The sequence below is a fragment of the Pseudomonas sp. NPDC090752 genome (genome assembly GCF_055584805.1).
Window position 1 is genome coordinate 1 of sequence record NZ_JBVJLI010000003.1, and the last position, 115,343, is coordinate 115,343.

Genomic DNA, 115,343 nt, shown 5'->3' on the forward strand with positions numbered 1-115,343 from the left:
GTGCGACCGGAGGTGGCACCACCTGCTGAGCTGGCGGTGGCGGAGGTACTTTGGCTGACGCCGAAGTTGTAACCGGTGACTTCAATCCATTTTTTGTATGCTTCATCCAAGGCTTCGCCGGGGATGTCGTCGATTTTTATATAGGCGTCAAAGGACATGCTTACCGCTCCTTGGCAGTTGCTTAATAGAGAGTATAAGTTGACGGGGAATCAATCCCGGTCAGTGAAGCCAAGGCTAGGGAGTGAATGGGGATGGAGCAATAGCAAAAAGGAAGTTCGGGTGTAATTCAGAAATGGACTACAGATAGAGGAAGCTTTTCTGGTTCGGATGTTTCAAGATGTTGTTTCAGTGGAGGTCGCTGTGGGAGCGGCTTCAGCCGCGAATACCGGCGAAGCCGGTACCAGCCACCGCGTCGCCTGCTTCGCGGCTGAAGCCGCTCCCACAGGGAGGGCGGCGCTCGGTCGCAAGGGCGCCGCCAAGCCCGCGCCGAACCCTGCCTATCACGACAATAGCGAACGGTGGTTGTTCTAAAACCTGCGAAAGAGGACAATTATCGGCTTCCCGTCACAACCAGCGACCTTGCATGGCCTTTCTTGCACTTGGTATCAACCATAAGACTGCCTCGGTAGACGTACGCGAGCGCGTGGCGTTTACCCCAGAGCAGCTGGTCGACGCCCTGCAGCAGCTCTGCCGACTGACCGCCAGCCGTGAGGCGGCGATCCTGTCGACCTGCAACCGCAGCGAGCTTTATATAGAGCAGGACCACCTGTCCGCCGACGCGGTGCTGCAATGGCTGGCCGATTATCACCGGCTGAGCCTCGACGAATTGCGCGCCAGTGCCTACGTCCACGAAGAGCACGACGCGGTCAGGCACATGATGCGGGTTGCATCGGGGCTGGATTCGCTGGTGTTGGGTGAGCCGCAGATCCTTGGCCAGATGAAATCAGCCTATGCCGTCGCGCGTGAAGCCGGCACCGTCGGCCCGCTGCTCGGGCGCCTGTTCCAGGCCACCTTCAGTGCCGCCAAGCAAGTGCGTACCGACACCGCGATCGGCGAAAACCCGGTGTCGGTGGCGTTCGCCGCCGTCAGCCTGGCGCGGCAGATCTTCAGCGACCTGGGGCGCAGCCAGGCGCTGTTGATCGGCGCCGGTGAAACCATCACCCTGGTTGCTCGCCACCTGCATGAGCAAGGCGTGCGCCGCATCGTCGTGGCCAACCGCACCCTGGAGCGGGCCAGCCTGCTGGCCGAACAGTTCGGCGCGCATGCCGTGCTGTTGGCCGACATTCCGCAGGAGCTGGCCAACAGCGACATCGTCATCAGCTCTACCGCCAGCCAGCTGCCGATCCTCGGCAAGGGCGCAGTGGAGAGCGCGCTGAAACTGCGCCGGCACAAGCCGATCTTCATGGTCGATATCGCCGTGCCGCGCGACATCGAGCCGGAAGTCGGTGAGCTCGACGACGTCTACCTGTACACCGTCGACGACCTGCACGAAGTGGTCGCGGAAAACCTCAAGAGCCGCCAGGGCGCGGCCCAGGCGGCCGAGGAGCTGGTCTCGGTGGGCGCCGAGGACTTCATGGTGCGCCTGCGCGAGCTGGCCGCTGTTGATGTATTGCGCGCCTATCGCCAGCAAAGCGAGCGCCTGCGCGACGAAGAATTGCAAAAGGCCCAGCGTCTGCTGGCCAACGGCGGCAACCCCGAAGATGTGCTGGCCCAATTGGCCCGGGGTCTGACCAACAAACTTCTGCATGCGCCAAGCGTGCAGCTGAAAAAGCTCTCGGCCGAGGGGCGCCTCGATGCGCTGGCCATGGCCCAGGAACTCTTTGCCCTCAACGAGGGCTCGACGGACAAATCCCTGCAATGAAAGCGTCGCTGCTGAACAAACTGGACACGCTCCAGGACCGTTTCGAGGAACTCACCGCGTTGCTGGGTGATGCCGAAGTCATTTCCGACCAGACTCGCTTTCGCGCCTATTCCCGTGAATACGCCGAAGTCGAGCCGGTGATCGCAGCCTATCAAGCATGGCGCAAAGTGCAGGGCGACCTCGAAGGCGCCCAGGCGCTGCTCAAGGACGCTGACCCTGATATGCGCGAAATGGCCGTGGACGAAGTGCGCGAAGCCAAGGAGCAGCTGTTGGGCCTGGAGTCGCAGCTGCAACGCATGCTGCTGCCCAAGGATCCCAACGACGGGCGCAACGTGTTCCTCGAAATCCGCGCCGGCACCGGTGGCGATGAAGCGGCGATCTTCTCCGGCGACTTGTTCCGCATGTATTCGCGATACGCCGAACGGCGTGGATGGCGTCTGGAGATTCTCTCCGAGAACGAAGGCGAGCACGGCGGCTATAAAGAGATCATCGCCCGCGTTGAAGGTGACAGCGTGTACGGCAAGCTCAAGTTCGAGTCTGGCGCGCACCGCGTGCAGCGCGTGCCGGAGACCGAGTCGCAGGGCCGCATCCATACTTCGGCATGCACCGTGGCGGTGTTGCCCGAACCCGATGAGCAGGCAGCGATCGAGATCAACTCGGCCGACCTGCGGGTGGACACCTACCGCGCCTCCGGTGCCGGTGGCCAGCACGTCAACAAGACCGACTCGGCAATCCGCATCACCCACTTGCCCACCGGTATCGTGGTCGAGTGCCAGGAGGAGCGCTCCCAGCACAAGAACCGCGCCCGCGCCATGTCCTGGCTGTCGGCCAAGCTCAACGACATGCAGACCAGTGCCGCGCAGAACGCCATCGCCAGCGAGCGCAAGCTGCTGGTGGGTTCGGGCGACCGCTCCGAGCGCATCCGCACCTATAACTATCCACAGGGGCGGGTCACCGATCACCGTATCAACCTGACCCTCTACTCCCTCGACGATATCCTCGCCGGTGGCGTCGACGCCGTGATCGAACCGCTGCTGGCCGAATACCAGGCCGACCAACTGGCGGCCCTGGGGGACTGATGACCATCATTGCCAGCCTGCTGCGCAACGCGCAGCTGCCAGATTCACCCAGCCAACGCCTGGACGCCGAACTGCTGCTGGCGGCGGCCATCGGCAAGTCGCGCAGCTACTTGCACACCTGGCCCGAGCGTATCGTCAGCAGCGAGCACGCCGAGACCTATGCCGGCTATCTGCAGCGCCGCCGTAGCGGCGAGCCGGTTGCCTATATCCTTGGCCAACAAGGCTTCTGGAAGATCGACCTGGAAGTGGCGCCGCACACGTTGATTCCGCGCCCGGACACCGAGCTGCTGGTCGAGACCGCGCTTGAGCTGCAACCGGCAACACCGGCCAGGGTCCTCGACCTGGGCACCGGCACGGGCGCCATCGCCCTGGCCCTGGCCAGCGATCGTCCGGGCTGGCAGGTCACTGCGGTGGATCGCATCGATGAAGCCGTGGCCCTGGCCGAGCGCAATCGCCAGCGCCTGGGCCTGGGCAACGTCAAGGTGCTCGCCAGCCATTGGTTCAGCAGCCTGGCCGGTGAGCGCTTCGATCTGATCCTTAGCAACCCGCCGTACATTGCCGCCGAAGACCCGCATCTGATTGAAGGTGATGTGCGCTTCGAACCCAGCAGCGCGCTGGTGGCCGGTGCCGATGGCCTGGATGACCTGCGGCTGATCGTCAGTCTGGCGCCGGAGCATTTGCTGGCGGGTGGCTGGCTATTGCTCGAACACGGTTATGACCAGGCACTCGCGGTGCGCGAGCTGCTTGCCGCGCACGGTTTCATCGAGGTGGCCAGCCGCAAGGACCTGGGCGGCCATGAGCGTATTTCCCTGGGGCGCTTGCCATGCTGACCGATCAGGAACTGTTGCGTTACAGCCGGCAGATTCTGCTGGCTCAGGTGGACATCGACGGCCAGTTGCGCCTCAAACAGAGCAAGGCGCTGATTATCGGCCTGGGTGGCCTGGGTTCGCCGGTGGCGTTGTACCTGGCGGCTGCCGGTGTGGGCGAGCTGCATTTGGCGGACTTCGACACTGTCGATTTGACTAACCTGCAACGCCAGGTCATCCATGACAGCAGCAGCGTCGGCATGAGCAAGGTGGACTCGGCGTTGCAGCGGCTTGAGGCCATCAACCCTGAGGTCACGCTGGTCGCCCATCGCCAGGCGCTGGACGAAGATTCGCTGGCTGCAGCCGTAGCGGCCGTCGACCTGGTGCTGGACTGCTCCGATAACTTTGGCACCCGTGAAGCGGTCAATGCCGCCTGCTTCGCCCACGGCAAGCCGCTGGTCAGCGGCGCTGCGATCCGTCTTGAAGGGCAGTTGTCGGTGTTCGACCCTCGGCGCGACAACAGCCCTTGCTACCATTGCCTGTACGGCCATGGCAGCGAAGCCGAATTGACCTGCAGCGAAGCCGGGGTGATTGGCCCGCTGGTGGGGCTGGTCGGTAGCCTGCAGGCGTTGGAGGCCATGAAGCTTCTGGCCGGTTTCGGTGAACCGTTGGTGGGACGCCTGCTGCTGATCGATGCCCTTGGCACGCGCCTGCGTGAGTTGCGGGTCAAGCGTGATCCGGCCTGCGCCGTGTGCGGCAAACGCGATGGCTGAGCGCTCGGCGCCAGTTGGCGTGATGGATTCGGGGGTCGGCGGTTTGTCGGTGCTCGCCGAAATCCAGCGCTTGTTGCCCGACGAGTCGCTGCTGTATGTCGCCGATTGCGGCCATGTGCCGTATGGCGAGAAAACGCCGGACTTTATTCGCCAGCGCTGTCGGCGCATTGCAGCGTTCTTCCAGGCAAAAGGCGCCAAGGCCATGGTCCTGGCGTGCAACACCGCAACGGTGGCGGCGGTTGCCGACCTGCGCGAGCTGTACCCCGACTGGCCGCTGGTCGGTATGGAACCGGCAGTCAAGCCCGCTGCCGCAGCCACTCGCTCCGGCGTGGTCGGCGTGCTGGCCACCACCGGCACCTTGCAGAGCGCCAAGTTCGCCGCCTTGCTGGACCGCTTCGCCAACGATGTGCGCGTGGTCACCCAGCCTTGCCCTGGGCTGGTCGAGCTGATCGAGAAAGGCGACCTTGGCAGTGCGCAATTGCGCCAGTTGTTGCTCGGCTATGTACAACCCCTGCTGGCCGCAGGCTGCGACACGCTGATCCTGGGCTGCACCCACTACCCCTTCCTGCGGCCGTTGCTCGCGGAAATGGTGCCTGCCGATGTGGCCATCATCGACACCGGCGCGGCCGTGGCGCGACAGCTGCAACGCTTGCTGGCCGCCCGCGACCTGCTGGCCGATGGACCGGCAGGGGATACCGCATTCTGGAGCAGTGCGGATCCGCAATCTTTGAGAAGTATCCTACCTGTGTTGTGGAAACAGTCGGGCGATGTGCACGGTTTTCAATTGTAAAAAAACCGTGAAAACAGCTGAACTATCGTCCCACTCCTGATTTCTATCGCTTTGCCTGGCTTGAGGCGAACACTAACAACAGCATAGGAAAGAAGGATGTTTCTCATGAGGAAACTGCTCGGCTTGGCGGCGGCTGCCGTCGTTACCCTGGGGCAATTCACGGCGGCGCAAGCTGCGGACGTTTCACTGTCAGTCGGCCAGACCGGTGACTCCACCATGGTCTATCGCTTGGGGCTGCAGTCGAACTGGGAAACAAGCTGGTGGCAGACCAGTGTCGGTCGAGTGACTGGCTACTGGGATGGTGCCTACACCTATTGGGACGGTGACGAGACGGCAAGCAACCATAGCCTGTCGTTTGCACCGGTTTTTGTTTATGAGTTCGCGGGGGAGTCGGTGAAACCGTATATCGAAGCCGGTATCGGTGTTGCTGCGTTCTCGCGAACAAAGCTTGAGAGCAACGAGCTGGGCTCAGCGTTCCAGTTCGAGGATCGCATCGGCTTTGGTCTGCGCTTTGCGGGCGGGCATGAGATTGGCGTGCGGGCCATTCACTATTCGAATGCGGGCATCAAGCAACCGAATGATGGTGTGGAAAGCTACAGCCTGCATTACCGCATGGCGCTGTGATTCATTCAGTACCGACCTCTTCGTGTATTTGCCCGCGTAGAGGTCGGTACTGTGTACAGGGCTCAGCGTGACAACGGCCACAAGCTGCCGATGTCCAACACTTCCAGCACCAGCTCCGGCTCGCGCAGCGTCAACCGTTGCAGCAGCTCGTCTGCGGCGCTCTCGGGTGTCCAGGCATCAGGCACAGCCTGCACAGGAGTCACGGGTGTCTTCAACGATTGCGGTGCCACCACCGTCAAGTCAATGCCCTTGCCCTGCAGCGCCTGGCGTTCCTCGCGCAACCACTGCGGCATGTTGTTCCAGCCCGCCGTCACTTGCGTTGGGGCATAAAGCTGCAATGCCGAATAGCGGTTGAAGATTGCCATTACCTGCGGTGAGTTGCCCTTGGCCAGAAGCGGCAGCCCTTTGGACAGGCAGTACTCGCCCGCCAACTGGTTGCTGCTGACGATCGCCTCGAACAGCTCGCTGTCTGCGACATCGTCAGCCAGATAGTCGCTGGTGCCTGCGTTGATGATCAAGCCGTCGAGCGAGCCCCAGGCATGGCAAACCTGCAAGCAAGCGCTGGTTGCCTGGTCTTCTTCGTTCAATTGCCAGGGCAGCAGCAACAGCCGGCTGCCATGACGCGCGGCCAATGCATTCAACACCTCACCGTACTTGGCACTTGCGGCAACCCGGTGCCCTTGTTCGAGCAACTGCTCCACCAGGGCCAAACCCAGTCCATTGCTGGCCCCTGTAACCCAGAAACTGCGCGAGTTATTCAAGATACTGCCCTCTGGTCCTGCCGGCGCGGGAGGCCCTTGAAGGCTTCAAGTGCGCGCTGGCGACTACTTCCGAGATCGACGATCGGACTGTGATAGGAATTATTAGCAAAAAGATCCGCTGACTTCACGGGCTGATGGATAGATTTATCATCCAGCCCCCGTAATTCCGGGAGCCAGTGACGGATGAAGTGACCCTGTGGGTCGAAGCGTTGCGACTGCGAAACCGGGTTGAAGATGCGGAAAAAGGGCACTGCGTCGGTCCCGGTGGACGCGCTCCACTGCCAGCCGCCGTTGTTTGCGGCCAGATCACCGTCTATCAGGTGGCGCATGAAATGCCGTTCGCCCTTGCGCCAGTCGATCAGCAGGTTCTTGCTGAGGAACATGGCGACGATCATGCGCAGGCGGTTGTGCATCCAGCCGGTGTGCAGCAGTTGGCGCATGGCTGCATCGATGATCGGGAAGCCGGTGCGGCCCTGTTCCCAGGCTTCGAGGTCTGCGGGGGCATCGCGCCAGGGCAGGGCCTCGGTCTGGGCGCGGAACGGGCGGTGGCGCGACACCTGAGGATAACCGGTCAGGATGTGCTTGTAGAATTCACGCCAGAGCAATTCGTTGATCCAGGTCTGAATGCCGCTGCTGCCACTGTCGAACTCGCCGCGGTTGCTCGCCAAGGCGGCATGCAGGCATTGGCGTGGCGAGATGACCCCAGCGGCCAGGTAAGCCGACAGTTGGCTGGTGCCGGGTTTAGCGGGGAGGTCGCGCAGGTGCTGGTAATCCTCGACGGTTTCGTCGAGAAAACGGGTGAGGCGCGCCTGAGCTTCCTCTTCTCCAGCCGGCCAATGCTCGCTGAGGACGCGCGCTGGCTTGTCGAAGCCTTCAATGTGTTGCGGGATCGGATCGCTTTGGATATCCAGTGGCGCTTGGCGTTTTACCTGTGGCGCTTGCGATGGCAGCCCGCGGTGCAGGTGTTCCAGGCAGACCTTCTTGAACTGGCTGAACACCTGGAAATAGTCACCACTGCGGGTGAGGATGGTACCGGGCCGGAACAGCAGTTGATCGAGGTAGCTGTGCGCCTGAATGCCGGAAGCTTCAAGCAGCGTACGCGTGGCCTGATCGCGGCTGTTTTCGTTGATGCCGTAGTCATCGTTCCAGTGCACGGCTTCGATGGGGTGTTGGCGGCACACCTTAAGCAGCGCAGGTCCGGCCTCGTCCCAGGTATCTATCTTGCGGATCAGTAGCGGGATGTTGAGTTGTTCCAGCGACTGGCGCAGGTCGCGCAGGTTGCGCAGCCAGAAATCGACCTTGCACGGGGCATCGTCGTGTGCCTGCCACTGGCCGGGGCTGCTCAGCCACAGGGCAATGGTCGGGCCGCGGGCGCAGGCGGCGCTCAGGGCAGTGTTGTCGTTGAGGCGCAGGTCGCTGCGCAGCCAGATCAGTTGCATCGGGGGGGGATCTCTACAGGCGGGCGGCCATTGCCCTGGAGTGCGCGCAATGCCGCCTGTGGGCTGTCGAACAGGAGAAGCTCAGGCAGGCCGAAGGCTTGCAGCTGTGCTCGATGGAGGGCGACCGTGGCACCGCCCAGCAGTTTCGCCCCGGGTATTCCCTCGAGCGTGCGCAGCAAGGCGCGGCTGTCGATGCGCGGGCCCAGGTGCAACAGCAGTGCGCGCGGCTGAAGTGCGGTGACGGCGCGTTGCAGTTCGACACCGCTGACCGGTTGCTCCAGTACTTCAACGGGGATCCCGTTGCTGCACAGCAGCCACGCGCACAGCCACAGGCTGGGGTCGAAAGCGTGCTCGCTGTCTTTAGCAATCAGTACGGCCGGTCCTTGCAGGAATTGATTGTCGTGATAGACCCGCGCCCCCAGCTTGCTGCGCAACCATGTATGGAAGAACACTTGCTCGAGCCGGGCATTGAAGTAGGTGCGCCATCGTTGTGCCAAGCTTTCCAGCAGCGGCAGCAACAGTTTTTCGCACAAGGTTATTGCCGGGTACAGCGCCATGGCCTGGTTGAGCTGCTGGTCGAGCGCGCGCTGCGACAGATTGGCGATAGCCTCTACCAGCTGTTGCTGGCGAGTTTGCCAGTCACCTTGTGGGACAACGGCAGGGGGCTTGTCGAGCAGCTCGCGCACCTGGCCGACCGACGCGCCACGTTCCAGCCAAGCCAATATCGCTTCGACCCGTTCGAACTGGTCAAGGGCGTACAGGCGATGGCCCTTGGCGGTGCGTTGCGGCTTGAGCAGGCCGTAGCGCCGCTCCCAGGCACGCAATGTCACTGGATTCACGCCGGTGCGTCGTGCAAGCTCACCAATGGGCAAAAGCGTATCAGACGGCATTGCGCAGCCCCAGGCTGTCGGGGTGCGGCTGCAGGTAGGCTTGTTGCAGCAGGTAGGGGTCGGGGTGTTTGCGCAGGTGGTGCTTGAGCAAGGTCAGTGGCACCACAAGCGGTACCACGCCTTGCTGGTACTGGTCGATGATGTGCTGCAGCTCAGCCTTGTCCTGAGGCGTCAGTGTGCCCTTGAAATAGCCACTGAGGTGCTGCAGCACGTTGCCATGGGTGCCACGGCTGGCACAGCGGCGCAAGGCCTGCATCAGCTGGCTGAAGTAGCGTGGTCCGATTTCCCCCGGGTCGTCATCCCGGCTCATGCTGCCGAGCAGGCGGCCGAGCTGGCGATAAGCCTGAGGGTTGTTGGCCATCAGCAGGTATTTGTAGCGTGAGTGGAAGCGTATGAGCGCACCACGGCTCAGGCCCTCGGCACGCATATTTTGCCAGTCGGCGTAGGCGTAGACGCGGCTGATGAAGTTCTCGCGCAGTACTGGGTCGTGCAGCCGGCCCTCTTCTTCCACCGGCAGGTCCGGGCGACGCGCGCAAAATGCAGCGGCATAGGCGCCCGTACCGCCCTCGGGCGCAGAGTGACCGTTGTCCTGGTACACCTTGACCCGTTCCAGCCCGCATGAGGGGGATTTCTGCATGAAGATGTAGCCGCAGATGCCGTCGAGTTCAGCGGCCATCTGTTCGCCGTAACGGGTCAGCGGGCCGGTCAGGTCGATGTCGGGATTGCGTGTGCCGACCACGGCAGGATGCTGTGGGTCACCCACCAGGCGGATTGGATCCCGCGGTACGCCCAGGCCTATGGCGACCTCGGGGCAGACCGGCAGCCAGTCGAAATGGGCTTCCAGTTGCTGTCGGCACAGATCGGATGCCTTGTGCCCGCCGTTGTAGCGCACACTGTGGCCGGTCAGGCAGGCGCTGATGGCGATGCAGGGCTTGTTGTGGGCGGATTGATCGGGCATGGCTGCCTCCGAATACTTGTACATTGACGCGAGCGTGTACAAGGTTATTCCAGCACAGCCACAAAGTTATGCAAACTAGTATTTTTGTATAGCGTCGCCTTCGACGTTATTCGAGATGTTCCAGCAGCCGCCGCGCTGCCTCTTGACCACTGAGCCAGGCACCTTCGACGCGCCCCGACAGGCACCAGTCGCCGCAGGCATACAGGCCTTGGTCAGCATCGGCCAGGGCGCCCCATTCATGGTGGCCGGCGGGGCGTGCATACAGCCAGCGGTGGGCCACTGCGAAAGAGGGGGCGGGCACCACGCAGCCAACCAGTTCGGCGAATTCGCCCCACAATTGCTCGATCACGTCTTCCTTGGCCAGGTCGATGTGATGCTTGCTCCAGCTCGATGTGGCATGCAGTACCCAGGTGTCGAGATGTTCGTCTCGGCCAGGCTTGCTGCGGTTGCGTGCCAGCCAGTCGAGCGGGTTGTCCTGCACAAAGCAGCCCTGCATGGGTGTATCCAGCGCGGTCTCGAAACCAAGGGCGACGGCCCAGGTGGGTTCCATGACCACGCCTGCAGCCACGGCGGCGAGTTTAGGGGTGGCAGCAAGCAGCGGCGTGGCCTGCGGCGCCGGCACGGCGATCACCACGCGGCTGAAGGGGCCATGGCTGCAGCCCTCGGTGTCTTGAAGGTGCCAGAATTGCTTGCCTCGGAACACCTCGGCGATGCGGCAGCCGAAGTTCACCGTGACGTCCTTGAGCAGGCCGCGGGTAATGGCACTCATGCGTGGCACGCCGACCCAGCGAGTCTGCTCGTCAGGGGAGGGCGTCAGTTCGCCATCTCGGTAGTTGTACAGTTGTGGCTTCCACTGTTCGACCCAGCCGGCGGATACCCACTGCTGGACCTGCTCGACAAACCGCCGGTCGCGGGCTGTGAAGTATTGTGCGCCAAGGTCGAGCGCACCGGCGTCGCTGCGCTTGCTGGCCATGCGCCCGCCACTGCCGTGACCTTTGTCGAACAAGTGAACGGCCTGCCCGGCCTTCTGCAGGGCCTGGGCGGCGGAAAGGCCGGCTATACCGGCACCGATGATGGCAATAGGTACTGTCATGATGGCCTCTTCGAACCTTGCTATTAAGCAGACTACGCTGTCAGGCAAACCTGTACAATGCACAATGTTTGTATAAGGTTATTCCGCACCTTAAGGCAGGTTGGCCTATGTTTATCCGAGAGCGTTTGGTTAAAAAAGTGCCTTGTTGTTAAAAATAGACCATCGCTGCACTCTGCGAGGACACAGCCATGCATATATTGCTGACGGGCGGCACCGGTTTGATCGGCCAGCATCTTTGCCAGTACTGGCTTGGCCAGGGTCATCGCCTGACTGTATGGAGTCGGCGCCCCGATCAGGTGGCGCGTTTTTGCGGCAGCGGGGTGCGGGGTATCGCGCAGTTGGATGACCTGGCGCCGGAGGAACCGGTGGATGCGGTGATCAACCTGGCTGGCGCGCCAATCGCTGACCGGCCTTGGACCGCTGGCCGGCGCCAACTGCTATGGGCCAGCCGTATTACCCTCACCGAGCAGTTGCTGACCTGGCTGGGCAGTCGCGATCAGCGCCCCGAGGTGCTGGTATCCGGGTCTGCCGTGGGCTGGTATGGCGATGGTGGTGAGCGTGAACTGACAGAAGCTTCGCAGCCGGTGCGCGAGGATTTCGCCAGCCAGTTGTGCATTGCCTGGGAAGAAACCGCGCTGCGTGCACAGGCGTTGGGCTTGCGTGTGGTGCTGGTGCGTACCGGGCTGGTTCTGGCCAGCGATGGCGGCTTCCTGTCGCGCCTGCGCCTGCCCTTCAAACTTGGCCTGGGTGGTCCGCTGGGCAATGGTCGGCAATGGATGCCCTGGGTCCATATAGACGACCAGGTCGCCCTGATTGATTTTCTCTTGCAGCACAAGGATGCCAGCGGTCCTTATAATGCCTGCGCGCCGGAACCTGTGCGCAACCGCGAGTTCGCCAAGCGCCTGGGCCGGGCACTGCATCGGCCGGCACTGCTGCCGGTGCCGGGGCTGTTGCTGAAGGCCGGCCTTGGCGAGTTGTCGACACTGCTGTTGGGTGGCCAGCGGGCACGCCCAGTGCGTTTGCTGGCAGCGGGTTTCACCTTCCGCTTCAACGATCTGCAATCGGCCCTGGACAACTTGTCCAGGCGCCTCTGACATAGGACGCTGCATGACCGATCACGCGCTGCTGCTGGTCAACCTGGGTTCCCCGGCCTCCACCTCGGTGGCCGATGTGCGCCGCTACCTTAACCAATTCCTGATGGACCCTTACGTGATCGACCTGCCGTGGCCGGTGCGGCGTTTGCTGGTGTCGCTGATCCTGGTCAAGCGCCCGGAGCAGTCGGCGCATGCCTACGCCTCGATCTGGTGGGACGAAGGTTCACCCCTGGTGGTGCTGACGCGGCGCCTGCAGGCGGCGATGGTCGAGCAATGGCCGCATGGCCCGGTGGAGATTGCCATGCGCTATGGCCAGCCGGCATTGCCCGACGTGCTGGCGCGCCTGGCTGCCCAGGGCGTGCGCAAGGTCACGCTGGCGCCGCTCTATCCGCAGTTCGCCGACAGCACGGTGACCACGGTGGTGGAGCAGGCTAGACACACGGTGGCCGAGCGCGGTTTGCCGCTGGAATTGCGCGTACTGCAGCCATTCTACGATCAACCTGACTACATCGATGCCCTGGTTGCCAGCGCCCGGCCGCATCTGCAGCAGGATTACGACCACCTGTTGCTGAGCTTCCACGGCCTGCCGGAGCGGCACCTGAAGAAGCTCGACCCTACCGGCAAGCATGATTTCGGGGCGGCGGACTGCTGCAAGGACGCCAGCGCTGAAATGCGTGCGGTGTGCTACCGCGGGCAGTGCCTGGCTACGGCAAAGGCCTTTGCGGCGAAGATGGGTATCTCGGACGGCAAGTGGTCGGTGTCGTTCCAGTCGCGTTTGGGGCGGGCCAAGTGGATCGAGCCTTACACCGAAACGCGTCTGGATGAGCTGGGCAAGGCGGGAGTGAAGAAGCTGCTGGTGATGTGCCCGGCGTTCGTCGCCGATTGTATCGAGACGCTGGAAGAGATCGGCGATCGCGGCAAGGAGCAGTTCATCGAGGCGGGGGGCGAGGAGTTGGTGCTGGTGCCTTGCCTGAATGATCACCCGGAGTGGGTGAGGGTGTTGGCGGGGATGTGCGAGAGAGCCTGAGTTTGAGGTTGTTTATACCGGCCTCTTCGCGGGGCAAGCCCGCTCCCACAGATCTGGTGGCAGTCCACCACTCTGAGGGAGCGGGCTTGCCCCGCGAAGAGGCCGGTGCAGGCTAAAGCCGGATCAAGGCAGTTGATCATCCAGCTTCTTGTGCTTCCAGCCATCATTACCGGGCAGGATCAGGTTCAGGGCGATGGCGACGATGGCGCACAGGGCGATGCCCTTCAGGCCCCAATCGTCCGGGCCGTCACCGCTGCCGATCAGCACGCCGCCGATACCGAACACCAAGGTTACCGAAACGATCACCAGGTTGCGCGCCTCGCTGAGGTCGATCTTGTGGCGGATCATGGTGTTCATGCCCACCGCCGCGATCGAGCCGAACAGCAGGCAGAGGATGCCGCCCATCACCGGCACCGGGATGCTCTGCAACAGCGCGCCGAACTTGCCGATGAAGGCCAGGGTGATGGCGAAGATCGCCGCCCAGGTCATGATCTTCGGGTTGTAGTTCTTGGTCAGCATCACCGCGCCAGTCACTTCGGCGTAGGTGGTGTTGGGCGGGCCGCCGAACAGGCCGGCTGCGGTAGTGGCCAGGCCGTCACCCAGCAGGGTGCGGTGCAGGCCAGGTTTTTTCAGGTAATCGCGACCGGTCACGCTGCCGACTGCGATCACCCCGCCGATGTGCTCGATCGCCGGTGCCAGGGCAACCGGGACGATGAACAGGATCGCTTGCCAGTTGAATGCTGGCGCTGTGAAGTTGGGGATCTCCAGCCACGGGGCGGCGGCAATCTTGGCGGTATCGACCACCCCAAAAGCGAACGCCAGGGCAAAACCCACCAGCACGCCGGAAATGATCGGCACCAGGCGGAAGATGCCTTTGCCAAACACCGCGACGATCAGGGTGGTGAGCAGCGCCGGCATGGAAATCAGCATCGCCGTCTTGTACGGCATCAACGCGGCGCCGTCACCACCTTTGCCCATTGCCATGTTGGCAGCGATGGGCGCCATGGCCAGGCCGATGGAGATGATAACCGGGCCGATCACCACCGGTGGCAGCATGCGGTCGATGAAACCGGTGCCCTTGATCTTCACCATCAGGCCCATGAAGGTGTACACGAAGCCTGCGGCCATTACGCCGCCCATGGTCTCGGCCAAGCCGAACTGGCCCTTGGCGAGGATGATCGGGGTGATGAAGGCAAAGCTCGACGCCAGGAATACCGGGACCTGACGGCCGGTAACCAGCTGGAACAGCAAGGTGCCGATGCCGGCGGTGAACAGCGCCACGTTCGGATCGAGGCCGGTGATCAGCGGCATCAGCACCAGCGCGCCGAATGCCACGAAGAGCATCTGCGCGCCCGAAACGACCTGGCGCCAGAGCGGGTCGTTGAAGCCGTCCTGCATGGTCAGGCGTCCTTCTGCTTGGTGCCGAAGATCTTGTCGCCGGCATCACCCAGGCCCGGCACGATGTAGCCGTGCTCGTTGAGGCGCTGGTCGATCGAGGCGGTGTAGATCTGTACGTCCGGGTGGGCTTTTTCCACCACGTTGATGCCTTCAGGCGCGGCAACCAGCACCATTGCGCGGATTTCCTTGCAGCCGGCCTTTTTCAGCAAGTCGATGGTCGCGACCATCGAGGCCCCGGTCGCCAGCATCGGGTCGATGATCAGGGCCAGGCGCTGGTTGATGTCCGGCGCGAGCTTTTCCAGGTAGGTGTGGGCTTCGAGGGTTTCCTCGTTGCGCGCGACGCCCACTGCGCTGACCTTGGCGCCCGGGATCAGGCTGAGCACGCCGTCGAGCATGCCGATACCGGCGCGCAGGATCGGCACCACGGTGATCTTCTTGCCGGCGATTTTTTCAACTTGCACCTTGCCACACCAGCCATCGATCTCGTAGGTTTCGAGTGGCAGGTCCTGGGTGGCTTCATAGGTCAACAGCGCGCCGACTTCCTGGGCGAGTTCGCGAAAATTCTTGGTGCTGATGTCAGCACGGCGCATGAGGCCGAGCTTGTGGCGGATCAGCGGGTGGCGGATCTCACGAGTGGGCATAGGGGGCTCCGAAAGGCGGGCAAAAAAACCGCGCTAGATTAATCTATTCAGCCTTTGCTGTCGTGCAGTCCTTTTGCACGTTAGTCCATAAATGCTTGATCTGTGACGAGCGGATGCGTACCTTTGCCCGCTTTTCCAAAATCCCCCCCGGAGAGCGCCATGTCCGCTGATCTCGAGCACATCCGTCAAGTCATGCGCGAGGCAGACTGCCTGTACAACGAAGCCGAAGTCGAAGCGGCCATTGCCAACGTCGGCAAGCAAATCTGTCAGGATCTGCACGACAAGAACCCGGTGGTGTTCTGCGTGATGAACGGCGGCTTGATCTTCGCTGGCAAACTGCTGACCCATTTGCAGTTCCCGCTGGAGGCTTCGTACCTGCACGCCACCCGCTACCGCAACCAGACCAGTGGCGGCGAATTGTTCTGGAAGGCCAAGCCGGAAGTGTCGTTCATCGACCGCGACGTGCTGATCGTCGACGACATTCTCGACGAGGGCCACACCCTCAGTGCCATCATCGAGTTCTGCAAGCATGCCGGTGCCCGCTCGGTGCATACCGCCGTGCTGATCGACAAGGACCACGACCGCAAGGCCAGCCCGGACCTCAAGGCCAGCTACGTCGGCCTGCCCTGCATCGATCGCTATATCTTCGGTTATGGCATGGACTATAAAGGGTACTGGCGCAACGCGAACGGCATCTTCGCCGTCAAAGGACTTTGATCATGAGCCAGCCTGCGTACATCGACCAGTCGCTGTTCGCTGAGCTGGCGCAAAAAGCCGCTGAAAGCCCGCGTGGGCGGCACCATCACAGCTTTCACGATGCTCAGGAACCGTTTCATCGCCTGGCAGTCGGGCTGCAGCCGTCCACTTACATTGCCCCGCATCGCCACCTCCGCGATGACAAGGCGGAAACCCTGCTGGCCCTGAAAGGGCGGTTGGGCCTGCTGGTGTTCGATGAGCGTGGCGTGGTGATCGACAAGCGTGTCCTGCAGGCCGGTGGCGATTGCATCGGCGTGGACGTGCCGCCACGGGTCTATCATTCGCTGGTGGTGCTTGAAGCCGACAGTGTCCTGTTCGACTGCAAGGCAGGGCCCTATACGCCGCTGGTCGAGGGTGAACATGCCCATTGGGCGCCGCGTGAGGGCGAAGCGGGTGTCGCCGAGTACCATGCCTGGATGCTCGCGCAGTTCGCTTGATAGCCGCCGCAGTTCGGCGTGCTAGAGTGCTCCTTCATGCCAAGGAGCCTCACATGCGTGCGATTTTCCCCCTGCTGCTGGCAGTCAGCCTGCCGCTCGCTGCAGCACCGCTGCACAGCCAATTTCTCCCGCCCGATGAGCAAACCCTGCGGCAGGAAGCGCCGACTGCTCAGCAACTGCTGCAGGTCACCGATTATTCGGTGGTGGTGGCGGCCCAGCGTCAGTCAGACCAGCAACCCATCCCGATTACCCGTGCCCTGCAGGTACGCCTCAAAGGCAAGCCGCTGAGCAAGGGCGCGACCATCGCCCAGGTGCTGCTTACCTTTGATGGCGAAGCGGGCAAGAGCCTGAAAAAACCGCTGTATGACGACAAGTCCCGTACCCTGAGCCTGAATTACCCGGTCAGCGATTACCGCGTGGTGATGGACCTGCTGCGCAACGAGACGGTCTATGTGCAGTTTCTGACCTACGCCAACGGCCATATCTGGGCCGACCTGCACACCGGCACCGTACGTACGCGTTGAGGCGCGCCGCCTGTGAGGGGTAAACTGCCGGCCTTCGAAATTCCGTGATGGTCCAGTTGGAGCCGGCAATGCGTAAAGACAAGAAGCAGGTGATTGGTGACGAAATCAGTGACGACTACATCAAGTCGTTCCTCCAGTTCGAGCCGGCCGATGGTGTAACCTCACCGTCGCTGCACAAGCTGGTCAAGGCTTACCGTGGCCTGCGTGTGGACGACTTCGAGCGCTTTGTCGGCTTCTTCGTCGAGGCAGGCTTTGACCTCGATGGCAAGGACGAGCATGGCAAGACCTTCGTCGAGCAAATCGCCGACCAGCGCACGGCCCCGGAGTACATCGAGATCATCGATAACGCTCGCGGCTGACGTTCAGCAGGCACAAAAAAACGCCCCGAGGGGCGTTTTTTCGTTTCAGCCAGATCAGGCGTAATGCTTGGCCGGGCTGTCTTCCACCAGTTCCAGCGCCACATCGTTGTCGGCACTGATCTTGTGGTACAGGGCCGCATCAGTGGCCAGGGTCTTCTCGCGGGCCGGGAAGATTTCCTTGAGCTTGGCGGCCCAGGCACCCTTGGCTTGTTCAGGGAAGCAGCGCTCGATCAGCTCGAGCATGATCGACACGGTCACCGAAGCGCCTGGAGAGGCGCCCAGAAGCGCAGCCAGGCTGCCGTCCTGAGCAGACACCAGCTCGGTGCCAAACTGCAGGATGCCGCCTTTTTTCGGGTCTTTCTTGATGATCTGCACGCGCTGGCCTGCCACTTCCAGGCGCCAATCTTCGGCTTTGGCCTCTGGGTAGAAGCGGCGCAGTGCTTCGAGGCGCTGTTCCATCGACTGCATCACTTCGCTGACCAGGTACTTGGTCAGGTCCATGTTGTCGCGGGCCACGGCCAGCATCGGGCCGATGTTGCCCATGCGCACCGACAGCGGCAGGTCCATCAACGAGCCATGCTTGAGGAACTTGGTGGTGAAGCCGGCGTACGGGCCGAACAGCAGCGAGGTCTTGCCGTCCACCACGCGCGTATCGAGGTGCGGTACCGACATCGGCGGCGCGCCGACGGCGGCCTGGCTGTACACCTTGGCCTGATGCTGCTTGACGATTTCCGGGTTGTCGCAACGCAGCCACTGGCCGCTCACCGGGAACCCGCCGAAGCCTTTGCTCTCCGGGATGCCCGACACCTGCAGCAGCGGCAGGGCCGCGCCGCCGGCGCCGAGGAAGACGAAGCGGGCGTCGACTTCACGGCTGCCGCCGCTGTTGACGTCCTTGATGCTGACGGTCCAGCCAGTGCCGTTACGGCGCAGGCCGACGACCTTCTTGCTGTACTTGACCTGCGCGTCCGGCGAATCGCCCAACAGCTTGAGCAGCTTGTTGGTCAAGGCACCGAAGTTGACGTCGGTGCCTTTGCTCACACGCGTGGCGGCGATCTGCTGATCGGCTGGGCGGCCGGGCATCATCAGCGGCATCCAGTCGTTCATCACGGCTTTGTCTTCGGTGTATTCCATCTCGGCGAAGGCGTGGTGCTGCTTGAGCAGCTCGAAACGCTTCTTGAGGAAGGACACACCCTTTTCACCTTCGACGTAGCTCAGGTGCGGGACAGGGTTGATGAAAGCACGGGCCGAGCCGAAATTGCCTTTCTTGCTCAGATAAGCCCAGAACTGGCGCGAAACCTCGAACTGGGTGTTGATGTGCACGGCCTTCTTGATGTCGATGCTGCCATCGGCGGCCTGGGGCGTGTAGTTGAGCTCGCACAGGCCAGCGTGGCCGGTACCTGCGTTGTTCCAGGGGTTGGAGCTTTCCGCGGCCCCGGAGTCCATCGCCTCGACGACCTCCAGTTTGAGGGTCGGGTCGAGCTCCTTGAGCAGTACGGCCAGGGTGGCACTCATGATGCCCGCGCCTACCAGTACTACATCAACCGATTCGTTCTGCGCCATTTAACGCGTCTCCACAATCTACAGCTACCTAATTGACAGCATAGGACCCTGGGGTGCCAGGATCGCCATGTCCGACTCTTCGCAGTTCTTGCCACTTCCGCGGACACCGCCAATCAGTCTTCGGGTTGCGATATTGAACCCTGATTGCCATGGGTGCGGCAATTCGACTTATGGTCAAGGTGTCGTGCGTGCGCTATGGAACGACCTCAGATGCTCATGGAAACTGAGCGCTTTAGCCGCCTGTTCAGGGCTGTTCGGGACACATCTGCCGCTTTTGCACATGCCAGACTGTTCATTTGCTCGCCACACTCTTGTGAAGTAGTGAAAACCGTTTTTTCACGCTCTTTTGGAGACGTGAACCTCAAAAGGGGACTGCGCGATGGCAACCCGCAGGTTCATGCAGTGCGAAGGGCCGGAAAAGCAGGCACGACAGCCGATGCAAGACCTGAGTGGAAGGCTCTCTGTGGGCGAAGCGGTGAAGGTGCCGGGGTCAAACGGCAAATGCGGGGCCCGATCAGGAGACGTCCTTATAATCGGGGGGAGATTATAGCGATGTCGCGGACAGAAAGGTCGTTATTCGTGCTTTTTATTGCAGCGTTTGTCAGGCTGGCAGGGTGCGTCGCTGCCAATGGCGGTTTGCATGGGTGCAAACCCGGGCGCTGGTGGGGAGCGGGCGGCCCAGCCAGCCGAGCTGAATTTCTTCGACCTGCACCCAGCCGCTGCCGGCGGGGGGCTGGCTGCATTGCTTGAAGGCCAGGCAGTTGCCGTCGCTGTCGAGGCGGGCATAGGCATTGTGGCGCGGGCGTTGGAAAAGCAGGGTCCAGAGCGAGGCCATGGCGGTGAGTCCTGTGCGTTAGGGCTTGGCGCAAGGATAACGGTGCGGCCATGAAACGATTGTGACAGCAGGGTGAGGCCGATGACTGGTGCATGCCTGGCTAGGTATACTGCTGGCCTTTGCCGCCTTTTCTGGAGAAACGCGCATGTTGCAACGTTTGTTGTTCGGTTTGCTTGCCGTGGCCAGCCTCAGCCTGGTCGGTTGTGCCCACAGCCCGCAACAACTCAGCCCGCAACCCAAGCTCAACGCCCAACTCGCCCCGGTCGGCCATGGCCAGCCGGTGGTGGTCAAGGTCGTCGACGGCCGGGCTTCGCAGTCGCTGGGCACTCGTGGTGGCATGTACCCCGAGACCAGTACCATCAGCGTCAGTGGCAACGATGTCGTGCCCAAGGTGCAGGCCCAGGCGGAAGCCGCCGTGCGACTGCTGGGCTTCACCCCGACTCCTAATGCCTACAACGCTCCGCAGTTGACCGTGACCTTGGCCGAGCTGAAATACCAATCGCCCAAGGACAACATGTATGTAACTGAAGCCACCATCGGCGCCACGTTCCGTGCTGATGTGTCGAACGCCAACCGCCGTTACAGCGGCCGCTACGGTGCTTCGCTGGACCAGCGATTCGGCATGGCACCGAACCAGGAAACCAACACCAAGCTGGTGAGCGATGTGTTGAGCGATGCCCTGACCCGCTTGTTCAAGGATCCGACCATCGGGCAGGTACTGGGCGAATAAATTTTTCGCCTGGCCAAAAGGAAACCCGCTGCCCAGATAACAGGCAGCGGGTTTTTTTTGGCTCGGTTTCAGGCCGCTTCGATGTGAAAATCCAGCAAGCTGACGCCCGTCAGCAGATCCACCTCCGGCAAATGCTCATGCATGTGCCCGCCCAGCGCACAATAGACCAGCCACTGGCGGTCCTGAACGTTGATGGCGAAACCATCGATCAACGCCTGCTGCTCATCGTTCTGGACAATGAGATAGAGGCGGTCCTGGTTTTCGGCGTGCAACATGAACAAGCTCCGTTCTGAGAAAGGCCGACAGGGTGGCCTGTTCTGATGACGCGCTTATGACAGATGAAATTTAGTGACACTTTGTCGCCAAGTCCGAGCGCCAGGGGCGGTCTTCGGTAGAATGCCGGCCATCGCTGTCGTTCTAACCGAGGTTGCGTTGATGTCCTTGCAAGTGCTCTGGGGTTTTTTGGCCGCCCACCCGACCAAGTTGATCAATCTGCTGGCATTGCTGATGACTTGCCCGGGCGGGCTGCTGGTGCACAATGCGCGACGGCGCGAGGCCATCAGCCGTGAAAGCCTGGCAATGGAGGAAGGCGTAGTGGATGCGTTCGACCAGCGGGTACCGCGCTACTACTACATCCTCGGCTTTTCCTGCCTGGCCATGGCGTTGCTGTTGTCCTGGTTCAGTACCTGGATTTGAACGGTGAGGGGCCGCAAGGCGGCCCCAGCATGATCAGGCAACCGGCGTCTGCTGCTTGACTTGATACTGGTTGCGTACCGGCGTTGCGTACTGCAACACCAGGTACGGACGCTGTTCTTCAGGGCAGGCGTCCAGGCGGCGCTGCCATTCTTCCTTGGCCTTGGCCAGCTCATCGGCCGGGAACACCTTCTCGGCGCTCGGCACTTGCAGGGTCTCGTCCTTTTCGCCCCACATCGCATAGGCCAGGTAGTGCACCGGGAACAACCGGTAGCCACCGAGGATCTGGCGGTCGATTTCCTGCGCCAGCTGCTTGGTGTCATCGAAGAACTCGGTCACCGGCGGCGCGAAGTTGATGTGCACGCGGCCCTTGTAGCCGGTGATGCCCTTGGCGATGCTGTTGTCGTCCTCGCCCGGCGCCTTCTTGTAGGTGCCGGTGGTGGCGCGTATGTACAGCTCGCGCGCCTTGGCTTGGTCGCAGGGATCGTATTCGTAGCTGATCGATACCGGCGTCAGGTTCAGGCCCTGGATTACCGCGCCGAACGGTTCGTCCTTACGGCTCATGTGGAACATCTTGAGGATCGCCGAGTCGGTGCGATCATCCCCATCCTTGGCGCGCCCTTCGGCCTGGGCAATCCAGATCGAGGCGCTGTCGTTGCGGATGGAGTGGTTGATGTAGGCCGACAGCAACTGGTAGGCGGCGAGCTTTTCACGACGGCCGCTCAGCGAGCGGTGCACGATGAAGCTCTTGTTCAGGCGCATCATGTCGCTGACGAACGGCTTCTGCAGCAGGTTGTCGCCGATGGCGATGCGCGGCGTCGGCAGGCCGGCGTGGTACACCGCGTAGTTGACGAAGGCCGGGTCCATGACGATGTCGCGGTGATTGGCCAGGAACAGGTAGGCGGTACCGGACTTGAGCTGCTCGACGCCGGTATAGGTAACGCCGTCGGTGGCCCGCTCGATGGTCTGATCGACGTAGTACTCGACCTTGTCCTGCAGGGTGGAAACGCAGGTGACCCCGGCGAATTCCTTGCGCAGGCGGCGGGCGATCAGCGGCTTGAGCAGCCAGCCGAATGCACCGGCAGCGCGCGGGAAGCGGAAGTGGGTGAGGATATCGAGGAATGCCGGGTCGCTGAGCAGGCGTGCCAGAACGGCAGGGACCTCAGCGTCGTCGTACGGTCGGATGGCATCGAATTCGCCCATCATGCTCTCTTGTTGGAAACGGCTAGGGTAATAGGTAGGGACGGGGTTCGAAAAACGGCTCGGACACACGCAGACCCTGTAATCAGACCGGCAATTATACGCACAAGTCACCCCGGAGGCCGCGATGCTGGAAACTGCGAACTACGATTGCCCCTATTGTGGCGAGGAGGTCGAGACCACGGTGGACCTGTCTGGCGGCGATCAAGAATACATCGAAGACTGCCAGGTGTGCTGTAAGCCTATCCGCTTCGTGCTGCAGGTGCATGGCGAGGAGTGGATGCTCGATGTGTACGGCGAGAACGACTGATGCGACGAATCTACGACCCGGAAAACCTGCTAGAAGCGCAAATGCTGATCGGCATGCTGGCCAGCGAGGGCATCGAGGTGCACCTGGTTGGTCGCGACCTGATGGGCGGCGTTGGCGAGTTGCCAGTGCAAGGTCTGCTCGGCCTAGCCGTGCCCGATGAGCAGGCCGGTTACGCACGGCAGCTGATCGATGCGTACAATGGTGCCCAGCCGCTTGCCGGCGACGAACCGGAGAGTTATCCCGGTACCTTGATCTGCTAGGTTCTGAATTCGCCCATGTGTGGACGCTTCGCCCTGTTTCGCTGGCCCCAGGAGCTGGCAAGTTTGCCTGGCTTTCCGGTCAGTCAGCCGGCGCAATGGAATATCTCGCCCGGCGCCTCGGTGCTGATCCAGCGCCAGCTCGATGGCCAGATGCAGCTGGCCACCGCCCGTTGGGGGCTGACCCCGGCCTGGCTCACCGACCTTTCCCGCACCCCTGCCCATGCCCGTGCCGAAACCCTGGCCGAGCAGCCGATGTTTCGCGAGGCATTGCGCCTGCGCCGCTGCCTGCTGCCGGCCAACGGCTTTTATGAATGGCGTGGCACGGTGCGCAAGCGGCCCTACTGGCTAACGCCAGGGGAGGGGTCGTCGCTGTATTTTGCGGCCATATGGGAGGCCTATCCGGTGCAAGACCAGGTGTGGTTGAGCTGCGCGGTGGTGACCCAGGCCGCAATGAACCAGCGCCGGCCGTTGATTCTTGATGAGGCGGGGCAGGCTGCATGGCTGGATCCTGAAACGCCGCTGCCGCGTTTGCACGAACTGTTGGCCAGCCCCCCAGCCACGCTGCGCGAGCGGGCGCTGGCGAATTTTGTCAATGATCCCAAGCTGGATGCGCCGGAGTGTCTTACTCCGGCCTGATGGGATGGCTGTGCCTGCCTCTTCGCGGGACAAGCCCGCTCCCACAGGTACTCCACTGAATCCGTAGGCAGTGAGGTACCTGTGGGAGCGGGCTTGTCCCGCGAAGAGGCAGGCACAGGTGAAAGAAAATCTTCCCTGCGGCTATGGCACGTTGCAGGCGACTCGGCCTAGGATACGGCGCATGTAAAAAGGGAGTGTTTTCATGCGTAAGTCTTTTGTCGTCAGCCTATTGAGCGCTGGCATCCTGCTGGCAGGCTGCCAGGCGGTGAACACCACCAGTGGCGGTGCTGTCGGCGTCGAGCGCAAGCAGTACATGTTCAGCATGCTCTCGACCGATGAGGTCAACCAGATGTACGCCCAGTCGTACCAGCAGACCCTGGGCGAGGCGTCGAACAAAGGCGTGCTGGACAAGTCCAGCGCCGATGCCAAGCGCGTGCAGGTCATTGCCGACCGCCTGATCGCCCAGGCGCCAAAGTTCCGCCCGGATGCCGCGCAATGGCAGTGGGAGGTCAACGTGATCAAGAGCGACGAGCTCAACGCCAACTGCGGCCCTGGCGGCAAGATCATCGTCTACACCGGGCTGATCGATCAGCTCAAGCTCACTGACGCCGAAATTGCCGCAGTGGTCGGCCACGAAATCGCCCACGCCCTGCGTGAACACAGCCGTGAAGCCATGTCCAAGGCCTATGGCGTGGAAATGGCGCGCCAGGGCGCGGGTGCATTGTTTGGCCTTGGCCAGAGCAGCATTGCGTTGGCCGACCAGGTGGTGAACTACGCCATGACCCTGCCCAACAGCCGCGCCAACGAGAACGAAGCCGACCTGATCGGCCTGGAATTGTCGGCGCGTGCCGGCTATGACCCGAATGCCGCGATCACCTTGTGGAACAAGATGAGCAAGGCTTCCGAGGGGGCGCCGCCCGAGTTCATGAGTACTCACCCGGCGTCTGAAAGCCGGATCGCCTCGTTGCAGGCGGCGATTCCGAAGGTGATGCCGCTATACGAGGCAGCCAGGAAGTAATCGAAATCAGGGGCCGCGCAGCGGCCCCGTCACATTTACCCCACCCACCCACTGGTTTTCATCGCCGAGTAGACGGCAACGAGCGCCAGCACGATGAACGCAGCCGCCGCCAGTCGGCGAATCAGTGTCAACGGCAGTTTGTCTGCGGCGAAGTTACCCGCCAGTACCACCGGCACGTTGGCGATCAGCATGCCCAAGGTGGTGCCGATGATGACCATGATCAGGTGCGGATACTGGGCAGCCAGCATCACCGTGGCCACCTGGGTCTTGTCACCGATCTCGGCCAGGAAGAACGCGATCAGCGTGGTCAGGAACGGGCCGAAGCGGCGCGCGGGGTTTTCATCGTCATCCATCTTGTCCGGCACCAGGGTCCACAGGGCCGTGGCGGTGAAGCTCGCGGCGAGGATCCAGTGCAGCATCGTCTCGCTGAAGAACCCACCGACCCAGGCGCCCACGGCCCCCGCAGCGGCATGGTTGGCCAGTGTGGCGGCGATGATGCCGGCGATGATCGGCCAGGGCTTGCGAAAGCGTGCAGCCAGAATGAGTGCGAGCAGTTGCGTCTTGTCGCCGATTTCAGCCAGGGCGACGATCGCGGTGGGGACCAGCAGAGATTCCAGCATCAGGGTTCCTACGGGGGCGGGTCGACACGGCTATGACACGTACAGCCTTCCCGCCCCGGGTAAGGTGTGCGTGTCATAGGTCTTGTCAAACCCTGGATCCGTCTGTGCGGATCTTGCTCATCAGAGCTGGGTCGCACGCGCCATGGCCTGAGGGCCAAGTGTGTTGACGCGTGCCGGGCAAGCTGGGTGCTTGCGGGAGACTACTCCCCTAGGACGGAGCGGATTCTGCCTAGCCGAAACGCTTTCGGCAAGCCCTGTTTTTATCCGCGTGTTGCCCGGTAGATGCGAAAGCCATCGGCTTCGGCACAGGTCTGGCAGTTGCCAAGCGCCCCTTCGATCAAGGGCTGATAACGCAGGAAGCTGTTGGCAACCAAGCGCATTTCGCCACCTTTTCGCAGATGTTGACCTGATTTTTTCAACAAGTTTTCCGATGCCTGATAATTGGTGTGCACCCCGGTATGGAACGGTGGATTGCTCAGGATCAGGCTCAGGTCGCCGGGCGCGGCATCGATTCCGTCGCCACTGATGACCTCTCCTGTCAGGTTGTTCGCTGCCAGGGTCAGACGGCTGGCGGCCACGGCAAAGGCGTCCACGTCCAGCATCGTGACCTGGCTCTGTGGATAACGGCGCTTGACCGTGGCGCCCAGTACCCCGGCCCCGCAGCCGAAGTCCAGTACGTGGCCGGCCGGCAGATTGTCCAGGTGCTTGAGCAGCAGCGCCGTACCGCGGTCGAGGCGACCATGGCTGAACACCCCGGGCAGGCTGACGACCTGCAGCGGGCCGTCTTCAAGGTCGAGCGCGAAGCGTTCGGCCAGGCTTTCCAGCGGTTTAGCTGCCGGCGCGTTGTCGACGGTGACCTGCCACAGCTGGCAATGCCGTGCGCTGTCCAGCTTGCGCGGCTTGCCAAAGGCTTGCAGCTGCTTGGCCGCGCCTTCGATGCCACCGCGCTTTTCGCCAACCAGATACAGTTCCCGGCCGGCCAGGCGCGAAGCCAGGGCATTGAGCAGATAGGCCGCCAGTTCTCGCGACTTGGGCAGGAACAGCACCGCCGCTTCGAACGCGACCGGCGGCACCTCGACGCCGTAATGGCTACGCCCGGCAAAGCGGCCGTCGAGCATGGCCTGGTCGCCCGCATGCCAGGTCCAGCCATGGGCCTGGGGCAGTTGGCCAAGCAGGTCGTCGGCGGGGGCGCCGGCGATCAGCAGCGGACCCTGGAACAGGTCCGCCTGGCGGAGCAATACTTCACTGCGCGGGTCCATGGACGACACCTCCTGAAAAAAGTCGCGCAGTGTAGCAGAGCCAGCCCTAGCGCTCAGCTGACCACGCGGCGTGGCTGGCCGGCGAAGAAGGCCTGGGCGTTTTCGCTGAGCTGGCCGACGATACGCTGGCGCGACTCCACGGCGCCCCAGGCACTGTGCGGGGTGATGATAAGGCGCGGGATATCCCCAGCCAAAAGCGGGTTGCCATGGACCGGCGGTTCGACGCTGAGCACATCGGTCGCAGCGCCGCCGAGGTGGCCGTTGCGCAGTGTGTCGGCCAGGGCCTGCTCGTCGATCAGTCCGCCGCGTGCGGTGTTGACCACCAGCGCACCGGGCTTGAGCAGCGCCAGCTCGCGGCTACCGATCATGTGCCGGGTGTGCTCGTTGAGCGGGCAATGCAAGGTCAGGGCGTCGACCTGCGGCAGCAACTCTTCAAGTGGCAGGCGATCGTCGCGCGCCGGGCGTCCGGGGATCTGTCCGCTCAGCACGCGCATGCCGAAGGCTTCGGCCAGTCGTGCGACGGCGCCGCCCAGTTCGCCATGACCGAGCAGGCCGAGGGTCTTGCCCTCCAGTTCGATGATGGGGAAATCCAAAAGACAGAACTGCGTGGCCTTGGCCCACTGGCCTTCGGCTACCGCTTGGTTGTAGTCGCACAAGCGCGTGGCGAGGGCCAGCAAGAGGGCGATCGTGTGTTGGGCCACCGAGGGCGTGCCGTAGCCCTGGCAGTTGCAGACGGTGATGCCCTGGGCGCGGGCGGCTGCCAAATCGACGTTGTTGGTGCCGGTCGCGGCAACCAGGATCAGCTTGAGCTGTGGGTTGGCCGCCAGGGCCTCGGCATCGAGCATGACCTTGTTACTGACCACCGCCACGGCATCCCGCAAGCGATCGGCCACCTGGTCAGGGCGGGTGGCATCGAACAGTACGAATTCATCGAACTGGCTTCGCAGCGGAGATAGGTCGAGGTCGCCAAGATCCAGGGATTGATGATCGAGAAACACGGCGCGACGCGGGCTGGGCATCAGTAAGGCTCCGTTGGCAGGGCAGGGATGGTCCATCCCTCGAACAATGCCACTCATACCTCGCACAGCCAAATCATTCCTTCGGCTGATTTGACCGTCACATTGGCAAACTACAGTAGAACCCAGACTTGTTCGGCTCGCTTTCCAGATAAGGGATACCCATGTTGCAGACCCGCATCATCAAGCCCGCCGAGGGCGCCTACAGCTTCCCTCTGTTGATCAAACGCCTGCTGATGTCCGGCAGCCGCTACGAAAAGACCCGCGAGATCGTCTACCGCGACCAGTTGCGGCTGACGTATCCACAGCTCAACGAGCGCATCGCGCGCCTGGCCAACGTGCTGACCGAGGCCGGGGTCAAGGCCGGTGACACGGTGGCGGTGATGGATTGGGACAGCCATCGTTACCTGGAATGCATGTTCGCCATCCCGATGATCGGCGCTGTAGTGCACACCATCAACGTGCGCTTGTCGCCCGAGCAGATCCTCTACACCATGAACCACGCCGAAGACCGCTTCGTGCTGGTCAACAGCGATTTCGTCGGCCTTTACCAGGGCATCGCCGGGCAACTGACCACGGTCGACAAGACCTTGCTGCTGACCGATGGCCCGGACAAGGCAGCCGACCTGCCAAATCTGGTGGGCGAGTACGAACAACTGCTGGCAGCGGCCAGCCCGCACTACGATTTCCCCGACTTCGACGAGAACTCGGTGGCCACCACCTTCTACACCACCGGCACCACGGGCAACCCCAAGGGCGTCTACTTCACCCACCGCCAGTTGGTGCTGCACACCCTCGCCGAGGCTTCGGTGACCGGCAGTATCGACAGCGTGCGCCTGCTCGGCAGCAATGATGTGTATATGCCGATCACCCCGATGTTCCACGTGCATGCCTGGGGTATCCCGTATGCGGCCACCATGCTCGGTATGAAGCAGGTGTACCCGGGGCGCTACGAGCCGGACATGCTGATCAAGCTGTGGCGCGAAGAGAAGGTCACCTTCTCGCACTGCGTACCGACCATCCTGCAGATGTTGCTCAACTGCCCAAGCTCCCAAGGGCAGGACTTCGGCGGCTGGAAGATCATCATCGGTGGCAGCGCGCTCAACCGCTCGCTCTATCAGGCTGCGCTGGCCCGTGGCATCCAGCTGACCGCCGCGTACGGCATGTCCGAAACCTGCCCGCTGATCTCGGCCGCGCACCTGAACGACGAACTGCAGGCCGGCAGCGAGGACGAACGCGTCACCTACCGCATCAAGGCCGGTGTACCGGTGCCGTTGGTGGAGGCGGCGATCGTCGATGGCGAGGGTAATTTCCTCCCGGCCGATGGCGAAACCCAGGGCGAACTGGTGCTGCGGGCGCCCTGGTTGACCATGGGCTACTTCAAGGAACCGGAAAAAAGCGAGGAGCTTTGGCAAGGCGGCTGGCTGCACACCGGTGACGTCGCCACGCTCGACGGCATGGGCTACATCGATATCCGTGACCGCATCAAGGACGTGATCAAGACTGGCGGCGAGTGGATTTCTTCTCTCGACCTCGAGGACCTGATCAGCCGTCACCCCGCCGTGCGGGAAGTAGCCGTGGTGGGCGTCGCCGATCCGCAGTGGGGCGAACGTCCGTTTGCCTTGCTGGTGGTGCGCGAAGGGCAGGCGGTCGACGCCAAGTCGCTCAAGGAGCACCTGAAGCCTTTCGTCGAGGAAGGCCACATCAACAAGTGGGCAATTCCCAGTCAAATCGCCGTTGTTACAGAAATTCCCAAGACCAGTGTAGGAAAACTCGACAAGAAGCGTATCCGCCAGGACATCGTTCAATGGCAAGCCAGTAACAGTGCGTTCCTTTCCACGCTGTAACCGCGCTGCGGGTCGTGCCCCTCGGAACACGACCCGCAGAGCAGAGCGGTCGGCGCCTTGCCAAACGGTAAAAATGCGCCATGCTTCTGCCTTGCCAGCGCGCTACCCGGGACCACGCCGGGGCGAATTGGCGGCCAGTGTGCAAATCACACTTTAGAGGGATCAAGCACCTAAGTCTGCTGGCTATAGTCGGGGCCAGGGGATTTTCAGGAATGGGGGAGGGCGACACGCGCAACACGTGTCGTCGCGGGTGAAAACCCGCATACCGGTCTTTCGGGCCGTTCTTGAAAGGACTCACTGCCATAACAAAAAAGTACATGGAGTAGCGTCGATGAAATCTGCACACCCGTTCTGGCGTCGGGCCAAGTTGCCCTTGGCCGTCAGCCTTGCTTCCACGCTCGCAAGTCCTGCTTTCGCGGTCAGTTTCAATATCGGGGAAATCGAAGGCCAGTTCGATTCGTCGCTCTCTGTCGGGGCCAGCTGGTCGACCGCCAACCCGAACAAGAACCTGATCGGGGTCAACAACGGCGGCAAGGGCCTGTCGCAAACCTCCGACGATGGTCACCTCAACTTCAAGAAGGGTGAAACCTTCTCGAAAATCTTCAAGGGCATCCATGACCTCGAGTTGAAGTACGGCGACACCGGCGTATTCGTGCGTGGCAAGTACTGGTACGACTTCGAGCTGAAGGACGAGAGCCGCGAGTTCAAGGACATCAGCGACTCCAATCGCAAGGAAGGCGCCAAGTCTTCCGGGGCCCAGCTGCTCGATGCCTTCGTGTACCACAACTACTCGATTGCCGATCAGCCGGGCTCGGTGCGCTTCGGCAAGCAAGTGGTCAGCTGGGGTGAAAGTACCTTCATCGGCGGCGGCATCAACTCGATCAACCCGATCGACGTTGCCGCCTTCCGCCGCCCTGGCGCCGAGATCAAGGAAGGCCTGATCCCGGTCAACATGTTCTACATCTCGCAGAGCCTCACCGACAACCTGTCGGCCGAGGCCTTCTACCAGATCGAGTGGGACCAGACCGTCGTCGACAACTGCGGCACCTTCTTCTCGCAGCCCGACATCATCGCCGATGGCTGCACCGATAACCTGCGCGTGCTCAACAGCAGCCGCACGGTGCCGGCTGCGGCTCAAGGATTCCTCGCCACCCGTGGCGTGAACATCAACGAAGAAGGGGTGATGGTGGCCCGTGGCGCCGACCGCGACGCCCGTGACAGCGGCCAGTTCGGCGTGGCCATGCGCTACATGTTCGAGCCGCTGGACACCGAGTTCGGCGCCTACTTCATGAACTACCACAGCCGCGCGCCGATCTTCAGCGCCACCGGTGCCGCACCCTCGGTATTTGCCGGCCTGAGCCAACTGCCGCCGCAGCTGCGTGCCCTGGCACCACTGATCGTGGCAGGCAACTCGAAGTACTTCGTCGAATACCCTGAAGACATCCGCCTGTATGGCCTGAGCTTCTCCACCACGCTGCCGACCGGCACCGCGTGGAGCGGTGAAATCAGCTACCGGCCGAATGCCCCGGTGCAGTTGAACACCACCGACATCCTGTTCGCCGGCGTGCGCCCGATTGGTGGCGCACTGGCCAACGCTTCGCTGCTCACCGGTACCCCAGGCCAGGACCTGCACGGTTATAACCGCAAGGAAATCACCCAGTTCCAAACCACCCTGACGCACTTCTTCGACCAGGTGATGGGCGCCAGCCGCATGACCGTGGTCGGCGAAGTGGGCGTGACCCACGTCGGTGGCCTGGAGAACGCGCACGAAACCCGCTACGGCCGCGACCCGGTATTCGGCCCAGGCCCGCTGCCGGCCACCGGTGGCGCCGACACCTGCCAGGCGCTCAATGCCAGCACCATCGCCGGCGCCGGTGCTGGTGCCTCGACCACCAACCTGAACCGCAAGTGCGAAAACGACGGCTACACCACCAGTACTTCCTGGGGCTATCGCGCCCGGGTCATCTGGGACTACAACGACGTGTTCGCCGGGGTCAACCTCAAGCCCAACGTGGCCTGGTCGCACGACGTGTCCGGCTATTCGCCGGGCCCTGGCGGCAACTTCGAGGAAGGCCGCAAGGCCGTCAGCCTCGGGTTGGACGCCGAGTACCAGAACACCTACACCGCGAGCCTGTCGTACACCAACTTCTTCGACGGCAAGTACAGCACCGTGGATGATCGCGACTTCGTCGCCCTCAGCTTCGGCGTGAACTTCTAAGCACACAGATCCAGGACGACACGACATGAACAAGACCAGAAGTCTGCTGCAAGCCGGTGTGCTGGGCCTGTCCCTGCTGGCGACCAGCGTCATGGCTGCGGTTTCCGCCGATGAAGCGGCCAAGCTGGGCAGTACCCTGACGCCGATGGGCGCGGAAAAGGCCGGTAATGCCGATGGCTCAATCGGCCCATGGCAACCGCTGTCGACCACAGCCGGCAGCGCCGATGCCAGGGGCTTCCTTTCCGACCCCTACGGCAGCGAGAAACCGCTGTTCACCATCACCGCGCAGAACGTCGAGCAGTACAAGGACAAGCTCTCGCCGGGCCAGGTGGCCATGCTCAAGCGCTATCCGGACACCTTCAAGATCCCGGTGTACAAGACCCACCGTGGCGCCACCGTGCCGGATGATGTGTTCGCCGCCATCAAGAAAAACGCTACTGCGACCACGCTGGTCGAAGGCGGCAACGGCCTGAACAACTTCCAGACCGCGATCCCGTTCCCGATCCCGAAAAGCGGCCTCGAAGTCATCTGGAACCACATCACCCGTTACCGCGGCGGGAGCGTCAGCCGCCTGGTGACCCAGGCCACGCCTCAGCAGAACGGCTCGTACAGCCTGGTGTACTTCTCGGACCAGTTCGTCTTCCGCGACAAGATGAAGGACTACGACCCGAGCAACCCTGGCAACATCCTGTTCTACTTCAAGCAGGAAGTGACCGCGCCAGCACGCCTGGCCGGGACCGTGCTGCTGGTGCATGAGACCCTCGACCAGGTCAAGGAGCCGCGCAAGGCGTGGATCTACAACGCCGGCCAGCGCCGCGTGCGCCAGGCACCGCAAGTCTCGTACGACGGCCCAGGCACCGCCGCCGACGGCCTGCGTACCTCGGACAACCTGGACATGTACAACGGTGCACCGGACCGCTATGACTGGAAGCTCGAAGGCAAGAAAGAGATGTACATTGCCTCCAACGCCTACAAGCTCGACGATCCGAAGCTCAAGTACGGTGACATCATCAAGGCCGGGCATATCAACCAGGACCTGGCTCGTTACGAGCTGCGTCGGGTCTGGCATGTGGTCGCCACGCTCAAGCCTGGCCAACGCCATATCTACGCCAAGCGCGACTTCTACATCGACGAGGACACCTGGCAGGCTGCGGTGATCGACCAGTATGACGGCCGCAACCAGCTGTGGCGCGTCTCCGAGGCGCATGCTCAGGATTACTACAACAAGCAGGTGCCGTGGTACACCCTGGAAGCCATCTATGACCTGCAGTCGGGCCGCTACCTGGCCCTGGGTATGAAGAACGAGGAGAAAAAATCCTACGACTTCGGCTTCACGGCCAGCAAGGCCGACTTCCAGCCGGCAGCGCTGCGTCAGTCGGGTATTCGTTGAACCGCTAGTGCGTAACTCCGTGTGACCTCCCAGAACGCCCCGGCTTGCCGGGGCGTTTCTGCTCCGGTGCAGGCAATAAAGCCGGTGAATACCCCGCCAAACCCCCGCTCCAAGCCTTGTCCATCAGGGTTGTTGCTTTTTGTCGTAGTCTTTTCCGGGTCATTTGTGCCCATCATCTTCAAATGCGCCGTGTTACCCGCTAGTCTCGCAAGCATCCGTACCGCCGTAGCCTTCCAATCAGAACGAGCCGGTCATGACAGATTTGTCCCGTACGCATGGATTCGCCAGTCAGGCCCTGGGCCTGCTGGACGGGCGTTTCTTCCGGCCACCGCTGCCGGACGGTCACGTGCCTCGCGCGCGCCTGTGCCAGCGCCTGCAAGCCGGTCTCGGCGGGCGCCTGCTGCTGGTCAACGCGCCGGCAGGCTTTGGCAAAAGCTCCCTGGCCATCGAATTCTGTGAAGCACTGCCTGGCCATTGGCGTAGCCTCTGGCTTGGTCTCAGTCAGCGCGACGCCGACCCCGGCCGTTTCCTCGAACGTTTGCTCGAAGGCCTGCAGCAGTACTGCCCAGCGCTGGGCGGCCAGGCCATGGGCCTGCTGAAAATGCGTCAGCGCCATCAGCCTTTCGCTTTCGAGGAATGGATCGACGGCCTGCTCGACGAACTGGTGCTGTATCTGCAGGCCGATACACCTTTGCTGTTGGTACTGGATGACTATCACCTGGCCCAGGGGCCGGTACTTGACCGCTGCCTGCAGTTTTTCCTCAACCACTTGCCAGGCGGCCTGGTGCTGCTGGTCACCAGCCGCCAACGGCCCGACTGGCACCTGGCACGGCTGCGCCTGTCGCGGCAATTGATCGAACTGAATGAACAGGAACTGCGTCTGACGCCGGACGAAGCCTTGGCAGTCATCGGTCGACAACCCACAGGCCTGCGCGGCCAGGCCCTGGACAATCTGATCCAGCGCAGCGACGGCTGGGTGGCCGGGCTGCGCTTCTGGCAACTGGCGGCAAGCGAATCCGGCGATGAACATGCCCTGCCGCAAGCCCTGCATGGCGGCGAGGGGTTGATTCGCGATTACCTGCTCGAAGAAGTCATCGATATCCTGCCGATCGAGGTGCAGGCGTTTCTGTTCGACACCGCCTGTCAGGAGCGATTCTGTGCGGCATTGTGCGATGCGCTGCGCGAGCGCGAAGACAGTGCCGCCATCCTGCATTACCTGCAGGCTCATCAGGTGTTTCTGGTGCCGCTGGACGAGCACGGCCACTGGTACCGCTACCACCATCTGTTTTCCGATCTGTTGCGAAGCCGCCAGTCCAGCGAACCACAGGCGCGCCTGCACTTGCGTGCCTGCCGCTGGTTCCAGGCCCAGGGGCTGCTCGACGAAGCCGTGGAGCAAGCCCTGCGTGCCGGCCATCTGGACGTAGCCGCCAACCTGGTGCAAAGCCTGTCGGAGGAACAACTGCTGGCCGAGCAGAACGTCGGCATGCTGCTGCGCTGGAAGATGGACCTGCCCGACAGCCTGCTGATCAGCACGCCACGCTTGATCGTTCTCTACAGCTGGGCGCTGGGCCTGGCCTGCCAGCTGGATGCCGCTGAAGAACTGGCAAGCTACCTCAGCCGTTTTCTGCCTGCTCCTTCGGCCACTGCGCAGAAGTCCATGCTGGCGCAGTGGCTGGCACTCAGCGGGGTGATTGCCCGTGGACGCGGGGATCGTGAACGCACCCTGGCCTATTGCGGCGAGGCGCTGCAGAGCTTGCCCAGCAAGCGTTATGGCCAGCGCCTGGTGTGCCTGTCTACGCTGTCCAATCTGGCCATCGCCGACGGCGACTTCTGGCGTGCCCGGGGTTGGAACCGCGAGGCACTGGAGCTGGCCCAGCGGGTCGGTAATCCGTTGTTCGAGGCCTTGGCGCACTATGACCGTGCACGGGTGCTGCATGCCCGGGGCGAGGCGCTGCGTGCTCTGGACGAAGTCCGTCAGGGCTTGCAGCGCTTGCAGGGGCTTTCTGCACAGCGACTGTACGCGGTGCGTGCGCGGCTGACCCTGTACGAAGGCTATCTGCTGGTGGCGCGCCTTCAACCCGCGCTGGGGCGTGCGCGCTTGCGTGCAGGGCTGGGTGAAGCACGCGCCTGTCGCGATATCAGCGTGTTGATCGGCCATTGTGTGATCGCCGCGCTCGACGGTCGCGAAGGCCACTACGCCGAAGCGTTCGCAGAACTGGCCGAGGCCGAGCGGCTGATGCATATCTGGGACGTGCCGCCGATCTTCTACCTGGCCATGATCACCCTGGTGAAATGCGAGTTGTGGCTGGCTCAAGGCCGTACCGACCTGGCCGAATCCTGGTTGTTACGCCTGGGCCAGACCTACGGCGGTGCTCAACCTGCGGCGGCGCCGGAATTCCACCCATTGCTGCCACTGCATATTGCCTTGCAACAAGCTTTGCTCGAACGCATCCAGGGGCGCAGCGATGACGCAATCGCACGCTTGCGTGGTCTGGTCGAGCGCGGACAGGCCAGCGGCGGCATGATGCTCAGCCTGAGTGCGCTGTGCCAGTGGATCGCCTTGTGCCTGGAGGAAGGGCGCGAGGCGCAGGCTGTCGAACTGCTGCCGATGGCCCTGGCTGCGGCCCAGGGTGGGGTGATGCAGCCGTTTCAGCGGCTGATCGAGGTGCATCCGCTGTGGCTGCGCGAGCATTTGCTCGTACGTTCTGCCTGCAAGGTCCAGGTAGAACTGCTGGCGCGCTTGCCCGAGTTGGCCGCGCCCAGCAGCGGCACGGGTGAAGCCTTGAGTGGACGCGAGCTGGCCGTGCTCGAGTTGATCGCCCAGGGCTGTTCCAACCAGCAGATCAGCGAGCGTTTGTTCATCTCCCTGCACACCGTCAAGACCCACGCCAGCCACATCAACAGCAAGCTGGGTGTGGAGCGGCGCACCCAGGCCGTGGCCAGGGCCAAATCATTGGGTTTGCTGGCCTGATCGCGACGCTGCATTGTCTACCCTCATCTTTCCCGACCAGCGGCCGATACAGCGTTCGGCGATCTGCATCGCCCCAGGCCACCCTTTCTTCATCCAATACAGGTCGTGTTGATGCTGCAGTACGGGCAAAAGAGCTTTCTGATCGTCGATGACTTCACCGACTTTCGCACGTCGACGCGCTCAATGCTGCGCGAGCTGGGGGTGCGTGAGGTCGATACTGCCGATAGCGGTGAGCAGGCCCTGCGTATGTGCGGGCAGAAACGCTACGACTACATTCTTCAGGATTTCCATCTCGGTGACGGCAAGAAGAACGGCCAGCAAGTGCTCGAGGACCTGATCCTCGACAAACTGATCAGCCATGAGTGCGTGTTCATCATGGTCACCGCCGAGAGCAGCCAGGCCATTGTGCTCAGTGCCCTGGAGCACGAGCCCGATGCCTACCTGACCAAACCGTTCAACCGGGTTGGCCTGGCCCAGCGTCTCGACAAACTGACGCAACGCAAGACCTTGCTCAAGCCGATCCTTCAGGCCCTGGACCGCGGCCGCCCGGCCGAGGTACTGGCCGCCTGCGCCGAGCTGTGCAAGAAAGACCCGCGTTTCGCGCCGCTTTGCCTGCGCTACCGCGCCGACGCCCTGCGTGACCTCAACCGCTTCGACGAGCTGGAAAAATTCCTCAAGGGCATCCTCGCCAGCCGTCCGCAGCCTTGGGTGTATGCGGCGCTGGGCAGCCTGATGCACAAGCGTGGCCAGAATGCCCAGGCCCAGGGTGTCTACGAACAGGCGCTCAAGGCGTTCCCGATCATGCCGAGCTTGTACGACGGCATGGCCGACGTGCTGGTGGCGCAGGGTGAGAGCAAGCGCGCGCAGAATATGCTTGAAGAGGCGGTACGACTGTCGCCGCTGGCGGTACGCCGACAGGCCGCGCTAGGCAAGTTGGCACTGGACAACGAAGACTTCGACAGCGCCTCCAAGGCCTTCCGCCACGCCGTGAACCAGGGCCAGAGCTCGCGTTACAAGGATGCCGAAAGCAACCTGGGGTTGGTGCAGGCCTTGATGAACAAGAATGCCGGCTTCGGCCTGGATGCGCGAACCCGGGTCGAGATCAACACCGTGCTCAGCGAGGTAGCCAAGGACAATGTCGAGGACCAGGGCCTGCAAGTGCGTGCGCGCCTGATGAAAGCCGCCAGCCTGCAGCAGGCCGGCGACGCCGAAACCGCCGCCAAGCTCACCGAGCAAGCCCTGCAGCGGCTGGACAAGATGGACCAGTTCTTCTCGGTCGAAGCCGCCCTGACCGTCGCCAAACAGCTGCAGTCGCTTGGCCAGGAAGCCGCCGGAGGCACCATCCTCAAGGGGTGCGTGGAAACCTACGGAGATGACCCCAAAGTCATGCAGAGCGTGGCCAAACTGACCGATGACCCGACGGTGCTCGGTGCTGTCACCGAAGCGGTCGACCTCAATCGCCAGGGCGTGCGCAGTTATCAGGCTGGGCAGCTCAACGAAGCTTTGCAGATGTTCCGCAAGGCCCTTTCGTTGCAACCCAAGAACATCAGCATCGCCCTCAATACGGCCCAGGCACTGCTGCGCATCGGCGGCGAAGCCACGCCACCGGCGATCCTGCAGGAGTGTCGCAACTGCCTGACCAGCGTGGCGGGCATACCAGCCAGCGACAGCCGTTACGACCGCTACCGCAAACTGCACATCAAGGTTTTCGGCGCATGAGCCAGGACAATCAGGGGCTGGACTTTTCCACGGTGATCGCCTCCACCGTGCATGACCTGAAGAACTCGCTGTCGGCGCTTATCCAATCCCATGATCAATGGCTGGCGCGCCTGCCTGAAGAGCTGCGCAGCGGCCCCGAGCAAGGGGTGATCGAGCACGAATTCCGCCACCTCAATGGCATGCTCGTGCAGATGCTCGGGCTGTACAAATTGGGTGTCAACCAGTTGCCGGTGTGCCCGGATTACCACGAACTTGAAGACTTCATCGAAGCGCAGCTGGCGGCCCATCAGCAGGTGCTAGAACACAACGACATCCTCGCCACCTGGCGTATCGACAGCGAAAACCCATTGGGTTTCTTCGACCGTGAACTGGTCGCTTCGGTGATCGCCAATGTGGTCACCAACGCTACCCGTTATGCCGGGCACGCGCTGTTGATCAGCATCGAGGAAGAAAACGAGCAACTGGTGATCAGCGTCAACGATGACGGCCCCGGCTACCCGGCCCGCATGCTCGAACGCCAGCAGGACTACGTGCAGGGCATCGATGCGCAGAGCGGCAGCACTGGGCTCGGCCTGTATTTCGCGGCGCGGATCGCGGCGCTGCATGAGCGTGTTGGGGTGCGGGGGCGTATCGAGATTGCCAACGGTGGGGCGCTGGGGGGTGGGTTGTTCAGGTTGTATTTGCCGTGATTGGGATTGTGGCAACCTGGTGCCTGTCCTGGGTTATTCTGCGACCATGAAATCGAGCGCCGCCCGCGCGGCGCTCGATCTGCGTGACACCATGAAACTAAAGACAAGCGCCTGACCCCACCACCCCACGCCCCGGTAGCCCTGATGCTTTCCAAAGCCCCCCTCATCCGAGAAACCTTCCCCGTAGGCCCCCTGCAGTGCAACTGCACCCTGATCGGCGACCCCGTCACCCAGAAAGCCATTGTCGTCGACCCGGGCGGTGACCCGGACAAGATCCTCGCCCGCCTGCAGGCCCATGGCCTGACCCTGGTGAGCATCATTCACACCCACGCGCACTTCGACCATTTTCTCGCCTCGGGCAAGCTCAAGGAACTCACCGGCGCAACGCTGCACCTGCACAAGGACGACCAGCCGCTGTGGGACAACCTGGAAGTGCAGTGCCAGATGTTCGGCGTGCCCTACACGCCGGTGCCGTCACCCGACCGCTGGCTGGGCGACGATGAAGAACTCGCCTGCGGCTGTGGCGTGGCCTTGCACACCCCTGGGCATACACCAGGTTCGATGAGCTTCTGGTTCGCCGAGGCCAAGCTGCTGGTGGCCGGTGACACGCTGTTCCGTCGCGGCATCGGCCGCACCGATTTGTGGGGCGGCGATCAGCGCGCTATCGTTCGCTCGATCAAAGAGCGGCTGTATCGGCTGGACGAGGACGCCATCGTGGTCACCGGCCACGGACCTGAAACCCGCCTGGGTGACGAGATGCGTGAAAATCCGTTCGTGCGGGCGTGAATTCGCATTAAAAGCCTTTCATGGAATTTTTTTGCCATCAGGCAATCCAAGGCTGGCACAGAACCATTCATGATTTGCTGCACACACGAATTTTTGTAGGAGCTTGTCCATGTTCACCATGCGCCGTCTGATTATCGTCGCAACCGCTGCAGCCCTGATGACCGGCTGTGCCGGCCAGAACCCCTATGACAGCCAAGGCCAGGCGCAGGGCGGCTCTACCGGCATGAGCAAGACTGCCAAATACGGCGGCCTGGGCGCGCTGGCTGGGGCCGTCGCCGGTGCGGCAATCGATCACAACAACCGTGGCAAGGGCGCGCTGATCGGCGCCGCCGCAGTAGGTGCCGCTGCCGCCGGTTATGGTTACTACGCCGACAAGCAGGAAGCTGAGCTGCGTGCGCAGATGGCCAACACCGGCGTCGAAGTGCAGCGCCAGGGCGACCAGATCAAGCTGATCATGCCGGGCAGCATCACGTTCGCCACCGATTCGGCCAACATCGCGCCGAGTTTCTACTCGCCGCTGAACAACCTGGCGAACTCGTTCAAGCAGTTCAACCAGAACACCATCGAAGTGGTCGGCTTCACTGACAGCACCGGCAGCCGACAGCACAACATGGACCTGTCGCAGCGCCGCGCCCAGGCCGTCAGCACCTACCTGAGCTCGCAAGGTGTTGATGCTTCGCGCGTTACCGTGCGTGGGATGGGACCTGACCAGCCAATTGCCAGCAACGCCGATGCCAATGGCCGCGCGCAGAACCGCCGTGTCGAGGTCAATCTGAAGCCGATCCCGGGTCAGCAGTATGATCAGCAGGGTCAGGTGCAGCAGTATCCGTAAGCGGTAGATTGCGGCAAAGAAAAGGGCAGGCCCATTCGGAGCCTGCCCTTTTTCATTTCAGCCGACGCTGCTGGCCTGAATGGCTGTCAGCGCGATGGTATGCACGATGTCGTCCACCTGAGCGCCACGCGGCAGGTCATTCACCGGCTTGCGCAGGCCTTGCAACATCGGCCCCAGGCTGACCCCGTCGGTGCTGCGCTGCACCGCCTTGTGGGTGGTGTTGCCGGTGTTCAGGTCCGGGAACACGAACACCGTCGCGTGGCCCGCCACCGGACTGTTCGGCGCGAGCTGGCGAGCGATCTCAGGGTTGGCGGCGGCGTCGTACTGCAGTGGGCCATCGATCAGCAGGCTCTGTTCCGCGCTTTGTGCCAGGCGTGTGGCCTCACGCACTTTTTCCACTTCTTCGTCGCTCGCCGAGTCGCTGGAATAGCTGATCATCGCCACCCGCGGCGCGATGCCGAAGGTTTGCGCCGATTGCGCACTCTGTCGGGCGATTTCGGCCAGCTCGCTGGCGCTGGGGTGCGGGTTCATCACGCAGTCGCCGTACACCAGTACCTGCTCGGGGAACAGCATGAAGAACACCGACGACACCAGGCTCGCGCCCGGCGCGGTCTTGATCAGCTGCAGGGCAGGGCGGATGGTGTTGGCGGTGGAGTGCACCAGGCCCGAAACCAAGCCGTCGACCTCGTCCAGCGCCAGCATCATGGTGCCGATCACCACTGGGTCCTCCAGCTGTTGTTCGGCCATCGGCGCATTGAGGTTCTTGCTCTTGCGCAGGTCGACCATCGGCTCGACATAGCGCCTGCGAATCAGCTCGGGGTCGAGGATTTCCAGGTCAGCTGGCAGGGTGATGCCCTGCGCGCGGGCCACGGCTTCGACTTCTTCTGGCTTGGCCAGCAGCACGCATCGGGCGATGCCACGCGCCTGGCAGATTGCTGCAGCCTGTACCAGCAGCGGCTCGGCGCCTTCCGGCAGGACGATGCGCTTGTTGGCCTGCTGCGCCCGCTGTATCAGCTGGTAACGGAACACCGCGGGTGACAGGCGCAGTTCACGCGGTGTGCCGCAACGCTGATGCAGCCAGGCAGCATCCAGGTGGCTGGCGACGAAGTCGGTGATGAATTCGGCCCGGTCGCGGTCATCCACCGGGATTTCGCGATTCAGCGAATTGAGCAGGTTGGCGGTGTCGTAGGAACCAGTGCTCACCGACAGGATTGGCAGGCCGGCTTGTAAGGCGCCACGGCACAGGCCGAGGATGCGCGCATCGGGCTTGCTGTCGCTCGTCAGCAGCAACCCGGCCAATGGCACGCCATTGATCGCCGCCAGGCTCACCGCCAGGATGATGTCGTCGCGGTCGCCCGGCGTCACCACCAGGGTGCCGGGGGTGAGCAGTGGCACGGTATTGGCAACGGTGCGGGCGCAGATGATGATCTTGTTCATCCGCCGTTGTTCGTAGTCACCGGCATTGAGCACTTGGGCACCGAGCAGCTCGGCGACGTCGCGGGTGCGCGGGGCGTTGAGCTCGGATTGATAGGGAATGCAGCCGAGCAGGCGGAAATCGTTGCCGCGCAGCAATGGCGAATGTTCGCGCAGGCGCGTGGCGAAGTCGGCCATGCTCTCGTCGGTGCGCACCTTGTTGAGAATCACCCCGAGCACTTTCGGGTCGCGCGGCCCACCGAACAGCTGGGCCTGCAGTTCGACCCGCCCGGACAGCTCGCTGAGCACTTCGTTTTCCGGCGCCGAAACCAGGATCACCTCGGCATCAAGGCTCTTGGCCAGGTGCAGGTTGACCCGCGCCGCATAGCTGGCGTGGCGGGTCGGCACCATGCCTTCGACCACCACTACGTCATTACCGATGCAGGCTTGTTGGTAGAGGCGAATGATTTCTTCGAGCAGCTCGTCCAGCTGGCCATCGCCGAGCATACGCTCGACCTGGCCCAGGTTCAGCGGCATTGGCGGCTTGATGCCGTGGGTTCGTGCGACCAGCTCGGTGGAGCGTTCCGGGCCAGTGTCACCGGGGTGCGGCTGGGCGATCGGTTTGAAGAAACCGACCTTGAGCCCGGCGCGTTCCAGGGTACGCACAAGGCCGAGACTGATCGAAGTCAGGCCGACCCCAAAGTCGGTCGGCGCAATGAAAAATGTCTGCATGCGTGCTTCTCGAAATAAAGCGTTGCAAGGAATCAACGGCCAAGGGTAGCGCTATCGGCCTCCTGTGCACACCAGCCACAGGCGAAAGCCTGGCCGACACGCTGCGCGCGCTGCTCGGGGTCGAGCACCCAGGGGCGCGCCTGCCACGGTGGCTGATGGCGCAGGTGCTGGGTATGGCCGCAGGACAGGTCGACCACCCAGTGGCCGTCTTCGTCCTGGTGAAAGCCCAGGATCCGACTGATGGGGCGCCCCGCGCCGCCGCTGCGGTCGCAATCGGGCGATGCGTTGGTTACACTTGTCCGCTCTACATACTTTTGCAAAAGGTCTTGCCCCATGCTGATCGCCGCCAACAAGGCTGTCTCCATCGACTATACCCTGACCAACGACGCCGGGGAGACCATCGACAGCTCCGCCGGTGGCGCGCCACTGGTCTACCTGCACGGTGCCCAGAACATCATCCCGGGCCTGGAAAAAGCCCTGGAAGGCAAACAGGCTGGCGACGAGCTGAACGTCACCATCGAGCCTGAAGATGCCTACGGCGAGTACCTGGCCGAGCTGGTCAGCACCCTGAACCGCAGCATGTTCGAAGGCGTCGACGAACTGGAAGTGGGCATGCAGTTCCACGCTTCCGCGCCGGACGGCCAGATGCAGATCGTCACCATCCGTGACCTCGACGGCGACGACGTGACCGTCGACGGCAACCACCCGCTGGCCGGCCAGCGCCTGACCTTCCAGGTCAAGGTAGTCGACGTGCGTGACGCCAGCGAAGAAGAAATCGCTCACCGTCACATCCACGGTGAAGGTGGCCATCACCACTGATTTTCTGCGCTAAGCTCAGAAAGTCGCCAGGCGCTCGGACAAGCCGGCATGCCTCCAACGCGGAGGGTGCACGGCTTGGATGAGCGCCTTTTTAGTGGGCGCAATTCGCCCCAGCGGCAACCGGGAACCTGACAGGGGATTCATCATGAGTGCATTTCACGACCTGACGTTGAAGGCGCTGGACGGCCGGGACCTGCCCCTGGCCCCGTTCAAGGGCCAGGTAGTGCTGGTGGTCAATGTTGCCTCCAAGTGTGGCCTCACGCCGCAGTACGCCTCGCTGGAAAAGCTCCAGCAGCAGTTCAAGGGCAAGGGTTTCAATGTGCTGGGCCTGCCCTGCAACCAGTTCGCCGGGCAGGAGCCTGGCAGCGAGAAAGATATTCAGGCGTTCTGCACCCTCAACTATGGCGTGAGCTTCCCGCTGGGCGCCAAGCTGGAGGTCAACGGACCGCAGCGCCATTCGTTGTACCGCCTGCTGGCAGGTGAGGGCGCCGAGTTCCCCGGCGACATCAGCTGGAACTTCGAGAAGTTCCTGGTGGGCAAGGATGGGCGGGTACTGGCCCGCTTCGCCCCGCGTACCGCGCCGGATGACCCGACTGTAGTGCAGGCTATCGAGAAAGCGCTTGGCTGATTATCCCGGGGGTGCTTTGCGCCCCCGGCGATAGCGCAGAATCACCCAGATCAATAATGCTGTGCCATCCCCGTAACGCCCCCTAACCTCAGGCGCATTTCCTCACCCAGACGGAAGCGCCCCATGTCCAGCCATCCCCTGTTTCAGCCTTTCACCCTCGGCGCGCTCGAGCTGCCGACCCGCGTCGTCATGGCGCCCATGACCCGTACCTTCTGCCCCGGTGGCGTGCCCCACGATGGCGTGGTCGAGTACTACCGCCGACGTGCGGCAGCAGGGGTCGGCCTGATCATTACCGAAGGCACCACGGTTGCACACAAGGCCGCCAACGGTTATGCCAACGTGCCGCGCTTCTACGGTGCAGATGCGTTGGCCGGTTGGCAGCGCGTCGTCGAGGCAGTCCACGCCGAAGGCGGGCGTATCGTGCCGCAGCTGTGGCACGTCGGCGCGGTACGTCGCCTGGGCACCGAGCCGGACGCCGCCGTACCGGGCTTCGGGCCGAGCGAGAAGGCCAAGGATGGGCAAGTGCAGGTGCATGGCATGACCCATGACGATATCCGTGAAGTGATCGCAGCGTTTGCCCAGGCAGCCCGCGATGCCAAGGCTATCGGGATGGACGGTGTGGAAATCCACGGCGCGCACGGCTACCTGATCGACCAGTTCTTTTGGGCGGCCAGCAATCGCCGCACGGATGAGTACGGCGGCGACCTGGAGGGTCGTTCGCGCTTCGCCATCGAACTGATTCGAGCCGTGCGCGCAGCGGTGGGGCCGGACTTCACGATCATCTTCCGTTTCTCGCAATGGAAGCAGCAGGACTACAGCGCACGCCTGGTCGAAACACCCGAAGCGTTGGCGGCCTTCCTAAAGCCACTGTCCGACGCCGGTGTGGATATCTTCCACTGCTCGACACGGCGTTTCTGGGAGCCGGAATTCGAAGGCTCCGCGCTCAACCTGGCCGGTTGGACCCGGACTCTGACGGGCAAACCGACCATCACCGTGGGCAGCGTCGGCCTTGATGGTGAGTTCCTGCAGTTCATGGTCGACACCGACAAGGTGGCCAAACCCGCCAGCCTGGAAGGCTTGTTGCGGCGCCTGGGCGACAAAGAGTTCGACTTGGTGGCGGTGGGCCGGGCATTGCTGGTGGATGCCGAGTGGGCGCAAAAGGTTCGCGAAGGGCGCGAAGCGGACGTGCTGCCGTTCAGCCGCGAGGCGCTGTCGAGCCTGGCTTGATCGCCAGCGTGGCGGTTGCTGACTCTGGGCCGGCAACCGCCGTGTGGCAAGCGTTGTAAAGGTGCGCCTCGAACTGTTCGACGATCGCCGGCCAGCCCTGACGACTGGCGTGCTGCCGAGCATTGAGGCGGACCCTGCGCAATGTCTCGCGTTCTTCCAGCAGCCAGCAGGCGGCATCGATGAAGGCCGCCTGGTCACCGGGCATGGCCAGGGCGCCGCTATGGCCGTGGCGGATGTGCTGGCCAGCAGCGGCCTCGTCGTAGGCGACCACCGCCAGACCCGAGGCCATGGCTTCGAGCACCACATTGCCAAAGGTTTCGGTGAGGCTCGGGAACAGGAACAGGTCGCCGCTGGCGTAGTATTCGGCCAGCGCTTCGCCGCGTTGGGCACCGCAGAATACGGCGTCCGGCAGTTGCTGTTCAAGGGATGCCCGCTGTGGCCCATCGCCGACGACGACCAAACGCAAGCGCCGCTGTGGATAACTCTTCTGCAGCGCTTGCAGGCAAGGCTGCAGCAATGCCAGGTTCTTTTCCGCCGCCAGGCGCCCGACATGTAACACGGCGATTTCCTCCGGGCCAAGGCCCCATGCATCGCGCAAGGCTTGGCTGCGCCGGGCCGGGTTGAACAGGCCAGCATCGACCCCTCGGGCCATCAGCGCCAGGCGTTCGAAGCCACGCCGTTCCAGCTCCAGGCGCTGGCTGGCGCTGGGCACCAAGGTGGCGACGGTGCGACGGTGGAACCAGCGCAGGTAATGGGTAAGCAGGCGTGCCAGCAAGCCTAGCCCGTACTGGCCAGAATACTGCGGAAAATTGGTATGAAAGCCGCTAACCACCGACACGCCAAGGCGCCGCGCAGCCCGCAATGCACTCAACCCCAGCGGGCCTTCGGTGGCAATGTACAGCACATCCGGCCGCTGCCTGCGCCAGCGGCGCAACAGCTTGTGTATCGACACTTCGCCCCATTGCAGGCCGGGGTAGCCCGGCAACCCCCAGCCACGGCACAGCAACACGTTCGGATCGTCGGCTGCGGGCACATCCCCCGCCTGCCGTGGCCGCACGATTTCCACCTGATGGCCGCGCTGTCGCAGGCCCTCGCAGAGGCGACCAAGAGTATTGGCCACGCCGTTGATTTCCGGTGGGAAGGTTTCGCTGACGAGGGTGATGCGTAGGGCAGGTGTATTCATGACAAAAAGTTTCCGCCTGCCGCGTTGCGCTCATGTGACAGCCTCGTGACGCGCAGATGACGCCTGATTTCCGGCAGTTTCGCCGTTTTGAATATTTCCCTTCAGGGCCCCTCAAGAAGCGAGTGGAGGCAGCCGATGAAGATGCATTCGATCAGGTGACGCGCTCCGGGAGCGGTGATGTTCAACAGCAAGCTCAAGAAAGAAATCCAGCAACTGCGCGAGGACCTGTTTTCCGTCGAGCAGGTCAAGAGCAGCCTGGACAGCGAAATGCTGGTGCTTCAGCTCGACCCCCAGGGGCGTATCGAGATGATCAACGGCAACTTCGAGAGAGAGATGCTCTACCGCTCCGAGCAACTGATCGGGCGTCACATCGAAGACATCGTGCCGGCGCATGTGAAGAAGCTCGACTTCTACCAGCGCATGAAAAGCGCCATCAGCCGCGGTGAGCACCTGAATGGGGCTTTCCGCCTGCTGCGTGGCAATGGTGAAGAGGCCTGGTTACGTTCGATCCTGCAACCGGTCAAGGGCAGCGACGGGCGCATCATGCATTTCTCCATGCACTCCAGCGACCTGACTCGCACCATCGAGACTTCTCGCGAGCATGAAAGCCTGATCAAGGCGCTGATGCGTTCCACTGCCGTGATCGAGTTCAACCTCGACGGCCAGGTGCTGACCGCCAACGACCGCTTCCTGCAAACGATGGGATACAGCCTCGACCAGGTGCGTGGCAAACATCACCGCCTGTTCTGCGAACCGGAGGAAGCCAGCTCGGCGGGCTACCAGGCGTTCTGGGAAAAGCTACGGCGTGGTGAGTACGTGGCCGAACGCTTCAAGCGGATCGATGCGCACGGGCGCACGGTATGGTTGGAAGCGTCCTACAACCCGATCATTGATGCCCATGATGTGCTGTATAAAGTGGTCAAGTTCGCCACCGTAATCACCGACCAGGTGAACCAGGAACAGGCCGTGGCGCAGGCTGCGGATATTGCCTACAACACCTCACTTGAAACCGACAGCAGTGCGCGCAAGGCCACCGACGTAGTGACTCAGACCGTCGAGGTGATGCGTGGACTGGAAGGCTCGATGCAGGACGCCGCCGAAGGCATCCAGGCGTTGGACAAGCAGTCCAAGGTGATCGGCGCGATCATCAAGACCATCAGCGATATTGCCGGCCAGACCAATCTTCTGGCGCTCAACGCTGCCATCGAGGCCGCGCGTGCCGGGGAGCAGGGCAGGGGTTTTGCCGTGGTCGCCGACGAGGTACGCCAGTTGGCTTCACGTACCAGCACTGCCACCGAAGAGATCGCCAAGGTCGTGCAACAAAACGAGCAACTGGCCCAGGCGGCAGTGGACATCATCGATACCAGCAAGCGCCAGGCCGAACAGGGATTGGCGTTGGCGGCGGATACCGGTGGGGTGATCGTTGAAATTCAGGAAGGGGCGAAGAAGGTGGTGGATGCGGTAGGGCAGTTTTCCAGCCAGCTGAGCCATTGAACACTGCTGTTGTGAAGCTACGCAGCGTATCCGGCACCCGCGGCGCCGGATACCAGGCCCTTTGTCAGGCAGTCAGTTGCACGTAAACATCACTGGCAATCGCGGCGAATTGTTCGATGCTGGCCTGTTTGCCATCAATACGGTGCTCGTCAGCGAACGAATGCGCTACACCGAAGACGCCGCTGCTCTCACCCCTGATGACCGGATGCTGATTGTTTTGCACAGCTTCGACCAACAGGGTTACCAGCGAGGCGCTGTGTATCACCACCTGTTCTTTTGGGTCGTTGACGCTATTGACGAACAGCGCCGAGGCCGGAAGATCGATGCCTTGGGCCTGCAACGCTTCATCAAGCCGCCAGTTAGCCTTGTGCTTGAGAATCTCGAAGCCCTGCAGGTGCTCTGGAATGCCGGACAGGTCCAGATAGTCTTTATCATTGTTCATAGTGTCCATCTCCTGATTATCGGGCTGCAAAGGTGCGGCCCGTTACTCAGTAGAAAACAGTAGGGAATGCGCAAAGCGGTAGATATGTCTCGCTAGCGCTCCCTTACCCAGAACAACGTCGCCCCCGCCACCGCAGCCGGCATCATCAGCACGTTTACGCCTGGGATAAGCAACGCCAGATAGGTGATGCCGCCAAACCCCATGCTTTGCCAGCGCTTCTGCCGAAGCCAGGCCAGCATGTCCTGCCAGCTCATCTTGTTGTTGTCCGCCGGGTAGTCGATGTACTGGATGGCCATCATCCACACACCGAAGATCAGCCACAGCGGCGCGGCGATCACGTTCACCACCGGGATGAACGACAGGATGAACAGCGCGATGGCCCGTGGCAGGAAGTAGCCGAGCTTGCGCATCTCGCGGCCAAAGGTGCGGGGCACCATGGCCACCAGCTCAGCCCAGCTGAACGCCGGGAAGTTGTCATGGCCCCGCACCACCACCTCGACCTTCTCAGCCAAAAAGCCATTGAAAGGCGCGGCGATGATGTTGGCCACCAGGGTGAAGGTGAAAAACACCATCAATACCAGCAAGGCGACAAACAGCGGCCAGAGGATATAGCTGAGAAAGCTCAGCCAATCCGGCAGGGTCGGCATGAGGGCGTCCAGCCACAAACCGAATTCATGACCGGCGAAATAGATCATGCCGCCGAACAGCAGCAGGTTGATTGCCAAAGGCAGCAGCACGAACAACCGCAGGTTGGGGCTCAGCACCAGTTTCAGGCCTTCGCGCAGGTACTGGGGGCCAGAGAGGACAGGGGCTTGCATCGAGACACTCCGCAGAGAAGGGAAAACGCGCTGACCTTACCGGCTTTGCTGCGCCGACGAAAGGCGGGCAGGGGTTGGGAAACCGCCTGTAACAAAAGCCTGGGAGGCTTTTAGCCAGGTGAAATTCACGTATAGAGGTTGCCTATGAGGTGGATTGTCGAAGGATATTTCCTTAATCTCTGCCACCTCGCTACAGTGCGCTCAACTTTCGGTTTCTGGGCCTGCGCGTAGTAGCCTTCCCCAAGTGCTGCGTGGGCCCTTTTTAATTTACCGATGCCGGCCCCTGCGGCCTGCTCGACAGGAGTACGACATGTCTGAAGTACGTCATTCGCGCGTCATCATTCTCGGTTCCGGCCCTGCCGGTTACAGCGCCGCGGTGTACGCCGCCCGCGCCAACCTCAAGCCGCTGCTGATCACCGGTATGCAGGCTGGTGGCCAGCTGACCACCACCACCGAAGTCGACAACTGGCCGGGCGACCCCCATGGCCTGACCGGCCCGGCGCTGATGCAGCGCATGCAGGAACACGCCGAGCGCTTCGAGACCGAGATCGTCTTCGACCACATCAATGCCGTCGACCTGGCCAACAAGCCCTACACCCTGCAGGGTGACAGCGGCACCTACACCTGCGACGCGCTGATCATCGCCACCGGCGCCAGCGCCCGCTACCTGGGCTTGCCGTCGGAAGAAGCGTTCATGGGCAAAGGCGTTTCGGCCTGTGCGACCTGCGACGGGTTCTTCTACCGCAACAAGCCGGTCGCCGTGGTCGGCGGCGGCAACACTGCCGTGGAAGAGGCGCTGTACTTGGCCAACATCGCCAGCAAGGTGACCCTGGTGCACCGCCGCGAAACCTTCCGCGCCGAAAAGATTCTGGTCGACAAGCTCAATGCCCGTGTCGCCGAAGGCAAGATCGAACTCAAGCTCAACGCTACCCTGGACGAAGTGCTGGGTGACAACATGGGCGTGACCGGTGCGCGACTGAAGAACAACGACGGCAGCAGCGACGAAATCAAGGTCGACGGCGTGTTCATTGCCATTGGCCACACCCCGAACACTTCGCTGTTCGAAGGCCAGCTGACCTTGAAGGACGGCTACCTGGTGGTCAACGGCGGCCGTGAAGGCAATGCCACCGCCACCAACGTCGAAGGTGTGTTCGCCGCAGGCGACGTGGCTGACCACGTTTACCGTCAGGCCATCACCTCGGCGGGTGCAGGTTGCATGGCGGCGCTGGACGTCGAGCGCTACCTGGACGGCCTGGCCAACGCCTCGTTCTGATCCACGCGCAATAAAAAAACCGGCCATCTGGCCGGTTTTTTTATTGCCTTCGCTCAGCTCACAGGCTCAATCGCATCGACAGGTCCACGGCCTTCACATCCTTGGTCATCGCGCCAATGGAGATGTAGTCCACCCCCGTTTCGGCAATCGCCCGCAGGGTGGTTTCATTGACCCCGCCACTGGCCTCGAGCTTGGCCTTGCCGGCGGCGATACGCACTGCTTCGCGCATCTCGTCCAGCGTCAACTCGTCGAGCATGATGATGTCGGCGTCGGCGTCCAGCGCCTGGCGCAGTTCATCCAGGCTTTCCACTTCGATTTCCACCGGCTTGCCTGGGGCGATGCGGTGCGCGGCTGCCACCGCTTCGGGAACGCCGCCGCTGGCGGCAATGTGGTTTTCCTTGATGAGGAAGGCGTCGTACAGGCCGATGCGGTGGTTGTGGCACCCGCCGCAGGTCACTGCGTACTTCTGCGCCAGGCGCAGGCCCGGCAGGGTCTTGCGGGTATCGAGCAACTGCACCTGGGTGCCTTCGACCAGGTCGGCAAGCTGACGTGCACGGGTAGCCACGCCCGACAGCATCTGCAGGAAGTTCAGCGCGCTGCGCTCGCCACTGAGCAGCGAGCGTGCCGGGCCTTCGAGATGGAACAGTACCTGGTTGGCGCTGGCGCGCTCGCCGTCGGCCACCTGCCAGTGCACCGCCACGCGCGGGTCGAGCTGGCGGAACACGGCATCGACCCAGGCGGTGCCGGCAATCACGCAATCCTCGCGGGTGATGATGGTGGCCTTGGCCAAACGTTCGGCCGGGATCAATTGTGCGGTGATGTCGCCACTGCCGATGTCCTCCAGCAGCGCGCGGCGCACATTGGCTTCGATCTCGGCGGTCAGGTCGGCAAGGCGTAGGTTCGGCATGGTCGGCTCCACAAGCTAGATGCCGCCGATTATAGGGCAGGGGGCCTGGCTGTACAGCCATCTTGCAGCCCACCTTTGGTCCGGCCGAATGAGCAATTGGCAAAAAATACAGTCATTTACCGACACGTGAAGAGGTGCTGGCAGGCATCGGCTTTTTTACCGATAATGGCGCCCAGTATTTGGCGTCATAGCTTTGACGATTTTCGCCCTATCGAACCAGTCACCCAGCAAGGAGTTCGGGATGCATAAAGAAGGCAAGGTGGTGCCCTTGGCGGCTGCCATCGATCGAGGAGCGCGCACGCCCTTGCCTTGCCTCCCCGTGCTCCTGCTGCAGGTGCGCGACAAGGCCGCCCTGCAATTGCGCCAGGGCCTGCAGGCTTTGTTCGACAACGCCGACGATACCCTCTTTGAAATGGCCGACAAGGCCGCCGACCGCTTCGACCAGCACCTGTACTTTGAAGCGATGCGCGACTTGCGCCTCAAGCGCAAAAGCATCGAGCGCGGCTTTCTCGATGTCTTCTACGATAGCTTCGCCCGCATCGGCCAAGTCGACCCGCTGGGCTTCATGGCGGCCATCGACCCTTCGCGCAACAAGGCACACGTGGAACGGGCTGCGACCGTCGAGGGTATGGTCGCGCGCGTGTTGTCGCGCGACGGGCTTGCACTCGACCAACTGAGCCTGCGTTTGCAGACCTTGCTTGAGTGCACCCTGGCCCCGCAACACAACCCGCTCGGACCTGCCGCACTGAGCGGTTACTTCCTACAGGCAGGGCGCAACCTGGGGGTCGGTCTGCGGGTCAAGCTGGTTCTGCTGAAGTTGTTCGAACGCTACGTGCTGCGTGACATCGACGTCCTGTACGGTGAGGCCAACCAACTGCTGGCAGCCGCCGGTGTCCTGGCTGAGCTGCCCCCAGCACCGCGTCGGCGTGCTGAAGATCGGCGCAATGATTCGCGGCGGATATCGGCCACGCTTGAGTCTGATGACATCGGCGCTGACAGCATCGGCCAGGCGTTCTTTGCTTCAATTCAAGGGCTACTGGCCCCGGCACGTGGGCGGATTGCACCACGCTTGCACGCGGTTGCCACGGCGCAGCCGATCGGGACAGCCGACCTGCTGCGCTTGCTTTCACATTTGCAGCACTATGTACCGGCGGCCGTCGAAGAGGACGATTTCGATCTCGGCCAGCAGCTTGAACAGTTGTTGCTGCGGGTCAGCGTACGCAGCGGCACGCGCCGACGTATCGCCACAGCCGACGAGGACATGATCAATCTCGTCGGACTGCTGTTCGAGCATATCCATGCCGACGACAACCTTCCGCACAGCTTGCGTGCGCTGATCGTGCGCTTGCACATCCCGTTGCTCAAGGTGGCGCTGCTCGATAAAGGGCTGTTCAGCCGCGCGAGCCATCCGGCGCGCCGTTTGCTCAACGAAATCGGCGCCGCAGCGATCGGCTGGGAAACCGGCAGCGATGGCTTGCGCGACAGCCTGCACCTGCGCGTGGAGCGCATCGTTCAGCGGCTTCTCAACGATTTCACCGAGGATGCCAGCCTGTTCGCCGATCTGCTAGAAGACTTCCTGGCGTTCAACCAAGACGAGCGTCGCCGCAACGAACTGCTCGAACAACGCACCCGCGACGCCGAAGAAGGGCGGGTGCGTGCCCTGCAGGCCCGCCAGCAGGTACAGCAGGCACTCAACCAACGGTTGCGCGGGCGCATGCTGCCACAGGTGGTGGTGCAGATGCTGGTGCAAGCCTGGAGCCAGGTGCTGCTGCTGGCCTGGCTCAAGCAGGGCGAAGGTTCGCCAGCCTGGCGCAACGCGCTGGCGACCATGGACACCTTGCTTGCCAGCATCCTCCCTCAACGAGATCCGCAAGCGCTGTTGCAGCACGTGCCTGGCTTGTTGAAGGCGCTGCGCGAGGGGCTGGCCAGCGTCGCATTGGACTCGGCGGCGACCCGCGACTTCTTCCAGCAACTTGAGCAACTGCACCTGCGCGCTTGCACAGGCGCCGAGGGGGCATCTTCCGAGGTAGGCGAGGTGCTGGTGGCCGAGGACATCGTGCTGGCTATCGCCGAAGAGTCCGCTTGCGCCCCCCTGCGCCAGCCCGCCGAGCACGCCGCGCAGTTGCGAGCGGTACAGCGCCTGCGCATCGGCGCCTGGGTCGAAGTGCTCGACGACGATGAGCCGCTGCGTTGCAAGTTGGTGGCACGCGTCGACAGCAGCGACCGTCTGGTATTTGCCAATCGTACTGGGCTCAAGGTGCGAGAGTGGACCGCACAAGGCCTGGCTCAGGCCCTGCGCCTCGGCGAGGCGCGGCTGTTGGATGACGGACTGCTGTTCGAACGGGCACTGGAAAGCGTACTCGATGGTTTGCGCCAGCAGCAGGTGCATTGACACACGTCCAAATGATTCACCTGCACAGCGCCGCACGAGCAAGGCATACTGCGCTTCTGTACCCGGCGCATTTCAGGATCTGCCCCATGCAATTGGACCTTGCCACCGGCTGGTTCCACGGAATCACCCATTGCCCTTCGCCGAACTTCAACGCGCGCCCCGAGGGCGAATCGATCTCCCTGCTGGTGATCCACAACATCAGCCTGCCGCCGGCCTGCTTCGGCACCGGCAAAGTCCAGCAGTTCTTTCAGAACCGCCTGGACCCCGACGAGCATCCCTACTTCGCCAGCATCAGCCACCTGACCGTGTCGGCGCACCTGTTCGTCGAGCGCGACGGCGCGGTGACCCAGTTCGTGTCGTTGCTCGACCGCGCCTGGCATGCGGGCGTGTCGTGCTTCGATGGGCGTGAGGGCTGCAACGACTTCTCCATCGGTATCGAACTGGAAGGCACCGACGACCGCCCCTATACCGATGCCCAGTACGCCGTGCTGGAGCAGCTGACGCGGCAGATCCAGGCCGCCTGGCCGGCCATCGACCAAGGCCGTATCCAGGGCCATTGCGACATTGCCCCGGTGCGCAAGACTGACCCCGGTCCGGCATTCGATTGGGCGCGGTACCGCGCCGCCGTGCAGGCCAACGAGGATAAGGCATGAGTTTTCTGGTGTTGATACTGGCACTGTGGGTCGAGAAGTTCTCTGCCCTGCGCCATCAGGTGCAACGCGATGGTTTCTTCCTGGGCGAGCTGGTGCGCCTGGAGCGCAGCGGCAAGGTGCACCCCTGGTGGAGCCTGGCCATTCTGGTGCTGGCACCCGTGGCGGTGCTGGTCTTGCTCCTGCATGTGCTCGACCCGGTGGCCTACGGCTTGCTGGCCCTGCCGGTGCACCTGCTGGTGCTGATCTACAGCCTCGGCCGCGGCGACGCCAAGGCAGCTCTCGGGCCGTTCCGCGATGCTTGGCGGCGGGGCGATGACCAAGCCGCGCTGCATGTGGCTGAGCGTGACCTGGGCCTGGTGGCCGACGAACCCCATGGCTTGCTGGTGCGCGTTCAGGGTTACCTGCTGTGGCAGGCGTACCAGAGTTTCTTCGCAGTGATCTTCTGGTACTTCGTGCTCGGCCCCGGCGCGGCGTTGGCCTATCGGCTGCTGGCGCTGACAGCTGATAACAGCCAGCAACCTGCGCTCAAGGCGCGTGCCGAACAGTTGCGGCACATCATGGATTGGTTACCGGTTCGGGTAATGGCGCTGAGCTTTGCCTTGGTCGGCAACTTCGTCGCAGTCACCCGGGTGATGCTCCACGAATTACTCAACTGGCACATCAGTGCCGGGCACCTGGTGGCTCGAGTCGGGCGTATTGCCGATGATATCCCTGAAGAAGAGGACGCCCAGCGTGGGCTGGGGCGGCTGGATAGCCTGTGGGAGCTGCTGCTGCGCTGCGCGGTGCTGTGGTACGCCGGGTTTGCCTTGTGGACGGTGCTGGTCTGAGCCGCGGTTAACCTTAAGTTACAAACCTCCGATTCGTTCTGCGCTAGATTGGTGGCCTAGTGCTACCCCTCGCAGAACAAAAAGAATCCAAGGAGGTGCCTGTGAAGCGTCTGCTCTACCCGGCCATTGCACTGATGAACCGGCTGAGCTTCGGCCAGAAGTTCAGCCTCATCAGCGTTCTGTTCTTCCTGCCGATGCTGGCCACCAGCAGCTACCTGGTCCGCGACGCTTATCAGCAATACCAGGCCACTCGGTCCGAGCTTCAAGGCATTGCCCCGCTCGGCGGCAGCTTGGCGCTGCGCGCAGACTTGGAAACCCTCGGCAATCTCCTGCAAATTAACGCCGTGCTCGGTCAGTCAGGCCAGGCAGGGGATGTAGAGACACGCATCGCCGCTTTGCAGGACAAGGTTCAAGCGCAGCTGCAGGCCCTGCAAGGTCACGATGCCGTGCCCCAAGCCAAACTCGAAGAGCTGGCCGGCGCCTTCACCAGCGCTGCAGCCGAATCGTCCTTGCAGAACAAGGTCGCCCTGGTCGAGCGACTGCTCACGCAAGCGCAGGTGTTGAACAAGCTGGTGGCGAGCCAGTCCGGCCTCAATCAGGACAACCAGGCTTCAGTGCGGCAGTTGAGCGAGTTGCTCGGTACGGCCACGGCCCAGGTGACCCAGGCCCTGGGCGAGGGCAGGGCGATGGGTGCCATCGCGCTTGGTCGAGGTTTTATCGACTCGTCCGGCAGCGCTCGCTTTGAAGACCTGTTGCAGCAACTGGAGCGTCTGGCGGCCGACTATGGCCTGCGCGTGGATGACGCATTGGCCAGTGACTCCGGCCTCAGAAACGGCCTGGCTGATGCGGCTGAACGCAGTAAGACTTCCATCAGGCAAGCCGCTGCATGGTTCGAAGAGCAGGTGGTGGTTGCAGAAACCCTGGATGCGCCTTGGCCGGCCTTTTATCAACAGGCCAGCGAGTTGATGGCCAGCACCCACCAGTTTAACGAGGCGATCCTCGGTCATCTGCAGGGCCAATTGCAGGATCGCCTAGCCCAGCAGCACCTGCGCATGCTTGCCCTGGCCGCAGTGCTGGCCGGCGTGTTCGCGCTGATCGTTTATCTGTATGGCGGGTTCTACGTCTCGACCCGCACCACCCTGCGCAAGTTGGGCGGCGCGATGGACAAGGTGGCAGCAGGTGACATGACCGTCAGCTTCCAGGCACACAGCCGCGATGAACTGGGGGAACTGGCCCAGGGTTTCAGTGAAACCGTGCGTCGCATCCGCGGCCTTATCGACCAGGTCGGCCATACCGTGGTAGCCGTCGAGGCGCAGGCCGGCCAAGTCTTGGCAGTGTCGACACGCAGCAACCAGGCCGTCAGCGGCCAGCGTGAACAGATCGAGCAGGTCGCCACGGCGATGAACCAGATGAGCGCCACCGCCCAGGAAGTGGCGCGCAGTGCTGGCTTGGCTGCTGATGGCGCGCAGCAGGTCAATCGCGAAAGCGCCAATGGCCGCACGCTGGTGGAAAGCCAGCAAGGCAATATTGACCGGCTGGCCGCCGAAATAGACCAGACAGTGGTGGCGATCAACCAACTGGCGGACGATAGTCTGGCAATCGGCCAAGTGCTGGAAGTCATCCGTAGCATCGCCGAACAGACCAATCTGCTGGCGCTCAATGCGGCTATCGAAGCCGCCAGGGCTGGCGAGCAGGGGCGTGGCTTTGCCGTGGTCGCCGACGAAGTGCGCACCTTGGCCAAGCGCACGCAGGATTCCACTGCGCAGATCGCGCAGATGATCCAACGCCTGCAGGACGGTGTCGGCGCAGCGGTGCGAGCCATGGGCAGCAGCCACCAGATGGCTGCAGGCACGGTCGATGAAGCGCGCCAGGTGCAACAGGCATTGGGCAATATCCTTGGCGCGGTCGGCGGCATCGTCGAGCAGAACCAGCAGATTGCGGCGGCGGTCGAGCAGCAGACAGCGGTGGCCCATGATATCGATCAGAATATCGTCGCAATCAACCGAGCGGCACAGGACACCACCCTTGGGGCTTGCCAGACCGAGGACGCCAGCCGGGCGTTGTCGGAGCAGGTGGTGGAGTTGAAGCGGTTGATTGGGGCGTTCAAGGTTTAGCTAGTACCGCCCCTGTCATGTGCTGGCCGGTCATTCAAGCTGCCAGCCAGTAGCTCCTTCAATCAGTTCTCCACCATGATCGGTACGATCCCCCAGGCGCGCCACAGCCTTTCCCTCAATCGTGTAATTAGCCGAGCCACTGACTATCACAGCCCCGCAACTCGTCCTGTCGCCAACCCTCGCTACGGCCTTGCCCTTGAAGGTGTAAGTCGGGCTGCCCGTTTTCACGACGGTTTTGCCATGGATTGGACAGTCATGGACGTGGCCGACCAGTACGACAGGTTTCATGACTGCTCTCCAGGGCTGGGGGCGGTTCGGGATTCCAGGTCCATTTCTTCGGGCCAAGAAACCTTTGGCGCCATTCGGTCAAATGGATTTCTATGAGTAGCATTTTCCCAAGGACCAGGGCTCTGAAATTCATCCCAGTCTATTGGCGGATGGGCGAAATCGGGAAGTGCCTCAGGCCCACTTTCCATAAAGGCCCTTGCAGCAGCCCAATAACTTTCACCTTTCTCTATATTGTCACAGAGAAAAACGCGGTCAATCACCTCGTTCGTTTCAGGTTTCTGGATTGATATCATTACCCGTTCTTTCAGCCCACCATAGCCCAGGGGTACATAGGTGCGATACGCCTCAGCTGTGAGGTCATCCCAGTGGTAGATGACGGGTTTGACCCCCCATTTTTTTCGGCCAAATGGATTGGTTTGCTCGGATCTGTACTGGTAAAAATAAACTTTGCGACGAAATCGGTTAAAGCGTATGGGTTCATTGCGCGGCATCTCTAGGTCTATACGAATAGAAGGTACTCCTACGTATAAAGTTGCAGCGGAAAATATCATAAATCCGATTGTTCTGATGTCGAGTGTAAAGAACCATTTTGGATCGTCGTAAGCTATAAGAAAAATTGTGGTGAAGGTGATCAAAAGCGAGGAAGATCCAAGCATTAGCAAGAGTCCTCGGGTTCTCAGAGGCGTTCGAGGGATTTCGAGATAACAATTGTCTACGTGGTTTGGTGGTGGGTTGCAACACTGGGAGCTGGAGTGCAACTCGTATTAGGCGACGGTAAGTCGTACTGCCAACCAAATTGCCGATCTGTGATGCTCACCAATTCCTCTCCTTGACTCTGATTTCGACGTAAGCCGCCGGTAGGGTGCGATCAGGCCAGTATTTTATAACTAAGGAGACTGAGGTGATATTGTGTTGCGGGGAGTCGGGCATTAGCTCTGATTTTCCGATAAAAGTTTTCGTCAAATGCTCTTGGTTTGCTGAATTTGATTCTTGACGAGATTCGGAAATTACCAGTGAGTCAATTTTATAGTCTTGATTGTTGGGGGTCTTTGTAAGCTCTATGGGGGGCTTTTCTGCACAAGTGTCGAATTTTGGAGGGCAGAGCGCTTTGGAAGTTATCATTTCTCCAGTGTTTTGATCGGAGTATGTCTCATCCCCATGTCGATGTACAAAAAGTGCCCACTGGTAGCTGGCGATAGAATCGATGAAGCGAGGTAACTCGATTTTAAACTTCACGAGTCGATGCATTTCTAGATTGATGGGCGTACCTATTTTGGTGCTTATTGGTTGATTGGTGAAGGCGCTGTCAAACTGCAGTTTTCCGGTAACACCTAATGTAACCGCATTCAGCTCAGCAAATGCAATGTTCGCATGGGATGGTGAGTTTTAGTGGGTGCGAGGGGTTTCATTGGCTATCCCAAAAAAGCAGCGGCGAACCCATTGTTCTAATGCTGTTGATTCCTGCTGGCCAGCTTCTTTCATGAAGCTGTAAGCAAGAAAAGTGAGGATTATAGAAAATCCCAATGCCCCGATTACTAATGAACCAGATACGGCGATGACAGCAAAAATAGTGCCGACTGCTGCCGAGGCTCCGGCAGCACGATAGTAATTTCTTGCGGTTGTATCACCGGCTTCGCCAGCGCGTTTCGCGGCGATTGTTGCCTGAATAGCTTCGAAAATTCCTGCAGCCGCGTTAAGTGTGGCGCCATACTTGGCGACGGCACGGCCTGCAGAGGCTTCTATTTTTGTATTTATTTTACGGGGCATCATCAAGCCCATCAACTCTACGCTGCCGCCGACGATTCCAAGGGTCGATCCATATAAGCTCATTATGGCTTCACTGGACTTCGGCCCTAATTCTTCCTCCGCTTTTTTCAGATTCTTTCCAAGACTGTCATTTAATAAATAAAGCCCGCCGATGGATAACAACAACTCCCACCCTTTGCCGGTCCCCCTCAACCCGGTAAATCCATCGCTCACCAACCGCGAAGCCTGCCCCGCACTGATCCGCATGCCATCGAGCAACTTGCGCGCACTCGGCTCCAGTGTCCCTGCCGCCACTTTGAGATCCACCAGCGTCATCTGTGCCGCGGGCCCCAGTTGATTGACGTTCAACTTGACCTCACTGGCCGGGCGTTCATGCAGTTCATGGGCCGTGCCTTCGACCCAGACGCTGACGTTGACCACCGTGTGCGCCACCTTCGGGTCGAGCACCGCCAGGCTCAGCAAGCCGGTCTGGATGATGGGCTTGACCTTGTTTGCCTTGTTCTCCACGGCCGCCATGACTTCATGAAGCGGCGGCATCATCTTCGTCCGCGCCTTGGCCAGTTTCTCGCTGGCGCTGTTTTGCAGTTCGCGCAGGTGCGCGCTCTGCAAGGCGTAGTACTCGCCCAGCTTCATCTGCACCTGCAACTCGACCAGGTGCACGCCGTTGTAGATTCGTTGGCTGGCGCTGTTCAGGTGGCGGACCACCTGTTGCAGGCACAGGGCGTAGGAGTACGCCAACAGCTGAGCGGGCGCATAGCCATGCTGGCGTATTTCTTCCCGAATAGTGTCGATTTGAATGCGCACCTGCTGATGAACATCTCTGATGTTTGGCAATTCATCCAGGGTTCGCAGGCGAATCACCAGGCCAAACAGGGGCATGGCAGCGTCAAGCATCAGGTTTTAATTCCGCCGCGAATTTGAAAATCTGGATCTGCTGGGTAGCCAGCGGGCGTCGACGTAAGTTCAGCTTGGTTTTCGGTGGTGGAATGCTCAGGGTCTGCGGACCATGCTGATGGCTCGAGCAAGCTGCTGGCGCGGTGCTCACTCAGGTCATGCTTAATAGTTGCACGCCCTGTCCTGTTGTTTGGATTGGATTCCATGTGCATGCGTGTTCCCCTCACCCGTCGGCGCGCGATAATGCCGGCAAACGAGTGGCTAGCGATTGAGTGCCCTAAAGCAAAGGCAAAACACTAGCGAGGAATCACTTCTCAGAGGAGGTGTTCCATTCCTAAATGGTTGTAGGATTTTTCAACGCAAAACCCACGCTTGGCTTTGCTTAAGAGAGGAAGCCCAAAACTTCACAGGCATTCTTGCTGCTGGCGTCAGCCAACACGTCCACATCAATACCCATCACCTCAGCCAACGCCTCGGCAATCTCCGGCAGATGCTCCGGGCTGTTGCGTTCACCGGCGAACATCACCGGCGCCATATCCGGTGAGTCGGTCTCCAGCACGATGCTATCCAGCGGCAGGCGCGGCAGGGTCTTGCGCAACCGCAATGCCTGCGGCCAGGTAGCTGCACCGCCCAGCCCCAGCCGGAAACCGAGCTTTATGTATTCGCGCGCTTCTTCGTAACTGCCGGCGAACGCATGGATGATCCCCGCCCGCGCTGGTTTATAGCGCTTGAGGGTGGCAATCACCTGGGCATGGCTGCGGCGCACGTGGAGCAGGGCGGGTAGCTCGAAGTCGCAGGCCATCTGCAGCTGCGCCTCGAACAGTACCTGTTGACGTTGCTTGTCGAGATCTTCGAGGTAGTAGTCCAACCCGAACTCGCCGACGGCGCATAGCCTTCGGTCACCGCGCAGACGTTCGAGCCATTCACGCAACTGCACCAGGTGCTCGGGGCGATGCTGCTCCAGATAGACTGGATGCAACCCCAGCGCCGCATGAATGCGCTCATCGCTGCAGGCCAGGTCCCACACCCGCTGGAAATTCGCCTGGTACACCCCCAGCACCACCATGCGCTCCACCCCGCGCGCCGCCGCGTTGGCCAGCAGGCGCGGGCGGTCGGCGTCGAAGTCGGGGAAGTCGAGGTGGGTGTGGGTGTCGATCAGGCGCATGTTCAGGCCGCTGTGATGCGTTGCTTGAAGGTTCGACCGATGGCGTGCACGCCGGGTTCGTAGCGCTTTTCCTCGATGGCTGCCAGGGCCAGCTCCAGAGCGGTGGCGGCAATCTGGCCGTGTTGTTGAGCCATGGCATTGACCGGCAGTGGCAGGAAGTCCAGCAACTGGTTGTCACCAAAGGTGCCCAGTTGCAGCTGGCGCGAGTCGGCCGGGCGCGCCTGCAGGGTGTCGAACACGCCTTGCAGCAGTACGTAGGAGGTGGTCACCAGGGCATCCGGCAGGCCGCCCAATTCATCGATCAACTGCTGCATCAGGCGCTGGCCGCATTCGCGGCTGAATGCTTCGCCCTGATAGCGGCGCACGTTGCCGGCAAACCCTTGCATGGCTTCGTCGAAGCCACCGGCGCGTGCTTGGCTGACCGAGAGCTCCGGACGCGCACCGATCAAGGCGATACTGCGTGGCGCAGTGGCGAGCAGGCTGTCGGCAAGCTGACGGCTGGCATCGCGGTCGTCGCTGATGACCGAACAGAAGTGCGCCGGGTCCAAGCGCCGGTCGATGGCGATCACTGGCAGGCCTTTTTCCTGCAGTTCGCGGTAGCTGTCATCTTCAGGCGGCAGGCAGCTGGCGACGAACAGGGCATCGCAACGGCGGGCGCGAAACAGCTGCTGCAGTTGGCGCTCGATGTCGGGCTGATCATCGCTGCTGGCGATCAGCAGTTGGTAGCCGCGGGCGCGGGCGCCTTGTTCCAGTTGCTTGGCAATGCGCGCATAGCTGGGGTTCTCCAGATCCGGGAGAATGAAGCCGAGGGTGCGCGTGTGCCGGCTGCGCAGGCCTGCCGCTTGCGGGTTGGGGGTGAAGCCGTGGGCCTCGACCACCGCACGCACCCGCTCGACGGTGCTGCTGCTGATGCGCTGCTGTTCGGCCTTGCCATTGATGACGTAACTGGCCGTGGTCACGGACACACCGGCCAGACGGGCGATATCGCTGAGTTTCACCGAATTTTCCTTGTTATTACCGGGGCTGGCTGTACAACCAGACCGGTTAGTTTGACCCGGGTTGGCCGTTTCGCGCAGACGACCATTGTCGCAATTGTCCGACAGGATGGGGCTTTTTCCCCGGAAGATTATCGAGTAACGTGGCCACTCGGTCAGATTAAACGTTTCAGCTATTAATTTTTCTGCCTCGATGGCCGCTGGTGCATGGCCGTTGAACTGGCTGAATACGTGAATTTCACAACAATACCTCAGTACCCGGCGCAAAAGTGCACGCAGGGGCTGCAAAAGGAGAAGGTCATGCTCGAGCTCGCCAATGAGCAGATAGCCATGGGCCAGAAGGCCGCCGACAAGGCTGAGGCATTGCGCCTGCTGGCGGGGCGGCTGGTCGCTGACGGCCTGGTCGCCGAAGGGTACTTGCAGGGCCTGCAGGCGCGCGAGGCGCAAGGTTCGACGTTTCTTGGCCAGGGCATCGCCATCCCGCACGGTACGCCGCAGACCCGCGACCTGGTGTATGCCACGGGCGTACGCTTGCTGCAGTTTCCCGACGGCGTGGACTGGGGTGATGGCCAGATCGTCTACCTGGCCATCGGCATCGCCGCGCGGTCCGATGAACACCTGCGCCTGCTGCAACTGCTGACCCGCGCCCTGGGCGAAACCGACCTGGCCGAGGCCTTGCGCCGCGCCAGTTCTGCCGAAGCGCTGCTCAAGTTGCTGCAGGGCGCCCCGCAGGCGCTGGCGCTGGATGCCCAGTTGGTCGGTTTGAATGTGCCCGCTGAAGATTTCGACGAATTGGCCTGGCGCGGTGCGCGGCTGTTGCAACGTGCCGGTTGTGTCGACAGCGGTTTTGCCGCCGTGCTGCAACAGGCCGAGCCACTGCCGTTGGGCGAAGGCCTGTGGTGGCTGCACAGCGAGCGTCAGGTTCGCCAGCCGGGCCTGGCCTTCATCACCCCGCAGCAGCCGCTGCGCTACCGCGACCAGCCGCTCAATGGCCTGTTCTGCCTGGCCAGCCTCGGTGCGGCGCACCAGGCGCTGCTTGAGCGCTTGTGCGAAGTCTTGATCGAGGGGCGCGGGCAGACGCTGTACCAGGCCACCAGCAGCCGCGCGGTCCTGGAAGTGCTTGGTGGCGAAGCGGCGCCCGATTGGCCCAGTGCGCGCATCGTGCTGGCCAATCCGCATGGCCTGCATGCGCGGCCGGCGAAAATCCTCGCACAATTGGCCAAGGGCTTTGAGGGCGAGATTCGCATCCGCGTGTTGGACAGCGCGCAGCCGGCAGTGTCGGTCAAGAGCCTCAGCAAGTTGCTGAGCCTTGGCGCGCGACGGGGTCAGGAACTGGAACTGCTGGCCGAGCCAGCCATCGCCAGCGATGCCTTGCCGGTGTTGCTGGCGGCCATCGAGCAAGGCCTCGGCGAAGAGGTCGAACCGCTGCCGAAAACTGCCGTTCCGATTGCAGCCGCACCTGTGGAGAAGCTGCAAGCGCCCACGGCAGGCAGCCGTATCCAGGCCGTGGCTGCCGCTCCCGGTATTGCCAGTGGCCCTGCGCATGTCAGCGTCGAGCGTGAGATCGACTACCCGTTGCGTGGCGAGTCTGCAGCTCAGGAGCGGCTCAAGCTGCGCCAAGCGCTGGAGGCGGTCAACGATGAATTACAGTCCCTGGTGCAGCGCAGCGACAAGGCCGTCGGCGAAATCTTCGTCACTCACCAGGAAATGCTCGCCGACCCGGCGCTGGCCGACGATGTCGAGCTGCGCCTGAATCAGGGCGAAAGTGCGGCGGCTGCGTGGATGACCGTGATCGAAGCGGCGGCGCGTCAGCAGGAGGCGCTGCACGATGCCCTGCTCGCCGAGCGCGCCGCCGACCTGCGCGATATCGGACGCCGAGTGCTGGCACAGCTTTGCGGTGTGCAAGCCCAAGCTGAACCCGAGCAACCTTATGTATTGGTTATGGACGAAGTCGGCCCCTCCGATGTTGCCCGTCTGGACCCGGCGCGGGTCGCCGGCATCGTTACTGCCCATGGCGGCGCCACGGCGCACAGCGCGATTGTCGCGCGTGCCCTGGGGATTCCCGCGGTGGTCGGGGCGGGGGCAGCGATCCTGCTGCTCGAGCCTGGCACACCGCTGCTGCTCGATGGCCAGCGCGGCGTGGTCAGCGTGGCACCGGCGGCTGACGAGTTGCAACGCGCGCTGGCTGAACGCGACCAACGCGAACAGCGCCTGCAAGCGGCCTGGGCCCATCGCCACGAGCCTGCGGTAACCCGCGATGGCCATGCCGTGGAAGTCTTTGCCAATATCGGCGAGAGCAGCGGCATCGACAAGGTGGTGGAGCAGGGCGCCGAAGGCGTCGGCCTGTTGCGCACCGAGCTGATCTTCATGGCTCACTCGCAGGCACCAGATGTTGCCACCCAGGAAGCCGAATACCGCCGTGTGCTCGACGGCCTGGGCGGGCGGCCGTTGGTGGTGCGTACCCTCGACGTGGGTGGCGACAAACCGCTGCCCTACTGGCCGATCGATGCCGAGGAAAACCCGTTCCTCGGTGTGCGCGGCGTACGCCTGACCCTGCAGCGCCCGCAGATCATGGAAGACCAGTTGCGCGCCTTGCTGCGTGCCGCCGACCAACGCCCGCTGCGGATCATGTTCCCGATGGTCGGCCAGGTACATGAATGGCGAGAGGCGCGCGCGATGGTCGAGCGCCTGCGCGAGGAAATTCCGGTCGCCGACCTGCAACTGGGCATCATGGTCGAAGTACCGTCCGCCGCCTTGCTGGCGCCACAGCTGGCCCGCGAAGTGGACTTCTTCAGCATCGGCACCAACGACCTGACCCAGTACACCCTGGCCATCGACCGTGGCCACCCGAGCCTGTCGGCCCAGGCCGATGGCCTGCACCCGGCAGTGCTGAACTTGATCGACATGACCGTGCGCGCTGCCCATGCCGAGGGCAAGTGGGTAGGCATTTGCGGTGAACTGGCCGCCGACCCGCAAGCGGTGGCGGTGCTGCTGGGTCTGGATGTGGACGAGTTGAGTGTCGCTGCCCGCAGCATTGCCGAAGTCAAAGCCCTGGTTCGCCAGGCCGATCATCAGACGGCCCGCGCCCTGGCGCGTAAGGCCCTGCAACAAGACAGCGCCGCAGCGGTTCGCGCGCTGGTGGAGCGTTACTGAATGGCCAAGATCCTGACCCTGACCCTCAACCCGGCGCTGGACATCACTGTCAGCCTCGACGCCCTGCGCCCAGGCCACGTAAACCGTGCCCACGACCAGCACAGCCATGCCGCAGGCAAAGGCTTGAACGTCGCCCAGGTGTTGGCCGACCTGGGGCACGACGTGACCGTCGGTGGTTTCCTTGGCCAGGACAACCTGCAGCCGTTCGAAGCGCTGATTGCCTGGCGCGGCTTTGCCGACTGCTTCGTGCGTGTGCCGGGCGAGACGCGCAGCAACCTCAAGCTGGTCGAAGCGGATGGCCGGGTTACTGATGTAAACGGACAAGGGCCACAGATCGACGAGGACGCCCGTGCTGCCCTGATGAACCTGATCGAGCAGGGGGCACCAGGGCATGACGCTGTGGTGGTGGCCGGTAGCCTGCCGCGTGGCATCAGCCCTGAGTGGTTCCGTGAGTTGCTCCAACGGTTGAAAACCATGGGCCTCAAGGTCGCGTTGGACAGCAGTGGTGAAGCCCTGCGCGCCGGCCTGCAAAGTGCACCTTGGCTGGTCAAACCGAACACCGAAGAGCTTGGCGAAGTGCTCGGCCTGTCTGTAGACAGCCCAGCCGAACGACAGGCCGCCGCCCAGCGGCTGCTGGCCACCGGTGTCGAGCACGTGGTGGTCTCGGCGGGCGAGCAGGGCGTCAGCTGGTTCACCGCTGGCCCGCTACTGCACGCCCAGCCGCCGCAGGTGCGGGTTGCCAGCACCGTGGGTGCGGGCGACTCGTTGGTGGCCGGCATGGTTCACGGCCTGCTGCTGGCCGAAGCACCTGCGCAGACCTTGCGCCGCGCCACGGCCATCGCCGCCCAGGCCGTGACCCAGGTCGGCTTCGGTATCCGTGACCGCGAACATTTGGCGCGCCTGGAAGCGGCCGTGCAACTGACAGAACAACAAGAGGGTTGCCGATGAACATTGCCATTGTCACCGCCTGCCCCAACGGCCAGGTGTCCAGCGTGCTGAGCGCGCGCTTGCTGGCGGCTGCCGCCCAGCGCCGCGGCTGGAGCACGAGTGTGGAAGTGCAGGATGCCGAGCACCCCGAGCGGCAGCTGACGCCCGCGCAGATCGCCGATGCCGACTGGGTGCTGGTGATCAGTACCGGTCCCGTGGACCTGGCCCGTTTTGCTGGCAAGCGCCTGTACCAGAGCACACCATCACAGGCGCTGGCCGACCGTGAAGGTTTCCTCGACGAGGCGGCGGCCAAGGCCCAGCTACACGTGGATACTCATCACGCCGAGCCACCGATTGCCACGGCGGGCGTCAAGTTCGTCGCGGTCACCGCCTGTCCTACCGGCGTCGCGCACACCTTCATGGCTGCCGAGGCCTTGCAGCAGGCCGCGCAACAGCTGGGGTATCAGCTCACCGTCGAGACCCAGGGTTCGGTCGGCGCACGCAATCCGCTTTCGGCCCAGGCCATTGCCGAAGCCGACGTGGTGTTGCTGGCGGCCGATATCGAAGTGCCCACTGCCCGTTTCGCCGGCAAGCGCATCTACCGCTGTGGTACCGGCATCGCCCTCAAGCAGGCCCGTGCCACGCTGGACAAGGCCCTGGCCGACGGCAAAGTGGAAAGCGCAGGTGACGCCGCAGCCACTTCCAGCGCCGGCAAGCCCGAGAAGGCCGGGGTGTACAAGCACCTGCTCACCGGGGTGTCGTTCATGCTGCCGATGGTAGTCGCAGGTGGTTTGCTGATCGCCCTGTCGTTTGTTTTCGGTATCGAAGCCTACAAAGAGCCGGGAACCCTGCCGGCTGCGCTGATGCAGATTGGTGGCGAGGCCGCCTTCAAGCTGATGGTGCCGTTGCTGGCGGGTTACATCGCCTGGTCCATCGCCGACCGCCCGGGCCTGGCCCCGGGCATGATCGGTGGCCTGCTGGCCAGCACCCTGGGTGCCGGCTTCATCGGCGGTATCGTCGCCGGCTTCCTTGCGGGCTACAGCGCCAAGGCGATTGCCCGCTGGGCGCGCCTGCCGAGCAGTCTGGATGCACTCAAGCCGATCCTTATCATCCCCCTGCTGGCCAGCCTGTTCACTGGCCTGGTGATGATCTACGTGGTCGGCCAGCCGGTGGCGGCCATGCTCGCAGGGCTCACGCAGTTTCTCGACAGCATGGGCACTACTAACGCGATCCTTCTTGGGCTGTTGCTCGGCGGGATGATGTGCGTCGACCTCGGCGGGCCTATCAACAAAGCGGCGTATGCATTTTCGGTGGGCCTGCTGGCCTCATCGAGCTACGCGCCGATGGCGGCGACCATGGCGGCCGGCATGGTGCCTCCAATCGGCCTGGGCATTGCTACCTTCCTGGCCCGCCGCAAGTTCGCCCAGAGCGAGCGCGAGGCGGGCAAAGCGGCGCTGGCGCTGGGCCTTTGCTTCATCTCCGAAGGGGCGATCCCGTTCGCTGCCAAGGACCCGTTGCGGGTGATCCCGGCGAGCATCGCTGGCGGCGCGTTGACCGGGGCACTGTCGATGTACTTCGGCTGCAAGCTGATGGCACCGCATGGCGGGCTGTTCGTGTTGCTGATACCGAATGCGATCAACCATGCGTTGTTGTACCTGCTGGCGATCGTCGCGGGTAGCCTGCTGACGGCGGTGGTGTATGCGCTGATCAAGAAGAGTGAGCAGGTGGAGTTGGCGGTGGCGCCGGTGAAGGGTTGAAAATCTAGAATGCGTAGGCCCTTTCGCGGGGCAAGCCCGCTCCCACAGGTTCTCTGCTGATCTTGCAGGCAGTGCATGAGCTTTGTGGGAGAGGGCTTGCCGAGACGTCGGACCGCCCGCGAAGGGGCCGGTAATGATTCAGCGCTTATGCTTTTGCCGCAACGGCACCAGCAAATCCCCCAGCCCGTTGTGATCAACTTCGTGCATCAACGCCAACAACCCACCCAGTTCTCCCGCCGGAAACCCCTTGCGCGCAAACCAGGCAAGGTAGTCTCCCGGCAGGTCGGCGATGATCCGACCCTGGTATTTGCCAAAGGGCATGGTGCGGATCACCAGCAGTTCGAGTGTTTCCGGTTTCATCGGCAGTGCCTGGCAGTGAAAGTGCGCCGACCATACTGCAATCTGCACGAGCGACCAAGCGGCAATCATGCAGAACGCCGATTTACGATGTTCATGTGAATATCGTAAGTTATTGATTTATAAGCTATTAATTTAACTCAATGACTTGGCACGAAGGCTGCTCTTGTCTACATGACTATCACCTGCCAAGGAGTTCAGCCATGAGCAACCCAAACAAAGACGTGATCGATGTGCTCAACGACCTGATCGAGTACAGCAAGGACGGCGAGAAAGGCTTCAAGACTTCCGCCGACGACGTGAAAAATCCGGAACTCAAAGCCTTCTTCGTGCAGCGTGCTGGCGAATGCGCCAATGCGGCAGGCGAGTTGCAAAGCGAAGTGCGTCGCCTGGGTGGCGATCCGGAAACCTCCACCAGCATCAGCGGTGACCTGCACCGTGGCTGGGTCAACCTCAAGTCGATGGTCACCGGCAAGGATGAAGAAGCGGTGCTCAACGAAGTGGAGCGCGGCGAGGACCACGCTCTCAAGGCGTACAAGGAAGCCCGCGAGAAGTTGGTCAAACTGGGCCGCTCGGTCAGTGATCCGAGCTACTCCGTGGTCGAGAAGCAGCTGCAAGGCGTGCAACGCAATCACGACCAGGTAAAGGCACTGCGCAACGCTGCCCGCGCCCGCTCTTAATCCGCAGGAACCTCTACCCGGTTACGGCCTTTGGCCTTGGCCCGGTAGAGCGCCTCGTCCGCAGCACCCAGCACGCTCGTCAGATCCTGCTGGGTGCCGGGGACATAGACGCTGATGCCAATGCTGACGGTGACTGAATGGGCATCGTCGGCAAACGGCGCCAAGTCCTCGACGCTGGTGCGAATGCGCTCAGCCAGGAGCCGTGCACCGGGCAGTTCGGTCTCCGGCAATATCACTTGAAATTCTTCCCCGCCGTAGCGCGCCGCCAGGTCCGCCGGGCGCCGGATACAGTGCTCGATAGCTTTGGCCACTTCGCGCAACGCATGGTCACCGCCCGCATGGCCGTGGCGCTGATTGAATGCCTTGAAATGATCCACATCTACCATCAGTACGGCCAACGGCTTGCGGTTACGTTGCGCGCGCGCCCATTCCAGGCGTAGTACCTGGTCCAGTCGACGGCGGTTGGCCAGGCCGGTCAGGCTGTCGGTCGCGGCCAGTGTGGCCAGCCCCTGTTCGGCTTCATGCCGGCGGCGCAGCTCTCGTCCCAGCAGCAAGGTCAGCCAGAGGATGGCGATGCAAAGAACCCCGGTGGCCACGCTGACGACCATCGCAGTGCGCCGCCACGACTGAAACACCTCATCGGCGGAATGAACCACCAAAACGATCAGCGGCAGGTCGGCCACGCGGGCGAAGGTGTACATCCGCTGCCTGTCGGAAATGCTCGATCGGGCACTGAAGCTGCCGCTGCGTTCACCGAGGATGCGCTTGAAGTTCGGCCGGTCGGCAAAGCTGGTGCCGATCAGCGGGTCCTGCTCGCGGTAGGGTTGCCGGGCAAGCAGCTGGCCATCGGCATTGAGCAGGTTGATGCTGCTCTCGGCACCGATGTCCAGGCGTTGGAACAGTTCGCTGAAATAGGACAGGCGCAATGCCCCGGCGGCCAGCCCTGCGAAGCTGCCATCCGGGTGGGAGATGCGCCGGCTGAAACTGATGCACCAGTCGAGGTCACCGAGACGTGCCTTGAACGGTGGGCCAATGAACAGCCCCAGATTGGGGTCGCTACGGTGCGCACGGAAGTCCACGGCGTCGGCGAAGTTGGCCTTGCGCGGTGTCGCGCTGGTGGAGTCGCCCACCACATCGCCGTTTGCGTCGATCCAAAGAATATCGCCGCGCACCGGCGCGGTGAAGGTCTGGTTGAAGAGGATCTGCTGGCGCAGTTTCGGCGCCATCCGCAGCAATTCAGGGTGCTGCACGGCCCAGATCAGCCCGCGCAGGGACTGATCATAAAGCTCGACATTGCGCAGGATGTCGCTTTCGATCAGCTGGACGATGTTGTTGGAGGCGCGGATGGCCGACTGCTCGACGCTGTCGCGCTCACGCGCCAGCAGGTAGCTGACGATGGCCACGATAGCGAGCACGGCAAGGCAACTGCCCAGGTTGAGGATCAGCTCGGGGTGCGACCTGTAGAGTGCGAGACGCGGTAATCGAGTGGGCATGCGCGCTACTGCTGAGGCAGGGCCATTTGCGGCGGGCGACATTCTAGGCAAGCTGCGATTGTCGGACAAGATTTGTCCGACGGAATCGCGAGCGAGAGCAAGCCCTCGCCCGCCAATGGGGGTCAGAACACGTTCAACGGATAATCGACGATCACGCGCAGTTCGTCGTTGTCGCTGTTGCTGTCGATCGACGCATAGCCCTGGCTGCCACGGTGGGTGGCGTAGCGCACCAGAACCGACAGGTCCTTGAAGTCACCTTGCTGGAACACGTACTTCACGTCCAGGTCCCGCTCCCAGTGCATGGCGTTCTTGCCATCGGGGCGGTAGTAGTCGTAGTGGGTGTTGTTCTGGTCGGCCTTGCTCAGGTCGGCCTCACCGCGCGAGTACGACACGGTGGTGCTCAGGCCCGGCACGCCGACACCGGCGAAGTCGTAGCCGTACTGCAGCTTCCACGAACGCTCGTTGGGGGCGTTGAAGTCTGAGTACATGCGCGAGTTGTCCAGGTACACGCTGTCGCCCAGGTTGATGTAGTCGAACGGCGTGTCGCCATTGACCCGCTGGTAGGCGGCGGTGACGCTGTGGTAACCGGCGTTGACCGTGAAGTGCAGGCTATAGGTGTTGTTGTCGATCTTGCCCAGCAGCGCCTGGCCGGTGTCCTGGGTGTGGTAGAAGTGCACGCCCGGGTTGAGGCTGACCAGGTCGTTGACCACGTAGGTGTAGTCGAAGTCAGCGTAGTACTGGTTCCAGATGTCCTTCAGCTCGGCGGCATACAGGTTGGCGGTGATGTTCTCGGTACCGCTCCACGACGCGCCCGCCCAGTTCAGGTGCTTGCTCTTGTCGTGCTCGTCCAGCGACCCGTAGTAGGTGTCGATGCGGCGGTGGCCGCTCTGGTTGTAGGGGTGGGTGAAGCTGACCTGGCCGCCTTCGAGCAGCAGGCCATCGATGCTGGTGTTGGTCAGGCTCACGCCACGGAAGGTCTGCGGCAACATGCGAGTTTCGCCACCGGCGATCACCGGGTTGGTGAGAAACAGATCACCCGCTTTCAGTTCGGTGTCGAAGGCCTTGAGCTTGACCGCCGCGCCAGCGGTGGAGAACGAGTGTGGGGCAGCGCCCAGCTCACCGTCGTCCTTCACATGCTCGGGCAGAATGCTGGTGCCGGCATGGCCGCCACCGCCATCGAGCTTGATACCCAGCATGGCGTGGGCATCGAGGCCAAAGCCGACCACGCCTGGCGTGTAGCCGGACTCGAAGCGGGCGACCGCACCCTGGCCCCACTCGCGCTTGTCGCGCACGCCAGCGTTCTTGTTGTCGCGATTGAAGTAGGCATTTCGGAAATGCAGGTTGAAGGATGAGCCCTCGATGAAGCCATCAGCCTTGTCTTCATCTGCCTGGGCGGCGAAGGGCATCGTTGCAGTCAATGCAATGAACAGCGGGGTAAAACGAAACGCGGAAGACACCGGTACTGGCTCCTTTGGTCTGACGGTGGGGCAGTTTTTATTTTTGAATGTGCGTCTTTTTATAGGTGTACGTTACAGCGGGGCTGATAGTTAGAGCACATAAAAAAAGCCGCTGATCGGCAGCGGCTTCAAAAGGCTAACATATCGGCACCAACGGTGCCCATGGCGTAGCCGAGGGAAAACGGGAGCAGTAGCGGCGCGCGATCAGCTATCGACATTGGCGTCGCTGGTGACTTTCGAAGCTGTCTGTTCTGCGTCTTTGCCAGCGTCGGCCTTGTGTGCGATGGCGTCGCGGGCGTCTTGGTGAACAGCGGCAAGCTCTGCGTTACGGGCAACGAAAGCGGGGGATTCTTCGGCCATGGCCAGGGGCGACAACAACAGGGAAGACAGAACGAAAACACTGGCAATACCCATACTGTTGGACATTTGAAACTACCTTCTTGCGCGGGCAAGTGTGAGTGAGGACGGGGTAAAGTTAGTCCCTTGGGTGCCGCGGAAACAGCGTCTTTGCTGATAAGCACTGTTGCGTAAAAGGTAATTATTGCGGCAAAAGCAATTAGACTTTTGCCGAAAACCCCCGTCCTTGAGCGCTTGGTAGGCGAATGCCAAAAGTATTGGTGCCGGCGTCACTTCGCACAAAAACCGCTCCCCCATGCATCACCGCAATCGCCTTGACGATCGCCAACCCCAACCCATGATTCCCCCCACCACTGTTGCTGCGCGCCGCATCCACCCGGTAGAACCGCTCGAACAGCAGCGGCAGGTGTTCATCATCGATCGCAGGCCCCGGGTTGCTCACGGCAATGCTGACCTGCTCCGGCCCACCTTCGATGTGCACCCGAATCACCTGGTCCGGCGCAGTGTGCTGTACGGCATTGTTAAGCAGGTTGATCAATGCCCTGCGCAACTGGGCTTTCTCGATGGGCGCCTGGGCATCGCCGCTGACGCTGACGCTGACCTGGGCGTCTTCGAGGATGTAGTCGAGATAATCGAGGGTGGTCGCCACTTCTTCGGCCAGTGACGCCTGGGTCAGGGCAGTGACCTTGCTGCCTTGGTCGGCGCTGGCGAGGAACAGCATGTCGTTGATGATGCTGCGCAGACGTTCCAGTTCTTCCAGGTTCGACTGCAGCACTTCGAAGTAATGCTCGGCGCTGCGGCCACGGGTGAGGGCGACTTGGGTCTGGCCGATCAGGTTGGTCAGCGGCGATCGCAGTTCGTGGGCGACGTCGGCGTTGAACGCTTCCAAGCGTGAATAGGCCTGGCTGACCCGGTCGAGGGCGGCATTGAAGGCGCCCGCGAACTGTGCCAGCTCCGGTGCCAGGTTTTCCGTCTGCAGGCGCCCATTCAGGCGTGGTGGAGCCAGGGCCTGGGCTTCGTTGGACAGCGCCAGCAGCGGGCGCAGGCCGATGCGCGCGACCCAATAGCCGAGCACCGAGGCCAGCAGCACCCCAAGCACTGCCAGGCCGACGATGGCCACCAGCAGGCTGTGTTGGGCCTGCCAGAACGTTTCTGTGTCGATGGCGATCAGAAAACGCAGTGGCGGTCGATCGCCCAGGGCTGGTAGTTCACTGACCAGCACTTTGTATGGATAGAAGTGGTCAGGCAAACGCAGGTCGCGCATGCCCGGCGGGCCTTCGGCGAAGGCGCGGACCAGTTCGCTGGGGTGGCCATATTCAAACGCAGGGTTGCTGCCGACCACCCAGAAGCGAATGCGTTTGTCTTCTTCGCTCAGCAGATTGAGCTTGTTGTTGATCTTGGCCCAATGCTCTGGCGTGCCGAAGCGGTTGAGGGTGGACTCCAGCACGCTGTAGCGCGCGTCCAGCTCGGCCGCCGGCAGCAGGTCGAGGCTACGGTCGACCTGGCGGTACAGCGCCGAGCCGATCAGCACGAACACGCCCAGCGCCACCAGCAGGAACAACGCCGACAGGCGCAGGGCGATGGAGTTAACCGGCACGGTTTTCCAGGACATAGCCCATGCCTCGGATGGTATGCAGCAGCTTGTTGTCGAACGGCCCGTCGAGCTTGGCGCGCAGGCGCTTGATGGCCACTTCGACGACATTGGCGTCGCTGTCGAAGTTGATGTCCCAGACCAGCTCGGCGATGGCCGTCTTGGAGAGGATCTCGCCCTGGCGCCGGGCGAGTACGCTGAGCAGCGAAAACTCCTTGGCGGTCAGTTCCAGGCGCTGGCCGGCGCGGCTGGCCTTGCGCGCCATCAGGTCGATCCACAGGTCGCCCACCTGCACCTGCAGCGGTTCGTGGCTGCTGCTGCGGCGGGTCAGGGCCTGCAGGCGGGCGACCAGTTCGAGGAAGGAGAAGGGCTTGCCCAGGTAGTCGTCGGCGCCTTCGCGCAGGCCGTGAATACGGTCTTCGACGCGTTCGCGGGCGGTGAGCATGATCACCGGCGTCTGCTTGCGCGCACGCAGCGCACGCAGCACGCCATAGCCATCCAGGCCTGGCAGCATCACATCAAGCACGATCACGGCGTAGTCACCCTCCAGGGCCAGGTGCAGGCCGTCGATACCGTCCCGCGCGAGGTCGACGGTGAAGCCTTGCTCGGTCAGGCCGCGATGCAGGTAGTCGGCGGTTTTCTCTTCATCTTCGATGATCAGCACGCGCATGGTCTTGTCTCAATGGGTACTTGGCGCAACCGCCGTGGCGGCCTGGCGGCGGTGGAACAGGCGCTCCAGGGCCAAGTATATGACCGGGGTGGTGAACAATGTCAGGGCCTGGCTCACCAGCAGGCCGCCGACCACGGCGATGCCCAGCGGCTGGCGCAGCTCGGCACCGGCGCCGAAGCCGAACATCAGCGGCACCGCGCCGAGCAGCGCGGCCAGGGTGGTCATGATGATCGGGCGGAAGCGCACCAGGCAGGCCTGGCGGATCGCCTGCTCGGGCGTCATGCCGTGGTGGCGCTGGGCTTCGAGGGCGAAGTCGATGAGCAGGATGCCGTTTTTCTTGACGATACCGATCAGCAGCACGATGCCGATCAGGCCCATGATGCTGAAATCCTGCCCGCTGGCCCAGAGTAGGATAACCGCGCCCAGACCTGCAGAGGGCAGGGTAGAGATGATGGTCAGCGGGTGGACCAGGCTCTCGTAGAGCACGCCGAGGATGATGTACACCGCCACCAGCGCGGCGAGGATCAACCACGGTTGGCTCGACAGCGAGCTCTGGAACGCCTGCGCGGCGCCCTGGAAATTGCCGGCGATCGAGTCCGGCATGCCCAGCTCGCGTTGGGTGCGTTCGAGGATCTGCACCGCATCGCCCAGGGCCACGCCGGGGGCCAGGTTGAACGACAGGTTGGCGGCCGGGAACAGGCCGTCGTGGCTGATCGACAGCGGCCCGGTGCTGGGCGCAGCGACATGCGCCAAGGCGGACAGCGGCACCATTTCGTTGGTCAGTGGCGAGCGCAGGTAGAAGAAGTTCAGGCTCTCGGCCTTGCCGCGCTGCTGGGCATCCAGTTCCAGGATCACCTTGTATTGGTTGGTCTCGGTCTGGAACTCGCTGATCTGCCGCTGGCCGAAGGCGTCGTATAGCGCCTGGTCGACGTCGGTGGTGGTCAGGCCGAAGCGCGCCGCGGCCTGGCGATCGATGTCGATGCGGGTGACGCTGGCGCCCAGTTGCAGGTCGTTGGACAAATCGCGGAACGCCGGGTTTTCGCGCAGGCGCTCGGTCAGGCGCTGGGTCCACAGGTTGAGGGCCACGCCGTCGTTGCTTTTGAGCACGTACTGGTACTGGGTGCGCGACGGTCCCGAGCTCAGGTTGATGTCCTGGCCGGCCCGCAGGTACAGGACGATGCCCGGCACCTGGGCCAGCTTGGCGCGCATCCGGTCGATCCATTCGCTGGCTGAGACATCGCGCTCGCCTTGCGGCTTGAGCGAGATCCAGAAACGGCCGTTGGCGATGGTCTGGTTGCTGCCGGTCACCCCGACCGAGTGGGAATAAGCGCGCACTGCCGGGTCATCACCGATGATCTTCGCCAACGCCAGATGCTTCTCGATCATCGACGGGTAGGAAACATCCGCAGCGGCTTCGGTGGTGCCGAGGATGAAGCCGGTGTCTTGCAGCGGGAAGAAGCCTTTGGGTATACCCACATAGCCGGCCACGGCCAGCGCCAGGGTGATGCCGAATACGCCGAGGGTGATGCGCCGGTGGGCCAGGGCGCGGTCCAGGCCTTTTTCGTACCAACCCACGAGGCGGTGACCGAACCCACCGTCGTGGTCGCCGGGCGGGCGGCGCATGAACAGCGCCGCCAGGGTTGGGGCCAGGGTCAGCGACACCACCACCGAGATCAGGATGGTGGCGGTGGCGGTGAGGGCGAATTCCTTGAACAGCCTGCCGACCACGCCGCCCATGAATAGCAGCGGGATGAACGCAGCGATCAGCGAGAAGCTGATCGACACCACCGTGAAGCCGATCTCGCCGGCGCCCTTGAGCGCTGCCGTGCGGCTGTCGTCGCCCGCCTCCAAGTGGCGGTGGATGTTCTCCACGACGACGATGGCATCGTCGACCACGAAGCCCACAGCGATGACGATGGCCACCAGGGTGAGGTTGTTGAGGCTGAAGCCGAATACGTACATCAGCGCGCAGGTGGCGATCAGCGAAACACCCAGCACGCTGGAGACGATGAATGTCGCCGACCACTGGCGCAGGAACAGCGCCATCACGCCGATCACCAGCGCCACGGCAATCATCAGGGTCAGCTCCACCTCGTGCAGCGAGGCGCGGATGGTCTGGGTGCGGTCCTGCAGTACCGACACCTCGACCGAAGCCGGCAGCATTTCCTGTAGGCGCGGCAGGGCGTCAAGCACTCGGTCCACAGTGTCGACGATATTGGCGCCTGGCTGGCGAAAGATCACCAGGTTGAGCCCCGGCTGCTGGCCGGACCAGGCTTTGACGTAGGCGTTTTCGGCGCCGTTGATCACCTTGGCCACGTCTTTCAGGTGCACTGGCGCGCCATTGCGGTAGCTGACGATAAGCTGCGCGTAGTCCTCGGGGTGGAACAGCTGGTCGTTGGCGGCGATGGTCGACACGCTGTGCTCGCCATAGAGCGCGCCCTTGGCCAGGTTCAGGCTGGTCTGCTGGATGGCCAGGCGCACGTCGGCCAGGGTCAGGCCGATGGCCGCGAGTTTTTCTGGTTGCGCCTGCACGCGTATCGCCGGGCGCAGTTGCCCGGTGATGTTGATCAGGCCGACCCCGTCGATCTGGCTGAGTTGGCGCGCCAGCAGGGTTTCGGCGTAGTCGCTGAGTTCGTTGCCGGGCATCTGCGCGGAGCTGACGGTGAGGATCACCACCGGACTATCGGCCGGGTTGACCTTGCGCCAGGTTGGCGGGCTGGGCAGGTCCTGGGGCAGGCGCGCGGTGGCGGTGTTGATCGCTGCCTGGACTTCCTGGGCGGCGGTGTCGATGTTCTTGTCGAGGGTGAACTGCAGGATCAGCGTGGTCGAGCCCAGCGCGCTGCTGCTGGTCATCTGGGTCATGCCGGGGATGGCGCTGAACTGCACTTCCAGCGGCGTGGCCACCGACGAGGCCATGGTCTCGGGGCTGGCGCCGGGCAGTTGGGCGGTGACCTGGATGGTCGGGAAGTCCGCTTCGGGCAGTGGCGCGACGGGCAGGCGCGGGAAGGCGATGGCGCCCAGCAGCACCAGGGCGAAGGTCAGCAGCAGGGTGGCGATGGGGTGGTCGACGCACCAGGCCGAGACACCATTGCGGCTGTTCATGGTTGGCTCCTGCGCTCGGCCATCTCGGCAGGTGCGGGCGCAGCCGGGGTGATCTCGACCCGCGAGCCGGGCTTGAGCCGCGACTGGCCGTCGAGCACCAGCTGGTCACCGGCCTTGACCCCGGCGACGATGTTCAGCGTGCTGTCCTGGTACAGCACCTTGACCGGCACGCTGGTGACCTTGTCGCCGTCGAGGCGGTAGACGAAGTGGCCATCGATGCTGCGTTGCACCACGGTGGGTGGTACCACCAGGGCGTTCTCGTCCATGGCCGTGCGCAGGCGCACGGTGACCAGTTGCCCCGGCCACAGGCGGCCATCCTTGTTGTCGAATTCAGCCTTGACCCGCACAGTGCCGGTGTTGGCCGAAACCTGGTTGTCGATCAGCGACAGGTGGCCTTCACCCAGCAGGTTGCGTTCGCCATCGGCGTCCATGTAGGCCTGCACCAGCGCCGGGGTCGGCGCCTTGAGCAGGCTTTGCAGGGTCGGCAGCATCTGTTGCGGCAGCGAGAACTCCACGGCAATCGGGTCGATCTGGGTCACGCTGAACAGGCCCTGGGTGTCGCTGGTGCGGACCAGATTGCCGGGGTCGACATTGCGGATGCCGACACGCCCGGTGACGGGTGAGCGAATCTGGGTATAGGACAGCTGCACTTCGGCGTTGGCGATGGCGGCCTGGTTGCCCTTGACCGTGGCTTGCAGCTGGTTGACCAGCGCCTGCTGCTGGTCGAGGGTCTGCTTGGACACGCCATCATCGCTGCTGAGCAGGCGGTAGCGCTTGAGGTCGACGCCGGCCACCTGGATCTGTGCCTGGCTCTGGCCGAGCTGGGCGCGGGCCTGGTCGAGGCCGGCGCGGATGCTGCGGTCGTCGAGGGTGGCGAGCAGGTCGCCTTGCTTGACCCACTGGCCCTCCTTGACCAGCACCTGGGTCAGTATCCCTTCGACCTGCGGGCGCACGTCGACGCTGTGCAGCGAAAGTACCGAGCCGATGGCGCTGGCGAAACGCGGGACGTCCTGATGGGCGACGCTGACCACGCGTACCGGGATGGTAGTTTGTGCACGGGCGGCGGGCACCTCGTGGCGTTGGCCGTACCAGATACCCAGGGCCACCAGGGCGAACAGTGCCAGGCTGGCGAGAAGGAGAGCGCGGGAAGGACGTCGCATCGGGGCGGGGACCTAGGCCAAGGGAATGGGGAACACGGGTCAGTACTCAAGCTTATAACCCCCGGACCGGGTCGGCAGCGTGACCGCTGGCTGACAGCGCTGACAGTTTCGTACTGATCAGTACCGGCCTCTTCGCGGGCAGTCCAGGTACCGCACGCCCCTGAGGTGTGGTGGGATTCTTGTGGGAGCGGGCTTGCCCGCGAAGAGGCCGGTACTAACTATCAAAAACCGATGAAGGCGTAGTAGACAGGCGCTTCGCTTGTAGTCTGTAGCCCGAGCGCCCGTAGTGTCACTGTCAGCTCATCATCCTCGACGTGCAAGTTCCACGCGACCTGCTGCCCCCCTGGCACCTGCCCCAGCGCCCCCGCAAACGCCGCCATCTCCGGTAAATATGCAGTAAACCCATTGCCCTTCAAGGCACTGGTAGTCATCCCCAACGCCTGGCATACGGCGACCTTGGACGCAATGTCGTCCCGGTCGGCCAGTCGCGAAGCCTGTACAAGGGCAGCCAGTTGCGGATCGACCGGCCGCGTGCCGTGAATCAGCTCAGGCCCTTGTTCCCAAGCCTCCGGCGGGCAGTCCTTGTTCTCCGGGCGCAGTGGGATATGCGGGTTGATCTCCACCGGATAGATGCGGCAGACCAGCGGCCGGGTGTCGTAGATGGTGCACAGATCGTCATCATCGAGGTTACGGCAGCGCCCGGGGTTGAATGCGGCAAAGGTCACCGAGACGCGCACTTGGCTGTCGCCACACGGCACTGCGTGCGAGCGGCGCATTACATGCTCACGCTGCTCGGCCGGCATCCCCGGCCCGTCCACCACGAAGGCTTCGATCAGCACTACTACCTGGCCGCCAGACGCTGCCCACTGGCGCGACTCGTCCAGCGTCAGCGGTACATGGTGACCGGTGCAGCACTTGCCGCAGCCGGTGCAGGCAAAACGTAGGCTATCGGTCACTTGGCGTTGGGGTTCCACTCACTGATGAAGGCGCGCTGCTGATGGCGGTCGTACAGACATAGCTCGGTGCCGGTGCGTTGCTGCATGTGCTTTTGTGGGTAGACCCCTTCGATGACCAGCGCGCTGAAGCCAACCTGGTCATCGAACTCGGCGGGCTTGCCGCGGGCGTGGGCATTCTTGAACTGGCTGGCGCTCAGGCAGGCCTTGAGCATCTGCTGGCGTTGTTCGTTCCAGGCCTGGCTGCTGGAGGCCTGGGCAACGCCGCTAAAGGCGGCACAGGCAATCAGGAGAAAGCTGAAAAACTTCATACGCAATTTCCAGAAAAGCGTTCAAGGGGCGCGAATTATGCCCCAGTCATCCCTGTCGGCAAGCCAGGGAGTTTGTCGCTGAATATATCAGCATGGTCATCAACGCTCGGCAAACACCACGGTACGCGCCGCCACCACCAGGCAGTCGGTCAGCTCGGGCGATGAGAACTTGGTAAGGATCGCATTGGCACCGGCCAACCTGGCTTTCTCGGCGCTCATGGCGCTGTCCAGCGAGGTGTGCAGCAGCACGTACAGGTGCTGGAAATCCGGTGTTTCGCGCAGGGTGCGGGTGAAGGCATAACCATCCATTTCCGACATCTCGATGTCGGAGACGATGAGGTTGATTTCCTGCGCGGTGCCCTGCAGCTCCAGCAGCACATTGATCGCATCCTTCGCGCTGCGCGCGGTGTGGCAGTCGATGCCGAGGTTGCGCAGGGTATGCACCGACTGCTGCAGTGCCACCTGGCTGTCGTCGACCACCAGAATATTGGCGGCGGCCAGCAGGCTGGCGTCCTCTTCGGTCAATGCACCTGTGGCAGGTTCAGGCTCAGGCGGGGCGATGGCGTGGATGACCTTCTCGATGTCCAGCACCTGCACCAGGGTGTTGTCGACTCGGGTCACGCCGGTAATGAACGAGCGGTTGCCCGAGCCAAAGGGCGGCGGCTTGATGTCGGTGCTCAGGCAGTGAACGATGCGGCTTACCGCCTGCACGTGAAGACCCTGGCGCGAGCGGCTGATCTCGGTGACGATCAGGCAGCCACCGTCGGGGTCGGCCAGTGGGCGTTCGCCGATGGCGCGGGACAGGTCGATCACCGACAACGGGTTGCCGCGCAAGGTTGCCACGCCTTTCACATGCGGGTGCGACTCGGGCAGCCGGGTCAGGGGCGGGCAGGGAATGATCTCGCTGACCTTGAGCAGGTTGATTGCCATCAGCTTGCCGCTGCGCAGGGTGAACAGCAGCAGGGACAGCGAGTCCGCGCGGGCATTGTGCGTGGCCATGGGCGACCTTCAGGTAAGTGTGCGATAGGGGGATGCCGGGTTATTGGCCCGGTATGGCTGAGCTTTAGGCAAAAAAAAGGGGCCTCGCGGCCCCTGAAAATCAGAAGTTGTAACGCACACCAAGGTTAACTCCCCATGGCTGCTCGATATTCTTGCCTTTCATGAAGTCGAAGCCGGCTTGTACCTGCACCCGGTCGGTCACTTGTGCGGCCACACCGGCGCCCAGTTCGATGCGGCTGCCGGACAGGTCATTGTCAAACTTGTTGTTATTGACTTTCACCTGGTTGTTGCGAGCGAACTCATGCGCTGCCGCCACTTTCACGTAGGGCTGCACGAAACCACCGTCACGCAGCGGGAAGGTACGGCCCACATGGCTGCCGACCTTGCCCAGCAGCGAGTCGGCTTTGCTGGCGCTGGCGCGCATGCCATTGTCCAGCTCGTAGCTTGCACCGTCGACCCACAGCGTCGACACCTGGGCGTACGGCTCGACGAACCAGCCGTCGTCCAGCTTGATGTGCTTGCCCACCTCGACCGAGGCACCGATGCCGTTGTTGCTGTAGTCGCCCTTGGCCTTGCGGCCATCGCTCATGCGTACGTCAGAGCTGTTCTTGAAGCGGTTGGCCTTGATCAGCGCGTCGATGTACAGGCCGTCGTCGGCCAACCAGGTGGTATAGGCACCCAGGTAGAAGCTGTCGACCTTGCCAGAAGTGCCGCCAGTCAAGTCCAGGTCAGAGCGGCTGTAACCGCCCATCACACCCACCAGCCACTGGCCATTGCTGGTCGGCAGCGGTGCATCGGCACCAAAGGCGATGCCTTGCTGCACTTGGTCGTAGGCAGCACCGCCACCGGCCTCCACTTTGTACTTGTTGCCATGGGTGCGCACCCAGCCACCGCCCTTTTCCTGGCCGTTGCGCAGTTCGCCCATGCGCGAGCGCAGGGTGGTCGATTCGCCGTACCATACGGTGGGTGCGGCGCTGAACAGGCCGGTGACGGAACGGGTGCCCGGGGTGGTGGTGTCACCCTTGCGTACCAGGAACCAGTCGTCGCCCTGTTGTTCCAGTTCATAGGCGAAGGTACCGAAGTCCACCTGGCCGCCGATCAGGCCGAATTGCGAGGTGCTGCCTTCACCGGTGTGTACCACTTGGTGGGCAGTGACTTCAGCGCTAGGGTCGGTGCCGGTGTTTTCCACCAGCAGTTGGTGCGCGCCGCTGGCCGTGCCGGTGATGTCGAGGAAGTCGCCTTGCTGGTTGGCAAGGTCAGTGCCGAGCATGAAGGTACCGTTGCCGGACAACTCGCCCAGTTGCAGGCGGTTGAAGCTGCTATTACCGTCCGTGCCGCGCAGGTCCACCGTGCCGCCGTTCAAGGCCAGGCTGCCGACCGTGGAGTCGCGGGTCATGGTCCACAGGGAACTGCCGTCTATTGCCATGTTGCTGGCATTGGTGATGGTGCCGGTGAGGCTGGCCTGGTTGGCCAGGGCAAGGTTCAGGGTCGAGCCTTCATTTGCCACGATATCGCCGTCGAGCTGGCTCGCGTTGACCGATACATTGGCCCCGGTCATTTCATCCAGCTCAAGAATGACACCGTTACCACCGAGCAAGGTTGTGCCATTGTTGATCTCGATAGTTACCGGAGTTTCGGCGCGGGTACCGTTGAAAACCCTGATAGCACTGCCTTCGCCACCGGTGACCGATGACTGATCGAGCACTAGATGTGACTTCTGCGTTGGGCTGCCTTGCAGGCTGGAACTGAAGATCACGACACCATTGTTATCGCCCACTATTTGGCTACCTTCACGAATCGAGACCGTTGCGCCAGCGACCACGACCCCGACGCCTCCGGTAATGACGTCGGCGCCAGGCGCTCCAGCCAGCCCTTCGACACGGGTGTTGGCCAGGTCGAGTACGCCATTGCCGGTGACATTGATACCGCGTCCAACACCCGATACGAAACTGTTGCTGATGCGGGCGCTGGAGGGGTCCTCGATACCGTGAATGTGTACGCCGAAGGCTTGAGCAAGGGGGCGTGACGGATCTGCTACGGCAATGATGGAACTGCCGTCGATGACGCCGTGGCTGTTTCTCAAGCGCAGGCCAATGCCCGTGGCATTCAGGCTGGCACCGCTCATGTTCACCGTCGAGTGCTCTGTATCGATTTGATTAGTCACAGCGCCATTGTGAACATTGAGGGTTGCGTCGGCACCCAACTTGTATCCGCGCAGCGGGTCCCCGGGCCTGACGTCGACCGTTTCACCCGGAGGGACGATCAAATCCTCGGCCATGGTTGGAATGGCTACCAGGGGTAAAGTAGCCAGTGCCAAATACAAAGGAGCGTGCTTATGTTTCATGATCAGTTCTCGGCCAAAAAAGGAAGCGAGATTTCATAGGAAACAAGCACCACTAGATGTAGGAATAACCTCTGCTTGTGTAAGAAAAGCCTGATAGATTCACCCCGGCCCTACTCGGCCACCCTCTACCAGGCATAACGTATGCCGACGTTGGCTCCCCAGGGCTGAGTGATGTTCTGGCCATCGCTGTAGAGGAAATCAGCATACCCCTGTAGCGCTTCAGACATCTGCAGCGCGACACCGACGCCCAACTCGCCCCGCCCGCCGGAAAGATCACTCTGGAACTCTGTGTTATTGACTTTCACAGTATTGTTACGCGCAAACTCCTGTACCGCCGCCACCTTCACATAGGGTTGCACGAATCCTCCCGAGGGCAGCGCCATGGTACGGCCGACATGGGTGCCGAGTTTGGCCAGCAGCGAGTCGGCTCTGTTACTGCTAACCTGCATGCCGTTGTCCAGCTCATAGTGTTTGCCGTCTGCCCACAGGGCGGCCACCTGGGCATAAGGCTCGATGAACCAGCCGTACTCGAACTGAATATGCCGGCCAGCTTCCACCGAGCCGCCGAAACCAAAGTTGTCGTAGTCGCCCTTGGCCTTCTCGCCGTCGTTCATGCGTACGTCCGCCTTGTTGGTAAAACGGTTGGCCTTGAGTACTGCATCGAGGTAGTAGCCGTCATTGTTCAGCCAGGTGCTGTAGAGGCCGAGGTAGTAGCTGTTGACGCGGCCATTGCTGCCCAGACGCATGTTCAACTGTGAGTCGCTATAGCCCCCCATCACCCCCACCAGCCACTGACCGTCCTCGGCCGGTAGCGGTGTATCCACGCCGAACGAAACGCCGTACTGGGTCTGCTGGTAGTTGACCTGATCGGTGGCCGAAACTTCGAACTTGTTGCCGTAGGTACGTACCCAGGTTCCACCCTGGCCACGCCCACCCCGTAGCTCACCCATGCGGCTACGCAGGCTGCTCAGTTCGCCATACCAGACGGTCGGGGCGGCGCTGAATACGGCAATGGCGGTTTGTGCGCTGGGCGAAATGATTGGCGTGTCGGCGTTCTGCACCAGGTACCAGTCAGTGTCACGTTGCTCCAGGTGATAGGAGAAGGTACCGACATCCACCAGGCCGTTCTTGTTCAGCACAGTGAACTGCCCCGCGCCGCCACCGGTGCGTACAACGCGCAGCGCGTAATCCTCTTCCAAGGGGTCTACGCCAGTGTTCTGCACGCTCAGACCGTAATTCCCCTCCACTTGCCCCTCGATGTTCACCTTGTCACTGATGTGCCCGGCCAGGTCGGTGCCCAGCCGGAAGCTGCCAGTGCCGCTCATGCTGCTGACGATCAGGTTGTGGAAGGTGCCGTCGCCTGCGCGCATATCGACGGTGCCGCCGTTGAGCGAAAGCGCTCCCACTGTCGAGTCCCCGACCATGGCAAAGGTCGAAGTGGCATCGATGCTCATGCTGTTGACGTCGTGCACGGTACCGAGCAGGCGTGAACCTTTAGCCAGGCTCAACGTCTCGACGGATCGTGCATCACCGGTCATTTGACTTTGATCAAGGCTGAGGCTGGCGACGTTGTTCACCGAGCCGTTGAGTTGAGACGCATTGTTCAACGTCACCGCCGTCTGGTTGCCCGGGGCGGAATTCACATCGCCGTTTATCCGGCTGGCGTCGAGGCTGAGGCTGGCGAGATTGTTGAGGTTGCCGGTGAACACCGAGCCTGCCGCGAGTGTTGCGGTAGCGGTGGAGCCGCTAGGCTCGTTGAGTGTGCCGTTTACCGTGCTGGCGTTCATCGACAGGCTTCTGAGGTTGTCCAACGTACCGGTCAGCGAGGCGCCTTGGACCATGGTCAGGTCGGCTATAGCGCCTTTTGCGGCCAGGATGTTGCCCGACAGGCTACTGGCATCGATGGTGATCGAGGCCTGCGCCACTGCGTCGACGGGGTCGCCCGGCAAGCCGATTTCAATCAGAGTCTGGTTGGCCGCGGAAATTGTCGAACCATTGCCAATCGAGATCACTGCCGTAACGGGAAGTGTGCCAAAGTTGCTGACCACGATGCCACTGCCTTCCTGCGAAGTCAGGCTGGCATTGTCCAGTACCAGGCGCGGTGCTGGGCTATCGAGCGCGTCGGCGAAAACGCCCACGGCGTGGTTGCTGCCCGTGACGCTACTGTTGCGTACTACCGCTTCACCGCCGACCAGTGAAATGCCCAGGCCACTGCTGGCGACGGAGGCGCCTATGCTGCCTCTTGCCGCTACCTGAGAGTTTTCGAGGATGATACCGCTGCGACTGGAGACGTTAATTCCTCTACCAATTCCGGTAATGCGGCTGTTGATGAGCGTGACTGTTGATGCAGCTTCTGTGCTGCCGATGGGTTTTATCAGCGAAAGGCCGGCATTGCTGGCCGAAGTAATCGTGGTGTCGCTGATGATGCCTTCGGACTGCGAGAGATTCACCCCTATCTGAGATCCGCCGGTGACTGTAGCGCCATTCAGCCGTACGACGGAGCGTGCTTGTGCCCTGATTCCTAACGACTCCCCGCCCGGTAACACGTCCAATTGCGCGTTGTTCAGTACCCATGTTTGCGCAGATTCTCCTGGGCTCACCGTGGCACTGGCGCCTGGCGGCAAGTTAGCGGCAACTGCCTGGCCGATGAAAGAGGCAAACAACAAGCCTGAACTGACAGGGAACACGATAAGTTTGATCGTACGCTGGCGTGGCATCGGTAATGGCTCCTGCAGTGGCTCCGGGCAATAACTTTTCCATAGAAGCAACGGCCACTATACGGACTTGAGCAGGAGGCGCACCTGGCAAAAATGCTAGGTTACAGCAATTGCCAACAGGCCTAAATTGACATGGCAGCTAAACGTTGCATCGAACATTCGATGTCTGGCGAGCAGCCTTCTGGGGCCCCTCATGGCCGCGCTAAAGCTGGCGTGCTCACTCGTCTGGATGACAACATTTTGAGGGAATAGTTAATGGACATACTTACGCTACCGCCATTCACAGTGACCGGCCGCCATACGGTGCGAAACTTTATTCCCATTGCGCTTCTGGATAATAGGCTCGAAGTTGTCATTGACCTGACCGACCCTGCGGTAGTACTCAGGCCAGGTTCGACACTTCAACTTCTGTGGAATAATCAGCCTATTGGCGCGCTCGTGGACATTGTTATCGGGCTACGCATCTATACGCTCTTCTTTGAAACTGCTGATTTCCCGCCCCATGATTTAAATCCTGTTGTGGGCTCGGACGTTACCGGGACATTGGATTACGTCCTTGTTGATGGTCAGAACTTCGATGAATCTTATTCTATAGCGCCTCTTCAAGTGCGATTCGACCGCCGGCGGCCGGGCGGCATCTTGTTGCCACCCGTTGCTCTTACCCCAGAGCAGCAGGTCAGGATCACCGAGGACGATCTGGTCGATGGACAACTGCCACTGGCAATCGGGGCGTATGCGCGTATCGCACTCTTCGACAACCCGCAGATCTGGATTGGGACCGACCCCGCGGATCTGGCTTCGGGCAACTGGATCGTGGACACAGATCAGCGCGTTACCGACGTGGATCTAGGGGCGATCATCAATGTCCCGCGCAGCGCACTGGAGGCGGCAGGTGATGGTCCGCGCTTCGTCAGGTACCGCGTTTTTGACGAAGCCGGCAACATTAGCGTTATCTCCCAGCCGGTGGAGATCAACGTTGGTCTGCAGATGGTCGTGATACTTCCGCCGGTGGTACCGGAGGCCGCCGATGGTCTCGTCACCTATTCCGATGCGAACGCGGCTGTGCAGGTCAACATTCCGCGCTACGCCAATGCGGCACCTGCGATTGCGGGGGACGTCATTGAACTGCAGTGGGGAGCGCAGCGGTTTACCCATACCGTAGTCGCAGGCCAAGAAGGCAGCGATCCACTGTGGACGTTCGATGTACCTCTGGCATCCGTCAGGGCGCAAGGCAATGGTGAGGTCGTGGTCAGTTGGCTGATGCGGCGTAATAATGTGCCCACGCTTTCTGCTCAGATTGCTGTCCAGGTTGATCTTAGGACGCCTGGCGGCGAGGACCTGACCCCAGGAGATCCTGTACATAGCAATCTTCGTCCGCCTGTATTTGTATGTAACGGGGGCCCGGATAATACTGTCAGAGCTGCGGATTATGGCCAAGATGGTACGGTCACCGTTCCGCATTTGGGAGCAACTGATAATGCTGTGATCTGGCAGGCTGGCGACAGGGTTCAGCTGCACTGGCAGTCGATTGCCGACCCTGAGGTCAGAATGCCCCCGAGAGACATCCAGGTGGGCGGCGAGAATGCTGACATCACCGACTACGGGGTTCCTTTCGCCACCGTCATTGATGTGACGGGCGTCGGCACTTTCGAGTTGTGGTATACCGTGACCCGAACACTCCTCGCTGGCCCGCCCGCGGTCACTGAGACTTCGGAATCACCTCGTGTGAGGGTTGTGGTAGCTTCCGGTGCCTCCTTGCCTGGCGGTGGCACGCTCGCACACGCGCGAGTCCCCCGTTGCGATACCGGAGACGCTGATGATGAGACCGGTGAACGCAACAACAATATGATTACCCGCAGGATGATGCAGCCGGGCCCACTGAGTGGACGCTTGCCAGTCCCTGCACCACAGCCAACCACGGTCGTGTTCCGTATTCCGCTGACAGGCGTCAGTAATATCGAACTGGCTATCAACCCTAGATACTATTACGATTTTGTCGGTTACACCCTCGATCCGGCAGATACCACCATTGTCCATCCCACTTCCCCGACGGATACGCCCACTGTAGGGCTCGGCGCAGTTATTGAAGGCTCGAGGGTACAAGTGAAAAAGGACGCGGCTATCCTGTTGACATTAAATGATTTGAATCGAGGCTATGTCGATGTGCCGGTGCCTTATGCGAACCGAATTAACCTAATCTGCACAGGTTTTGCATCGATCGATTATGGGTTGAAGACGGATGTCGGCCACACTGATGCCGGAAGACGCTGGATCTATTGCGCGGTGAACATAGCCGGGGGTGTATGCCCGATCAACTGAATCATATCCATGACAGAGGTAACTGGCCCCGAATTGACAGGTGGATGTCAGTTTGCCTATTTTCTTAATGTAGCGAATGAAGAGAGATAATCATGGCTGATAATCAAAGCTCGAACCTACCTCCCCTTGATGTTTTATATGTCCATCAGCGAAAAATCAAAGATACATCTTTGGTGGGTGGAAAGTTGGAGGCTCAAATTTGTCCCTACAGTGGTTGGGCAATAGGCCAGCGCATCAAGCTGTGGATTGGAAGCGCAGATGATGAGCGCGAGGGCGAGTACCTGAGTCCAGAAGTTTCGGTGGTTGAACACGATAAAGGTCTTAAGGTGTACTTTGCTGCGGACCTTTTACGCAAGTATAATCATCGAAAGATAGGCTTAGGTTACAACGTCAATGGCGGAAAAGTGTCTAGTAAAGTTATTCTCGACGTAGACATTAGCTAAGCGAAAACGCGGTAATTGGCTGTTGAAATAGTTGCCTGGTCAACCTCATGATGGGCCAGGCAACTGTTCGAGGGGGCTTGCAAACCTAGCGTTCGCGCAATGCTTCCCGGGCTCGGTTCAGCGGTTTGATCAGGTAGTCGAGAATAGTCTTTTCCCCGGTGCGGATATCCACCGTGGCCACCATCCCCGGCACGATTGCGAAGTGCTTGCCAGCCTTGTTCTGCAAACTGTCCTGCTCGGTGCGGATGAACACCCGGTAGTAGTAGATCTCAGGTTTCACCTCGTCCTGCAGGGTATCTGGTGATATTCCCACCACCTTGCCTTCCAGTCCGCCGTACACCGAATAGTCATAGGCGCTGATCTTCACCTTGGCCGCTTGGTCGGGGTGGATAAAGGCGATATCGCGCGGGGCGATGCGCGTTTCCACCAGCAGGCGCTCATCCATCGGCACAATCTTCATCACCTGCCCACCGGGTTGCACCACGCCGCCCAGGGTGTTGACCTCGATATCCTTGACGATTCCACGCACTGGTGAGCGCAGGGTCAGGCGGGTCAGCGAATCACTGCGTCCACGGATGACCTCTGAGAGGCTATCGGCTTCGGCACTGGCCTTGGCCAGCTCTTCCCGCGCGCGCACTAGGTAATCGGAGCGGGCTTCGTTGGCCTTGAGTTCAAGTTCCGAGCGCTGACGGTTAAGGCGGATGACCTCGACCCGGCTTGAGGCGCCCATCTTGGCCAAGTTTTCGGTGATTTTCAGCTCGCTGCGCACCAGGCGCAGCGAATCCTCGATGCCGGCCAGCGTCTGCTCCAGGCCACGGCGGCGTGTCTGGTACAGCGCGGTTTCGGCTTCGATCAGGTCGGGCGAATCGTGCAGGCTGTCGGGGAATACCAGCGGCTTGCCGGCGACTTCGGCGCGCAGCCGCGCCACGCTGGCCTTGGCTGCCCTGTACTTGGCTTCGCTCTCGCCGACGCTGGAGGCGGTCTTGGTCGGGTCAAGCTGGGCCAGTACCTGGCCGCGCTCGACCAAGTCGCCTTCGGCGACGTTCATCTCGGCGACGATGCCGCCTTCGAACGACTGGATCACCTGCTCGCGCGAACTGGGGATCACCTTGCCAGTGCCGGTAGATACCTCAGTCACTTCGAACCAGGCGGCCCAACCGAGAAACGCGGCGAGCATCAGCGCGCAAACGGTGATGATGCGGCCCGCGCGCAGTACAGCCTGGTCGTCCTGGCCATCCAGATAGGAGGCAGGGAGTTCGTGGTTGCTCATGCCTGCGCTCCTTGCAGCTTGGCCAGCGCGGCGTCGCGCTTGTCGTCGATGACGATGCGCCCGCCGTCGAGCACGATGATCCGCTCGACCCGTTGCAGCACGCTCAAACGGTGGGTGGCGATCACCAGCGTGCGGCCCTGGCAGAAGCGGTCGAGGTTATCCAGCAGCTTGCGCTCGGTCATGTCGTCCAGCGAGGCGGTGGGCTCGTCCAGCAGCAGCACCTGCGGCTGACGCACTAGCAGGCGCGACAGCACCAGCGCCTGGCGCTGCCCACCGGAAAGGCCTACCCCGCCTTCGAGGATCAGATGGTCCATGCCCTTGGGCAGGCGGCGCACGAAGTCCAACGCTCCCGTGGCGGCCAGCGCCGCTACCAGTTCCTGATCGCTGGCCTGGCCCGCGCCAAGGGTGAGGTTTTCACGCAGGGTGCCGTGGAACAGCCGTGCATATTGCGGCAGCAGGCCAACGTCACGGCGCAGGTCGGCGGGGTCCAGATGGGCCATGGCGATGCCATCCAGCGTGACTTCACCTTGCACCAGGTCCATTGCGCCGCCTAGCGCTTGCAACAGGGTCGACTTCCCGGCGCCGTTGCGTCCCAAAACGGCGATGCGCTCGCCCGGCTGGATATCCAACTGGCCAATGTTCAGCACTGGAGGCGCCTCCGGGTCATAGCGGAAGTTGGCCTGGCGCAGCTTGTACTCGCCGCGGATGGCCGGCAGGTGCACACGGGCTTCGCCCTCGGGGTGGTCGACCGGCGATTGCATCAGCTTGTCCAAGCCTTGCAGTGCGACCTTGGCCTGCTGCCAGCGGGTCAGCACGTGGGTAAGTTGGGCCAGCGGCGCCATCATCCGTGAGGACAGCATGGACGCGGCGACCAGGCTACCGGTGGTGAGGTCGCCAGCGATCACCATCGGTGCGCCGATGACGATCACCACGGCAAACACCGCGCCTTGCACGTTCTGGGTCCAGGTCACCAGGCCGTTGGTCAAGGTGCGCAGGTGCAAGTTGGTGTGCGCGCAGGCGGCGTTGTACTGGTTCCACTGGCGCTCGAAACGTGCCTCGGCCTGCAATGCCTTGATTTCGTCCAGGCCTTGGATGCTTTCAACCAGCATGGCGTTGCGCAGCGAGGATTCGCGCATTGAGGCGTTGGCCAGGCGCGCCAGGCGACGTTGTGCCAGCAGGCCGGGGATGACCATGGCCAACAGCGCCACCAGCGGGATGAACACCAGCACGCCGCCGATCAGCCAGAACACGAAAAGGAACAGCAGGAAGAATGGCAGGTCGGCCAGCGCGGTGGCGGTGCTGGAGGTGATCAGGTCGCGGATCGACTCCAGCTCGCGCAATTGCGAAATGAACGAGCCGGTGGATTTTGGCCGCGCCGAATTACGCAGCCGCAGGGCATGGCCGTAGACCAGGTCCGACACGCGCAGGTCAGCGCGCTTGCCGAGCAGGTCGGTGACCTTCAGGCGCAGCAGGCGCATGCTGAAATCGAATACCAGCGCCAGCACCACGCCGCCAAACAGCACGTACAAGGTCGGCAAGGATTCGGCGGGGATCACCCGGTCATACACCTGCATTGAAAACAGCACGCCGGCCAACGCCAGTACGTTGGCCACCAGGGATGCGACCATCACCTGGCCGTAGGGGCGCAGGTCGCGCAGCACGATGCGAGCGAACCAGTGGCGGTCGTAAGGTGCGGTGTAGTCGTCGGTACGCACGTCACGCAACGGCCGCGCCGGACGCATCAGCGCCACGCGGTTGATGCGTCCTTCCAGGGCTTCGCGGGGCATGCGCGAAGTCAGGCTCTGGTCTCCGGCGAATACCACGGCCAGCTCGTTATCCTCGGTCACCGCTTCGACCACAGCCAGCTGGCCATCGTCGAGCTCAAGCACCAGTGGCGTACGCCATTGCTTCAAGGCCTTGGCGTCGAAGCGCACGAAACGCAGCGCCAAACCTGCCTGGCGCGCCATGTGGCGAAGGATTTCGTCCAGCGGGCGGGCGTCTTCCACGGCCGCCAGGCGAATGCGCTGGGGCGAGACATCCAGGCGATAGTGGTGGGCGACCTGCAGCATCACCTCTAGCCAGGGACCGAGGTCGGGGCGATGGACCACGGCTTGCTCGGGGGGCTGTTGACTGGTTTGGCTCAGGTTGACGGTATCGTTCATGGCTCGATCTCCACCCCTTGCAGGTTGCGCCCTTCAAGGCCAAAGGCCATGCGCAGGGCGCCGGTGTTGTACAGGCAGTCGACATCCAGGCGCAGCAGGTCGGCACGCGTGCCGGCGAGTTCGAAGCGCGACTGGTAGATTTCCTGCTCGGCGTTGAGCAGGTCGAGCAGGGGGCGCGTGCCCAGGTCCAGGTATTGCCGGCCGTAAAGTACGCGGGCTTCCTGGATGCTGGCCTGGCGCGCTTCCAGCGAGCTCAGCCGGCGGCCCAACCCCGAGGTCTGCGCCATGGCTTCAGCCAGCCCGCGGCGTGCCTGCAGGCGGGCGGCGTCTTCGGCCGAATCGGCGGCGGTCAGGGCGTGCCCGGCGGCGCGGCTGCGGGCGCTGATGGCGCCGCCCTGGTAGATGGGCACTTCGACGTTGAGGTAGATGCCGGCCTGGGTGCGGTCGATGCGGTTGTTGTCGCGGTTGTAGTCGTCGTCCAGGTAATGATTGACCTGCGGCTGCAGCGACAGCGTCGGGTAGGCCTCTGCCTTGGCCTGCGCAAGCTCGGCTTTGGACTGCGCGCGCAGCGCCAGGGCCATGAGCACGGCGGGCAGGCGGTCGTCGCCGTTGGCCGGGCGCTTGCAGGACTGGTCGAGTTCCGGTGGCGATTCTTCGGCCAGGGCCGGGGGCGATACGCGACCCAGCAACGCGGCGAGGGTCGAGCGCCAGCGTTGGTATTGCGCCTGGTATTCCTCAAGCGTTGCGCGCGCGCCCTCCACACGGGACTCGGCCTGTACCAGGTCGGAGCGGGTGCTGGCGCCCATGTCGCTGCGCTGGCGAGCCAAGCCGGCGATGTCGCCGACGCCGCGAATCTGCTCGCGAGCAATGACCATGAGTTGTTCATAGCGGCGGGTTTCGATCCAGGCATAGGCGGTGTCGCGGGCCAGGTCGTCGACCACCAGCAGGATGTTGGCCTGGGCCCGGGCGGCCGCAGCATGGGCCGCATCCACGGCGCTGTCGACCTTGCCGAAGTCGTAGAGCATTTGTTTCAACGACAGGTTCACGGCCTGGCTGCTGCGGTCGCCGCCGTAGCCGGTGTCGTAGCCAGTGCGGATGCCGCCGGAAATCTGCGGGTAGTAACCGGCGCGGGCGACGTTGATGCCTTCGCCTTGCTTGTACAGGTTGCCGATGGCTTCGGCGATGCTCGGGTGCCACTGCGCTGCTGCCAGCACCGCTTCGCTCAGCCCCAAGCGGTCGCCATGGCTAGCGGCCTGTCCGGACGGCGGGCGGGCGGGGATGGCGTCGGGCGCGTCACGTAACAGTGACGGCCCGATACTGCGCAGGGTGGGGTCTATGTCGTCGGCTGCGTGTGCAACCGGGTGGAGGTTCAACGCCAGGAGCCCGAAGGCGCCCAGTAACAGCGGTGACAGCGGACTGCTTGGCTTCACAGAGTTCCCTTACTGCTGATCGTCCTTGCCGCCGGGCATGGCGCCCGGCGGGTTACTGCGGCCTCAGACGACATGGATGCCGTTTTGTACCCACAGGTGGTGGCTCGGATCCTCCTGGGCCGTGTATTGGTTATAGTCGATGCCGTCGGCGGTCTGGTTGCCGGTCAGGCTCCAGGTGTCGGTCATGTGCACCGAATCCTGTTCATCACCCTTGATCAACAGGGTGTTGTTGCTGGTTTCGGTGATGGCCACCACGTCGGCGAGGTTGAGAGTCAGCGCTACGGCGCTGGTGTCGTTGAGGTCGATGATCTCGATGTCGTGGACACGCCCGACCAGGTTGCCGAGGTCGATGCTGGCATCGCCGCCACCCCACAGCAGGGTGTCGGTGCCGCTGCCGCCATCGACGCTGGCGAAGTTCTGGTCGACCACTACCAGGGTGTCGTCACCCGCACCGCCTTCCAGCGTGATGTGACCGCCCTGGCTGCCATCGAGATGGTCATTGCCGTCGGTGCCGGCGAGCACCTCGCTGGACGCTGCCGCGAGCGTGGCAACACCCTCGTCACCACTGTCAGCCAGCAGCGAGGTGGTGCTGAACAGGCCGGCGGCGTTGTCCAGGTTGACAGTCAGTGTGGCGGTATCGGTGGTGCCGTTGGGGTGGGTCAGTTGGTAGGTGAAGGTGTCGTGCTGGCCGATCACCGCAGAGCTCAGCCCGCTGTTGAGGGTGTAGGTGTAGCTGCCGTCCGCATGCACCAGCAGTGAGCCGTAGGTGCCGGCCACGCTCAGCCCGTTGTAGCCGGGAATGGCGTAGGTGTTGCCCGCCACAAGGATGCTCAGCACGGTCAGTGCCGAGCCCAGGTTGTCGGCAGTGCCGCCGGAGGTGTCGGTCAACAGGTTGCCGGTCACCGGGGTGTAGCTGCTGAAGACGAAGTCATTGAGGTGCGTGGTGGTGGTGTTGAGGCTGGTGGTGATCGAGCTGGCCAGGCCGATGCCGCCTGCCGTGACGCGGATGTGGTAGGTGCCCACGCCCTGGTTCTGGAAGGTGTACGCGGCACCGCCACCGAGCAGGCTGATCAGCGAGCCGCCGGGTACCGACTGCACCAGCACGTACTGGCCGGTCGTGGTATTGAGCTTGAGCAGCTCGATGGTGGTGCCGTTGAGCAGGCCCAGCAGGTTGGTGGAGTTGACCACCACTTGCAGGTTGGCCGTGGTGTCGGCACCGACCGTGGTGGTGTAGGTCGCCTGGCGTGAGCCGATCAGCGGCAGGGTCAGCGAACCCAGGGTGGCACTGCTGGTGTCGACGCGGTTGGCCAGGCTGATGTTGCTGCTGTCGATGTCGTTGACCGCATCGACCACAGTGGCCGGCGCGCTGAGGTTGCTGTCGCTCCAGATCTCCGTGGCTTGCGGGCTGTCGATGCGCACGTACAGGTTGGCCGCATCGGTCAGGCCGTTGCCATGCACCAGCTGGTAGCTGAACACGTCTACCTTGCCGACGCTGGATGGGCTGCCGTTGGGTGTGTAGGTGTAGCTGCCGTTGGCGCTGATCACCAGGGTGCCGTACAGGCCTTGCACCGTGGTCGAGGCGCCAGCGGCAACGTAGCTGCCGTTCTTGAGTACCTGCAACACGGCGCCGCTGTCCGGGCCGAGGGCGTCGACGCTGCCGTCGGTGCCTGGGTCGGTGATGACGTTGCCAGTGGTCGCGGTGCCGATGCCGGTGAACTGGGTGAGGCTGGTGGCCTCGATGTCCAGGGTGGTGGTGACTTGCGTGACCAGGCCGATGCCGCCGCTGGCGACGGTCAACCGGTAGTCGCCTGCTTGCAGCGTGCCCATGTCGACCTGCAGCCCGATCGGCAGCACGATCAGGTCGAGCAGGCCTTGGGTGTTGCCGTTGGCAATGGTGACCCAGGCGCCGCTGGCGTCTTTGACCTGCAGGGTGAAGGTGGCGTTGTTGAGCAGCGCCAGGACGCTGTTGGTGGTGAGGGTCAGGGTTGGGTCGACCGTGGTGCCGGCAGCGACTGTCCAGGTGTAGGTCTTGCTGAAGCCCGACAGCAGGGTGGTGAAGTTGTCGGTGTAGGTTGTTGTAGCGGTCACCGGCGCCAGGTTGACGGTGGCGGTGACCAGGTTGTCGCTGGCAACCACCGGGGCGTTGGCATCGACGTCCGGGGCGGTGATGTTGGCGTTGCCAGAGACATTGTTGCGTGGGTCGGTGAGGGTCACGGTCAGCGTCTGGCCATTGTCCTGGGCGGGGCTCAGGGTCACGCTGAAGGTGCCGTTAGGTTGTACCGTGGCGGTTTGCACCAGGCCGCCGGAACTGCGCACGGTGACGGTGGCACCGGCCTCACCGCTGCCGGTCAGGGTGCTGCCGTCGGCGCTGATCACCAGGTTACTGGCAGCCGCAGGTGGGGTGATGTCCGGCGCGGTCAGGGCGGTGCCGGTCGAGGTATTGCCAGCAGCATCGGTGAGGGTGACGGTCAGCGCCTGGTTGTCGACTTGCGCGGCGGCCAGGCTGACCACGAACAGGCCGTTGCTGCCGACCGTGGCGGTACCGAGGACGGTGCCGGCGCTGTTGCGCACGGTGACGGTGCTGCCGATCTGGCCAGAGCCGCTGATCGAGGTGCCGTTGGTATTGATCGCCGCCACCGGTGCCGCGGGTGGCGTGGTGTCCGGCGCAGTGATGCTGGCGCTGCCGGACTGGTTGAGACCAGCGTCGGTCTGGCGCACGACGAGCAGTTGGCCGTCGTTCTGCGCGGTGGTCAGGGTGACACTGAAGGTGCCGTTGGCTTGTACCACAGCGGTACCCACCACGCCGCTTGGGCCAGTGACGGTGACCGTCGCGCCGGCCTCACCGTTACCGGTCAGCACAGTGCCACCGGCATTCAGCAACAGGTCGGTCGGCGCGTTGGGGGCCTGCACGTCCGGCGCCGTGTAGCTGGTGCTGCCCGAAGGGTTTTGCGCGACATCGACCTGGGTCACGCCCAGCACCTGGCCATTGAGTTGCGCACTGGCCAGGTTGACGCTGAATACCCCACCGCCATTGACCAGCGCCGTGCCCAGCACATTGCCGCTGGCGTCGCGTACGGTGACCGTGGCACCGGCTTCACCGGTACCGGTAAGGACCAGGCCGTTGGCCGACAGCGCGGTGACGATCGGGTTGGCCGGTGGAGTGATGTCGGTGGCCTGCACGATCAGTGGCAGCGATTCGCCGCCAAGCAGGGTCGAAGTGGTTACCGAGAGGGTCTGGCCATTGAGCTGAGGGCTGTTCAGGGTCAGGCTGAAGTCGCCGTTGAGGTTGGCCGAGCCGCTGCCGATCTGGTTGCCAGCGGCGTCGTACACACGAATCGACGCACCGGTGGCGGCCGTCCCGGTCAGGGTCAGGCCGTCAGCGGCCAGTACTGCACTGGTAGGTGGCTCTGGGGTCGGTATCAGCGGTGTCAGGTAGGTCGCCGCCGCCGAGGTGTTGCTGGCAAGGTCGGTCTGGGTAATGGCCAGTGTCGCGGCCGAGCCAGGGGTTGGGCTGAGGTTGACTTGGAAGGTGCCATTGGCGGCCACGGTGCCGGTGCCGATCACGCTGCCGTTGAAACTGACGGTCACGGTCGCGCCGGCTTCGCCGCGCCCGCTCAACACGTTGTAGGCAGTGTTGATGTTGAGGTTGGTGACCAGGTCCGGCGCCGCGGTGTCTAGCCCTTGGTAGGTTGCGGGCAGCGACGCATTGCCTGCCGCGTCAGTAGCGACTGCCGTCAGCAGTTGGCCATTGTTCTGGGCCGGCGTGAGGCTGACGGTGAATTCCCCGCCCACGGGCACCACCACGGTGCCGACCACCACGTTGTCCGGGCCTCGTACGGTGATGGTGCTACCGGCCTCACCTTTACCGCTCAGCAGCGTACCGCCTGCGTTCAGGCTGAGGTCGATGGGCTGGGAGGGCGGCACCAGGTCCGGTGCGGCGATCTGCAACGGAGCCGATGGGTTGCCAGTGGCATCCTGGGCGATGACGGTCAGGACCTGGCCATTGATCTGCGCGGTGGTGAGGTTGAGCACAAACGTGCCATCGGCATCGATCACCCCTTGGCCGACCAAGTCGCCACGGTCGTTCACCACGGTGATGCGTGCGCCGGCTTCACCGCTACCGGTCAACTGTGTGCCGCTGCCGTTGAGCGTCGCAGTCACGCTGACGGGCGGCGTGATGTCGATGGCCGTCAGGTTACTGATCGGCGAGACGTTGCCGCTGCCATCGACCAGGCTCACCTGCAGCACCTGGCCATTGAGTTGCGGCGACAGCAGGTCGACCACGAAGGTGCCGTTGGCGGCGACTGTGGCGGTGCCAACCTCCACGGCGCCGACGAACACGCGCACGGTGGTGCCGGCTTCGCCCGTGCCAGTGAGCTGGGTGCCGGCAGCATCGAGATGCAGCTCGGCGGCCGCCGCAGGCGGGGTCAGGTCCGGTGCATTGACCGTGACTGGCGCACTGATGTTGCCAGGCGGGTCGGCCTGCTGTACCGAGAGCACTTGCTGGTTGATTTGCGCGGGTGACAGCTCGACGCGGAAGCTGCCGTCGGCGAGCACCTGAGTGGTGCCGAGCACATCGCCGTTGACGTTGCTCACCGTGACTGTCGCGCCCACTTCTCCGCGGCCGGTGATCGCGCTGCCGTCGGTGTTGATAAGCACATCGGTAAGGATGGCAGGTGGTGTGAAGTCAGGCGTTTGCAAGGTGGCAGCCGCCGACACGTTGCCTGCCACGTCGGCCTGGGTCAGGCTGAGCAGCTCGGCGTTGCCCAGTGCGGGGTTGAGGGTGACGGTGAAGTTGCCGCTGGCATCCACCAGGGCGGTGCCGATATCGTCGCCAGCGGCATTGCGAACGGTCACGGTGGCGCCCGCTTCACCACGACCGGTGACGGTCACGCCGTCGCTGGAGATCGACAGCTCGGTGAGCAGCGCGGGGGCGGTAGTGTCCGGCGCGGTGATGGTGCTGGGGTTCGACTGGTTGCCGGCGGCATCGGTCAGCACCACCTGCACCTGTTGGCCATTGGCCTGCGGTGGATTGAGACTGACCTGGAAGCTGCCATCGCCCATCACTACCGCTGTGCCCAGTACGGAACCGTTGGCGGCCAGTACCTTGACGTTGCTGCCGGCTTCGCCGGTGCCGTTGAGCAGGCTGCCGCCGCTGGCGAAGGCGAGGTTGCTTGCAGCATCAGGGGCCACGCGGTCGGGTGCCGTCAGGCTGACACTATTGGATTCGTTGCCTGCCACGTCGGTCTGGAGTGCACTCAGTTGTTCGCCGTTGATCTGCGCGCTGGCCAGGCCAATGTTGAAGTTGCCGTTGGCATCCACCACGCCTGTGCCCAGCTCGGCACCGCCTTGACCGATCACGGTCACGGTGGCACCCGGCTCGCCACGGCCAGTCAGGGTCAGGCCATCGTTGCTCAGCACCAGGTTGGTGAGCGGTTGTGGCGCGGTGGTGTCCGGCGCCTGCAAGGTGGCCGGCAGCGAGGCCGTGCCATCGGTGGCCACGGCGCTGACATGCAGCACTTCACCGTTGGCCTGGGCGCTGCCGAGGTTGACGGTGAAGTTGCCGTCGTTGCCGACCGGCGCGGTGCCCAGCAGCGCACCGTTGGGGCCGTAGACGTTCACGGTGCTGCCCGGCGCGGCGGTGCCGGTGACCACCAGGCCATCGGCCGACAGCAGCAGGTTGTCCGGCGCATCGGGGGCCAGGTTGCCCGGCGCGGTCACGTTCTGTGCTGGCGAAACGTTCTGCGCGGCATCGGCCTGGGTCACGCTGAGGCTCTCACCGACCACGGCCGCAGGGCTGAGGGTGACCGTGAAGTTGCCGTCGGCGCCAACTAGGGCAGTGCCGAGTGAAGCGCCGCCCGGGGCGCGTACCGTGACCGTGGCACCCGCTTCACCCGTACCGGTCAAGGTAGAGCCATCGGCGGCGACCGCCAGGTTGGCGACTGCCGCGGGCGGCGTGGTATCGGCGGCGGTGTACGGTGCGACCGCCGACACATTGCCGGCCGCATCGGTAGCGGTCACCTGCAACGCCTGGCCGTTGGTCTGCGCACTGTTGAGGGTGACCTGGAAAGTGCCATTGCCGCTGGCCACAGCGCTGCCCAGCACATTGCCCGCAGCATCGCGCACGGTGACCGTGCTGCCGGCTTCGGCACTGCCGCTCAGTTGCAGGCCGCTACCGGCCAGTGCCAATGCGGTCGGTGCTGCTGGCGGCGTGAGGTCGGGTGCCGTGACGGCAACGGCGGCCGACGTGTTGTTGCCCGCGTCGGTCTGGGTCACGCTCAGCTGCTGGGCGTTGAGCTGCGCGCTGGTGAGGGTCAGGGTGAAGCTGCCGTTGGCGGCCACCTGGCCAGTGCCGATGATGGTGCCATCGGGGCCGCGCACGGTCACGCTGGCGCCGGCCTCGCCGAGGCCGGTAAGGGTCAGCCCGTTGTTGTTGAGCACTACGTTGGTCAGGGCGGCCGGAGCGCTCAGGTCAGGGGTGGGCAGGGTGACGGCAGGCGAAGTATTGCCCGCTGCATCCAGCTGGGTTACGCCGATGGCCTGGCCGGTCGCCTGCGGAGTATCGAAGGTCACGCTGAAGCGACCATCGGCACCAACGGTGGCGGTGCCTACGACGGTACCGGCGGCGTTGCGCACCTGCACGGTGGCACCCACTTCGCCGCTGCCAGACAGCTGCTTGCCATCGGCGCTGAGCACCGCGTTGCCGACCGCTGCCGGTGGCGTGCGGTCTGGCGTGGCCAGGCTGGCTGGGCCGGACACATTGCCAGCGGCGTCGCTGAGGGTGACCTGCAGCGGACTACCGGTGGTCTGCGCAGTGGGCAAGGTGATCTGGAATTGGCCATTCTGGTTGACTGTGCCTGTAGCCAGGATCGTGCCCGCTGCATCGCGCACGGTCACGTTCGCGCCAGCTTCGCCCTGGCCGCTGACCACGGTGGCCGCGCTGTTCAGGCTCAGGCCGGTGGCTGCGCCTGGCGCTTGCAGGTCGAATGCCTGCTGGGTCGCAGCGAGCGAGGTGTTGCCGGCGGCGTCAACCTGGGTGATGGTCAGGTTCTGGCCGTTGGCTTGCGGCGGGACCAGGCTGACGCTGAACAGCCCATTGCTGCCCACGGCCGCGGTACCCAACTCGGTGCCTTGGGCATCCACTACGCGCACGGTGGCACCGACTTCACCGCGGCCAGTGAGGGTGCTGCCGCTGCGGTCGATGGCGAGCTGGTTGGGGGCGTCGGGTGCGGTGGTGTCTTCTGCCACCACCGTGGCCGGGATCGACGGCTTGCCGCCCACCGAAAGACGGGCGCTGACTTGCAGCGTTTGGGCATTGAGCTGGGCAGTGCTGAAGAACACCCGGAAAATGCCGTCGCTGCCGACTGTAGCGGTGCCCAGCGTGGCACCGGCGGAAGTGACGGTGATCAGCGAGCCTATCGTGCCTTCCCCGGTCAGCAGGAAGCCGTCGGCGCTGATCGTCAGGGCGGTCGGCGTGGCCACTTCAGTGCCATCCGGGCCGGACACGCTGACTGACGTCTCGTTACCGCCGCCGTCGCGCACCACCACTTGAGCGGTATCGCCATTGCCCAGAGGCGGAGCGATGTCGATCACGAAGGTGCCGTCCGGGCCTGCCGTGCCGGTACCCAACTCGGTTGTGCCATCACGAATGATGACCGTGGTGCCAGGTTCGGCGGTGCCAGCGATAGTGCCGCCATCTGGGCTGACCGTGAGGTCGGCCGCGGGCGCGGGTGGAGTGGAGTCAGGCGCGGTGGCGGTTGACGCTGCGGTGGAGTTGCCAGCGTCATCCGCGACCACCACGGTTACGGTTTCGCCATTGGTCAGCGCAGGTGCCAACGGTACGCTGAACGTTCCGTCGCCGTTCACTGGCACGCTGATCAGCGTGCCGTCCGGCGTGGTCACCGTCACCGAGCTTGCCCCCGGTGCGTTGCCAGTGACCGCGCTGCCATCGGCGCTGACGGCCAGGTCGGTGGGCAATGCCGGTGGCGTGAGGTCCGGTGCCGTCGCTTGGCCAGCGGTCGATGGATTGCCAGCGGCGTCGGTCAGGGTGATGGCGAGCACCTGGCCGTCCAGTTGCGCAGGTACCAGCGGCACACTGAAGACGCCGCCCACCGGGACCACGACCGTGCCCAGCAAGTCGCCGTTGGCGTTGCGCACTTCAACGGTCGAGCCGACTTCGCCGCTGCCTTGCAGCGTGGTGCCATCGGCACTCACCAGCAGGCCAGTCGGCGTGGCGGGGCCGGTGCTGTCGCCGGCGGTGTATGGGGTCGAGGCTGAGGCATGACCGGCGCCGTCGATCAGCACCACCGACACTACCTCGCCGTTGGTCTGCGTGGGGCTCAGGGTCACGCTGAAGGAGCCGTCGCCTTGCACCACGGCATCACCCAGCAGTTGCCCGTTTGCATCCCGTACTTCGACGGTGGCGCCGGGTTCGCCCTGGCCGCTGAGGGTGCTGCCGTCCGCGCTCAGGCCCAAGCCCTGAGCAGGTGCGGGTGCTTCGAGGTCATTAGCGGTGACGGTGCCGGCCCCGGAGGTATTGCCAGTGGCATCGGCCTGGGTGACCGATAGCGTCTGGCCGTTGAGCTGCGGTGGATCGAGGGTGACGCTGAAGCTGCCATCGGCTTGTACCACGGCTGTCCCGAGGACTGCGCCCGCAGTGCCGGTGACGCGTACTTGTGCGCCCGGTTCACCGGTTCCGGACACCACCGTGCCATCGGCGGACAGGGCCAAGCCGCCTGGTGTGCCGGGTGCCTGGCTGTCCGGCGCTGGCAGGTCGACTGCTGCCGACACGTTGCCGGTGGGGTCGCGTTGCTCCACGGTCAATGCCTGGCCATTGGTCTGCGCAGGGCTCAGGGTGACCTCGAAACTGCCGTTACCGGCTACCACAGCGGTGCCCAGTAGGCTGCCATCGGGGCCGCGCACGGTGACGGTGGCGCCCACCTCGCCGGTTCCGGTGACGGTGGTGCCCGTGGCATCAATGGTGAGCGCGCCGACCACCTGAGGCGGTGTGCTGTCGGGGGCGGTGAAGTCGACGGGGCCAGCGCTGTTGCCGAGGCTGTCGGTGGCCTCGACGGTCAGGCTTTCGCCATTGCGCTGCGGTTGGTTGAGGGTGACGTCGAAGCGGCCGTCGGCGCTGACCGTCGTGGTGCCCAGCACGCTGCCGTCGGCGGCGCGCACGGTGACTGTCGAGCCGGACTGGCCGCTGCCGGTCAGATGGAGGCCAGCGCTGTCGATGGCCAACCCGGACGGTTGCAGCGGGCCATCCAGGTCGGGCGCGGTGAGGGTGGCAGTGGAGCTGTTGCCAGCGGTGTCACGCAGCACCACGTCGATTTCCTGGCCATCGGTCTGGGCCGGGGTCAGCGTAACGGTTAATACGCCATTCTGCCCAACGACCGCAGTGCCCAGCACGGTGCCTTGGGCGTTGCTGACCTGCACGCTGGTGCCGGGCTCGCCGCGGCCGGTTAGGGTCACGCCGTCGGCACTCAGCACCAGGTCGGTGGCCTCGTTCGGTGGCGTGATATCCGGAGCGCCGACTTGAGTCGGCAACGAGCTGTTGCCTTCGGCGTCGATGGCCAGCACGTCGAGCAGTTCGCCGTTGGCCTGAGGTGGGGTAAGGCCGATGCTGAAGGTGCCATCGTTGCCGACCTGCACACTGCCCAACAGCGTACCGTTGGCATCGCGCACCTCGACCAAGCTGTCCACTGGGGCGGTACCGCTGACGGATGAGCCGTCGGCAGCCACCACCAGCCCGGCAGGGCTTTCCGGCACGGGTGTTTGCGGCACGATGATGTTGAGGCCGACCGAGGGGTTGCCCGCAGCATCGGTCTGTACCAGCACGATGGAGTCGCCGGGATTGACCGACTCATCCAGGTCAACCAGGAAGGTACCGTTGGCGGCCACCGTGCCGGTGCCGATGACGGTGCCGTTGGTATCGCGTACTTCAACCGTGGCGCCTGCTTCACCCCGGCCGGAAATCACCAGGCCGCCAGCCCCCACCACAACGTTGGCGATGACGCCTGGGGCGGTGATGTCCGGGGCGTCAAAGTTCAGTGGTGCAGAGCTGTTGCCGACGGCATCGATGACCTGGATCGCCAGCGCTTCGCCATTGGCCTGCGCCGGATCGAGGGTGAGGCTGAAGCTGCCGTCCTGCCCGACGATGCCGCTGCCAATCAGGGTGCCGTCGGCGTCGCGCACCTCCACGCGGGCGCCAGGCTCGCCGTTACCGGCCAGGGTTAGGCCATCGGTCAGGCTAAGCCCGGTCGGTTGCCCAGGGGCGACCAGGTCCGGGGAGTCCAGCGGACTTGGGGTGGACACATTGCCCGCGGCATCGGTCAGGGTCACCTGCAGTGACGAGCCATCGATTACTGCAGCGTTCAGTTGCAGGGTGAAGCTGCCATCCGGCTGCACAGTGCCGGTACCGACGACTTGCGCCTGATCGTTCAACACGTTGACGGTTGCGCCAGCTTCGCCTCTGCCCGAAACGGTGCGGCCGTCGGCGCTGATGATCAGATCGCTGGCCGGGGCAGGCGGTGTGGTGTCGCCGCCACCATCGATGTCCGGCGCGGTGACGTTGCCGGCTATGGAGGCATTGCCGGCGGTATCGGTGGCAGTGACTTGCAGTTGTTCGCCATCGACTTGAGCGGGCGCGATATTGATGCTGAAGGCGCCGCTGGCTCCAACCAAGCCACTGCCCAGCAGTGTTGTGCCGTCGGCGGCGAGTACGCGCACGGTGCTGCCCGGCTCGGCACGCCCGCTGACCACGCTGCCATCGGCGCTGACCGTGAGGTCGGCCGGGGCCGTGGGTGCGGTGATATCCGGTGCGCTGACTTGCGCGGGCAATGACGATGCACCGTTGCCGTCAATTGCCACCACATCGAGCAGTTCGCCATTGGCTTGCGCGGGGTTGAGCACAAGGGTGAAGGTGCCTTCGGCACCGACCACCACACTGCCGACGAGCATGCCGTTGGCGTCGTGCACTTCGACACGGCTGCCGACAGGGGCACTGCCAGCGATGCTGGTGCCGTCGGCAGCGATGACCAGATCGCTCGGAGAGTCGGGCGCTGGGGTCAACGGTACTTCGAATTGCAGCGATACAGAGGCGTTGCCGCTAGGGTCGGTCTGCAGCAGGTCCAGTTGAGCGCCAGGTTGCGCGGCCGGGTTGAGGCCGATCAGGAAGGTGCCGTTGGCGGTGACCACGCCGCTGCCGATCAGCGTGCCGTTGACATCGCGTACTTCGACGGTGGCACCGGCTTCGCCGCGGCCGCTGAGCGCCGAGCCGCCTGCACCGATTACGACATCACTGACAGCGTCTGGTGGGGTGATATCGGGCGCGTCGAATTCGAGAGGGGCGGAGCTGTTGCCTGCGGTATCGATGACCTGGATCGCCAGGGTTTCGCCATTGGCCTGCAGCGGATCGAGGGTCAGGCTGAAGCTGCCGTCCTGCCCGACAATGCCGCTGCCAATCACAGCGCCGTTGGCATCGCGCACTTGAACCGTGGCACCGGGCTCGCCGTTCCCACTCAGGGTGACGCCGTCGGCCAGGGCCAGGTCGGTCGGTTGGGCAGGGGGCTGCAGGTCGGTCGAGATCACCGAGCCTGGCTGCGACACGTTGCCGGCCGCGTCGGTAAGCACTACTTGCAGGGTGCTGCCATCATTGACCGCAGGGTTGAGGGTGAGCTCGAACGTTCCGTCTTGGCCGACCGAGCCGCTGACCAGCAGATTGCCGTCGGCATCGCGTACTTGCACGGTGGTTCCCGTTTCGCCACGGCCGCTGATTTGCTGGCCGGCCAGGCCGATTACCAGGTCTGTCGGGGCATCGGGTGGCGTGGTGTCGCCGCCATCGATATCCGGCGCGGTGACGTTGCCGGCCGTGGAAGCATTGCCGGCGGTATCAGTGGCGGTGACTTGCAGTTGTTCGCCATCGACCTGAGCGGGCGCGATATTGATGCTGAAGGCGCCGTTGGCTCCAACCAAGCCACTGCCTAGCAGTGTGGTGCCGTCGGCGGCGAATACGCGCACGGTGCTGCCCGGTTCGGCACGCCCGCTGACCATGCTGCCATCGGCACTCACCGTGAGGTCGGCCGGGGCCGTGGGTGCGGTGATATCCGGTGCGCTGACTTGCGCGGGCAGTGACGACGCGCCGCTGCCGTCAATCGCCACCACGTCGAGCAGCTCGCCATTGGCCTGGGGCGGGGCGAGCGGGATGTTGAAGGTGCCGTCCTGGCCGGCTACCACGGTACCGATCAAGGTACCGTTGGCGTCACGCACTTCGACACGGCTGCCAACAGGCGCGCTGCCAGTGATACTGGTGCCGTCGGCAGCGATGACCAGGTCGCTCGGGGTGTCTGGAGCCGGGTTCAGCGGTACTTCAAACTGCAGCGATGCAGAGGCGTTGCCGCTAGGGTCGGTCTGCATCAGGTCCAGTTGCGCGCCAGGTTGCGCGGCTGGGTTGAGGCCGATCAGGAAGGTGCCGTTGGCGGTGACCACGCCGCTGCCGATCAGCGTGCCGTTGGCATCGCGCACTTCGACGGTAGCACCGGCTTCGCCACGGCCACTGAGCACTAAGCCGCCCGCGCCGACTACGACATCACTGACCGCGCCGGGTGGGGTGAAGTCAGGTGCGCTGAATTCAAGAGAGGCAGAGCTGTTGCCGGCGGCATCGACAACCTGGATCGCCAGCGCTTCGCCATTGGCCTGCACCGGGTCGAGGGTGAGGCTGAAGTTGCCGTCCTGCCCGACGATGCCGCTGCCGATCAGGGTGCCATTGTCGTCACGTACCTCTACCCGAGTGCCCGGCTCGGCACTGCCGGTTAGCGTGATGCCCTCGCTCAGGGTAAGCCCGGTCGGTTGCCCAGGGGCGACCAGGTCCGGGGAGTCCAGCGGACTTGGGGTGGACACATTGCCCGCGGCATCGGTCAGGGTCACCTGCAGTGACGAGCCATCGATTACTGCAGCGTTCAGTTGCAGGGTGAAGCTGCCATCCGGCTGCACAGTGCCGGTACCGACGACTTGCGCCTGATCGTTCAGCACGTTGACCGTTGCACCCGCTTCGCCACGGCCGGAAACGGTGCGCCCGTCGGCGCTGATGACCAGGTTGCTGGCGGGGGCGGGTGGGGTGACATCACCACCGCCAACATCGATATCCGGCGCAGCGACGCTGCCGGGCGCAGAGGTATTGCCTGCGGCATCGGTCGCGGTGACTTGCAGCTGCTCACCCGCGATCTGGGGTGGGTCGAGCGTAACGCTGAACTCACCCGTCGAACCGACGACGGCGGTACCCAGTACGGTAGTGCCATCGGCCGCGATAATGCGCACGGTGCTGCCCGGTTCGGCGCGGCCGGTCAGTGATCTGCCATCGGCGCTGACCGCAAGCGCGGTCGGCGCATCGGGCGCCGTGGTGTCGGGCGGGGTGACGGTTCCATCATCCGGAGCATTGATGCTGGCTGGCGTCGAAGTATTCCCCGTCGCGTCCTGGGCCGTGACCTGCAGCGCCTGGCCATCGGTTTGCGGTGTCTGCAGGGTGACGCTGAACAAGCCGTCTGCCCCTGCTACGGCGGTACCCAGCACGGTGCCGTCGGCGCCTAGCACTTGCACGGTGGCGCCAGGTTCGGCGCGGCCGGTGAGGGTGTTGCCTTGTTCGTCGATCGCCAGCTCGCTCGGCGTTGCCGGTGCGGTAGTGTCTGGCGCGGTTATCACACCGGCTTGCGAAGTATTGCCAGCAGCATCGGTGAGGGTCACTTCAAGATTCTGCCCGTTGGCCTGTGGCGTGCTCAACGGAATGTCGAAGGTGCCGTCGGTACCGACAGTGCCTGTTGCTATCACGTTGCCTGCGGCATCACGTATGTTCACTGTGGAACCCACTTCGCCGCGCCCGCTCAGGCGCAGACCGTCCGGTGACAACAGCAGGTCGGTGGGCGTTGTAGGCGGTGTGCTTTCGCCGGGTTCGGAGCCGCCGCTGCTGCCACCGCCGCCACCGTTGTCGGCAGCGGCGGCCGCACCACCAACGCCGAGCAGGCTGAGCCCGGCTATCGCCCAGGTCGGGGTGGCGCTGCCAGCGACGCCGATGCCGGCGACCAGTTCATCGAGTGAGGCGACTTCTTCGAAGGTGAAGCCAGTGAAGGCTGCCGCATCGTAGTTGGCATGCCACAAGGTGCCGTCTTCGCCGACGAAAACCATGTCACTGCCCACGCCTGCCTGGTCGACGGCAAAGAAATTACCGACGGTGACCTTTTCGCCCGACTTCAGCGTGACGATGAGGTCTTGACCGCGCCGGGTGACGGTTGCCACCTGGTCGGGGGCCACCGGCATCTGTACGACACCTGGGCTGTTGAGCGTGATATTGCCGAAGGCGCTCTGGGTGGCGACTGCGGTTTGCTTGTCGGCGACGACGATGTTGTCCATGCATGCTCCCTGCGGGTGTGCGGTACACCGGATCGGCGTTTGCGATCCGTGGCTGGCGCAACGGCGTAACCTGCTGCGCGCAGCTGGGCCGCCTAACGGCCCTGTTACCGGTGGTAAGGGAGATATAGCAGTCCAACGGGAAGCAACCAGAGGCTTTCTGGGTTAATCCTTTGGTAGGGAAGGCTCTAGCGCAGGCCTAAGCGGCGCGCCAGGCGACTGAGATTGGCGCGGTCCAGGCCCAGTTCTCGTGCGGCGGCGGCCCAGTTGTCCTGGTGGCGCTGCAGGCAGGCATCGATCACCTGCCGCTGGTAGCCGTCGACGGCTTCGCGCAAGCCACCTTCGGGCAATGATGGTTCTTCCAGGGGGGCTGGGGCGGGCGCCTGTGCAACTAGCGCCACGGCGCGCAGGTCCAGATCATTGGCTTCCAGCGTGAGGATGCGTGGGCGGTCCGGGTGCTGGCCCATGGCTTTGAGGGCCGAGCGGCCGATCAGGTGCTCCAGTTCGCGCACGTTGCCTGGCCAGTCGTAGGCCAGCAGCGCCGCCTGCGCTTGGCTGCTCAGGCGCAGGCTGTTCAGGCCAAGTCGCGATCGGTTCTGTTCGAGGAAATAACCGGCCAATAGCAGCACATCACGGCCCCGGTCGCGCAGGGGCGGCACTTGCAACGGGTACACGCTGAGGCGGTGGTAGAAGTCGGCGCGGTAGTTGCCGTTGCGCACTTCCGCGGCCAGGTCGCGGTTGGTGGCCGCGATCAGGCGCACGTCGACCTGGTGCTCGCGGTCCGAGCCCAGGCGTTGCAATTGGCCGCTCTGAAGCACCCGCAGCAGCTTGGCTTGTATGGTCAGTGGTAGCTCACCGACTTCATCGAGAAACAGCGTGCCGCCGTTGGCCAGCTCGAACTTCCCGCGCCGTTCACCGTGGGCGCCGGTGAAGGCCCCGCGCACGTGGCCGAACAGCTCGCTTTCGACCAGGGTGTCGGGTAGCGCGGCGCAATTGAGGCTGATCAGCGGCTTGGCGACGCGGTTGCTGGCCTGGTGCAGGGCTTGGGCAACCAGCTCTTTGCCAACGCCGGTTTCGCCGGTGATCAATACCGTGAGATCACTGCTGCCCACTAGGCGGATTTCTTCCATCAGACGCTTGTGGACGGGGCTCTGGCCGATCAGCTCCTTGTTCTGGCCGCTGGCCTGGCGATAAACCTCGGCGCGTTGGTGCTCATCCTCGGCGCGCAGGGCTAGGTGTTCAATACGCTCGGCCACAGTCACGGTGGCGGCGGCCAGGCTGGCGAAGGCTTGCAGGGCATCCAACTCCAAACTTTGGAACTGGCCTGGAGTCAGTGAGTCCAGGGTTACCAGGCCCCACGGCCGTTCATCGACCATCAGCGGACAGCCCATGCAGTCGTGCACTTCAAGATCGACGTCGTGGGCGTTGACCAGACCGTCGTAAGGGTCGGGCAATTTGGAGTCGCTGGGAAAGCGTGTGGGCTCGGCGCGGCTGAGCAGGATCTGGAAGCGCGGGTGCTCGCTGACCTTGAAGCGCCGGCCCAGCGTGTCTGGCGACAACCCGTCGACTGCCAGCGGCACCAGCCATTCGCCGTCCAGGCGCAACAGCGCGGCGGCATCGCAAGGCAGCAACTCGCGCATGGCCTGCAACAGACGGCGATAGCGTTCCTGGTCGGGCAGTTCGCGGGACAGGTCGCTGACCAGGGGCAGCAGGGCAGTGAGCAGCGGTTTGGCGATCATGGAAGATCCAGGTGGTGTAAATGGACCTAAGGTCGGCGCTTGTTCGGCAGACGTCAAGGCCGCATTAACGAAGCGGGGAGACAGGGCGCAAGGGCAGTTGGACCTAGTAAAAATGCCAGGTTACGGGGCTATCAACCTTGGATATTGTTTCTGCGTGCCCTGGGGCTCGAGGAATTTTGCTTCGCTTCAGGCCTTGAGGCCGCACGCAGGTGCCGTGTGGTTGACTATCCCTTCATCGAAGACAATTACCCATGAGCGCAGAACTGTTGGTCCTTGACACGCTGAAAAAATTCTATCGCAGAAACCCGATTCCGAGTGCCAGCAGCTTGTTTCCGCTGTACCTCCCAGACATGGATGCTGAAGGACGTAATAGCGAAGGACTTGGCTGGAACGAGCTTGCTGACTCCAATCGCCCCGTGCCTCTGATCGCGAAGCTACCAGAGGTGGTTCGCGATCAGGACATAGTCAGACTGTTCTGGACGCCCACCCGACCAGAATCCCAGCCGCCATTGACTGATCCGGTAGAAGCTGCAGTGCAGCGTTTCGTGCTCAGTCAGGCGGATATTGACAGAGGGTGGCTCAGCTTTGCGGTACTGAGGGAGGCGTTGAACCTGCCTGCGGATATTACTGAGCGACATCCCTATGTCGGCTTCTTTTACTATTCGCTCCAAGATGCAAACAATCTTGACATCCGCTATTCGGACTATCGCGAGGTACTGATCGACCTGAATGTTCCCGGTGGGCTTGATCCGGATACGAGCACGCCGATCAATAAAAACGTAAAGGCCCCTGTGATCAGCCCCAACGTGATCGACTCGTCCTCGACCCCGGTGTCGATGACGTTAGAGCCTTGGTTCAACCAGCAGGTAGGTGACCAGGTCACGGGGATGTGGAACGGTGTGCGGTTTGTTGATCCGCGCCGCCTCGAGCAAGCCGACCTCGGCAGACCCTTCGTGATGCGCGTGCCCCCCGAGGTGATCGTACAAGGGGGCGACGGCGAAGGGCTTCAAGTTCAATATGAAATTCGTGACCGGGTACAAAACTATTCACGCCCTTCGCTTCCCGCCAGCGTGACGGTCGAGATCGATCCGACAGCCCTTGAGGCACCTGAGGTCATAGAAGCAGACGAAGTGACTTTTGTATTAGACCTGACCTCGCTCAACGGCAGTGATGTGACGGTCGAGATCCCGTCTACCGGGGGAGTCCGGGGTCAGAATATCACCCTGGAATTCATCGCACTGACTTCTGAAGGCCATGAGGTTTCTTACAAATCGCCACCCACGCTATACCCCGCAAGACGTACCCTGATCATGGAGGTGCCAAATGCTTATGCCGCTATCGGCGTCGATAGTACTGCTCGTGTCTTCTACACAGCGACTCCGGCGGGGGGCGGTGCGGCCAGACTTTCACGCACACGGCGCATCAGTATCGTCGGAGAGCTGGTCGCATTGCTTCCCCCTGTACTTGTCGAAGCGCTTGGCACCGACACCGTCGACCTTGCTGATGTGACTGGAGGCCACTTCAATGTTCGCATCCCGGTTTACCCTGCGAAGATGCAAGGGGATGTCATCACCGTGACCTTGACGGGGCGGCCGCTCGAAGGCTCGCCATTGGTACTCCTGGTCCAGGGCACGGTCCCCCCGAACGGCGAGCAGGTCGAGTTGGATATACCTATTACCCTTCAATATCTGCGGTTGATGCTGGAAGGCACACTTTCCCTCAGTTACACGGTGTTTAACCCGACGTTCAATATCCCCCGCAGATCGATTGAAGATCCCACCTACTTCGTAGTGGATCGCAATGTGCCAGCATTCCCACCACTGACCTGCGAGCAGGTACAGGGTACGGGAGCCGAGGCATTCCTGCCGACCGATACACCGTTTGCGAGATTTGTCGTACCTACCGATGCAAGTCTCAGCGATGGACAAGAGGTCACGTTCAGGCTGGGAGTAGCGAACAGCGATACGCCACGGGCCTACACTCAGAGTGTTATTTTCCATGGCTTCCCGTTCAAGTTCACGATGCTCAATGAGGACATCCTGCCTTTCGATAACCTCAATGTGGAGGCGACGTATTCGGTCCCGAGATAAAATGAAGGTGATTGGAAGTGTTTAGTCATTATGACTCTAGTCGGGTCTTAATGACCTAAACTGTGTTTAGTCATTTTGACTAGCTTAAACCCAAGCAGCTGTTTTGCCTGGGTTTTTTGTTTGGCATGGATATTGATGCTCAACCAGTAACTATTCAAAGCATCACGCTCAGGAGTCGTTGCAATGCTCAATGCCGAACAACGTGCAATCATCAAGGCCACCGTCCCGCTTTTGGAAACCGGCGGCGAAACCCTGACCACCCATTTCTACAAGCTGATGCTCAGCGAGTACCCAGAAGTACGGCCGCTGTTCAACCAGACCCACCAGGCCAGCGGCGACCAGCCGCGTGCCCTGGCCAACGGTGTACTGATGTATGCCCGGCACATCGACCAGTTGGAGCAGCTCGGTGGCTTGGTTGGCCAGATCATCAACAAGCATGTCGCCCTGCAGATCCTGCCGGAGCATTACCCGATCGTTGGCAGTTGCCTGTTGCGAGCCATCGAAGAGGTGCTAGGCAAGGAAATCGCTACCCCTGAAGTGATTGCAGCCTGGGGCGCGGCCTACGGGCAGCTGGCCGATATCCTCATCGGCGCCGAGGAAGGTCTGTATAAACAGAAGGAAGAGGCTGCTGGTGGCTGGCGCGGTAGCCGCGAATTCCGCTTGGTGCGTCGCGAAAGCGAGAGCAGCGAGATCGTTTCCTTCTACTTTGCACCGGTCGACGGCAAACCAGTGCTCAAGGCCGAACCCGGCCAGTACATAGGCCTGCAACTGTTCATCGACGGTGCCGAGCACCGCCGCAACTATTCACTGTCTGCCCTGTGCGATGGCAAAGAATACCGCATCAGCGTCAAGCGCGAGGAGGGCGGCAAGGTTTCCAGCTACCTGCATGACGCGTGCGTGGTTGGCGAAACGCTGCAACTGTTCCCGCCTTCTGGCGACTTCACCCTGGCTGCCAGCGACAAGCCGCTGGTGCTGATCAGTGGTGGTGTCGGCATCACTCCGACGCTGGCCATGCTTGAGGCTGCTCTTGAAACCCAGCGCCCGGTGCACTTTATCCACTGTGCACGCAATGGCGCGGTGCATGCGTTCCGCGATTGGGTGGATGAGTTGGCGGAGCGTCATCCGCAGCTCAAGCGCTTCTACTGCTATGCCGAGGAGGAGGGTTCGCACGGTGCCGATGCGGTGGGGCTGTTGAGCCAGGATCTGCTGGGTGAGTGGATGCCGGGTGAGCGTGATGTGGATGCGTACTTCCTGGGGCCCAAGGGCTTCATGGGGGTGATCAAGCGCCATCTGAAAGGGTTGGGCGTCCCGGAGCAGCAGTGCCGGTATGAGTTCTTCGGGCCTGCGGCAGCGCTGGAATGACCTGACCAACACGTGGTCTTCCTACTACCTATATAGAAGGAAAGGTGGAAAGGTGCCTCTGCACCTTTCACCTTTAATCCCCCTTTAATCACTGTATCCTTCACTCCCGGGTGTCGAGGGGCTTGCCCCTGCGCGGCACCCGGGCAGCCGTTTTTTTACCGGCCGACGTTGAACCGACGTTATTGCAGCCGGTCTGAAGCCAACTCCGGATAGCCCTGCGCCGTGCTGTCTCGCCGCTTCCTCGACACGCTGACAGCCAAACCTGCGTGTAGACTTGCGCCAGGCAGGCCAATCACGCTGCCCCCTATCCATCGAAGGAATCGGCAATGAACGAACAAACCTCGCGCCTCAATCGGGAACGGCGCTTTCTGGTGCTGCTGGGGGTGATCTGCCTCGCCCTGATCGGCGGGGCGTTGTACATGCAGGTGGTGCTGGGCGAGGCGCCATGCCCGCTATGCATCCTGCAGCGCTATGCCTTGCTGTTTATCACCCTATTCGCTTTCCTCGCCGCTGCGATGCCCGGGCGGCGCAGCCTGACCCTGTTCGAAGGGTTGGTGGTACTCAGCGCTATTGGCGGAATCGTTGCGGCTGGCAACCATGTGTATATACTCGCCAACCCCATGGTCAGCTGCGGCATCGACACCCTGCAGCCGATCGTTGACGACCTGCCCTTGGCCAAGCTCTGGCCGCTGGCGTTTCAGGTCGACGGCTTCTGCAGCACGCCGTACCCGCCGATTCTCGGTTTGTCATTGGCGCAATGGGCACTGGTGGCATTTGTGCTGACCGCCATCCTGGTTCCGCTGGGTATCTACCGCAACCGGCGTCGACCTTAGACATAAGTCCCGAATTCACTGTGGTCTTTTGCACCCACAGAGAGAAGGGAAAAGTCTCCACCCGCTTGACTCAGATCAACCACAACGCCTTGCACGACGCGGCTTTGAGGGCTATCAAGCGGGGTGCGACAAACTGTCGCGAAGTTGATTTATCGCCCCCTATTGTTACGCATTCTGTAAAAGACTGTTGCTCAATAAGTCATAGTCAAGGGTTGGCGACCTCACTACAATCGCCCCCAATTTCCGTTCGGCACTGCTTGCGAGTCGCAGGATTGAAGGAAGCCTCAGCGCTTTCTTTTGCTGACTTCGTCAAGTTTCGCCCAGCGGCGATACCGGGCGGATACCCCTCCGCGTTTTCCCGCACCAAATGGACTTGGTCTGAAGTACAGGCCTGTTGCCTACGAAACCATAAGCACCGCTAACACGCTTGAGCCAAGGTCCTGCAGTCGGGCCCCAGGCAGGAGCGTATTCGGGCGCGAAATGCCTCACTTGGCAGGACGAAGTGTTGGCTACCAAAACACAAATTGCATTGAAGCAAGCTGATCTAGAGGTCGTGAGATGAGTAAAAAGCGTTACCCCAGACTGTTTGGCATATTGCCCTTTTTAGGCATGCTTTTACTCAGTGGGTGCAACTGGACCCTGCTCGACCCGAAAGGTCAGGTCGGCATTGAGCAAAAGAACCTCATCCTCATCGCTACCGGCCTGATGCTGCTGGTGGTGATCCCGGTCATCATCATGACCGTGGCGTTCGCCTGGAAGTACCGTGCTTCCAACAAGGCTGCCACCTACACCCCCGACTGGTCGCACTCGACCAAGATCGAGGCCGCGGTGTGGATCATCCCGATCCTGATCATCATCGCCCTGGGTTACGTCACCTACAAATCGACCCACAAGCTGGACCCATATCGTCCGCTGGATTCCGACGTCAAGCCGATCCAGATCGACGTGGTCGCGCTGGACTGGAAGTGGCTGTTCATCTACCCGGAGCAAGGCATCGCGACGGTCAACCAGATCAACTTCCCGGCTAACACCCCGGTCAACTTCCGCGTCACCTCCGACGCCGTGATGAACTCGTTCTTCATCCCGGGCCTGGGCGGCCAGATCTACGCCATGGCGGGCATGACCACCAAGCTGCACCTGATCGCCAACGAAAATGGCCAGTTTGACGGTATCAGCGCCAACTACAGCGGTGCTGGCTTCACCGGCATGAAATTCAAGGCCAATGCGACCTCTCAGGAAGACTTCGACAAGTGGGTCGCCGAGGTCAAGCAGTCGCCATTGAAACTGGGCAAGGCCGAGTACGAAGCACTGGCCAAGCCTAGCGAATACAACCCAGTCGC

Annotated in this window: 88 protein-coding genes, 2 pseudogenes and 1 riboswitch (1 of these 91 running past the window's edge); of the genes and pseudogenes, 46 read left to right on the forward strand and 44 right to left on the reverse strand. The window is 62.7% G+C overall.

The features are described from left to right. Window positions 1–158: type VI secretion system tube protein Hcp (locus tag ACZ6YA_RS05220; RefSeq protein WP_465896445.1), on the reverse strand; the 158-nt coding region annotated here is incomplete at its 3' end. 425 nt (window positions 159–583) lie between these two features. On the opposite strand from ACZ6YA_RS05220, the gene hemA reads away from it, so the two are divergent. From hemA to ACZ6YA_RS05250, 6 genes are all read left to right on the forward strand, one after another. Beyond that, the gene (gene hemA / locus ACZ6YA_RS05225; protein ID WP_465895935.1) at window positions 584–1,861 is read left to right on the forward strand and encodes a glutamyl-tRNA reductase; all 1,278 of its coding nucleotides are present in this window, start codon (window positions 584–586) and stop codon (window positions 1,859–1,861) included. Then, window positions 1,858–2,940: a peptide chain release factor 1 gene (gene prfA / locus ACZ6YA_RS05230; RefSeq protein WP_465895936.1), complete on the forward strand. Its 1,083-nt coding sequence runs from the start codon at window positions 1,858–1,860 to the stop codon at window positions 2,938–2,940. Before hemA ends, prfA begins: the two co-directional genes overlap by 4 nt. Then, complete coding sequence (prmC, locus tag ACZ6YA_RS05235; protein ID WP_465895937.1) at window positions 2,940–3,770, forward strand: peptide chain release factor N(5)-glutamine methyltransferase; 831 nt, start codon at window positions 2,940–2,942, stop codon at window positions 3,768–3,770. Before prfA ends, prmC begins: the two co-directional genes overlap by 1 nt. Continuing rightward, window positions 3,764–4,519: a molybdopterin-synthase adenylyltransferase MoeB gene (locus ACZ6YA_RS05240; RefSeq protein ID WP_401073148.1), complete on the forward strand. Its 756-nt coding sequence runs from the start codon at window positions 3,764–3,766 to the stop codon at window positions 4,517–4,519. Before prmC ends, ACZ6YA_RS05240 begins: the two co-directional genes overlap by 7 nt. Beyond that, the gene (gene murI, locus ACZ6YA_RS05245; RefSeq protein ID WP_465895938.1) at window positions 4,512–5,309 is read left to right on the forward strand and encodes a glutamate racemase; all 798 of its coding nucleotides are present in this window, start codon (window positions 4,512–4,514) and stop codon (window positions 5,307–5,309) included. The genes ACZ6YA_RS05240 and murI overlap by 8 nt, the downstream gene beginning before the upstream one ends. 105 nt (window positions 5,310–5,414) lie before the next feature. Continuing rightward, window positions 5,415–5,933: an acyloxyacyl hydrolase gene (locus ACZ6YA_RS05250; protein WP_465895939.1), complete on the forward strand. Its 519-nt coding sequence runs from the start codon at window positions 5,415–5,417 to the stop codon at window positions 5,931–5,933. Between the two features lie 62 nt (window positions 5,934–5,995). Here ACZ6YA_RS05250 and ACZ6YA_RS05255 read toward each other — a convergent pair whose 3' ends face one another. From ACZ6YA_RS05255 to ACZ6YA_RS05275, 5 genes are all read right to left on the reverse strand, one after another. Further along, complete coding sequence (locus ACZ6YA_RS05255; RefSeq protein WP_465895940.1) at window positions 5,996–6,694, reverse strand: SDR family oxidoreductase; 699 nt, start codon at window positions 6,692–6,694, stop codon at window positions 5,996–5,998. Next, window positions 6,691–8,133, reverse strand: a complete 1,443-nt coding sequence (phrB, locus tag ACZ6YA_RS05260; RefSeq protein ID WP_465895942.1) for a deoxyribodipyrimidine photo-lyase — start codon at window positions 8,131–8,133, stop codon at window positions 6,691–6,693. The genes ACZ6YA_RS05255 and phrB overlap by 4 nt, the downstream gene beginning before the upstream one ends. Beyond that, complete coding sequence (locus ACZ6YA_RS05265) at window positions 8,124–9,023, reverse strand: MerR family transcriptional regulator (RefSeq protein ID WP_465895943.1); 900 nt, start codon at window positions 9,021–9,023, stop codon at window positions 8,124–8,126. The genes phrB and ACZ6YA_RS05265 overlap by 10 nt, the downstream gene beginning before the upstream one ends. After that, window positions 9,013–9,981, reverse strand: coding sequence for a YbgA family protein (locus ACZ6YA_RS05270; protein ID WP_465895944.1), 969 nt, complete (start codon window positions 9,979–9,981; stop codon window positions 9,013–9,015). Before ACZ6YA_RS05270 ends, ACZ6YA_RS05265 begins: the two co-directional genes overlap by 11 nt. 106 nt (window positions 9,982–10,087) lie before the next feature. Continuing rightward, window positions 10,088–11,074: an NAD(P)/FAD-dependent oxidoreductase gene (locus ACZ6YA_RS05275; RefSeq protein ID WP_465895945.1), complete on the reverse strand. Its 987-nt coding sequence runs from the start codon at window positions 11,072–11,074 to the stop codon at window positions 10,088–10,090. Window positions 11,075–11,262: 188 nt separating this feature from the next. Between ACZ6YA_RS05275 and ACZ6YA_RS05280 the strand changes: the two genes are divergently transcribed. Both ACZ6YA_RS05280 and hemH read left to right on the forward strand, forming a co-directional pair. Further along, entirely contained in the window at window positions 11,263–12,168 is a 906-nt protein-coding gene (locus ACZ6YA_RS05280) for a TIGR01777 family oxidoreductase (protein ID WP_465895946.1), read from the forward strand. Window positions 12,169–12,181: 13 nt separating this feature from the next. Then, window positions 12,182–13,195, forward strand: coding sequence for a ferrochelatase (hemH, locus tag ACZ6YA_RS05285; protein WP_465895947.1), 1,014 nt, complete (start codon window positions 12,182–12,184; stop codon window positions 13,193–13,195). Between the two features lie 123 nt (window positions 13,196–13,318). Here the strand turns inward: hemH and ACZ6YA_RS05290 are convergent, their stop codons facing one another. Then, the gene (locus tag ACZ6YA_RS05290) at window positions 13,319–14,593 is read right to left on the reverse strand and encodes a uracil-xanthine permease family protein (RefSeq protein WP_465895948.1); all 1,275 of its coding nucleotides are present in this window, start codon (window positions 14,591–14,593) and stop codon (window positions 13,319–13,321) included. Between the two features lie 2 nt (window positions 14,594–14,595). Beyond that, on the reverse strand, window positions 14,596–15,234 hold the full coding sequence (upp, locus tag ACZ6YA_RS05295; RefSeq protein ID WP_027594461.1) for a uracil phosphoribosyltransferase: 639 nt from the start codon (window positions 15,232–15,234) through the stop codon (window positions 14,596–14,598). Window positions 15,235–15,393: 159 nt separating this feature from the next. Between upp and ACZ6YA_RS05300 the strand changes: the two genes are divergently transcribed. The 4 genes from ACZ6YA_RS05300 (at window position 15,394) to ACZ6YA_RS05315 (ending at window position 17,310) form a co-directional block, all read left to right on the forward strand. Continuing rightward, entirely contained in the window at window positions 15,394–15,951 is a 558-nt protein-coding gene (locus ACZ6YA_RS05300; RefSeq protein WP_465895949.1) for a hypoxanthine-guanine phosphoribosyltransferase, read from the forward strand. 2 nt (window positions 15,952–15,953) lie between these two features. Then, window positions 15,954–16,427 (forward strand): WbuC family cupin fold metalloprotein, encoded by a 474-nt coding sequence (locus tag ACZ6YA_RS05305; protein WP_465895951.1) that lies wholly within the window; start codon window positions 15,954–15,956, stop codon window positions 16,425–16,427. 53 nt (window positions 16,428–16,480) lie between these two features. Beyond that, entirely contained in the window at window positions 16,481–16,951 is a 471-nt protein-coding gene (locus ACZ6YA_RS05310; protein ID WP_465895953.1) for a hypothetical protein, read from the forward strand. A gap of 68 nt (window positions 16,952–17,019) precedes the next feature. Further along, window positions 17,020–17,310, forward strand: a complete 291-nt coding sequence (locus ACZ6YA_RS05315; RefSeq protein ID WP_465895955.1) for a PA4642 family protein — start codon at window positions 17,020–17,022, stop codon at window positions 17,308–17,310. 54 nt (window positions 17,311–17,364) lie between these two features. Here the strand turns inward: ACZ6YA_RS05315 and mqo are convergent, their stop codons facing one another. Both mqo and ACZ6YA_RS05325 read right to left on the reverse strand, forming a co-directional pair. Beyond that, on the reverse strand, window positions 17,365–18,870 hold the full coding sequence (gene mqo, locus ACZ6YA_RS05320) for a malate dehydrogenase (quinone) (RefSeq protein WP_465895959.1): 1,506 nt from the start codon (window positions 18,868–18,870) through the stop codon (window positions 17,365–17,367). A 601-nt stretch (window positions 18,871–19,471) separates the two neighbouring features. Further along, on the reverse strand, window positions 19,472–19,705 hold the full coding sequence (locus ACZ6YA_RS05325; protein WP_465895962.1) for a hypothetical protein: 234 nt from the start codon (window positions 19,703–19,705) through the stop codon (window positions 19,472–19,474). 145 nt (window positions 19,706–19,850) lie between these two features. Here ACZ6YA_RS05325 and ACZ6YA_RS05330 point away from each other — a divergent pair, with 145 nt between their 5' ends. Then, window positions 19,851–20,435, forward strand: coding sequence for a YajG family lipoprotein (locus tag ACZ6YA_RS05330; RefSeq protein ID WP_465895964.1), 585 nt, complete (start codon window positions 19,851–19,853; stop codon window positions 20,433–20,435). 68 nt (window positions 20,436–20,503) lie between these two features. Here the strand turns inward: ACZ6YA_RS05330 and ACZ6YA_RS05335 are convergent, their stop codons facing one another. After that, window positions 20,504–20,710 (reverse strand): hypothetical protein, encoded by a 207-nt coding sequence (locus tag ACZ6YA_RS05335; RefSeq protein ID WP_465895969.1) that lies wholly within the window; start codon window positions 20,708–20,710, stop codon window positions 20,504–20,506. A 160-nt stretch (window positions 20,711–20,870) separates the two neighbouring features. Between ACZ6YA_RS05335 and ACZ6YA_RS05340 the strand changes: the two genes are divergently transcribed. Continuing rightward, entirely contained in the window at window positions 20,871–21,131 is a 261-nt protein-coding gene (locus tag ACZ6YA_RS05340) for a hypothetical protein (RefSeq protein WP_465895972.1), read from the forward strand. 33 nt (window positions 21,132–21,164) lie between these two features. On the opposite strand, the gene ACZ6YA_RS05345 is transcribed toward ACZ6YA_RS05340, so the two are convergent. Then, entirely contained in the window at window positions 21,165–22,334 is a 1,170-nt protein-coding gene (locus ACZ6YA_RS05345; RefSeq protein ID WP_465895975.1) for a 1-acyl-sn-glycerol-3-phosphate acyltransferase, read from the reverse strand. A gap of 121 nt (window positions 22,335–22,455) precedes the next feature. On the opposite strand from ACZ6YA_RS05345, the gene ACZ6YA_RS05350 reads away from it, so the two are divergent. The 4 genes from ACZ6YA_RS05350 to ACZ6YA_RS05365 all read left to right on the forward strand — a co-directional run bounded on the left by ACZ6YA_RS05350 (window position 22,456) and on the right by ACZ6YA_RS05365 (window position 24,552). Next, complete coding sequence (locus tag ACZ6YA_RS05350) at window positions 22,456–22,638, forward strand: CPXCG motif-containing cysteine-rich protein (protein WP_465895979.1); 183 nt, start codon at window positions 22,456–22,458, stop codon at window positions 22,636–22,638. Continuing rightward, the gene (locus ACZ6YA_RS05355; RefSeq protein WP_465895981.1) at window positions 22,638–22,898 is read left to right on the forward strand and encodes a putative signal transducing protein; all 261 of its coding nucleotides are present in this window, start codon (window positions 22,638–22,640) and stop codon (window positions 22,896–22,898) included. Before ACZ6YA_RS05350 ends, ACZ6YA_RS05355 begins: the two co-directional genes overlap by 1 nt. A gap of 15 nt (window positions 22,899–22,913) precedes the next feature. After that, a complete protein-coding gene (locus ACZ6YA_RS05360) occupies window positions 22,914–23,534 on the forward strand; it encodes an SOS response-associated peptidase (RefSeq protein ID WP_465895983.1) in 621 nt (206 codons plus the stop codon). Between the two features lie 202 nt (window positions 23,535–23,736). Further along, window positions 23,737–24,552, forward strand: a complete 816-nt coding sequence (locus tag ACZ6YA_RS05365) for a M48 family metallopeptidase (protein ID WP_465895986.1) — start codon at window positions 23,737–23,739, stop codon at window positions 24,550–24,552. A gap of 35 nt (window positions 24,553–24,587) precedes the next feature. Here ACZ6YA_RS05365 and ACZ6YA_RS05370 read toward each other — a convergent pair whose 3' ends face one another. The 3 genes from ACZ6YA_RS05370 to ACZ6YA_RS05380 all read right to left on the reverse strand — a co-directional run bounded on the left by ACZ6YA_RS05370 (window position 24,588) and on the right by ACZ6YA_RS05380 (window position 27,450). Beyond that, the gene (locus ACZ6YA_RS05370; protein WP_465896446.1) at window positions 24,588–25,169 is read right to left on the reverse strand and encodes a TMEM165/GDT1 family protein; all 582 of its coding nucleotides are present in this window, start codon (window positions 25,167–25,169) and stop codon (window positions 24,588–24,590) included. Between the two features lie 90 nt (window positions 25,170–25,259). Continuing rightward, window positions 25,260–25,394: riboswitch (yybP-ykoY riboswitch) on the reverse strand. A gap of 38 nt (window positions 25,395–25,432) precedes the next feature. Continuing rightward, window positions 25,433–26,431 carry a methyltransferase gene (locus ACZ6YA_RS05375; protein ID WP_465895989.1) on the reverse strand — a complete coding sequence of 333 codons (999 nt, stop codon included), beginning with the start codon at window positions 26,429–26,431 and terminating at the stop codon, window positions 25,433–25,435. A gap of 53 nt (window positions 26,432–26,484) precedes the next feature. After that, window positions 26,485–27,450 (reverse strand): 2-hydroxyacid dehydrogenase, encoded by a 966-nt coding sequence (locus ACZ6YA_RS05380; protein ID WP_465895993.1) that lies wholly within the window; start codon window positions 27,448–27,450, stop codon window positions 26,485–26,487. Between the two features lie 161 nt (window positions 27,451–27,611). On the opposite strand from ACZ6YA_RS05380, the gene ACZ6YA_RS05385 reads away from it, so the two are divergent. From ACZ6YA_RS05385 to ACZ6YA_RS05420, 8 genes are all read left to right on the forward strand, one after another. Continuing rightward, on the forward strand, window positions 27,612–29,294 hold the full coding sequence (locus ACZ6YA_RS05385; protein ID WP_465895995.1) for a fatty acid--CoA ligase: 1,683 nt from the start codon (window positions 27,612–27,614) through the stop codon (window positions 29,292–29,294). A 331-nt stretch (window positions 29,295–29,625) separates the two neighbouring features. Then, window positions 29,626–31,512, forward strand: coding sequence for a DUF1302 domain-containing protein (locus ACZ6YA_RS05390; RefSeq protein ID WP_465895997.1), 1,887 nt, complete (start codon window positions 29,626–29,628; stop codon window positions 31,510–31,512). A gap of 25 nt (window positions 31,513–31,537) precedes the next feature. Then, a complete protein-coding gene (locus ACZ6YA_RS05395; protein ID WP_465896000.1) occupies window positions 31,538–32,902 on the forward strand; it encodes a DUF1329 domain-containing protein in 1,365 nt (454 codons plus the stop codon). 253 nt (window positions 32,903–33,155) lie between these two features. Continuing rightward, window positions 33,156–35,873 (forward strand): winged helix-turn-helix domain-containing protein, encoded by a 2,718-nt coding sequence (locus tag ACZ6YA_RS05400; RefSeq protein WP_465896003.1) that lies wholly within the window; start codon window positions 33,156–33,158, stop codon window positions 35,871–35,873. Between the two features lie 111 nt (window positions 35,874–35,984). Then, entirely contained in the window at window positions 35,985–37,592 is a 1,608-nt protein-coding gene (locus ACZ6YA_RS05405; RefSeq protein WP_465896005.1) for a response regulator, read from the forward strand. Further along, the gene (locus ACZ6YA_RS05410) at window positions 37,589–38,281 is read left to right on the forward strand and encodes a sensor histidine kinase (protein ID WP_465896008.1); all 693 of its coding nucleotides are present in this window, start codon (window positions 37,589–37,591) and stop codon (window positions 38,279–38,281) included. The genes ACZ6YA_RS05405 and ACZ6YA_RS05410 overlap by 4 nt, the downstream gene beginning before the upstream one ends. 144 nt (window positions 38,282–38,425) lie before the next feature. Then, complete coding sequence (locus tag ACZ6YA_RS05415) at window positions 38,426–39,067, forward strand: MBL fold metallo-hydrolase (RefSeq protein WP_465896011.1); 642 nt, start codon at window positions 38,426–38,428, stop codon at window positions 39,065–39,067. A gap of 109 nt (window positions 39,068–39,176) precedes the next feature. After that, window positions 39,177–39,899, forward strand: coding sequence for a YiaD family glycine zipper/OmpA-like lipoprotein (locus tag ACZ6YA_RS05420; protein WP_465896014.1), 723 nt, complete (start codon window positions 39,177–39,179; stop codon window positions 39,897–39,899). 57 nt (window positions 39,900–39,956) lie between these two features. Here the strand turns inward: ACZ6YA_RS05420 and pta are convergent, their stop codons facing one another. Both pta and ACZ6YA_RS05430 read right to left on the reverse strand, forming a co-directional pair. Beyond that, window positions 39,957–42,044, reverse strand: a complete 2,088-nt coding sequence (gene pta / locus ACZ6YA_RS05425) for a phosphate acetyltransferase (protein WP_465896017.1) — start codon at window positions 42,042–42,044, stop codon at window positions 39,957–39,959. Window positions 42,045–42,076: 32 nt separating this feature from the next. Beyond that, the gene (locus ACZ6YA_RS05430) at window positions 42,077–42,379 is read right to left on the reverse strand and encodes a DUF3565 domain-containing protein (RefSeq protein WP_465896021.1); all 303 of its coding nucleotides are present in this window, start codon (window positions 42,377–42,379) and stop codon (window positions 42,077–42,079) included. Between ACZ6YA_RS05430 and ACZ6YA_RS05435 the strand changes: the two genes are divergently transcribed. The 3 genes from ACZ6YA_RS05435 (at window position 42,378) to ACZ6YA_RS05445 (ending at window position 44,718) form a co-directional block, all read left to right on the forward strand. Continuing rightward, window positions 42,378–42,863: an FKBP-type peptidyl-prolyl cis-trans isomerase gene (locus ACZ6YA_RS05435; RefSeq protein WP_016393914.1), complete on the forward strand. Its 486-nt coding sequence runs from the start codon at window positions 42,378–42,380 to the stop codon at window positions 42,861–42,863. The genes ACZ6YA_RS05430 and ACZ6YA_RS05435 overlap by 2 nt on opposite strands. Before the next feature lie 145 nt (window positions 42,864–43,008). Continuing rightward, a complete protein-coding gene (locus ACZ6YA_RS05440) occupies window positions 43,009–43,491 on the forward strand; it encodes a glutathione peroxidase (protein ID WP_465896024.1) in 483 nt (160 codons plus the stop codon). A 123-nt stretch (window positions 43,492–43,614) separates the two neighbouring features. Then, window positions 43,615–44,718, forward strand: a complete 1,104-nt coding sequence (locus tag ACZ6YA_RS05445) for an NADH:flavin oxidoreductase (RefSeq protein ID WP_465896026.1) — start codon at window positions 43,615–43,617, stop codon at window positions 44,716–44,718. Here the strand turns inward: ACZ6YA_RS05445 and ACZ6YA_RS05450 are convergent. Continuing rightward, the gene (locus ACZ6YA_RS05450) at window positions 44,687–45,901 is read right to left on the reverse strand and encodes a glycosyltransferase family 4 protein (RefSeq protein WP_465896029.1); all 1,215 of its coding nucleotides are present in this window, start codon (window positions 45,899–45,901) and stop codon (window positions 44,687–44,689) included. The two genes, ACZ6YA_RS05445 and ACZ6YA_RS05450, sit on opposite strands and share 32 nt — an antisense overlap. Window positions 45,902–46,078: 177 nt before the next feature. Between ACZ6YA_RS05450 and ACZ6YA_RS05455 the strand changes: the two genes are divergently transcribed. Next, a complete protein-coding gene (locus tag ACZ6YA_RS05455; RefSeq protein WP_465896032.1) occupies window positions 46,079–47,395 on the forward strand; it encodes a methyl-accepting chemotaxis protein in 1,317 nt (438 codons plus the stop codon). 64 nt (window positions 47,396–47,459) lie between these two features. On the opposite strand, the gene ACZ6YA_RS05460 is transcribed toward ACZ6YA_RS05455, so the two are convergent. Continuing rightward, window positions 47,460–47,837, reverse strand: a complete 378-nt coding sequence (locus ACZ6YA_RS05460; protein WP_465896034.1) for a hypothetical protein — start codon at window positions 47,835–47,837, stop codon at window positions 47,460–47,462. A 92-nt stretch (window positions 47,838–47,929) separates the two neighbouring features. Further along, a complete protein-coding gene (gene cysZ / locus ACZ6YA_RS05465; protein WP_465896037.1) occupies window positions 47,930–48,655 on the reverse strand; it encodes a sulfate transporter CysZ in 726 nt (241 codons plus the stop codon). Between the two features lie 310 nt (window positions 48,656–48,965). Here cysZ and trxB point away from each other — a divergent pair, with 310 nt between their 5' ends. Further along, complete coding sequence (trxB, locus tag ACZ6YA_RS05470; protein ID WP_264361786.1) at window positions 48,966–49,928, forward strand: thioredoxin-disulfide reductase; 963 nt, start codon at window positions 48,966–48,968, stop codon at window positions 49,926–49,928. 58 nt (window positions 49,929–49,986) lie between these two features. On the opposite strand, the gene nadC is transcribed toward trxB, so the two are convergent. Continuing rightward, the gene (gene nadC, locus ACZ6YA_RS05475; protein WP_465896041.1) at window positions 49,987–50,835 is read right to left on the reverse strand and encodes a carboxylating nicotinate-nucleotide diphosphorylase; all 849 of its coding nucleotides are present in this window, start codon (window positions 50,833–50,835) and stop codon (window positions 49,987–49,989) included. Between the two features lie 241 nt (window positions 50,836–51,076). On the opposite strand from nadC, the gene ACZ6YA_RS05480 reads away from it, so the two are divergent. From ACZ6YA_RS05480 to ACZ6YA_RS05500, 5 genes and pseudogenes are all read left to right on the forward strand, one after another. Beyond that, window positions 51,077–53,227 (forward strand): DUF1631 domain-containing protein, encoded by a 2,151-nt coding sequence (locus tag ACZ6YA_RS05480; protein WP_465896043.1) that lies wholly within the window; start codon window positions 51,077–51,079, stop codon window positions 53,225–53,227. Window positions 53,228–53,313: 86 nt separating this feature from the next. Continuing rightward, window positions 53,314–53,880, forward strand: a complete 567-nt coding sequence (gene ampD / locus ACZ6YA_RS05485) for a 1,6-anhydro-N-acetylmuramyl-L-alanine amidase AmpD (RefSeq protein WP_465896045.1) — start codon at window positions 53,314–53,316, stop codon at window positions 53,878–53,880. After that, window positions 53,877–54,707, forward strand: coding sequence for a regulatory signaling modulator protein AmpE (gene ampE, locus ACZ6YA_RS05490; RefSeq protein WP_465896047.1), 831 nt, complete (start codon window positions 53,877–53,879; stop codon window positions 54,705–54,707). The genes ampD and ampE overlap by 4 nt, the downstream gene beginning before the upstream one ends. A 1,052-nt stretch (window positions 54,708–55,759) precedes the next feature. Beyond that, window positions 55,760–55,963, forward strand: a pseudogene (locus ACZ6YA_RS05495) (HAMP domain-containing protein); the annotation flags it as partial. Window positions 55,964–56,116: 153 nt separating this feature from the next. After that, window positions 56,117–56,821, forward strand: a complete 705-nt coding sequence (locus ACZ6YA_RS05500) for a methyl-accepting chemotaxis protein (protein ID WP_465896447.1) — start codon at window positions 56,117–56,119, stop codon at window positions 56,819–56,821. 30 nt (window positions 56,822–56,851) lie between these two features. Here ACZ6YA_RS05500 and ACZ6YA_RS05505 read toward each other — a convergent pair whose 3' ends face one another. From ACZ6YA_RS05505 to cra, 5 genes and pseudogenes are all read right to left on the reverse strand, one after another. Continuing rightward, window positions 56,852–57,109 (reverse strand): PAAR domain-containing protein, encoded by a 258-nt coding sequence (locus ACZ6YA_RS05505; RefSeq protein ID WP_465896049.1) that lies wholly within the window; start codon window positions 57,107–57,109, stop codon window positions 56,852–56,854. Then, the gene (locus ACZ6YA_RS05510) at window positions 57,106–57,765 is read right to left on the reverse strand and encodes a DUF6708 domain-containing protein (RefSeq protein WP_465896052.1); all 660 of its coding nucleotides are present in this window, start codon (window positions 57,763–57,765) and stop codon (window positions 57,106–57,108) included. The genes ACZ6YA_RS05505 and ACZ6YA_RS05510 overlap by 4 nt, the downstream gene beginning before the upstream one ends. Before the next feature lie 1,822 nt (window positions 57,766–59,587). Further along, window positions 59,588–59,976 (reverse strand): annotated as a pseudogene (locus tag ACZ6YA_RS05515) (DotU family type IV/VI secretion system protein); the annotation flags it as partial. Window positions 59,977–60,152: 176 nt separating this feature from the next. Then, complete coding sequence (locus ACZ6YA_RS05520) at window positions 60,153–60,935, reverse strand: TatD family hydrolase (RefSeq protein ID WP_465896054.1); 783 nt, start codon at window positions 60,933–60,935, stop codon at window positions 60,153–60,155. A 2-nt stretch (window positions 60,936–60,937) separates the two neighbouring features. Continuing rightward, a complete protein-coding gene (cra, locus tag ACZ6YA_RS05525) occupies window positions 60,938–61,933 on the reverse strand; it encodes a catabolite repressor/activator (protein ID WP_465896056.1) in 996 nt (331 codons plus the stop codon). 297 nt (window positions 61,934–62,230) lie between these two features. Between cra and ptsP the strand changes: the two genes are divergently transcribed. The 3 genes from ptsP to ACZ6YA_RS05540 are packed head-to-tail and all read left to right on the forward strand — an operon-like array spanning window position 62,231 to window position 67,767. Next, a complete protein-coding gene (gene ptsP / locus ACZ6YA_RS05530) occupies window positions 62,231–65,083 on the forward strand; it encodes a phosphoenolpyruvate--protein phosphotransferase (protein ID WP_465896058.1) in 2,853 nt (950 codons plus the stop codon). After that, entirely contained in the window at window positions 65,084–66,031 is a 948-nt protein-coding gene (gene pfkB / locus ACZ6YA_RS05535) for a 1-phosphofructokinase (RefSeq protein WP_465896060.1), read from the forward strand. Next, window positions 66,028–67,767 (forward strand): PTS fructose-like transporter subunit IIB, encoded by a 1,740-nt coding sequence (locus ACZ6YA_RS05540; RefSeq protein ID WP_465896062.1) that lies wholly within the window; start codon window positions 66,028–66,030, stop codon window positions 67,765–67,767. The genes pfkB and ACZ6YA_RS05540 overlap by 4 nt, the downstream gene beginning before the upstream one ends. Before the next feature lie 138 nt (window positions 67,768–67,905). Here ACZ6YA_RS05540 and ACZ6YA_RS05545 read toward each other — a convergent pair whose 3' ends face one another. After that, a complete protein-coding gene (locus ACZ6YA_RS05545; RefSeq protein WP_400798084.1) occupies window positions 67,906–68,127 on the reverse strand; it encodes a DUF3820 family protein in 222 nt (73 codons plus the stop codon). A gap of 200 nt (window positions 68,128–68,327) precedes the next feature. Between ACZ6YA_RS05545 and ACZ6YA_RS05550 the strand changes: the two genes are divergently transcribed. Next, the gene (locus ACZ6YA_RS05550) at window positions 68,328–68,804 is read left to right on the forward strand and encodes a ferritin-like domain-containing protein (RefSeq protein WP_465896065.1); all 477 of its coding nucleotides are present in this window, start codon (window positions 68,328–68,330) and stop codon (window positions 68,802–68,804) included. On the opposite strand, the gene ACZ6YA_RS05555 is transcribed toward ACZ6YA_RS05550, so the two are convergent. The 12 genes from ACZ6YA_RS05555 to ACZ6YA_RS05610 form a co-directional block, all read right to left on the reverse strand. Beyond that, complete coding sequence (locus tag ACZ6YA_RS05555; protein ID WP_465896067.1) at window positions 68,801–70,297, reverse strand: diguanylate cyclase; 1,497 nt, start codon at window positions 70,295–70,297, stop codon at window positions 68,801–68,803. The genes ACZ6YA_RS05550 and ACZ6YA_RS05555 overlap by 4 nt on opposite strands. A gap of 122 nt (window positions 70,298–70,419) precedes the next feature. Beyond that, a complete protein-coding gene (locus ACZ6YA_RS05560) occupies window positions 70,420–71,754 on the reverse strand; it encodes an OprD family porin (protein ID WP_465896071.1) in 1,335 nt (444 codons plus the stop codon). 204 nt (window positions 71,755–71,958) lie between these two features. Further along, window positions 71,959–72,180, reverse strand: a complete 222-nt coding sequence (locus tag ACZ6YA_RS05565) for a hypothetical protein (protein WP_465896073.1) — start codon at window positions 72,178–72,180, stop codon at window positions 71,959–71,961. 130 nt (window positions 72,181–72,310) lie between these two features. Further along, complete coding sequence (locus ACZ6YA_RS05570) at window positions 72,311–73,723, reverse strand: heavy metal sensor histidine kinase (protein ID WP_465896075.1); 1,413 nt, start codon at window positions 73,721–73,723, stop codon at window positions 72,311–72,313. Further along, window positions 73,698–74,372, reverse strand: a complete 675-nt coding sequence (locus tag ACZ6YA_RS05575) for a heavy metal response regulator transcription factor (protein WP_400797628.1) — start codon at window positions 74,370–74,372, stop codon at window positions 73,698–73,700. Before ACZ6YA_RS05575 ends, ACZ6YA_RS05570 begins: the two co-directional genes overlap by 26 nt. A 9-nt stretch (window positions 74,373–74,381) precedes the next feature. Then, complete coding sequence (locus ACZ6YA_RS05580; RefSeq protein WP_465896077.1) at window positions 74,382–77,474, reverse strand: multidrug efflux RND transporter permease subunit; 3,093 nt, start codon at window positions 77,472–77,474, stop codon at window positions 74,382–74,384. Further along, window positions 77,471–78,634: an efflux RND transporter periplasmic adaptor subunit gene (locus ACZ6YA_RS05585; protein ID WP_465896079.1), complete on the reverse strand. Its 1,164-nt coding sequence runs from the start codon at window positions 78,632–78,634 to the stop codon at window positions 77,471–77,473. The genes ACZ6YA_RS05580 and ACZ6YA_RS05585 overlap by 4 nt, the downstream gene beginning before the upstream one ends. Window positions 78,635–78,855: 221 nt before the next feature. After that, window positions 78,856–79,590, reverse strand: a complete 735-nt coding sequence (locus ACZ6YA_RS05590) for a YkgJ family cysteine cluster protein (RefSeq protein WP_465896081.1) — start codon at window positions 79,588–79,590, stop codon at window positions 78,856–78,858. Then, complete coding sequence (locus ACZ6YA_RS05595; RefSeq protein ID WP_465896083.1) at window positions 79,587–79,898, reverse strand: hypothetical protein; 312 nt, start codon at window positions 79,896–79,898, stop codon at window positions 79,587–79,589. Before ACZ6YA_RS05595 ends, ACZ6YA_RS05590 begins: the two co-directional genes overlap by 4 nt. A gap of 99 nt (window positions 79,899–79,997) precedes the next feature. Then, complete coding sequence (locus ACZ6YA_RS05600) at window positions 79,998–80,897, reverse strand: chemotaxis protein (RefSeq protein WP_465896084.1); 900 nt, start codon at window positions 80,895–80,897, stop codon at window positions 79,998–80,000. 100 nt (window positions 80,898–80,997) lie between these two features. After that, a complete protein-coding gene (locus tag ACZ6YA_RS05605) occupies window positions 80,998–83,241 on the reverse strand; it encodes an autotransporter outer membrane beta-barrel domain-containing protein (RefSeq protein ID WP_465896085.1) in 2,244 nt (747 codons plus the stop codon). A 125-nt stretch (window positions 83,242–83,366) separates the two neighbouring features. Then, window positions 83,367–85,691, reverse strand: a complete 2,325-nt coding sequence (locus ACZ6YA_RS05610) for an autotransporter outer membrane beta-barrel domain-containing protein (protein ID WP_465896087.1) — start codon at window positions 85,689–85,691, stop codon at window positions 83,367–83,369. A 522-nt stretch (window positions 85,692–86,213) separates the two neighbouring features. Between ACZ6YA_RS05610 and ACZ6YA_RS05615 the strand changes: the two genes are divergently transcribed. Beyond that, window positions 86,214–88,277 carry a hypothetical protein gene (locus ACZ6YA_RS05615; RefSeq protein ID WP_465896089.1) on the forward strand — a complete coding sequence of 688 codons (2,064 nt, stop codon included), beginning with the start codon at window positions 86,214–86,216 and terminating at the stop codon, window positions 88,275–88,277. A gap of 92 nt (window positions 88,278–88,369) precedes the next feature. Continuing rightward, window positions 88,370–88,720 (forward strand): hypothetical protein, encoded by a 351-nt coding sequence (locus ACZ6YA_RS05620; RefSeq protein ID WP_465896092.1) that lies wholly within the window; start codon window positions 88,370–88,372, stop codon window positions 88,718–88,720. An 85-nt stretch (window positions 88,721–88,805) separates the two neighbouring features. Here the strand turns inward: ACZ6YA_RS05620 and ACZ6YA_RS05625 are convergent, their stop codons facing one another. The 5 genes from ACZ6YA_RS05625 to norR all read right to left on the reverse strand — a co-directional run bounded on the left by ACZ6YA_RS05625 (window position 88,806) and on the right by norR (window position 109,718). Continuing rightward, complete coding sequence (locus ACZ6YA_RS05625) at window positions 88,806–89,990, reverse strand: HlyD family type I secretion periplasmic adaptor subunit (RefSeq protein WP_465896094.1); 1,185 nt, start codon at window positions 89,988–89,990, stop codon at window positions 88,806–88,808. Continuing rightward, window positions 89,987–92,152 (reverse strand): type I secretion system permease/ATPase, encoded by a 2,166-nt coding sequence (locus ACZ6YA_RS05630; protein ID WP_465896096.1) that lies wholly within the window; start codon window positions 92,150–92,152, stop codon window positions 89,987–89,989. The genes ACZ6YA_RS05625 and ACZ6YA_RS05630 overlap by 4 nt, the downstream gene beginning before the upstream one ends. Beyond that, window positions 92,149–93,582: a TolC family outer membrane protein gene (locus ACZ6YA_RS05635; protein WP_465896098.1), complete on the reverse strand. Its 1,434-nt coding sequence runs from the start codon at window positions 93,580–93,582 to the stop codon at window positions 92,149–92,151. The genes ACZ6YA_RS05630 and ACZ6YA_RS05635 overlap by 4 nt, the downstream gene beginning before the upstream one ends. Window positions 93,583–93,645: 63 nt before the next feature. Further along, a complete protein-coding gene (locus tag ACZ6YA_RS05640; RefSeq protein ID WP_465896100.1) occupies window positions 93,646–107,982 on the reverse strand; it encodes a BapA/Bap/LapF family large adhesin in 14,337 nt (4,778 codons plus the stop codon). A gap of 185 nt (window positions 107,983–108,167) precedes the next feature. Further along, on the reverse strand, window positions 108,168–109,718 hold the full coding sequence (norR, locus tag ACZ6YA_RS05645) for a nitric oxide reductase transcriptional regulator NorR (protein ID WP_465896103.1): 1,551 nt from the start codon (window positions 109,716–109,718) through the stop codon (window positions 108,168–108,170). A 251-nt stretch (window positions 109,719–109,969) separates the two neighbouring features. Between norR and ACZ6YA_RS05650 the strand changes: the two genes are divergently transcribed. The 4 genes from ACZ6YA_RS05650 to cyoA all read left to right on the forward strand — a co-directional run. Next, window positions 109,970–111,808, forward strand: coding sequence for a hypothetical protein (locus ACZ6YA_RS05650; RefSeq protein ID WP_465896105.1), 1,839 nt, complete (start codon window positions 109,970–109,972; stop codon window positions 111,806–111,808). A 183-nt stretch (window positions 111,809–111,991) separates the two neighbouring features. Continuing rightward, window positions 111,992–113,170, forward strand: coding sequence for an NO-inducible flavohemoprotein (gene hmpA, locus ACZ6YA_RS05655; RefSeq protein WP_465896107.1), 1,179 nt, complete (start codon window positions 111,992–111,994; stop codon window positions 113,168–113,170). 326 nt (window positions 113,171–113,496) lie between these two features. Next, complete coding sequence (locus ACZ6YA_RS05660; protein WP_465896109.1) at window positions 113,497–114,003, forward strand: disulfide bond formation protein B; 507 nt, start codon at window positions 113,497–113,499, stop codon at window positions 114,001–114,003. Between the two features lie 558 nt (window positions 114,004–114,561). Continuing rightward, a protein-coding gene (gene cyoA / locus ACZ6YA_RS05665) for a ubiquinol oxidase subunit II (protein WP_465896111.1) crosses the window boundary here: on the forward strand, window positions 114,562–115,343 show its 5' portion. The gene runs 163 nt beyond the window's last position; only the first 782 of its 945 coding nucleotides appear in the window; its start codon is at window positions 114,562–114,564; its stop codon lies off the right edge, out of view.

What these genes read in the sequence shown, in the direction of transcription:
- hemA (WP_465895935.1), top strand. Translation starts at nt 584, where the DNA reads ATGGCCTTTCTTGCACTTGGTATCAACCATAAGACTGCCTCGGTAGAC.
- prfA (WP_465895936.1), top strand. Translation starts at nt 1,858, where the DNA reads ATGAAAGCGTCGCTGCTGAACAAACTGGACACGCTCCAGGACCGTTTC.
- prmC (WP_465895937.1), top strand. Translation starts at nt 2,940, where the DNA reads ATGACCATCATTGCCAGCCTGCTGCGCAACGCGCAGCTGCCAGATTCA.
- ACZ6YA_RS05240 (WP_401073148.1), top strand. Translation starts at nt 3,764, where the DNA reads ATGCTGACCGATCAGGAACTGTTGCGTTACAGCCGGCAGATTCTGCTG.
- murI (WP_465895938.1), top strand. Translation starts at nt 4,512, where the DNA reads ATGGCTGAGCGCTCGGCGCCAGTTGGCGTGATGGATTCGGGGGTCGGC.
- ACZ6YA_RS05250 (WP_465895939.1), top strand. Translation starts at nt 5,415, where the DNA reads ATGAGGAAACTGCTCGGCTTGGCGGCGGCTGCCGTCGTTACCCTGGGG.
- phrB (WP_465895942.1), bottom strand. Translation starts at nt 8,133, where the DNA reads ATGCAACTGATCTGGCTGCGCAGCGACCTGCGCCTCAACGACAACACT.
- ACZ6YA_RS05265 (WP_465895943.1), bottom strand. Translation starts at nt 9,023, where the DNA reads ATGCCGTCTGATACGCTTTTGCCCATTGGTGAGCTTGCACGACGCACC.
- ACZ6YA_RS05270 (WP_465895944.1), bottom strand. Translation starts at nt 9,981, where the DNA reads ATGCCCGATCAATCCGCCCACAACAAGCCCTGCATCGCCATCAGCGCC.
- ACZ6YA_RS05275 (WP_465895945.1), bottom strand. Translation starts at nt 11,074, where the DNA reads ATGACAGTACCTATTGCCATCATCGGTGCCGGTATAGCCGGCCTTTCC.
- ACZ6YA_RS05280 (WP_465895946.1), top strand. Translation starts at nt 11,263, where the DNA reads ATGCATATATTGCTGACGGGCGGCACCGGTTTGATCGGCCAGCATCTT.
- hemH (WP_465895947.1), top strand. Translation starts at nt 12,182, where the DNA reads ATGACCGATCACGCGCTGCTGCTGGTCAACCTGGGTTCCCCGGCCTCC.
- ACZ6YA_RS05290 (WP_465895948.1), bottom strand. Translation starts at nt 14,593, where the DNA reads ATGCAGGACGGCTTCAACGACCCGCTCTGGCGCCAGGTCGTTTCGGGC.
- upp (WP_027594461.1), bottom strand. Translation starts at nt 15,234, where the DNA reads ATGCCCACTCGTGAGATCCGCCACCCGCTGATCCGCCACAAGCTCGGC.
- ACZ6YA_RS05300 (WP_465895949.1), top strand. Translation starts at nt 15,394, where the DNA reads ATGTCCGCTGATCTCGAGCACATCCGTCAAGTCATGCGCGAGGCAGAC.
- ACZ6YA_RS05305 (WP_465895951.1), top strand. Translation starts at nt 15,954, where the DNA reads ATGAGCCAGCCTGCGTACATCGACCAGTCGCTGTTCGCTGAGCTGGCG.
- ACZ6YA_RS05310 (WP_465895953.1), top strand. Translation starts at nt 16,481, where the DNA reads ATGCGTGCGATTTTCCCCCTGCTGCTGGCAGTCAGCCTGCCGCTCGCT.
- ACZ6YA_RS05315 (WP_465895955.1), top strand. Translation starts at nt 17,020, where the DNA reads ATGCGTAAAGACAAGAAGCAGGTGATTGGTGACGAAATCAGTGACGAC.
- mqo (WP_465895959.1), bottom strand. Translation starts at nt 18,870, where the DNA reads ATGGCGCAGAACGAATCGGTTGATGTAGTACTGGTAGGCGCGGGCATC.
- ACZ6YA_RS05325 (WP_465895962.1), bottom strand. Translation starts at nt 19,705, where the DNA reads ATGGCCTCGCTCTGGACCCTGCTTTTCCAACGCCCGCGCCACAATGCC.
- ACZ6YA_RS05330 (WP_465895964.1), top strand. Translation starts at nt 19,851, where the DNA reads ATGTTGCAACGTTTGTTGTTCGGTTTGCTTGCCGTGGCCAGCCTCAGC.
- ACZ6YA_RS05335 (WP_465895969.1), bottom strand. Translation starts at nt 20,710, where the DNA reads ATGTTGCACGCCGAAAACCAGGACCGCCTCTATCTCATTGTCCAGAAC.
- ACZ6YA_RS05340 (WP_465895972.1), top strand. Translation starts at nt 20,871, where the DNA reads ATGTCCTTGCAAGTGCTCTGGGGTTTTTTGGCCGCCCACCCGACCAAG.
- ACZ6YA_RS05345 (WP_465895975.1), bottom strand. Translation starts at nt 22,334, where the DNA reads ATGATGGGCGAATTCGATGCCATCCGACCGTACGACGACGCTGAGGTC.
- ACZ6YA_RS05350 (WP_465895979.1), top strand. Translation starts at nt 22,456, where the DNA reads ATGCTGGAAACTGCGAACTACGATTGCCCCTATTGTGGCGAGGAGGTC.
- ACZ6YA_RS05355 (WP_465895981.1), top strand. Translation starts at nt 22,638, where the DNA reads ATGCGACGAATCTACGACCCGGAAAACCTGCTAGAAGCGCAAATGCTG.
- ACZ6YA_RS05360 (WP_465895983.1), top strand. Translation starts at nt 22,914, where the DNA reads ATGTGTGGACGCTTCGCCCTGTTTCGCTGGCCCCAGGAGCTGGCAAGT.
- ACZ6YA_RS05365 (WP_465895986.1), top strand. Translation starts at nt 23,737, where the DNA reads ATGCGTAAGTCTTTTGTCGTCAGCCTATTGAGCGCTGGCATCCTGCTG.
- ACZ6YA_RS05375 (WP_465895989.1), bottom strand. Translation starts at nt 26,431, where the DNA reads ATGGACCCGCGCAGTGAAGTATTGCTCCGCCAGGCGGACCTGTTCCAG.
- ACZ6YA_RS05380 (WP_465895993.1), bottom strand. Translation starts at nt 27,450, where the DNA reads ATGCCCAGCCCGCGTCGCGCCGTGTTTCTCGATCATCAATCCCTGGAT.
- ACZ6YA_RS05385 (WP_465895995.1), top strand. Translation starts at nt 27,612, where the DNA reads ATGTTGCAGACCCGCATCATCAAGCCCGCCGAGGGCGCCTACAGCTTC.
- ACZ6YA_RS05390 (WP_465895997.1), top strand. Translation starts at nt 29,626, where the DNA reads ATGAAATCTGCACACCCGTTCTGGCGTCGGGCCAAGTTGCCCTTGGCC.
- ACZ6YA_RS05395 (WP_465896000.1), top strand. Translation starts at nt 31,538, where the DNA reads ATGAACAAGACCAGAAGTCTGCTGCAAGCCGGTGTGCTGGGCCTGTCC.
- ACZ6YA_RS05400 (WP_465896003.1), top strand. Translation starts at nt 33,156, where the DNA reads ATGACAGATTTGTCCCGTACGCATGGATTCGCCAGTCAGGCCCTGGGC.
- ACZ6YA_RS05405 (WP_465896005.1), top strand. Translation starts at nt 35,985, where the DNA reads ATGCTGCAGTACGGGCAAAAGAGCTTTCTGATCGTCGATGACTTCACC.
- ACZ6YA_RS05410 (WP_465896008.1), top strand. Translation starts at nt 37,589, where the DNA reads ATGAGCCAGGACAATCAGGGGCTGGACTTTTCCACGGTGATCGCCTCC.
- ACZ6YA_RS05415 (WP_465896011.1), top strand. Translation starts at nt 38,426, where the DNA reads ATGCTTTCCAAAGCCCCCCTCATCCGAGAAACCTTCCCCGTAGGCCCC.
- ACZ6YA_RS05420 (WP_465896014.1), top strand. Translation starts at nt 39,177, where the DNA reads ATGTTCACCATGCGCCGTCTGATTATCGTCGCAACCGCTGCAGCCCTG.
- pta (WP_465896017.1), bottom strand. Translation starts at nt 42,044, where the DNA reads ATGCAGACATTTTTCATTGCGCCGACCGACTTTGGGGTCGGCCTGACT.
- ACZ6YA_RS05435 (WP_016393914.1), top strand. Translation starts at nt 42,378, where the DNA reads ATGCTGATCGCCGCCAACAAGGCTGTCTCCATCGACTATACCCTGACC.
- ACZ6YA_RS05430 (WP_465896021.1), bottom strand. Translation starts at nt 42,379, where the DNA reads ATGGGGCAAGACCTTTTGCAAAAGTATGTAGAGCGGACAAGTGTAACC.
- ACZ6YA_RS05440 (WP_465896024.1), top strand. Translation starts at nt 43,009, where the DNA reads ATGAGTGCATTTCACGACCTGACGTTGAAGGCGCTGGACGGCCGGGAC.
- ACZ6YA_RS05445 (WP_465896026.1), top strand. Translation starts at nt 43,615, where the DNA reads ATGTCCAGCCATCCCCTGTTTCAGCCTTTCACCCTCGGCGCGCTCGAG.
- ACZ6YA_RS05450 (WP_465896029.1), bottom strand. Translation starts at nt 45,901, where the DNA reads ATGAATACACCTGCCCTACGCATCACCCTCGTCAGCGAAACCTTCCCA.
- ACZ6YA_RS05455 (WP_465896032.1), top strand. Translation starts at nt 46,079, where the DNA reads ATGTTCAACAGCAAGCTCAAGAAAGAAATCCAGCAACTGCGCGAGGAC.
- ACZ6YA_RS05460 (WP_465896034.1), bottom strand. Translation starts at nt 47,837, where the DNA reads ATGAACAATGATAAAGACTATCTGGACCTGTCCGGCATTCCAGAGCAC.
- cysZ (WP_465896037.1), bottom strand. Translation starts at nt 48,655, where the DNA reads ATGCAAGCCCCTGTCCTCTCTGGCCCCCAGTACCTGCGCGAAGGCCTG.
- trxB (WP_264361786.1), top strand. Translation starts at nt 48,966, where the DNA reads ATGTCTGAAGTACGTCATTCGCGCGTCATCATTCTCGGTTCCGGCCCT.
- nadC (WP_465896041.1), bottom strand. Translation starts at nt 50,835, where the DNA reads ATGCCGAACCTACGCCTTGCCGACCTGACCGCCGAGATCGAAGCCAAT.
- ACZ6YA_RS05480 (WP_465896043.1), top strand. Translation starts at nt 51,077, where the DNA reads ATGCATAAAGAAGGCAAGGTGGTGCCCTTGGCGGCTGCCATCGATCGA.
- ampD (WP_465896045.1), top strand. Translation starts at nt 53,314, where the DNA reads ATGCAATTGGACCTTGCCACCGGCTGGTTCCACGGAATCACCCATTGC.
- ampE (WP_465896047.1), top strand. Translation starts at nt 53,877, where the DNA reads ATGAGTTTTCTGGTGTTGATACTGGCACTGTGGGTCGAGAAGTTCTCT.
- ACZ6YA_RS05500 (WP_465896447.1), top strand. Translation starts at nt 56,117, where the DNA reads ATGAGCGCCACCGCCCAGGAAGTGGCGCGCAGTGCTGGCTTGGCTGCT.
- ACZ6YA_RS05505 (WP_465896049.1), bottom strand. Translation starts at nt 57,109, where the DNA reads ATGAAACCTGTCGTACTGGTCGGCCACGTCCATGACTGTCCAATCCAT.
- ACZ6YA_RS05510 (WP_465896052.1), bottom strand. Translation starts at nt 57,765, where the DNA reads ATGCTTGGATCTTCCTCGCTTTTGATCACCTTCACCACAATTTTTCTT.
- ACZ6YA_RS05520 (WP_465896054.1), bottom strand. Translation starts at nt 60,935, where the DNA reads ATGCGCCTGATCGACACCCACACCCACCTCGACTTCCCCGACTTCGAC.
- ptsP (WP_465896058.1), top strand. Translation starts at nt 62,231, where the DNA reads ATGCTCGAGCTCGCCAATGAGCAGATAGCCATGGGCCAGAAGGCCGCC.
- pfkB (WP_465896060.1), top strand. Translation starts at nt 65,084, where the DNA reads ATGGCCAAGATCCTGACCCTGACCCTCAACCCGGCGCTGGACATCACT.
- ACZ6YA_RS05540 (WP_465896062.1), top strand. Translation starts at nt 66,028, where the DNA reads ATGAACATTGCCATTGTCACCGCCTGCCCCAACGGCCAGGTGTCCAGC.
- ACZ6YA_RS05545 (WP_400798084.1), bottom strand. Translation starts at nt 68,127, where the DNA reads ATGAAACCGGAAACACTCGAACTGCTGGTGATCCGCACCATGCCCTTT.
- ACZ6YA_RS05550 (WP_465896065.1), top strand. Translation starts at nt 68,328, where the DNA reads ATGAGCAACCCAAACAAAGACGTGATCGATGTGCTCAACGACCTGATC.
- ACZ6YA_RS05555 (WP_465896067.1), bottom strand. Translation starts at nt 70,297, where the DNA reads ATGCCCACTCGATTACCGCGTCTCGCACTCTACAGGTCGCACCCCGAG.
- ACZ6YA_RS05565 (WP_465896073.1), bottom strand. Translation starts at nt 72,180, where the DNA reads ATGTCCAACAGTATGGGTATTGCCAGTGTTTTCGTTCTGTCTTCCCTG.
- ACZ6YA_RS05570 (WP_465896075.1), bottom strand. Translation starts at nt 73,723, where the DNA reads ATGTCCTGGAAAACCGTGCCGGTTAACTCCATCGCCCTGCGCCTGTCG.
- ACZ6YA_RS05575 (WP_400797628.1), bottom strand. Translation starts at nt 74,372, where the DNA reads ATGCGCGTGCTGATCATCGAAGATGAAGAGAAAACCGCCGACTACCTG.
- ACZ6YA_RS05580 (WP_465896077.1), bottom strand. Translation starts at nt 77,474, where the DNA reads ATGAACAGCCGCAATGGTGTCTCGGCCTGGTGCGTCGACCACCCCATC.
- ACZ6YA_RS05585 (WP_465896079.1), bottom strand. Translation starts at nt 78,634, where the DNA reads ATGCGACGTCCTTCCCGCGCTCTCCTTCTCGCCAGCCTGGCACTGTTC.
- ACZ6YA_RS05595 (WP_465896083.1), bottom strand. Translation starts at nt 79,898, where the DNA reads ATGAAGTTTTTCAGCTTTCTCCTGATTGCCTGTGCCGCCTTTAGCGGC.
- ACZ6YA_RS05600 (WP_465896084.1), bottom strand. Translation starts at nt 80,897, where the DNA reads ATGGCCACGCACAATGCCCGCGCGGACTCGCTGTCCCTGCTGCTGTTC.
- ACZ6YA_RS05605 (WP_465896085.1), bottom strand. Translation starts at nt 83,241, where the DNA reads ATGAAACATAAGCACGCTCCTTTGTATTTGGCACTGGCTACTTTACCC.
- ACZ6YA_RS05615 (WP_465896089.1), top strand. Translation starts at nt 86,214, where the DNA reads ATGGACATACTTACGCTACCGCCATTCACAGTGACCGGCCGCCATACG.
- ACZ6YA_RS05620 (WP_465896092.1), top strand. Translation starts at nt 88,370, where the DNA reads ATGGCTGATAATCAAAGCTCGAACCTACCTCCCCTTGATGTTTTATAT.
- ACZ6YA_RS05625 (WP_465896094.1), bottom strand. Translation starts at nt 89,990, where the DNA reads ATGAGCAACCACGAACTCCCTGCCTCCTATCTGGATGGCCAGGACGAC.
- ACZ6YA_RS05630 (WP_465896096.1), bottom strand. Translation starts at nt 92,152, where the DNA reads ATGAACGATACCGTCAACCTGAGCCAAACCAGTCAACAGCCCCCCGAG.
- ACZ6YA_RS05640 (WP_465896100.1), bottom strand. Translation starts at nt 107,982, where the DNA reads ATGGACAACATCGTCGTCGCCGACAAGCAAACCGCAGTCGCCACCCAG.
- norR (WP_465896103.1), bottom strand. Translation starts at nt 109,718, where the DNA reads ATGATCGCCAAACCGCTGCTCACTGCCCTGCTGCCCCTGGTCAGCGAC.
- ACZ6YA_RS05650 (WP_465896105.1), top strand. Translation starts at nt 109,970, where the DNA reads ATGAGCGCAGAACTGTTGGTCCTTGACACGCTGAAAAAATTCTATCGC.
- hmpA (WP_465896107.1), top strand. Translation starts at nt 111,992, where the DNA reads ATGCTCAATGCCGAACAACGTGCAATCATCAAGGCCACCGTCCCGCTT.
- ACZ6YA_RS05660 (WP_465896109.1), top strand. Translation starts at nt 113,497, where the DNA reads ATGAACGAACAAACCTCGCGCCTCAATCGGGAACGGCGCTTTCTGGTG.